Source organism: Bacillus sp. FSL K6-3431, assembly GCF_038002605.1.
Lineage (GTDB): Bacteria > Bacillota > Bacilli > Bacillales > Bacillaceae_C > Lederbergia.
The window spans coordinates 5,186,052-5,301,394 of sequence record NZ_JBBOCT010000001.1; the positions used below are offsets into that span (position 1 = coordinate 5,186,052).

The 115,343-nt window shown below is 37.7% G+C and carries 104 protein-coding genes, 1 tRNA gene, 1 other RNA gene and 3 other annotated features (2 of these 109 cut by a window edge); of the genes, 95 read left to right on the forward strand and 11 right to left on the reverse strand.

All coding sequences use genetic code 11. From position 1 onward, the window contains the following. Positions 1 to 709 carry the 5' portion of a phytanoyl-CoA dioxygenase family protein gene (locus tag MHB53_RS24670; protein WP_340923700.1) on the reverse strand. It extends 125 nt beyond the left edge of the window, so 709 of the gene's 834 nt are visible here — the first part of the coding sequence; it begins with the start codon at positions 707 to 709; its stop codon lies beyond the left edge, outside the window. A gap of 192 nt (positions 710 to 901) precedes the next feature. On the opposite strand from MHB53_RS24670, the gene MHB53_RS24675 reads away from it, so the two are divergent. The 11 genes from MHB53_RS24675 (at position 902) to MHB53_RS24725 (ending at position 13,224) form a co-directional block, all read left to right on the forward strand. Beyond that, complete coding sequence (locus MHB53_RS24675; RefSeq protein WP_340923702.1) at positions 902 to 1,798, forward strand: AraC family transcriptional regulator; 897 nt, start codon at positions 902 to 904, stop codon at positions 1,796 to 1,798. 152 nt (positions 1,799 to 1,950) lie between these two features. Beyond that, the gene (locus tag MHB53_RS24680) at positions 1,951 to 3,144 is read left to right on the forward strand and encodes a Gfo/Idh/MocA family protein (RefSeq protein WP_340923705.1); all 1,194 of its coding nucleotides are present in this window, start codon (positions 1,951 to 1,953) and stop codon (positions 3,142 to 3,144) included. After that, on the forward strand, positions 3,141 to 3,956 hold the full coding sequence (locus MHB53_RS24685; RefSeq protein WP_340923707.1) for a sugar phosphate isomerase/epimerase family protein: 816 nt from the start codon (positions 3,141 to 3,143) through the stop codon (positions 3,954 to 3,956). The genes MHB53_RS24680 and MHB53_RS24685 overlap by 4 nt, the downstream gene beginning before the upstream one ends. Before the next feature lie 15 nt (positions 3,957 to 3,971). Continuing rightward, a complete protein-coding gene (locus tag MHB53_RS24690) occupies positions 3,972 to 5,411 on the forward strand; it encodes a sulfatase (RefSeq protein WP_340923710.1) in 1,440 nt (479 codons plus the stop codon). A gap of 483 nt (positions 5,412 to 5,894) precedes the next feature. Further along, positions 5,895 to 6,887, forward strand: coding sequence for a Gfo/Idh/MocA family protein (locus MHB53_RS24695; protein WP_340923713.1), 993 nt, complete (start codon positions 5,895 to 5,897; stop codon positions 6,885 to 6,887). 173 nt (positions 6,888 to 7,060) lie between these two features. After that, the gene (locus tag MHB53_RS24700; RefSeq protein ID WP_340923715.1) at positions 7,061 to 7,969 is read left to right on the forward strand and encodes an AraC family transcriptional regulator; all 909 of its coding nucleotides are present in this window, start codon (positions 7,061 to 7,063) and stop codon (positions 7,967 to 7,969) included. 18 nt (positions 7,970 to 7,987) lie between these two features. Beyond that, the gene (gene sat / locus MHB53_RS24705) at positions 7,988 to 9,181 is read left to right on the forward strand and encodes a sulfate adenylyltransferase (protein WP_340923717.1); all 1,194 of its coding nucleotides are present in this window, start codon (positions 7,988 to 7,990) and stop codon (positions 9,179 to 9,181) included. Between the two features lie 5 nt (positions 9,182 to 9,186). Continuing rightward, complete coding sequence (locus MHB53_RS24710) at positions 9,187 to 10,962, forward strand: SLC13 family permease (RefSeq protein ID WP_340923719.1); 1,776 nt, start codon at positions 9,187 to 9,189, stop codon at positions 10,960 to 10,962. Positions 10,963 to 10,979: 17 nt separating this feature from the next. Continuing rightward, complete coding sequence (cysC, locus tag MHB53_RS24715; RefSeq protein WP_340923721.1) at positions 10,980 to 11,579, forward strand: adenylyl-sulfate kinase; 600 nt, start codon at positions 10,980 to 10,982, stop codon at positions 11,577 to 11,579. Between the two features lie 294 nt (positions 11,580 to 11,873). Beyond that, on the forward strand, positions 11,874 to 12,458 hold the full coding sequence (locus MHB53_RS24720; protein ID WP_340923723.1) for an RNA polymerase sigma factor: 585 nt from the start codon (positions 11,874 to 11,876) through the stop codon (positions 12,456 to 12,458). Next, positions 12,445 to 13,224 carry a DUF4367 domain-containing protein gene (locus MHB53_RS24725; protein WP_340923725.1) on the forward strand — a complete coding sequence of 260 codons (780 nt, stop codon included), beginning with the start codon at positions 12,445 to 12,447 and terminating at the stop codon, positions 13,222 to 13,224. Before MHB53_RS24720 ends, MHB53_RS24725 begins: the two co-directional genes overlap by 14 nt. A gap of 92 nt (positions 13,225 to 13,316) precedes the next feature. Here the strand turns inward: MHB53_RS24725 and MHB53_RS24730 are convergent, their stop codons facing one another. Next, positions 13,317 to 13,826, reverse strand: coding sequence for a DUF6147 family protein (locus MHB53_RS24730; protein ID WP_340923727.1), 510 nt, complete (start codon positions 13,824 to 13,826; stop codon positions 13,317 to 13,319). 173 nt (positions 13,827 to 13,999) lie between these two features. Here MHB53_RS24730 and MHB53_RS24735 point away from each other — a divergent pair, with 173 nt between their 5' ends. The 10 genes from MHB53_RS24735 to MHB53_RS24780 all read left to right on the forward strand — a co-directional run bounded on the left by MHB53_RS24735 (position 14,000) and on the right by MHB53_RS24780 (position 20,963). Further along, a complete protein-coding gene (locus tag MHB53_RS24735) occupies positions 14,000 to 14,494 on the forward strand; it encodes a PH domain-containing protein (RefSeq protein ID WP_340923729.1) in 495 nt (164 codons plus the stop codon). 1 nt (position 14,495) lies between these two features. Beyond that, the gene (locus tag MHB53_RS24740; RefSeq protein ID WP_340923731.1) at positions 14,496 to 15,971 is read left to right on the forward strand and encodes a PH domain-containing protein; all 1,476 of its coding nucleotides are present in this window, start codon (positions 14,496 to 14,498) and stop codon (positions 15,969 to 15,971) included. 21 nt (positions 15,972 to 15,992) lie between these two features. Further along, positions 15,993 to 16,187 (forward strand): DUF4083 family protein, encoded by a 195-nt coding sequence (locus MHB53_RS24745; RefSeq protein ID WP_340923733.1) that lies wholly within the window; start codon positions 15,993 to 15,995, stop codon positions 16,185 to 16,187. Positions 16,188 to 16,292: 105 nt separating this feature from the next. Beyond that, positions 16,293 to 16,751 (forward strand): MarR family winged helix-turn-helix transcriptional regulator, encoded by a 459-nt coding sequence (locus MHB53_RS24750; protein WP_340923735.1) that lies wholly within the window; start codon positions 16,293 to 16,295, stop codon positions 16,749 to 16,751. Positions 16,752 to 16,761: 10 nt separating this feature from the next. Then, complete coding sequence (gene racE / locus MHB53_RS24755; RefSeq protein ID WP_340924976.1) at positions 16,762 to 17,583, forward strand: glutamate racemase; 822 nt, start codon at positions 16,762 to 16,764, stop codon at positions 17,581 to 17,583. Positions 17,584 to 17,732: 149 nt separating this feature from the next. Then, the gene (locus MHB53_RS24760) at positions 17,733 to 18,806 is read left to right on the forward strand and encodes a GerMN domain-containing protein (protein ID WP_340923737.1); all 1,074 of its coding nucleotides are present in this window, start codon (positions 17,733 to 17,735) and stop codon (positions 18,804 to 18,806) included. Between the two features lie 87 nt (positions 18,807 to 18,893). Next, a complete protein-coding gene (gene rph / locus MHB53_RS24765) occupies positions 18,894 to 19,658 on the forward strand; it encodes a ribonuclease PH (protein ID WP_340923739.1) in 765 nt (254 codons plus the stop codon). After that, positions 19,655 to 20,260 (forward strand): XTP/dITP diphosphatase, encoded by a 606-nt coding sequence (locus MHB53_RS24770; protein WP_340923741.1) that lies wholly within the window; start codon positions 19,655 to 19,657, stop codon positions 20,258 to 20,260. The genes rph and MHB53_RS24770 overlap by 4 nt, the downstream gene beginning before the upstream one ends. Before the next feature lie 6 nt (positions 20,261 to 20,266). Further along, the gene (locus MHB53_RS24775; RefSeq protein ID WP_340923743.1) at positions 20,267 to 20,776 is read left to right on the forward strand and encodes a metallophosphoesterase; all 510 of its coding nucleotides are present in this window, start codon (positions 20,267 to 20,269) and stop codon (positions 20,774 to 20,776) included. A gap of 110 nt (positions 20,777 to 20,886) precedes the next feature. Beyond that, positions 20,887 to 20,963, forward strand: a tRNA-Arg gene (locus MHB53_RS24780). A 136-nt stretch (positions 20,964 to 21,099) separates the two neighbouring features. On the opposite strand, the gene MHB53_RS24785 is transcribed toward MHB53_RS24780, so the two are convergent. Then, on the reverse strand, positions 21,100 to 21,261 hold the full coding sequence (locus MHB53_RS24785) for a hypothetical protein (protein ID WP_340923745.1): 162 nt from the start codon (positions 21,259 to 21,261) through the stop codon (positions 21,100 to 21,102). A gap of 346 nt (positions 21,262 to 21,607) precedes the next feature. Between MHB53_RS24785 and MHB53_RS24790 the strand changes: the two genes are divergently transcribed. The 6 genes from MHB53_RS24790 to yihA all read left to right on the forward strand — a co-directional run bounded on the left by MHB53_RS24790 (position 21,608) and on the right by yihA (position 30,768). Further along, complete coding sequence (locus MHB53_RS24790; RefSeq protein ID WP_340923747.1) at positions 21,608 to 22,612, forward strand: tetratricopeptide repeat protein; 1,005 nt, start codon at positions 21,608 to 21,610, stop codon at positions 22,610 to 22,612. A 154-nt stretch (positions 22,613 to 22,766) separates the two neighbouring features. Further along, positions 22,767 to 24,056: a trigger factor gene (gene tig, locus MHB53_RS24795; RefSeq protein WP_340923749.1), complete on the forward strand. Its 1,290-nt coding sequence runs from the start codon at positions 22,767 to 22,769 to the stop codon at positions 24,054 to 24,056. Positions 24,057 to 24,341: 285 nt separating this feature from the next. Continuing rightward, entirely contained in the window at positions 24,342 to 25,607 is a 1,266-nt protein-coding gene (gene clpX, locus MHB53_RS24800) for an ATP-dependent protease ATP-binding subunit ClpX (protein WP_340923750.1), read from the forward strand. A 288-nt stretch (positions 25,608 to 25,895) separates the two neighbouring features. Then, positions 25,896 to 27,563 carry an ATP-dependent protease LonB gene (gene lonB, locus MHB53_RS24805; protein WP_340923752.1) on the forward strand — a complete coding sequence of 556 codons (1,668 nt, stop codon included), beginning with the start codon at positions 25,896 to 25,898 and terminating at the stop codon, positions 27,561 to 27,563. 347 nt (positions 27,564 to 27,910) lie between these two features. Further along, complete coding sequence (gene lon, locus MHB53_RS24810) at positions 27,911 to 30,187, forward strand: endopeptidase La (RefSeq protein WP_445661545.1); 2,277 nt, start codon at positions 27,911 to 27,913, stop codon at positions 30,185 to 30,187. Then, positions 30,184 to 30,768, forward strand: coding sequence for a ribosome biogenesis GTP-binding protein YihA/YsxC (yihA, locus tag MHB53_RS24815; protein ID WP_340923756.1), 585 nt, complete (start codon positions 30,184 to 30,186; stop codon positions 30,766 to 30,768). Before lon ends, yihA begins: the two co-directional genes overlap by 4 nt. Before the next feature lie 110 nt (positions 30,769 to 30,878). Here yihA and MHB53_RS24820 read toward each other — a convergent pair whose 3' ends face one another. Beyond that, complete coding sequence (locus tag MHB53_RS24820; protein WP_340923759.1) at positions 30,879 to 31,370, reverse strand: LiaI-LiaF-like domain-containing protein; 492 nt, start codon at positions 31,368 to 31,370, stop codon at positions 30,879 to 30,881. 298 nt (positions 31,371 to 31,668) lie between these two features. Between MHB53_RS24820 and hemA the strand changes: the two genes are divergently transcribed. The 8 genes from hemA (at position 31,669) to ysxE (ending at position 40,812) form a co-directional block, all read left to right on the forward strand. Continuing rightward, a complete protein-coding gene (gene hemA / locus MHB53_RS24825) occupies positions 31,669 to 33,024 on the forward strand; it encodes a glutamyl-tRNA reductase (RefSeq protein ID WP_340923761.1) in 1,356 nt (451 codons plus the stop codon). A gap of 13 nt (positions 33,025 to 33,037) precedes the next feature. Continuing rightward, complete coding sequence (locus MHB53_RS24830) at positions 33,038 to 33,871, forward strand: cytochrome c biogenesis protein (protein WP_340923763.1); 834 nt, start codon at positions 33,038 to 33,040, stop codon at positions 33,869 to 33,871. Between the two features lie 99 nt (positions 33,872 to 33,970). Further along, positions 33,971 to 34,903 (forward strand): hydroxymethylbilane synthase, encoded by a 933-nt coding sequence (hemC, locus tag MHB53_RS24835; protein ID WP_340923765.1) that lies wholly within the window; start codon positions 33,971 to 33,973, stop codon positions 34,901 to 34,903. Next, positions 34,900 to 35,709, forward strand: a complete 810-nt coding sequence (locus MHB53_RS24840; RefSeq protein ID WP_340923767.1) for a uroporphyrinogen-III synthase — start codon at positions 34,900 to 34,902, stop codon at positions 35,707 to 35,709. The genes hemC and MHB53_RS24840 overlap by 4 nt, the downstream gene beginning before the upstream one ends. Before the next feature lie 2 nt (positions 35,710 to 35,711). Continuing rightward, entirely contained in the window at positions 35,712 to 36,710 is a 999-nt protein-coding gene (hemB, locus tag MHB53_RS24845) for a porphobilinogen synthase (RefSeq protein ID WP_340923770.1), read from the forward strand. Positions 36,711 to 36,880: 170 nt separating this feature from the next. Beyond that, positions 36,881 to 38,167: a glutamate-1-semialdehyde 2,1-aminomutase gene (hemL, locus tag MHB53_RS24850; RefSeq protein ID WP_340923771.1), complete on the forward strand. Its 1,287-nt coding sequence runs from the start codon at positions 36,881 to 36,883 to the stop codon at positions 38,165 to 38,167. 135 nt (positions 38,168 to 38,302) lie between these two features. Next, a complete protein-coding gene (locus MHB53_RS24855) occupies positions 38,303 to 39,736 on the forward strand; it encodes a LysM peptidoglycan-binding domain-containing protein (protein WP_340923773.1) in 1,434 nt (477 codons plus the stop codon). A 41-nt stretch (positions 39,737 to 39,777) separates the two neighbouring features. Continuing rightward, positions 39,778 to 40,812, forward strand: coding sequence for a spore coat protein YsxE (ysxE, locus tag MHB53_RS24860; protein WP_340923776.1), 1,035 nt, complete (start codon positions 39,778 to 39,780; stop codon positions 40,810 to 40,812). Positions 40,813 to 41,006: 194 nt separating this feature from the next. On the opposite strand, the gene MHB53_RS24865 is transcribed toward ysxE, so the two are convergent. Beyond that, positions 41,007 to 41,198, reverse strand: a complete 192-nt coding sequence (locus MHB53_RS24865) for a hypothetical protein (RefSeq protein ID WP_340923779.1) — start codon at positions 41,196 to 41,198, stop codon at positions 41,007 to 41,009. A 166-nt stretch (positions 41,199 to 41,364) separates the two neighbouring features. Further along, positions 41,365 to 41,601, forward strand: a binding site (T-box leader). Between the two features lie 187 nt (positions 41,602 to 41,788). Here MHB53_RS24865 and MHB53_RS24870 point away from each other — a divergent pair. The 11 genes from MHB53_RS24870 to minD all read left to right on the forward strand — a co-directional run bounded on the left by MHB53_RS24870 (position 41,789) and on the right by minD (position 54,209). Next, entirely contained in the window at positions 41,789 to 44,413 is a 2,625-nt protein-coding gene (locus tag MHB53_RS24870) for a valine--tRNA ligase (protein WP_340924979.1), read from the forward strand. Between the two features lie 416 nt (positions 44,414 to 44,829). Further along, positions 44,830 to 46,068 carry a bifunctional folylpolyglutamate synthase/dihydrofolate synthase gene (locus tag MHB53_RS24875; RefSeq protein ID WP_340924982.1) on the forward strand — a complete coding sequence of 413 codons (1,239 nt, stop codon included), beginning with the start codon at positions 44,830 to 44,832 and terminating at the stop codon, positions 46,066 to 46,068. 106 nt (positions 46,069 to 46,174) lie between these two features. Next, positions 46,175 to 46,921, forward strand: a complete 747-nt coding sequence (locus MHB53_RS24880) for a prepilin peptidase (RefSeq protein ID WP_340923781.1) — start codon at positions 46,175 to 46,177, stop codon at positions 46,919 to 46,921. A gap of 229 nt (positions 46,922 to 47,150) precedes the next feature. Further along, positions 47,151 to 48,167, forward strand: coding sequence for an SPOR domain-containing protein (locus tag MHB53_RS24885; protein ID WP_340923783.1), 1,017 nt, complete (start codon positions 47,151 to 47,153; stop codon positions 48,165 to 48,167). 101 nt (positions 48,168 to 48,268) lie between these two features. Next, positions 48,269 to 48,847 (forward strand): Maf family protein, encoded by a 579-nt coding sequence (locus MHB53_RS24890; protein ID WP_340923785.1) that lies wholly within the window; start codon positions 48,269 to 48,271, stop codon positions 48,845 to 48,847. Between the two features lie 304 nt (positions 48,848 to 49,151). Then, a complete protein-coding gene (gene radC, locus MHB53_RS24895) occupies positions 49,152 to 49,841 on the forward strand; it encodes a RadC family protein (RefSeq protein WP_340923787.1) in 690 nt (229 codons plus the stop codon). Positions 49,842 to 50,026: 185 nt separating this feature from the next. Then, positions 50,027 to 51,049: a rod shape-determining protein gene (locus MHB53_RS24900; RefSeq protein ID WP_340923789.1), complete on the forward strand. Its 1,023-nt coding sequence runs from the start codon at positions 50,027 to 50,029 to the stop codon at positions 51,047 to 51,049. Positions 51,050 to 51,142: 93 nt separating this feature from the next. Continuing rightward, positions 51,143 to 51,997, forward strand: coding sequence for a rod shape-determining protein MreC (mreC, locus tag MHB53_RS24905; RefSeq protein WP_340923791.1), 855 nt, complete (start codon positions 51,143 to 51,145; stop codon positions 51,995 to 51,997). Then, complete coding sequence (gene mreD, locus MHB53_RS24910; RefSeq protein ID WP_340923794.1) at positions 51,997 to 52,521, forward strand: rod shape-determining protein MreD; 525 nt, start codon at positions 51,997 to 51,999, stop codon at positions 52,519 to 52,521. The genes mreC and mreD overlap by 1 nt, the downstream gene beginning before the upstream one ends. A 199-nt stretch (positions 52,522 to 52,720) precedes the next feature. Further along, entirely contained in the window at positions 52,721 to 53,410 is a 690-nt protein-coding gene (gene minC, locus MHB53_RS24915) for a septum site-determining protein MinC (protein WP_340923797.1), read from the forward strand. After that, positions 53,403 to 54,209 carry a septum site-determining protein MinD gene (gene minD, locus MHB53_RS24920; protein WP_340923800.1) on the forward strand — a complete coding sequence of 269 codons (807 nt, stop codon included), beginning with the start codon at positions 53,403 to 53,405 and terminating at the stop codon, positions 54,207 to 54,209. The genes minC and minD overlap by 8 nt, the downstream gene beginning before the upstream one ends. 526 nt (positions 54,210 to 54,735) lie before the next feature. On the opposite strand, the gene MHB53_RS24925 is transcribed toward minD, so the two are convergent. Further along, positions 54,736 to 57,816, reverse strand: a complete 3,081-nt coding sequence (locus tag MHB53_RS24925; RefSeq protein WP_340923803.1) for a hybrid sensor histidine kinase/response regulator — start codon at positions 57,814 to 57,816, stop codon at positions 54,736 to 54,738. A 378-nt stretch (positions 57,817 to 58,194) separates the two neighbouring features. Between MHB53_RS24925 and MHB53_RS24930 the strand changes: the two genes are divergently transcribed. The 13 genes from MHB53_RS24930 (at position 58,195) to MHB53_RS24990 (ending at position 71,276) form a co-directional block, all read left to right on the forward strand. After that, entirely contained in the window at positions 58,195 to 58,962 is a 768-nt protein-coding gene (locus tag MHB53_RS24930; protein WP_340923806.1) for a M23 family metallopeptidase, read from the forward strand. Beyond that, complete coding sequence (locus MHB53_RS24935) at positions 58,955 to 59,821, forward strand: M50 family metallopeptidase (protein WP_340923808.1); 867 nt, start codon at positions 58,955 to 58,957, stop codon at positions 59,819 to 59,821. The genes MHB53_RS24930 and MHB53_RS24935 overlap by 8 nt, the downstream gene beginning before the upstream one ends. 139 nt (positions 59,822 to 59,960) lie before the next feature. Next, positions 59,961 to 60,812 carry an AraC family transcriptional regulator gene (locus MHB53_RS24940; RefSeq protein WP_340923810.1) on the forward strand — a complete coding sequence of 284 codons (852 nt, stop codon included), beginning with the start codon at positions 59,961 to 59,963 and terminating at the stop codon, positions 60,810 to 60,812. Positions 60,813 to 61,184: 372 nt separating this feature from the next. Next, positions 61,185 to 62,069, forward strand: a complete 885-nt coding sequence (locus MHB53_RS24945; protein ID WP_340923813.1) for a sugar phosphate isomerase/epimerase family protein — start codon at positions 61,185 to 61,187, stop codon at positions 62,067 to 62,069. Further along, complete coding sequence (locus MHB53_RS24950; RefSeq protein ID WP_340923815.1) at positions 62,053 to 63,198, forward strand: DUF6807 domain-containing protein; 1,146 nt, start codon at positions 62,053 to 62,055, stop codon at positions 63,196 to 63,198. The genes MHB53_RS24945 and MHB53_RS24950 overlap by 17 nt, the downstream gene beginning before the upstream one ends. A gap of 25 nt (positions 63,199 to 63,223) precedes the next feature. Continuing rightward, a complete protein-coding gene (locus MHB53_RS24955; protein ID WP_340923818.1) occupies positions 63,224 to 65,581 on the forward strand; it encodes a glycosyl hydrolase family 95 catalytic domain-containing protein in 2,358 nt (785 codons plus the stop codon). 291 nt (positions 65,582 to 65,872) lie between these two features. Beyond that, a complete protein-coding gene (locus tag MHB53_RS24960; protein WP_340923821.1) occupies positions 65,873 to 67,189 on the forward strand; it encodes an ABC transporter substrate-binding protein in 1,317 nt (438 codons plus the stop codon). Between the two features lie 210 nt (positions 67,190 to 67,399). Further along, positions 67,400 to 67,482: a sequence feature (ribosomal protein L21 leader region), on the forward strand. Between the two features lie 14 nt (positions 67,483 to 67,496). After that, positions 67,497 to 67,805 (forward strand): 50S ribosomal protein L21, encoded by a 309-nt coding sequence (rplU, locus tag MHB53_RS24965; protein WP_340923824.1) that lies wholly within the window; start codon positions 67,497 to 67,499, stop codon positions 67,803 to 67,805. 12 nt (positions 67,806 to 67,817) lie between these two features. Further along, the gene (locus MHB53_RS24970; protein ID WP_340923827.1) at positions 67,818 to 68,156 is read left to right on the forward strand and encodes a ribosomal-processing cysteine protease Prp; all 339 of its coding nucleotides are present in this window, start codon (positions 67,818 to 67,820) and stop codon (positions 68,154 to 68,156) included. 117 nt (positions 68,157 to 68,273) lie between these two features. Then, positions 68,274 to 68,564: a 50S ribosomal protein L27 gene (gene rpmA, locus MHB53_RS24975; RefSeq protein ID WP_340923829.1), complete on the forward strand. Its 291-nt coding sequence runs from the start codon at positions 68,274 to 68,276 to the stop codon at positions 68,562 to 68,564. A gap of 176 nt (positions 68,565 to 68,740) precedes the next feature. Then, positions 68,741 to 69,277, forward strand: a complete 537-nt coding sequence (locus MHB53_RS24980; RefSeq protein WP_340923831.1) for a Spo0B C-terminal domain-containing protein — start codon at positions 68,741 to 68,743, stop codon at positions 69,275 to 69,277. Between the two features lie 33 nt (positions 69,278 to 69,310). Next, positions 69,311 to 70,603, forward strand: a complete 1,293-nt coding sequence (obgE, locus tag MHB53_RS24985; protein ID WP_340923834.1) for a GTPase ObgE — start codon at positions 69,311 to 69,313, stop codon at positions 70,601 to 70,603. A gap of 217 nt (positions 70,604 to 70,820) precedes the next feature. Next, positions 70,821 to 71,276, forward strand: coding sequence for an ACT domain-containing protein (locus tag MHB53_RS24990; RefSeq protein WP_340923837.1), 456 nt, complete (start codon positions 70,821 to 70,823; stop codon positions 71,274 to 71,276). 128 nt (positions 71,277 to 71,404) lie between these two features. Here the strand turns inward: MHB53_RS24990 and MHB53_RS24995 are convergent, their stop codons facing one another. After that, a complete protein-coding gene (locus tag MHB53_RS24995; RefSeq protein ID WP_340923840.1) occupies positions 71,405 to 71,953 on the reverse strand; it encodes a transcription repressor NadR in 549 nt (182 codons plus the stop codon). A 205-nt stretch (positions 71,954 to 72,158) separates the two neighbouring features. Here MHB53_RS24995 and safA point away from each other — a divergent pair, with 205 nt between their 5' ends. From safA to yajC, 9 genes are all read left to right on the forward strand, one after another. Then, positions 72,159 to 73,319: a SafA/ExsA family spore coat assembly protein gene (gene safA / locus MHB53_RS25000; protein ID WP_340923843.1), complete on the forward strand. Its 1,161-nt coding sequence runs from the start codon at positions 72,159 to 72,161 to the stop codon at positions 73,317 to 73,319. Continuing rightward, positions 73,276 to 74,280, forward strand: a complete 1,005-nt coding sequence (locus tag MHB53_RS25005) for a phosphotransferase (protein ID WP_340923846.1) — start codon at positions 73,276 to 73,278, stop codon at positions 74,278 to 74,280. The genes safA and MHB53_RS25005 overlap by 44 nt, the downstream gene beginning before the upstream one ends. Before the next feature lie 78 nt (positions 74,281 to 74,358). Further along, positions 74,359 to 75,087: a YebC/PmpR family DNA-binding transcriptional regulator gene (locus MHB53_RS25010; protein ID WP_340923850.1), complete on the forward strand. Its 729-nt coding sequence runs from the start codon at positions 74,359 to 74,361 to the stop codon at positions 75,085 to 75,087. A 514-nt stretch (positions 75,088 to 75,601) separates the two neighbouring features. Beyond that, complete coding sequence (locus tag MHB53_RS25015; RefSeq protein ID WP_340923852.1) at positions 75,602 to 76,159, forward strand: intercompartmental signaling factor BofC; 558 nt, start codon at positions 75,602 to 75,604, stop codon at positions 76,157 to 76,159. 269 nt (positions 76,160 to 76,428) lie between these two features. Further along, complete coding sequence (gene ruvA / locus MHB53_RS25020; protein WP_340923853.1) at positions 76,429 to 77,043, forward strand: Holliday junction branch migration protein RuvA; 615 nt, start codon at positions 76,429 to 76,431, stop codon at positions 77,041 to 77,043. 68 nt (positions 77,044 to 77,111) lie between these two features. Further along, the gene (gene ruvB / locus MHB53_RS25025; protein WP_340923855.1) at positions 77,112 to 78,113 is read left to right on the forward strand and encodes a Holliday junction branch migration DNA helicase RuvB; all 1,002 of its coding nucleotides are present in this window, start codon (positions 77,112 to 77,114) and stop codon (positions 78,111 to 78,113) included. Positions 78,114 to 78,144: 31 nt separating this feature from the next. Next, complete coding sequence (queA, locus tag MHB53_RS25030; RefSeq protein WP_340923857.1) at positions 78,145 to 79,173, forward strand: tRNA preQ1(34) S-adenosylmethionine ribosyltransferase-isomerase QueA; 1,029 nt, start codon at positions 78,145 to 78,147, stop codon at positions 79,171 to 79,173. Between the two features lie 19 nt (positions 79,174 to 79,192). Then, on the forward strand, positions 79,193 to 80,332 hold the full coding sequence (gene tgt, locus MHB53_RS25035; protein WP_340923859.1) for a tRNA guanosine(34) transglycosylase Tgt: 1,140 nt from the start codon (positions 79,193 to 79,195) through the stop codon (positions 80,330 to 80,332). A gap of 31 nt (positions 80,333 to 80,363) precedes the next feature. Beyond that, on the forward strand, positions 80,364 to 80,651 hold the full coding sequence (gene yajC, locus MHB53_RS25040; RefSeq protein ID WP_340923861.1) for a preprotein translocase subunit YajC: 288 nt from the start codon (positions 80,364 to 80,366) through the stop codon (positions 80,649 to 80,651). A 168-nt stretch (positions 80,652 to 80,819) separates the two neighbouring features. Here yajC and MHB53_RS25045 read toward each other — a convergent pair whose 3' ends face one another. Beyond that, positions 80,820 to 81,203, reverse strand: coding sequence for a TIGR04086 family membrane protein (locus MHB53_RS25045; RefSeq protein ID WP_340923863.1), 384 nt, complete (start codon positions 81,201 to 81,203; stop codon positions 80,820 to 80,822). A gap of 171 nt (positions 81,204 to 81,374) precedes the next feature. Between MHB53_RS25045 and MHB53_RS25050 the strand changes: the two genes are divergently transcribed. Then, the gene (locus MHB53_RS25050) at positions 81,375 to 82,022 is read left to right on the forward strand and encodes a DUF421 domain-containing protein (protein WP_340923865.1); all 648 of its coding nucleotides are present in this window, start codon (positions 81,375 to 81,377) and stop codon (positions 82,020 to 82,022) included. Between the two features lie 10 nt (positions 82,023 to 82,032). Here MHB53_RS25050 and spoVB read toward each other — a convergent pair whose 3' ends face one another. Then, entirely contained in the window at positions 82,033 to 83,580 is a 1,548-nt protein-coding gene (gene spoVB, locus MHB53_RS25055; protein WP_340923868.1) for a stage V sporulation protein B, read from the reverse strand. A 121-nt stretch (positions 83,581 to 83,701) separates the two neighbouring features. Here spoVB and MHB53_RS25060 point away from each other — a divergent pair, with 121 nt between their 5' ends. The 7 genes from MHB53_RS25060 to dtd all read left to right on the forward strand — a co-directional run bounded on the left by MHB53_RS25060 (position 83,702) and on the right by dtd (position 93,551). Further along, on the forward strand, positions 83,702 to 84,016 hold the full coding sequence (locus MHB53_RS25060; RefSeq protein ID WP_340923871.1) for a post-transcriptional regulator: 315 nt from the start codon (positions 83,702 to 83,704) through the stop codon (positions 84,014 to 84,016). Positions 84,017 to 84,315: 299 nt separating this feature from the next. Further along, complete coding sequence (gene secDF / locus MHB53_RS25065) at positions 84,316 to 86,586, forward strand: protein translocase subunit SecDF (protein WP_340923874.1); 2,271 nt, start codon at positions 84,316 to 84,318, stop codon at positions 86,584 to 86,586. Between the two features lie 461 nt (positions 86,587 to 87,047). Then, on the forward strand, positions 87,048 to 87,320 hold the full coding sequence (locus tag MHB53_RS25070) for a LapA family protein (protein WP_340923876.1): 273 nt from the start codon (positions 87,048 to 87,050) through the stop codon (positions 87,318 to 87,320). A 213-nt stretch (positions 87,321 to 87,533) separates the two neighbouring features. Further along, a complete protein-coding gene (gene recJ, locus MHB53_RS25075; RefSeq protein ID WP_340923878.1) occupies positions 87,534 to 89,903 on the forward strand; it encodes a single-stranded-DNA-specific exonuclease RecJ in 2,370 nt (789 codons plus the stop codon). Beyond that, positions 89,894 to 90,406 carry an adenine phosphoribosyltransferase gene (locus MHB53_RS25080; RefSeq protein WP_340923879.1) on the forward strand — a complete coding sequence of 171 codons (513 nt, stop codon included), beginning with the start codon at positions 89,894 to 89,896 and terminating at the stop codon, positions 90,404 to 90,406. The genes recJ and MHB53_RS25080 overlap by 10 nt, the downstream gene beginning before the upstream one ends. Positions 90,407 to 90,907: 501 nt before the next feature. Then, the gene (locus tag MHB53_RS25085) at positions 90,908 to 93,097 is read left to right on the forward strand and encodes a RelA/SpoT family protein (protein ID WP_340923881.1); all 2,190 of its coding nucleotides are present in this window, start codon (positions 90,908 to 90,910) and stop codon (positions 93,095 to 93,097) included. A gap of 16 nt (positions 93,098 to 93,113) precedes the next feature. Further along, entirely contained in the window at positions 93,114 to 93,551 is a 438-nt protein-coding gene (gene dtd / locus MHB53_RS25090; protein WP_340923883.1) for a D-aminoacyl-tRNA deacylase, read from the forward strand. A gap of 144 nt (positions 93,552 to 93,695) precedes the next feature. Here the strand turns inward: dtd and MHB53_RS25095 are convergent, their stop codons facing one another. Beyond that, positions 93,696 to 94,958 carry an N-acetylmuramoyl-L-alanine amidase gene (locus tag MHB53_RS25095; RefSeq protein ID WP_340923885.1) on the reverse strand — a complete coding sequence of 421 codons (1,263 nt, stop codon included), beginning with the start codon at positions 94,956 to 94,958 and terminating at the stop codon, positions 93,696 to 93,698. 175 nt (positions 94,959 to 95,133) lie between these two features. Here MHB53_RS25095 and MHB53_RS25100 point away from each other — a divergent pair, with 175 nt between their 5' ends. The 5 genes from MHB53_RS25100 to MHB53_RS25120 all read left to right on the forward strand — a co-directional run bounded on the left by MHB53_RS25100 (position 95,134) and on the right by MHB53_RS25120 (position 100,137). Beyond that, a complete protein-coding gene (locus MHB53_RS25100; RefSeq protein ID WP_340923887.1) occupies positions 95,134 to 95,310 on the forward strand; it encodes a hypothetical protein in 177 nt (58 codons plus the stop codon). 72 nt (positions 95,311 to 95,382) lie between these two features. Continuing rightward, positions 95,383 to 95,612: a binding site (T-box leader), on the forward strand. Positions 95,613 to 95,827: 215 nt separating this feature from the next. Continuing rightward, complete coding sequence (gene hisS / locus MHB53_RS25105; RefSeq protein ID WP_340923889.1) at positions 95,828 to 97,099, forward strand: histidine--tRNA ligase; 1,272 nt, start codon at positions 95,828 to 95,830, stop codon at positions 97,097 to 97,099. A gap of 14 nt (positions 97,100 to 97,113) precedes the next feature. Beyond that, positions 97,114 to 98,904, forward strand: coding sequence for an aspartate--tRNA ligase (gene aspS / locus MHB53_RS25110; protein WP_340923892.1), 1,791 nt, complete (start codon positions 97,114 to 97,116; stop codon positions 98,902 to 98,904). An 80-nt stretch (positions 98,905 to 98,984) separates the two neighbouring features. After that, positions 98,985 to 99,172: non-coding RNA, 6S RNA (gene ssrS, locus MHB53_RS25115), on the forward strand. Positions 99,173 to 99,369: 197 nt separating this feature from the next. After that, positions 99,370 to 100,137, forward strand: a complete 768-nt coding sequence (locus MHB53_RS25120; protein ID WP_340923895.1) for a tRNA threonylcarbamoyladenosine dehydratase — start codon at positions 99,370 to 99,372, stop codon at positions 100,135 to 100,137. A gap of 108 nt (positions 100,138 to 100,245) precedes the next feature. Here MHB53_RS25120 and MHB53_RS25125 read toward each other — a convergent pair whose 3' ends face one another. Next, positions 100,246 to 101,514, reverse strand: a complete 1,269-nt coding sequence (locus MHB53_RS25125) for a replication-associated recombination protein A (protein ID WP_340923897.1) — start codon at positions 101,512 to 101,514, stop codon at positions 100,246 to 100,248. Between the two features lie 122 nt (positions 101,515 to 101,636). Here MHB53_RS25125 and MHB53_RS25130 point away from each other — a divergent pair, with 122 nt between their 5' ends. The 14 genes from MHB53_RS25130 to mltG all read left to right on the forward strand — a co-directional run. Beyond that, positions 101,637 to 102,305 (forward strand): YczE/YyaS/YitT family protein, encoded by a 669-nt coding sequence (locus tag MHB53_RS25130; RefSeq protein ID WP_340923898.1) that lies wholly within the window; start codon positions 101,637 to 101,639, stop codon positions 102,303 to 102,305. Beyond that, positions 102,302 to 102,721 carry a cysteine metabolism transcriptional regulator CymR gene (gene cymR, locus MHB53_RS25135; RefSeq protein ID WP_340923900.1) on the forward strand — a complete coding sequence of 140 codons (420 nt, stop codon included), beginning with the start codon at positions 102,302 to 102,304 and terminating at the stop codon, positions 102,719 to 102,721. Before MHB53_RS25130 ends, cymR begins: the two co-directional genes overlap by 4 nt. 22 nt (positions 102,722 to 102,743) lie before the next feature. Then, positions 102,744 to 103,886, forward strand: coding sequence for a cysteine desulfurase family protein (locus tag MHB53_RS25140; protein ID WP_340923903.1), 1,143 nt, complete (start codon positions 102,744 to 102,746; stop codon positions 103,884 to 103,886). A 16-nt stretch (positions 103,887 to 103,902) separates the two neighbouring features. Beyond that, on the forward strand, positions 103,903 to 105,018 hold the full coding sequence (gene mnmA / locus MHB53_RS25145; RefSeq protein ID WP_340923905.1) for a tRNA 2-thiouridine(34) synthase MnmA: 1,116 nt from the start codon (positions 103,903 to 103,905) through the stop codon (positions 105,016 to 105,018). Positions 105,019 to 105,368: 350 nt separating this feature from the next. Then, a complete protein-coding gene (locus MHB53_RS25150; protein ID WP_340923907.1) occupies positions 105,369 to 106,043 on the forward strand; it encodes a tetratricopeptide repeat protein in 675 nt (224 codons plus the stop codon). 165 nt (positions 106,044 to 106,208) lie between these two features. Then, positions 106,209 to 108,617: an SF1B family DNA helicase RecD2 gene (gene recD2 / locus MHB53_RS25155; RefSeq protein ID WP_340923911.1), complete on the forward strand. Its 2,409-nt coding sequence runs from the start codon at positions 106,209 to 106,211 to the stop codon at positions 108,615 to 108,617. A 29-nt stretch (positions 108,618 to 108,646) separates the two neighbouring features. Next, on the forward strand, positions 108,647 to 109,174 hold the full coding sequence (locus MHB53_RS25160; protein ID WP_340924984.1) for a PRC-barrel domain-containing protein: 528 nt from the start codon (positions 108,647 to 108,649) through the stop codon (positions 109,172 to 109,174). Further along, complete coding sequence (locus MHB53_RS25165; RefSeq protein ID WP_340923913.1) at positions 109,146 to 109,334, forward strand: hypothetical protein; 189 nt, start codon at positions 109,146 to 109,148, stop codon at positions 109,332 to 109,334. Before MHB53_RS25160 ends, MHB53_RS25165 begins: the two co-directional genes overlap by 29 nt. A gap of 246 nt (positions 109,335 to 109,580) precedes the next feature. Continuing rightward, on the forward strand, positions 109,581 to 110,651 hold the full coding sequence (locus tag MHB53_RS25170) for an AI-2E family transporter (protein WP_340923915.1): 1,071 nt from the start codon (positions 109,581 to 109,583) through the stop codon (positions 110,649 to 110,651). A gap of 553 nt (positions 110,652 to 111,204) precedes the next feature. Next, positions 111,205 to 113,838, forward strand: coding sequence for an alanine--tRNA ligase (gene alaS / locus MHB53_RS25175; protein ID WP_340923918.1), 2,634 nt, complete (start codon positions 111,205 to 111,207; stop codon positions 113,836 to 113,838). An 89-nt stretch (positions 113,839 to 113,927) separates the two neighbouring features. Further along, the gene (locus MHB53_RS25180; RefSeq protein WP_340923921.1) at positions 113,928 to 114,194 is read left to right on the forward strand and encodes an IreB family regulatory phosphoprotein; all 267 of its coding nucleotides are present in this window, start codon (positions 113,928 to 113,930) and stop codon (positions 114,192 to 114,194) included. Positions 114,195 to 114,197: 3 nt separating this feature from the next. Continuing rightward, complete coding sequence (gene ruvX, locus MHB53_RS25185) at positions 114,198 to 114,614, forward strand: Holliday junction resolvase RuvX (RefSeq protein WP_340923924.1); 417 nt, start codon at positions 114,198 to 114,200, stop codon at positions 114,612 to 114,614. Between the two features lie 13 nt (positions 114,615 to 114,627). Beyond that, positions 114,628 to 114,918, forward strand: coding sequence for a DUF1292 domain-containing protein (locus MHB53_RS25190; protein ID WP_340923926.1), 291 nt, complete (start codon positions 114,628 to 114,630; stop codon positions 114,916 to 114,918). Between the two features lie 308 nt (positions 114,919 to 115,226). Next, positions 115,227 to 115,343, forward strand: the start of a protein-coding gene (mltG, locus tag MHB53_RS25195) for an endolytic transglycosylase MltG (RefSeq protein WP_445661482.1). Its footprint extends 1,071 nt past the window's final position; only the first 117 of its 1,188 coding nucleotides appear in the window; its start codon is at positions 115,227 to 115,229; its stop codon lies off the right edge, out of view.

Sequence of the window (115,343 nt, forward strand, 5' to 3'; positions counted from 1 at the left end):
GTCCTGGCATATAATGAACTGCAATTGCGCGCCGTTTTCTTTGGGAGAGATTAGGTCCGCTTCCATGCCAAGTTAAACAGTGGTGATAACCTACTTGGCCCTTTTTTATTTCGAATGGGACTGCTTCTATATTCGCTCCTTCTGGAAGAAGATCTAACTGTTGATGAGATGGTTTGAAATCTGGCGTACTACCTAAATGTTTTTGTTGATCGCCCCATTGATGGCTTTTAGGAACCATCCACATACAGCCGTTCTCTATATATGCATCGTCAAGCGCAACCCATGCACTGACAAGTGATGCTGGTTGAATAATCGGCCATGCGGGATGATCTTGGTGCCAATCTCCTGGCCCTCCAATGATAGGTGGTTTGTATTGAACTTGATCGTGCCAGATTCGTAATGTGTCTGTATTACATAATTGTGCCACTTCTTCACATAATATTTCGTTGGCTGCATGGTTTAAAAAAGCTTCACTAGCCATCCACATATTTACGATTTGAACGACTGTATCTTTTTTTGCCATTTTCATAGCAAATTCCGAATCATTCTCTAACATATTCCGATTTAGAACAGGTTTTTTTACTGATTTCCCATCCATGACTAAGTCTAGTTCTTCGCGAAGTCGTTCAACTTCAGCATCATTTAGAATCACATCACCTTTGACAAATCCACATTCATTGAATTCTTTTAATTGTTTAGAAGTTAACATTGTTTTCACCCTTTCGAAATAGTAGTAACTAAAGTCATTTTTTGAACAGTGTAAATCTAAAAAAATTAAACATTCTTCCTGTAAATAAATGATATCAAGAGAAGATAGTGGCGTCTTTAGAATATACGTAGTAAAATTTGCACTTTTCACAGATGTTTTTACTAATTGTGAAAGGTTTAGGGGTGCTTTTTTATGAAGGAAATGGAGAAAATAATTGATGTTGGTATGTTTTCATTACTTAGACCAACAATTAATTTTGCCAATAAAATGACAGCTGGGTCTGACCAAGCTTGGGGGCCAAGGACCATAGCAGATTGTCAATTAGTCTATATTGTTTCGGGGGTGGCCACACTTACACTTGGTAAGGATGTGATTATTTTACATGCGGGAGAATGTGTGTTTTATGGATCGAATAGTCCCCATAGATTAGTAGCTTCTAAGAATGAACCATTTACATTTATGAGTATTCACTTTGATTGGAACACAGATCATCCATATGGTACCCATCCATTTCATGGGATTAAAAATTGTTCGAATGCAGATTTGAATACAGCTATCCCTCGTTACAAATTATTTGTGGATGATCATGGAGAGGTGATTTTTCCACATCATTTTATTATGCCGAATATGGAAAGTTTATTTGCACAAATTGTTCGTGAATATCGATTTGAAGAACACGGATTTCCATTTATTCTTAGGGGATTGTTTACTCAGTTGCTGACATTTATTATAAGGCACGAAATAAATGGAAGTTATTTATTAGGAGAAAGAAGAAAAATAGTCCCTGCTTTAGAAGCCATTCGAAAGCAGCCTGCTATTAATTGGTCATTAAGTGAATTAGCTGATGTTTGCGGATATCATCCAACTTATTTTTCCTCCATATTTAAAGAAATAACTGGTTTCCCTCCAAAGCAATATTTAATACTTGAAAGAATTAGAAAGGCGAAACAATTATTACTTGAAGCGAAAAGGGTGGAAGATGTTGCCTTGACATTGGGATATACAAGCATTCACTACTTCTGTAGAAACTTTAAATCAATCACGGGTTTAACCCCGACAGAGTATAAGTTACAAAGCTTGGAATTATAAAATTTTCATAGGATGGCTGAATAGACCATTAAATTGGCAGAATGGACAATGATGGTTTAACAAAAATTAGTTAATATTTAATAAAATGCATCTACGATATTAAATATAACGGCAATAAAGGATCTATTAATAATAAGGAAGGAGCACTCGGGTTGATTGGAAAAATGACATGGACTACCCCTGACGGTTTTTTACATCGCAAAAGCCCAGGTGACCAAATCAGCCATGAAGTTTATCTTAGTTTACTCGATAGAAAACTAGAATTTCATATCAATTTTGTATTTGGAAAAGGTGAAAATAAAATGAATATGGGGGACGAACGGATGACTTTAAAAGTTGGGATTGTTGGTATCGGTAATATTGGGAGTATCCACGCATCTGTATATAAAGAAAATCCAAGCGTTGAAATCGTAGCTATTTGTGACATTATCGAATCAAAAGCTAATGAAGCCGTAAGTAAATTTGGTGGAAAAGCTTTCTATAGTGTGAAAGAAATGCTAGATAGTGGTCTTGAACTCAATCTTGTAAGCGTATGTACTAAAGGAGAGGAAAATGGTAGTGAGCATTTTACACCAACAATGGAAATATTAGAAGCGGGTATTCCTGTGCTCGGGGAAAAACCTATTTCTAATAATATTGAAGAAGGGAAACAAATGGTTGACCTTGCTAGAAGTAAGAAAGTACCATATGCTGTCAATCTTAACCATCGCTTTACACCTGCTGCTGAGCGAGCAAAATCATGGTTGGAAGGCGATCGTTTAGGCAAAATCCATATGATTAACATGAGGATGTGGATTAATAACCCAGTTGAAAGCTCCCCGTGGTTCCATTTGCGCGCTTTGCATCCTCATTCCTTTGATGTGATTCGTTATTTCTGTGGAGATGTAAGACGGGTTGCTGCATTTATGATGAAAGGGGAAGGGCGTTCTATTTGGTCTAATACGCAGATTATTTTAGAGTTTGAAAATGGGGCAATTGGAAATCTAGTTGGAAGCTATGATGCGGGTGCGAGCTATGGGCTGGAATTATGTGAAGTAGTAGGCTCTAAGGGCAGATTTGTCTTAGAGGATGCTTGTGAACAATTAACTTATTATCCACGAGCAAGTATTGAAACAGAAAGTTATAGTCATCTTGGCGGAATGCGTGCGTTTCCTGAAACATTTAAAAGCCGCATCAATTCCTTTGTAGATCAACTGACTTCAGGTGTCCCATATGATCAAATAGATGGATCAGGAGATGATGCTCTTAAAGCACAGTTGATTATAGAAGCAGCCATTCAATCATGGGAAACAGGATCCATTGTAGATGTAAAGGATATGGCACTTATTTCAGGAGGTGTACAATGATGAAATTGGGTGTTAATTCCGTTCTATTTAAGGATTTTGATTTTGCCACTGCGGCAAGGCAAATTGCGTTAAGTGGGTATGATGGTGTAGAGATTTCCGCAATAAAAGGAATGTGTGAGCATCTTGTTCTTGATCAATGGAAAGAACAAGCGGATGAATTACGCTCGATTGTAAAGAAGCATGGTCTTGAATTTTTATCAATGGAGGTAGCCTCTTTAGATGAGGAACGTCTTACATTAGCTTTCGAGGCGGCGGCTGACATTGGTATACCAATTGTTAATGTTGGGCCAGGAGGAAAATCGGGTGTAGAGGCTGATCTTGAACAATCTATTGAAACTCTCTATAGATTATCGAAAAAAGCGGAGAGCTATGGTGTCACACTATGTGTTAAGGCCCATATTGGCAATGCCATATATAATACGGAGACAACACTTCGAGCGATGGCTGAAATTTCTGCACCTGCATTTGGAATTGATATGGACCCAAGTCATATATATCGTGGAAATGAAAATCCAGATGAGGAACTACCAAAAGTATTAAGTAAGGTAAAACATATTCATATTCGAGATTGTAAAGGTCGTACTGCAGGACCTGGTGATATCCAAAACCAAGCCTGTGGACGCGGAGATATTGATCTATATGCTTATTGTAAAGCAATGGTTGATGGTAACTATTCCGGTCCAATTTGCCTTGAAGTAATCGGAGCAAATAATCACTCATTGGCAGATGTTTCGATAGTTGCAGCCGAGAGTTACGGATACTTAAACGCATGTTTAAAGGCACTGGGTGCTAGACAACCGAAACTTGTATAGAAAGGAAGATGTGGAATGAAAAAGAAACCAAATGTTATTTTATTTGGGATTGATAGTCTTCGTAGAGATAGAATGAGTTCCTATGGATATGAGCGTTTAACAACACCGCATATCGACAAGCTCGCTGAAAGTGGGGTTTTATTTGAGAACCACTTCAGTCCTAGCATTCCAACGACTCCTGGTTATGCTTCGATGATTACGGGGATGGATTGCTTTGGTACGGACGTAGTGGCACTTAGACATAAAGGCCCGTTAGGCAATCATGTGAAGACTCTTCCCGAGATTTTAGATGGTGAGGGATATAATACAACTTGCATAGGTTTTACTGGTAACCCTTCTTCCCGTGGATTTCAGAAATATATTGATTATGAAGGTTGGGGTCCAGATGAAACCGGCCGCTGTCCAAAAGCGGAAAACTTAAATAATGTCGCGATTCCTGAACTAAAAAGACTATCTTCAGAGGACAAACCATTTTTCTTATTTTTACGGCATATGGATCCACATTCACCTTATTTACCACCAGGTCCGTATGAAAGAATTTTTTATGATGGCGATGAATGTGATCCAACAAACGAATCATTAAATAATTTGAAGAGGTTTAAACCTTTTGCGGATTACATCACCTCCTGGATTCCGGACGGGTGCACAGATTCTGATTATATCGATGCGCAATATGATGGGGCAGTAGCTTACATGGATGCCTGCATTCAAAACATCCTTACGACAGTAGATACACTTGGCATAGAAGAAGAAACTTTGATCATCATTACATCTGACCATGGTGAAACCTTAAATGAACATGATTGTTGGTATGACCATCATGGTCTTTATGAGCATAATTTAGTCGTTCCGCTAATATTAAAATATCCTGGGAAATTACCTGCAGGGCAAAGAGTCTCAGATTTTTCACTGATAAAAGATTTGATGCCGACTGTTTTAGAGCTCTTAGAAATCGAAACTGAGATTGAATTTGATGGACGAAATCTTATGCCGATGATTAATGAAAAAAAAGAAGGAGTTTCACAGGTGTCAGAGTTTTATATTTCAGAATGTACATGGATGCGAAAACATGGCTGGCGGACACCGGAATGGAAATTAATTCGCGCACTTGAGCCAGATATTCACTTTAAAGCTGAAATTGAATTGTACAATATTATTAAAGATCCAAAAGAGCTAATAAACTTAGCTGACCAAGAGCCGCAAATTGTAAATATGCTCTTAGGTAGAATGGATGCTTATATTGCCAAACGCGAGAGTGAAACTGGGCGTGCGAATCCAATGTACACAAATTTACAATGGCATGGCTTGGATCGTGGTCCTTTTAAAACTTCGCAAGAAGCTTATGATTCAATGCATATCGGGTCGATTAGTAATGCACAACAATTACAAGAAAAAGATAAAGAAAAAGATAAAAATAAAGAAAAAGATAAAGAAAAAGAAAAAGAAAAAGTATAATATCACACAAAGATAGACTCTCGAAATTTCGAGGCGTAAATCTGCCGAATTTCCAAAAACCTACCGGGAATTAAGCTTTATTGAATATTTTGGTATTAGTTTTCAAAAAGAGAAGAGACATGGAAAAGAAGCGTCACATATTTATTTTTTAAAAGGCTGTTTTGGAAACATTGTTGCTTTACCAAGGTAGTGCGTGGTTGATTTCCGCTACAGTTGCACGCCCCCCCGGAACGCGTCCTCCTGGAACGGAAATCAACGGTTGCAGGCGGACACGTTGTATGTAGATTATTTATCTCATTCAACAAAGAATGGGTAATTCTACTAGAAAGTGAACTATCTCCCTATTAAAAGTAGGAGGAGACAATGAAAAAATGGCACAAGAAAATCTTGTACCATCCGGCTTGGTGAATGCCGAGAGTCTATAAAGTGGTCCGGAGGAATGATCCTTCGAACCACTTTATACAATCGAGAGGAGGGTAATTTATGATTAAAGTAGCAGTAGTAGGAGTAAATAACATAGGTAAACTTCATTGTCGCTATTATAAGGAGAATCAAGATGTAGAATTTGTCGCAGTTTGTGATTTAAACAAGGATTTGGCCAACTTAGTGGCGAATCGATATAATGTCAAGGCATATACAGATTTAACAGAAATGCTTCAAGCAGAAGAAATTGATGTTGTTAGCATTGCTACTGGTGGTAAAGAAAATGGTTCCCATCATTATGGTCCGGCTATGATCGCTATTGAAAACGGAAAAGATGTTTTAGTAGAAAAGCCGCTTTCTAATAGTATAGAAGAAGCCAGAGAATTGGTGGAATATGCTCGATTAAAAAATGTGCGCCTTGCATGTAATCTTAACCATCGTTTTGTTCCCACGGCAAATCGTGCGAAAGAATGGATTAATAATGGAGAACTCGGAACATTACTTTTTCTTAATATGAAATTAACGATCGGGAATCCAAATGAGTCAAGTCCATGGATACATTTAAGGGCACTTCATCCCCATTCAATCGATGTCATGCGTTATTTTGGTGGAGACATTAGGCGGGTGCAAGCATTTATGACTAAAGCACCTGGAAGATCCGTTTGGTCTACAGCATCTATCAACCTAGAATTTGCATCTGGGGCAGTAGGACATCTAACTGGAAGTTATGACATGGATAACCGGCATCCAATAGAATACTGTGAAGTCGCGGGAACGCAAGGTCGGTTTACGATTGAAGATGTTTATGATAGGGTGACCTTCTATCCCCATAATAGTACAGAATTGAAGGTAGTTCGTAACTCCGTATTGTCTGGAATGAATGGTTTTGATGAAACATTTAAAAATCGTATTCAAACATTTATAGCTGAGATAAAAAGTGCAATCCCGCCAGAACAAGTCACTGGTTCCGGGGCAGAGGCGTTGCTGGCTCAACAAGTCATCGAAGCAGCCATACGTTCCCAGATGGAAAATGGCGCAGTAATCGAAATCTAATAGTTTGACAGAGGTAATATCCATTGATTCAATAGGTAAACAAAATACTTAAATAATACAATACATTTTTTTATTGAAATCAAATGAAACCCTTTACAGATAAATGCAAATGCGATATATATTACAAAATCTATGAAGTGACTTCATTTTACCTTTAAATAGGGGGAGTAAGGATGATTACAACGGAATATCAAAGCAGTGAGTATATGGATACAGATGAATTTCCATTTTGGATTCAACGGTGTTATCATGACGCTTCAAACGTCCCACCAGCTCACTCTCATGAATTCATAGAATTAGTATTTGTAGTCCAGGGTCATGCCAAGCATATTTTTGAAGGTCAATCATATCAGATAAAAACAAATGATGTATTTATTATTAATCCAGGTGAGATCCATACGTTTCAAATTGAGCAAGGGGTAAAGTTTGAAATTATTAATTGCTTATTTCTCCCTAGTTTAATTCATGATTCTTTATTAAAAGAATTAGGCGTATCTCAATCCATGGATTATTTTTATATTCATCCATTCTTGGATAAGAGTGAACGATTTTATCATCTCATTAATTTAGGTGAAAATAATTCGAGTAGGTTTCACTCCTTATTAGAAGGGATGATGTATGAATATAACAAGGAAAGTGCATGTTATTCAACGTTAATTCGTTTGCAATTGGTAGAGTTATTAATTATCTTATCTCGAATTTATAACGAAAAGAAGATGAATATCAATCATGCAGGCAAAGAAAATGAGAGTCAAATACTGGTCCAGCGTATTTATGGTTATTTAACGAGAAACTTTGATCAAAAAATTTCTATCCCAACACTATGCCATTTATTTAATATTAGTGCTCGTCATTTAAATCGTCTATTTAAGCAAGAAACTGGACGGACTGTTGTTGAGGTACTCCATAGTATAAGAATTGGAAAAGCCAAGCAATACTTGTTGGAATCCGATGATAAAGTAATCAATGTCGCAATAAAGGTTGGGTATGACGATCCTGCTTTTTTTAGTAGGCTATTTCGAAGAATGGTTGGTTGCTCTCCAGGAAAATACAAGGAAAGTGCTTATTCTTCGATTAAATGAACGGATGGAGGAAATATGATGAATGATACGCTACAAACTATATCAACTATTCAGCCTCATGGTGGTGTTTTAATCAATAGGGAGGTTCCTATAAGCGATAGAGAAAATATGATGAAAAAAGCAAGTAGTCTATTATCACTAACAATATCTGCCTGGAGTATCTCCGATATAGAATTAATTGCTATTGGAGGTTTCAGCCCCCTAATTGGCTTCATGGGGCAAGAAGATTATTTAAGTGTCGTGAAAGAGATGCGCTTAGCTAATGGCCTTGTATGGAGTATACCTATAACATTATCTGTTACGCAAGAAGAAGCCGATTTAATGGTAATTGGACAGGAAATTGTACTCAAAGGTGAAGACGCTGAAGTTTATGGTTTCTTATCGTTGGAGGAAAAATACGTTTATGACAAGGATCTAGAGGCGAAAATGATATATGGTACGACGGATACGTTGCATCCAGGAGTAAGGAAGGTATACGAGCAAGGTGATGTTTATTTAGGAGGGCCTATTCGGCTCTTAAATCGCCCAACACATAGGGAATTTAGAGAATTCTACAAGGATCCAAAGGAAACGAGAGAAATGTTCGCTCGTTTAGGGTGGAAAAAGGTGGTCGGTTTCCAAACGCGTAATCCCGTTCATCGAGCGCATGAGTATATTCAAAAGACTGCGTTGGAAAGCGTGGATGGCTTATTATTAAATCCATTGGTAGGGGAAACAAAATCAGATGATGTACCCGCACATATTCGGATGGAAAGCTATCAAGTGTTGCTCGAAAATTATTATCCGAAAGATCGTGTACAATTGGTGATTTATCCGGCAGCAATGCGTTATGCGGGTCCAAAAGAAGCGATCTTACATGCGTTGGTACGAAAAAATTATGGTTGCACCCATTTTATTATAGGACGAGACCATGCAGGTGTAGGCAATTATTATGGAACATATGAGGCACAGCAATTAGTTAGTCAAGTGGAAGATGAGATGGGAATTACTATTTTTAATTTTGAACATGCATTTTATTGTACACAATGTGGAAATATGGGCACATCTAAAACTTGTCCGCATGATAAGGAATATCATGTTCATTTAAGTGGAACGAAAGTGCGTGAAATGTTGCGTAATGGAGAAAAACCTCCAAAAGAATTTTCACGCCCTGAAGTGGCTGAAGTATTAATCAAAGGTATGAGTGAAATAAAACAAAGCAATCATGAGTGATGATAATGACTATGGAAATTAGCTTCATTCTACTCACTATTATTCTAATGATGTTAGCGCTTATATTTGAAGTAAGTCGACCAGAAGTGATTATATTTATCGCATTATCTATATTTATGTTAAGTGGCGTATTGTCAGTCGAGGAAGCACTGAAAGGATTTTCAAATGAGGGAATGCTGACTATTGCATTACTCTTTATCGTTGCGGCCGCCATCCAAAAGTGTGGGCTTGCTGACCGAGTTATTACAAAGTTATTAGGAGAAAGTAAATCCAAGCGATGGTCACTTTTCAAAATATTAACACCAGTGGTTGGGTTCTCAGCTTTTTTAAATAATACGCCAATTGTGATTACATTAACGCCCATTTTGCGGAAATGGTGTTCAGAAAATAATCTATCCCCATCTAAATTTTTATTACCATTATCATATGCTACGATTCTAGGTGGGACATTAACCTTAATTGGTACATCTACAAATCTAGTTGTACATGGAATGTTGCTTCAATTAGGTTTTGAAGGGCTTTCGTTTTTTCAAATCGGCATTGTTTCATTTCCAGCGGTCATACTGGGGCTTGTTTATATCATTATAATCGGTTATAAAATTTTACCTAATCATCGGGTAATGTCTGATACGGTAAAAGATCAAACAAGGGAATATTTATCACAAATGGTTGTGAAAGAAAATTTTCCATTTATGAATAGGTCTGTAGAAGATGCAGGATTACGGAGACTAAAGGGTTTATATTTAATAGAAATCATTCGTGATACGGAGAAAATATCACCTGTAAAATCGACTACAATCATTAAAAATGGCGATCGTCTTATATTTACCGGACTCATTTCTACGATAGCGGAATTGGAGCAAATGCAGGGCTTGCAATTAGAAACTGGCTCAGAGTTGACGTTAAATATGTTGAGGAATGGACAGACTCAACTAGTAGAAGCGGTTGTTTCTCATCATTCTTCATTGCTATATAAAAGAATAAAAGATTCCCATTTTCGTAGTCAATTTGATGCTGGAGTCTTAGCTGTTCACCGTCATAGTGAAAGGGTGGTTAGTAAAATTGGCGATATCACACTTAAAACGGGTGATACGCTTTTATTATTATGTGGACCTGATTTTGATCGAAAAATAATGCATTCTAACGATTTTTATATCACGACCCCTTTACATACACCGCCTATATTAGAGGACCAAAGAAAAGGCTGGTTTTCAGTTATTACATTAGTAATCATGATTATTTTAGTTACATTCAATTTGATTTCCATGTTTAAGGCGATGACCCTAACTGTTATTTTACTATTATTAATAAAGGTTATTACACCAGAAGAAGCAATGAAATCAGTCCATTTTCAAGTACTATTGTTAATAGCTAGTGCATTCGGTATTGGTACGGCACTTTTGAAAAGTGGAACAGCTACCTTTTTGGCAGAGGGAATCGTTCATATTGTACAGCCATATGGTCTTATTGCAGTGATTGGATCTATGTATATGCTGACCAATATTTTAACGGAAATGATTACGAATAGTGCAGCTGCGGTCATTATGTTTCCGATATCGATCGAAGTTGCTTCGCAAATGCATGTAGATCCGATCTCCATTGTAATTGCGATAACACTTGCAGCATCTGCAAGTTTCTCTACCCCAATTGGATACCAGACAAATCTAATCGTTTATGGACCGGGTGGCTACAAGTTTAAGGACTATTTAAAAGTTGGGATTCCATTAAACATAATTGTTATGGTATCGACACTTGCAATGATTAAAATCATATGGCTTTAGAAATGAGGAGATGTACGATGATGTCCACGAATATTACATGGCATGATTCACAAGTGACAAAAGCGGAACGACAAAAACTGCATAAGCATCAAAGTGCTATTTTATGGTTTACGGGTTTATCAGCTTCCGGAAAGTCTACACTATGTGTAGCTATTGAAAAAAGATTGCATGAACATGGAATAAGTACGTATATTTTAGACGGGGACAATGTTAGGCATGGTTTAAATAAAGGACTTGGATTCAGTCCTGAAGATAGATCTGAAAACATTCGCCGAATTGGCGAGGTATCAAAACTATTTGTTGATGCAGGGGTTATTACATTAACGGCGTTCATTTCCCCATATATAAAAGATCGTGATACCGTTCGTAAGCTAGTTGAAACAAAAGAATTCATAGAGATTTATGTGAAATGTAATATTGAAGAATGTGAAAGGCGTGACCCAAAGGGGTTATATGAAAAAGCAAGAAATGGAGAGATTAAAGACTTTACTGGAATCAGTGCCCCTTATGAAGAACCGCTAAATCCAGAAATAGTGATAGAGAATGATAAGCAACCTATAGATGTATCCGTAGATCAGGTTATAAATTATTTATTAGAAGAAAATTATCTATGCTAATAAATCTTTTTAGAAAAGGTTCCTCAAAAAACGTAATAAATAGACAAAAAAGCAACCAAGATGCCATAAGGGTATCTTGGTTGCTTTTTTGTCTATTAAGCTAGATTCACTAATCTTGGCCTTTGAAATTAAGTGCGGTTTTCAGGTTAGAAACATAACTCTAGTAAGTATAGACTAGGGCACTTGTGCTTTTCTTAATAATCAAGTGGAAAATCATGGTAAAGTGAGGTAGAATTGTGTGAAAAGATATAATACTAAATTGATAGATTGAACACTTAGAGAGAGGTGTTAGATTTGATCAAAGGATTATTACGTAAAGTCCTTAAAAAAGATCGTGATTCAGAAAGAATTATCTTTGAAATGTTCTATGAGCGCGTGTATTTTACAGCTTATTATATAGTGCAGGATCGTGATCTTGCTCAAGATGTAGTACAAGAAACATTTGTTAAGGTGTTTAAAAATATACATACGGTTGAAAGTGGAGAGAAATTAGGTGCTTGGATAGCGGCCATTGCATCTCGGACAGCAATTGATCAGCTACGAAAAATAAAAAGATGGAACGATATTGCTACAGAAGACGTCATTATAAATGAACAGCTTGCTATGGATAACGAATATGTGTCATCAGTAGAAACGATCGTAGAAGAAAGAGTATTAAAAAGCATCTTATATCAAACAATGGATGAAATAAAACCAGAGCATAAGCAAGTTTTAATTCTTAGGTATTTACATGATATGTCATATGAAGAGATAGCTAGATCGTTGCAAATAAATATAACGACCGTTCGATCTCGTATACATCGAGCGAAATTACAGCTAAGAAGATCGATTGAAAATCAACCAGCTTTAAGGGAGATGATATTCAATGCAAAAATATAGAAAAATAATACTAGACGATAGTATTAAAGAAATTTTCAATCAGAAAATGACGGAAAGTTCTCCCCCACTTTCTGCTATTGAAGCATGGGAGAAGATGCAAAAAACAGACAGAAAGCCGAAAAAAATCTACGGTAAATCTATGCTATTGGCTGCAGCCGTATTATTATTATTATTCTCCATTATATGGTCCCCGCAAAAAGGTATAGCTTTTGGTAGGTTTGTTCATATGTATCAAATGGTTCAAGGATCTGTTGTGCAGTTATTCGGACAAATAGGTACTGGAGTTCCAGAGGGTGGGAAGGATGCACCGGATTCGGGGGCATCGATTCAAGATTCAGATGAAACATTCCAAATTATAGAAGGTTCGGAGCAATTATATGAACAAATAAGTATGGAAGAGGCTCAAAGTATTGCAGACTTTTCAGTTAAAATACCAACATATTTACCTTCTGGTTTTCAATTAGACGAGATAACAGTAAAGAGAAACCAAAATGGAAATACGGAGGAGGCATTCATTCATTATAGTAAAAAAGATCAGGGATTCAATCTGACCCAAATGGAGGTGGTGGACCAATTTTCATTTGGAAATGTATTAGAGCAAGAAGATGTAGTGATAGAAGAGTTATTGATAAAAGGCCAAAAAGCCAACTTAGTGGAATTCGAAGATGGTCTCAAGCAGCTTTTTTGGGTATCCGGAATATATTACTTTTCAATAGAAGGAAAGTTGCAAAAAGAAGAACTTTTAAGCATTGCTAAATCTATTTGAAAAAAAGCTTGCCCGAAGTGAAAACTTGAGGCAAGCTTTTTTCAAATAGAAAAGTACCTATGTTTTAAAGAAACATGGCGCTTTCACCTATTTTATTTCGCATATACGTATCCAGTTACACTTGTTTTCGTTTCAGATTTACCTGCCTTCACTACCCTATGATTTGCGCGTAAGCGGTAATAGTAGCTTTTTACCACCTGTACTTCTTTGCCTGTGGAAACAATTGTAGAATAAAAATTACTTGTTTCTCCTATAGAGAGTACAGTTTTCCATTTGCTTGAAGATGAATCCCATTGTTCTAGATAGAGATCGACAGTAATTTTGTCTACAGGGGTATAAGCTTTTGTGTTTCCACTTACTTTTAATCTTGTACTATTAACGACTTGAATCATTGAACTACCACTCATTAAATATTGAGTTGAAAGAAGACTCATATTATTTAATGTACTACCTGTTCCGATACTAAGGTCTAGCGGCGGGGGATTAGAAGATAAAGGCTTGTCCAATTCGTTTGATTCAGCAGTAGCCAAGCCAATCTGTGAGAAGGAACCTAATGTCATGAATGCTACAAATACAATTAATACTCTTTTTAATATTTTCATTTTTTCACTCCCTTATGTTCTTAATAACTAGACGTTGAAAAGTATAGAAAAGTTTCTGCAATTTTAAAATATGACAGAAATTTCATTAATTTTCCGATTATTAAAGCGTGTAGTTTCGGTATAGGAAACCTTTTAACCTCTCATTCGTATGTAATATAGACTGGAGTGATTGTATGTATGAAAAAATAACACGACCAAATAGAAAGATTTCTATTGTAGCAACGAAAGTTTGGCGACTGAGTAATTTGATTGGTCATGTGACAACATTACTTATCTTATCGATCTTACTTTATCTTGATTATCATTTCTCTTGGGTAAATTGGGTTGGTATTATTCTAATGTTACTTACTGGTTTAATCGGATTGTCAGCCATTTGGTCGATTGTATTTGAACCGATCCTTTTGCAAAGGAGTTGGCGCTATGATGTCGATGAAGCATTTGTGAAATTAAAACATGGATCTTGGACTGAGGAGCATGTTTTAATTCCGATGGAGAAAGTGCAATATGTATCGACTAGTGAAGGACCGCTTCTAAGGAAATATGGTCTTATATCTTTAGAAATTGGGACAATGGCATCTACACATGCAATCCCGATGATTCCACGAGCAGAAGCACTTGAACTTCGTGATCGCATCGCACATTTTGCGAAAATTAAGGAAGTGGATTAACTTGGCTATCAAGAAAAGACTGCACCCATTGAAAATGATATTCGATCTTTGGAAGATGATAAAAAACATATCATTTGTTTTTGTCTTTCTATTTATCTTGAAATATAGTTCTGAATCCATGTTTATTTATTATTTAAGACTAGCTTTCTTCGCATATATTATTTATAGTCCCATATCTTATCTTTTTAAATGGCGGGCCTATAAATATGTGTTTAAGGATAATGCTGTACATATTTATGAAGGTGTTTTTATCAAGCAACATAGAAGCGTTCCTCTGAAAAAAGTGCAAAATATCCAGAAGAAGACAACTATTTTTCATCGAATTTTTGCAGTTACTTCTATTACATTAGAAACTGGTGCTGATGGAGAAGAAGCTTCCGTTAAATTTGATGTGATTTCTCGTGGTGAGGCGGATGAAATAGAGCGAGCGATCCCTATTTCAATGGAAGAAGTTGCCTATGCAGCGGATGCTAATGTGTTAGATGACGAAGGAACAGGTTTTGAAAGGACAAAAACGGAGCTAAAAAGAACGATTCACTTTAGTCCAATAAAAAGAGATGTAATCAAGGCCGTATTCACCTCTCTTAGTTTTCTCGCGTTTGTGCCGATTGTCTTTTCATTCATCTATAAGTTAGATGAGATATTTGAATTACAAGCTGACTTAAAAGGAATTTACCATACACTTTCAGGCCATTGGTGGATGATTGCGCTTCTTGTTATTTTGCTGATGGTTATTGCCATTGTATACGGAATGATTTCTACTTTTATTAAATATGGAAAATATGAAATTTCATCCGATCAAGAGCAGATATTTATTAAAAAAGGTGTTTTGGCAGAAAATGCATTTTCTATCAGAAAGGGGAATGTACAAGCTGTTCAAATTACACAATCACTTATGAAGCGGATCCTCGGCCTTGCGGAAGTAAAGTTGATAAGCGCAGGAAGCCTAGGTGAAGGACTAAGCGATACGAATTCATTATACCCATTTTTGCCAGTGAATCGCGCTTATTCAATGGTTGAAGAGCTGCTACCAGACTTCCGAGTGGATTCAACACTAAATAAATTACCCAGGAAATCATTCATTGTTAGAATGCTACATATACCTTGGTTTGTAATAATTGCAACTATACTGATTTTAATTTTTAAGCCCGGATTATGGTTTCTTACTATCATTTTTTGCTTATTCGTTTATATATTGCGGATGCTAAATTATTGGAACACAGGCTTTAAGATTGACGATCATTTTATCTATTTTAAAAGTGGCAGTCTTGAGACAGACGTATTTATCACAAAGCGTGATAAAATAATTGAAATTGCTGTGACACGTACAAGGCTCCAGCGAATGTATGGACTCGCTACAATCCAAACGGTAAATCGATCAAAACCAGTTCATCATTCTGAAGTACAGGATATTCCTACGGGTGTCGCTGATAATTTCTATCATTGGTATAGTGAAAGTGATGTGACTGTGAAATAATTTGTTAAGGAGTTGATTAATATGGAAGCATATTCTAATTCGAGCACATTGTTCATCATAATTGTTATGTTGTTAGTAATTCTTTTCACCGTATCATTTGGCTTGTTTATTCGCAAATTAATCGTCCAATCTCCCTATAAAGATATGCAATCCAATGAGATAGAAAAGAAACTTGATAAAATTATAACGCTTCTCGAGGAACAAAAGAAAAGATAGCGTAATATATAAAAATCAACCATGCCAGTTACCTTTAATCTTGAAATTTTTTAAGAAAAAGGGGACAATTAGGACAAAGAAAAAATATAGGGAGAGTGGCTGATCATGATTTTAGAAGAGGAACTTCTGCAACATAATGTAGAAGACGTCGCAGCTTTGGAAAAAGAACTCCGTTATATAGCGGCTATTATTAAGCAAAAAGGCCGCGAGCTATTAACAGATTATTCGATCACGCCTCCTCAGTTTATTGCTTTGCAGTGGCTATTTGAAGATGGAGATATGACTATTGGCGAATTATCTAATAAAATGTATCTTGCATGTAGTACAACTACGGATTTAATCGATAGAATGGAAAAAAAAGAACTTGTTATGCGTGTAAGGGATCCGAACGATCGTCGTGTAGTTAGAATCCATTTACTAGAAATAGGTAAGAAAATGATTGACGAAGTAATTCAGAAACGACAAGGTTATTTGCAAGATGTGCTTGTACGCTTTTCTGCTGATGAGGTTGTCAATCTAAAAGATAGTTTATCTAAGCTGCATCACGATATGCGAAAAGAATGAGGCGGGAATGTTGGAACAGGCAATAGGTGTAATTGATTCTGGTGTTGGTGGTTTAACGGTAGCTAAAGAAATTATAAGGCAAATGCCGAATGAAGTAATTTATTATTTAGGAGATACTGCTCGATGTCCATATGGGCCTAGAACCGAACAAGAAGTAAGAAAGTTCACTTGGCAAATGGCAGAATTTTTGGTGGGAAGAAATATTAAAATGCTTGTTATTGCTTGCAATACTGCGACAGCTGTCGTATTGGAGGAAATGCGGTCAGAGCTGGATATTCCGGTAATTGGCGTTATTTCACCGGGTTCTAGAGCGGCTTTAAAGAGTACGGAAAATAAACAAATAGGGATACTAGGTACGATTGGGACAATTAACAGCAAAGCATATGTACATGAACTAAAGTTAATTAATAGCGAAGTGAATGTTACACAGCTAGCATGTCCGAAGTTTGTTCCTATTGTAGAAAGTTTTGAATATAATAGTAGTGTTGCAAAAAAAGTGGTTTCTGAAACGCTTGATCCAATTAAAGATAGTGGTATTGATACACTCGTCCTCGGTTGTACACATTATCCACTGCTAGCACCACTTATTGAAAGGGTTATGGGACCTTCAGTAAAAGTGATTAGTTCAGGAGAAGAAACTGCCCAAGAAGTCAGCACGATCCTTGATTATAATAAAATGTTAAATGCATCAGGCGAAAAGCCTAAACATATTTTTTTTACAACTGGTTCTAAACAAATCTTTGGCCGCATAGCTATGGATTGGCTTAAAGAGAAAAATTTGCAGATAGAATTTGCGAATATTACCCATTATGAAACGAATCTACACATATGAATTTCACGAAAACAGCTTTAGTTGAGGCTGTTTTTTTGTGTGTAAATAGAAGTTTACTACCTAAGGTTACGAAAACTTTTGTCCAAGCGGTCTATTCCTGATGTATAGCTCGTATACATGGTATACAAACTGTTTTAGGAGGGGTAGAAATGGCAAAACGGACTTATGTGGCCGCTTTAGTAATTATCTTAGCAACGAGCATATTTTCAGCCGGATGCGGTCTCATCGGTAAAGATAAAGAGAAAATCGATCCGCAAAAGGAAGTTTCTCACTTAAAGGAGGGTGAAAATCTAGAAGCTACTCCTGATACTGCTGAGAAAGAAACCGCAGGTGAAGAAGCTACAGATACAATGATGACCGATCTTTACTTAATTGATCGAAATGGTTTAGTTGTTTCACAGAGACTTTCATTACCAAAAACAGAGTCTAGAGCTAAGCAAGCTTTAGAACATTTAGTAGCTGAAGGACCTGTCACCGAAATGTTACCTAATGGGTTTAGAACGGTACTCCCCGCTGGAACAGAAGTAGATGTAGATATAAAAGATGGTAAAGCAGTGGTAGATTTTTCTGAAGAATTTACGAAATACGAAGCGAAGGATGAACAGAAAATTTTACAAGCTGTTACATGGACATTGACACAATTTGATTCAGTAGAATCGGTGGAACTGAGGGTAAATGGATATGTGTTAGAGGAAATGCCTGTTGATGGAACACCGATAAGTAAGGAAGGTTTATCAAGGGCGGATGGGATTAATACCCAACAGGTCGATCTAGTCGATATTACAAATTCACGCCCACTTACACTTTATTATTTAGCTCAAGCAAGTGAAGATTACTATTATGTACCAGTAACTCGTCGTGTGTCTAATAATCAATCAGATGATTTGACCGCAGTTATCAATGAATTGATCGAAGGGCCAAGTCTACAAACAGCACTCTTTAGTGGATTAGGGTTGGTTGATGATGTAAAACTATTAGATGAACCTAAAGTTGAAAAGGGAAATGTCACACTTAATTTTAATGAGGCAGTATTAGGAAGCAGTGGAGAAAATGTGATTGCGGACGAGGTACTACAGTCGCTTGTATTATCCTTGACTGAACAAAAGGGTATTGAAAGTGTTTCTATCATGGTCAACGGGAAATCGGAATTAATGAATGAAGCTGGCGAGACTTTGACTGCTCCAGTTACCCGTCCTGAAAAAATAAATGCTGGAAGTTTTTAAAATATTAATTTTTGATATACTATAAATGAAACAGAAGAGGTTGGCAGAACGCCGCCTCTTTTCATTTTTGATTAGGAGGAATACGACATGCGTCATGATGAAAGAAAAGCAAATGAGTTGAGGAATATACATATAGAAACTGATTATTTAAAGCATCCTGAAGGATCGGTGCTTATTACAGTTGGAGATACAAAGGTAATTTGTACTGCAAGTGTGGAAGAACGCGTCCCACCATTTATGCGTGGAGAAGGAAAAGGCTGGATTACTGCTGAGTATTCAATGCTACCCCGTGCTACTGGTACGAGAAATATAAGAGAATCATCAAAAGGTAAAGTATCAGGACGTACAATGGAAATTCAGCGTTTGATAGGGAGAGCGCTAAGAGCGGTCGTCGATCTTGAAGTAATCGGTGAAAAAACAGTGTGGATCGACTGCGATGTTATCCAAGCTGATGGCGGCACAAGAACCGCATCTATTTCAGGTGCATTTGTTGCAATGGCGCTTGCCCTGAATAAAGTGCATCAGGAAAAAAACTTTTCAACTTTTCCGATAAAAGACTATCTTGCAGCTACTAGCGTAGGAGTTGTTCAAGATACTGGTGTTGTATTAGATCTTGATTATATAGAAGATAGCTCAGCGCTTGTGGATATGAACATCGTAATGACAGGTGCAGGGAAATTTGTCGAACTACAAGGTACTGGTGAAGAGTCAACATTTTCAGCAAGTGAACTTCAAGAACTACTTGCAATTGGGGAAATGGGAATAAAAAAATTAATTACTATCCAAAAAGATGCACTTGGTGATGTGTCCAATTTAATCGCTAATCACCAAATCTCGGAGAGTGAAAAATGACAAAAAAAATGATCATTGCTACAAAAAATATAGGAAAAGTAAAAGAGTTCGAAGCATTATTTTTTCCATATGATGTGAAAGTTTTGTCCCTATTAGATCTAGAGGATCTTCCAGATATCGAAGAAACAGGTTCAACCTTTGAAGAAAATGCTGTTTTAAAAGCAGAAGGAATCGCAAGGTTAACAGGCACTGTTGTGATTGCCGATGATTCTGGGCTGATTATAGATGAGCTTGATGGGAGTCCAGGGATTTTTTCCGCTAGGTATGCGGGGACTGATAAAGATGACAATGCTAATATAGATAAGGTTTTAATGGAAATGAAAGATGTACCTGAAGATAAAAGAACCGCTCGTTTTTATTGTGCGCTTGCTTTTGCTATTCCTGGGGTACGTACAGAAGTAGTGGCGGGTAAATGTGAAGGTAAGATATTAGGGGAACGTGAAGGCGTGAATGGTTTTGGTTATGACCCTATTTTTTATGTAGATGTCGCAGGGAAATCAATGGCTGAGATATTGCCAACGGAAAAAAATAGGATTAGCCATCGTTCCTTAGCGTTAAAAAAGCTAGAACCTTTGGTCGCCGATTATTTTAAAAAGAGGTGAACTTACTTGAAACTATTAGTTGTAAGTGACAGTCATGGAGATAGAACGGCTTTAGAGGAGTTAAAGGGAAAATATCTGAATAAAGTAGATGCGATGATACATTGCGGTGACTCGGAATTAACAGCTGATGATCCCGCAATTGATGGTTATTCTATCGTTGCCGGGAATTGTGATATGGATAGTCGCTTTCCTGAAAAACTAATCTTGGAAATCAAGGGTGTTAACATTTTTGTCGCACATGGACATCTACATCAGATTAAATCGTCATTATTGCCTATCTCCTATAAGGCAAAAGAATATGATGCAAAGTTTGTATTTTTTGGCCATTCACATTTACTCGGAGCGGAAATGATCGATGGAACCCTCTTCCTTAATCCCGGAAGTATTTCTTATCCTCGTGGTGGCAATGAAAGATCTTATGCAATCATTGAAGAAAATAAAACAGGGATGACTGTAAAGTTTTTAAATGAAAATCACCATGAGATCTCGCAGCTAACACGTACTTTTGCAGGTTAAATAGTAAAAACGCTGGTGTGAAAACCAGCGTCTTTAAAAAAAAGTATAAAATACCTGTTGACATATTTAATGAGTGTAAGCTATAATAAGAAATGTCGTTAAGATAACACGTCCCAGTAGCTCAGCAGGATAGAGCAACAGCCTTCTAAGCTGTGGGTCGCAGGTTCGAATCCTGCCTGGGACGCCATTAAGTATATTATGAGTAAGTTTATAAATAGACAAAAACGCTCTTAAATGTTGTTAAATCAACGTTTGTGGGCGTTTTTTATTTTACATGGTATACGATTGATAAAGATAGATAAAGAAAAGTTTTTACACATCTTTTACACATTAGCCATTCCACCGAATATATCTACAGTACGTTTTGCATCTTCTTCTCTTAATTCTTTTACAACATGCGCATAATGTTTTAAAGTTGTTTCGATGTTAGCATGTCCAAGGCGTTCGGATACATAATAGATGGATATCTTACGATACAACGACACGCTGGGACGCCATTATAATTATAAGTAGATAAATATACTTGATATATAAAACACTTTAAAATTGGTGAAGGAAGAGTACAGCACTTTACAAAAACCAACTGAAATAAAACAATATACATACGTCAGTGCTTCTGAATTAAGCGTAGCATGAGCATAGCGCGCTTTTTGTTTGTAAAATTGTTTTAGATACATACAATTTGTGGATACTATTTTATTAAGACCTATGCTTCGTGACCGATTCTATGTGAATTCAACCATGAAGGTCAAAAATTGAAGTTTTTTTAATTTGTTATCGACACGTACTTTTGTTACACTGTTTTTATTTACAAAGATGGGCGGTACTGCGATGAAAAAAAATCACTACGACCGAGAAGAAGATAATATTATTTTATTTCCGGGATTAAAACATCGTCTATATGAAAAAGGGATCGAACGGATGGAAGCAAATGACTTTCAAGAGGCAGCAAACATGCTCCGGCAAGCGAAAGCATTAGACCCTAGTAATGATGAAGTTTGTACAGCCTTTCTAGTGGCACTGTATGAAAGCAGTGCTTATGAAGAGGCGAAACTAATTGCCTCCGAACTATTACACGAGGGAATCGGTGATTATTATGAAATCACCGATATTTATTTAATGATCTTAATTCAACTTAACCAACACGATCAAGTCGTTCATACATTAGAAATGTTATTTGAAGAAAAAGAAGTACCTAAGGAAAAAATGGAACATTTTCAAACAATATTAGGTTTAAGTAAAAAAGTATTGGCAAATGATGAACAAGCTAAAAGTATTTCAATTGATTATGATTATTTCAATAGTCTCGATTTACAAGAGCAAACATTTCAGCTTGGAAGTCTCGCTGATAAAAATATTCATCCTTATTTAGATTCTTTGGTACTTATGTTAGAAGATAAACAAGCACATCCTTTTTTACAAACGATTATATTAAATGTTTTACGAGAAAATAAAATCAGTCAAGAGGTCTTTGTTCGGAAAATGCATTACAAAGGTACGTTTATACCTGCTGAACTGTCAGAGGTAGGTGAAACATCCTTATTTCAAACGATATCAAATGCACTTGAAGTCAAGCTTGAACATGACAATCCTATATTGTTTATGCAACTTGATGATATGATTAAGCGACATGCGTTTATTCTTTACCCTTTTGAATTTGAAAAAGATAATGCAAACTTATGGACACTTGCCTACCGAGGGTTAGGCTATGAAATGTATGGAGACAATTGGAATACAGAAAAATTAGCATCCGAATTTAACGTAAGGCTGGAGGATTTAAAGGATGCAATGATGCTTTTAACTGAATTAGAACAAATTTCTTCACCAATAATATAGCAACATATCTTGAAAGGATAGGAAGCTATGTTATAATATAATGGTTATGCCGTACCATAAGATGTTACACTGAAACGGTTTTGTACATAAGGAAGCGGATTAACAGTTAAAAAGTAGATTCAGTAGTTAGTATATATTGTTGGAGGTAATGATTATGTCAGTAAAATGGGAAAAACAAGAAGGTAATAAAGGTGTCCTGACAGTAGAAGTAGATGCAGAAACGGTAAAAACTGGTCTTGACGCAGCGTTTAAAAAAGTTTCAAAACAAGTGAATGTTCCGGGATTCCGTAAAGGTAAAATTCCACGGGGAATGTTCGAACAACGTTTCGGAGTTGAGTCACTTTACCAAGATGCATTAGATATTATTTTGCCTGATGCATATGCAAATGCAATCGATGAAGCAGGGATTGAACCGGTTGATAGACCTGATATCGATATCGAGCAAATGGAAAAAGGTAAAGAATTGATTTTCAAAGCAACAGTACTTGTAAAGCCAGAAGTAAAACTTGGTGAATACAAAGCACTAGAAGCAGAGAGACTAGAAACAGAAGTAACAGAAGAAGATATCACAGAAGAACTAAAAACACTTCAAGAACGTCAAGCGGAGCTTGTCGTTAAAGAAGAAGGTACTGCAGCAGATGGCGACTCAGTCGTTATCGACTTTGAAGGCTTCGTAGATGGAGAAGCTTTTGAAGGTGGGACATCAGAAAACTATACACTAGAAATTGGTTCCGGGTCATTCATTCCAGGTTTTGAAGAACAAGTAATTGGTCTAGAAACTGGAGCAGAAAAAGAGGTTGAAGTAACATTTCCGGAAGAATACCATGCAGCAGAATTAGCGGGCAAACAAGCGATCTTTAAAGTGAAAGTCCATGAAATCAAAACAAAAGAGCTTCCTGAATTAGATGATGAGTTTGCAAAAGATGTGGACGAGGAAGCAGAAACACTTGAAGACTTGAAAACATCTATTAAAGAACGTTTGACGAAAAGTAAGAAAACAGAGTCTGAACAAAAACTTCGTGATTCATTAGTTGAACAAGCTACAGCAAACGCGGAAATTGAAGTGCCAGACGTAATGGTTGAATCAGAAGTAGACCGCATGATGCAAGAGTTTGAACAACGCTTGCAAGCGCAAGGAATGAACCTTGAACTATATTTCCAATTCTCTGGTCAAGAAGAAAGCGCATTGCGCGAACAAATGACTGTAGATGCTCAACAACGTGTGAGAACAAATCTTACACTTGAAGCAATTTCTGAAGTAGAGAAATTAGAAGCTGATGATGAAGATGTGAACAAAGAAGTAAATAAAATGGCTGAAATGTATAATATGCCTGTAGAAGAAATTCAAAAAGCGTTAGGTGGCAACTTGAATAACTTAAAGGCTGATTTGAAAGTACAAAAAGCAGTTGAGTTTCTTGTTGAAAACAGCAAAACAAACGCATAATTAATAACATAAGATTGGCATATATCACATAAGATGTAACAAGGCACGGAAGTACTCGTGCCTTGTTTTGTACAAGAACTACATAATAGTAATAAAAGATCATTTACCGAAATATGATTCTTCGAAAGATCACGGAATATGTACAGCCTATTTAGCGCAAAATAATGGTTATTATATGGAAGTGTATGCTACAATGCAATACATAACTATTTGTCGAGGGTATAAAATGTTTTTAGGCAATACTAATATGACGAAGGTTTAGTTATTAAAAGGGGTGAGATTACATTGTTTAAGTTCAACGAGGAAAAAGGGCAATTGAAATGTTCTTTTTGTGGAAAAACCCAAGAACAGGTCCGCAAATTAGTTGCTGGTCCTGGTGTATATATATGTGACGAATGTATCGAGCTTTGCACGGAGATTGTAGAGGAAGAGCTAGGTACAGAAGAAGAGGTTGAGTTCAAAGATGTTCCGAAACCCCAGGAAATCAGGGAGATCTTAAGGGAATATGTTATTGGGCAAGATCAAGCGAAAAAGTCACTCGCAGTTGCGGTGTATAATCACTATAAACGTATCAATTCAAATAGCCAAATAGACGATGTGGAACTTGCGAAAAGTAATATTTGTTTAATTGGCCCAACAGGTAGCGGTAAAACATTATTAGCGCAAACACTAGCTCGTATTTTAAATGTGCCATTTGCAATTGCAGACGCCACATCTTTGACTGAAGCAGGTTATGTTGGGGAAGATGTTGAAAACATTTTGTTGAAATTGATCCAATCCGCTGATTATGATGTGGAAAAAGCAGAAAGAGGGATTATTTATATCGATGAAATCGATAAAGTTGCCCGGAAATCTGAAAATCCATCCATTACACGCGATGTGTCTGGTGAAGGTGTTCAACAAGCATTGTTGAAAATATTAGAAGGTACGGTAGCAAGCGTTCCTCCTCAAGGTGGCCGTAAGCATCCACATCAAGAATTTATTCAAATCGATACGACAAATATCTTATTTATTTGTGGTGGGGCTTTTGATGGTGTGGAACAAATTATTAAGCGTCGCTTAGGACAAAAGGTTATTGGTTTTGGTTCTGAAGTGAAGCAAGATGATGCCGACTCGACTGGATTATTGACAAAGATACTTCCAGAAGACTTGCTTCGATTCGGATTAATTCCAGAATTCATTGGCCGCTTGCCAGTCATTGCTAGCCTTGAGCAGCTTGATGAAGCTGCATTGATCGAAATATTGACAAAACCGAAAAATGCACTAGTAAAACAATATCAAAAAATGTTTGAGCTTGATAGCGTGGAACTAGAATTCGAAGAAGATGCTTTGCGTGAAATTGCCAAAAAAGCCATTGAGAGAAAAACAGGAGCACGTGGGCTTCGTTCCATTATTGAAACGATTATGCTCGATGTAATGTTCGATCTTCCTTCACGTGATGATATTAAAAAATGTATCATTACAAAAGAGGCAGTACTGGAAGAAAAGGCACCAAAACTTGTCCTTGAAGATGGTACTATCATCAAAGGAACAGAAAAAACATCTGCGTAAGTGCCTGTTAAGTAATGAATAAATAAAATGAATTATCGTTAAGTTCGCCACGTCGGGCAACAACATGTGACCCACTTTATGTGGGCCTGAATAAATACCAATTATAATTAAATGAACGGTTCAGGAGGTATATACTTCCTGGACCGTTTTTTAAATTCATGAGATTATGTGTGGGTATCGATGCAAAAAAGTCTAATCTAAACGTAGTTGGATCGAGTATTTCCGTTTAATCCTTTCCTTCAGAGGAGATACTAGCACATATGTAAAAATATACTTGGAGGGAATGCGATGAATTGGACTGTACTCGTTTTAATTGTTCAGTTGTTTTTTGGGATAGTAATTGGTTTATACTTTTTTAATTTACTATCAAATCAACGTGCACAAAAAGTGACAATTGACCGAGAATCAAAAAAGGAAATGGAATTACTGAGAAAACGTAGAGCGATAAGGCTAACGGAACCACTTGCTGAAAAGGTTCGTCCTACTAAATTTGCGGATATCGTCGGACAGGAAGATGGGATAAAAGCATTAAGAGCAGCCCTTTGCGGACCTAATCCGCAGCATGTAATAATTTATGGTCCTCCCGGTGTTGGAAAAACGGCAGCAGCAAGATTAGTATTGGAAGAAGCAAAAAGAAATCAGCGATCCCCATTTAGTAATGAGGCAGTGTTTGTTGAGCTTGATGCTACAACAGCAAGATTCGATGAGCGCGGAATTGCAGATCCATTAATTGGTTCTGTCCATGATCCGATTTACCAGGGTGCTGGGGCCATGGGGCAAGCTGGAATACCGCAACCGAAGCAAGGAGCTGTTTCAAATGCACATGGAGGGATTCTTTTTATTGACGAAATTGGAGAATTACATCCTATTCAAATGAATAAATTGCTGAAAGTTTTAGAAGATCGAAAAGTTTTTTTGGAAAGTGCTTATTACAGTGAAGAAAATACGCAAATTCCAGCTCACATTCATGATATATTTAAACGTGGTCTACCTGCTGATTTTCGAATGATTGGTGCTACAACAAGAACACCTAATGAAATACCACCCGCTATAAGGTCACGCTGCATGGAAGTTTTTTTTAGAGAGTTAGATCAAGATGAGGTAGTGGCAATCGCAAAAAATGCAGCTGAAAAAGTGAAGTTGAGCATTGGTGAACCTAGTTTGTCCGCATTATCATTGTATGCTAGAAACGGACGAGAGGCTGTAAATATGGTCCAAATTACAGCTGGGATAGCCATAACAGAAAATAGGGACCATATACGTGAGCAGGATATGGAATGGATGATCCGTTCAAGCCAATTGTCGCCAAGGTATGATAAAAAGATCTCTCATAAAGCGGAAGTTGGAATCGTCAACGGACTTGCAGTTACTGGTCCAACTACAGGGATGCTCCTTGGTATAGAGGTGATAGTTTTACCGACAAAAAGTAATGGTTCTATTACAATTACCGGAATTATCGAGGAAGAAACGATTAATGGGCAAGGTAAAACCGTTAGACGTAAGAGTATGGCAAAAGGTTCGATCGAAAATGTTATTACAGTGCTTAGAACGATGGGCGTTCCGGCTAATCAATATGATATTCACGTGAATTATCCTGGTGGTATACCGACTGATGGCCCTTCTGCGGGAGTTGCAATGGCTGTGGGAGTTTATTCGGCCATTTATAAACTACCAGTTAAAAACACAATCGCAATGACTGGTGAAATTGGCATTCATGGAGATGTTAAACCTGTGGGTGGAATATACTCAAAAGTAAAGGCGGCCAAAATTGCCGGAGCTAATTCGGTATTAATTCCTTTTGAAAATATGCAGTCGAGCTTACGAGAAATAACAGGTGTTCAAATTATCCCGATAAAACGAATAGAGGAAGCTTTTGAGTTTGCGTTAGTGCATAATCCAGGTCAGGAATTGCGCTATACGACGAACAATGAAGAGCAGAATAAGAGAAGTGTATAAACGAAAGTACATCTCCTAATATTCTCATAATGCCTGTCCCTCGACATGGTATGGCATAATAAGCTAAAATTGAACAAAGACTCTTGAAAAGCAGATTTATTCGCAGATTAACGAGCAGTAAAACCTACGATTCTAAGTAAAAAACAGTTAAGCTAAATTGGAGGATAACTGACCGTAAAGGCACGATTGATGGGAGTTTCACTTTATAAGATATTAACGTTCGTTATTACTTATCGCATAAAGCTGATTACCTTGCGCTTTTCTAATTTGCATGGGGTTGTATTTTGGAGGTGTACAAATTGACGAAAGAAATAGAGCCGCTTGTGCCATTGTTGCCTCTTAGAGGGATGTTAGTTTTCCCGACAATGGTTTTGCACCTTGATGTAGGAAGGGAACAATCCGTTCAGGCGTTGGAACAAGCTATGTTGACAGACAATTTTATATTTTTAACAACACAAAAAGATGTGTCAGTTGATTTACCAGAACAAGAAGATATATACGAAATGGGTACTTTAACAAAAGTTAAACAAATGCTTAAATTACCTAACGGGACTATTCGAGTGTTAGTAGAAGGAATTTCTCGGGCTAAGCTAGTATCATTTATCAATAAAGATACTTATTTGGCAGCTGGTTTAGAACTTTTTGAAGATGAAGTTGAAATAGATGTCGAAATTCAAGCATTGATGAGGACAATGCTAGAATACTTCGAACAATATATTAAGCTTTCGAAAAAAATATCTGCAGAAACATTTGCTACTGTTGCGGATATCGAAGAGCCGGGTCGCATGGCTGACATAGTCGCCTCACATCTACCATTAAGACTTCAGGATAAACAAGAAATTCTTGAAATAATAAATGTGAAAGAACGACTTGGTGAAGTAATTGAGATTATTCATAATGAAAAAGAAGTGCTTAACCTTGAGAAAAAAATTGGTCAGCGTGTTAAGCAATCAATGGAAAGAACGCAAAAGGAATATTATTTACGAGAGCAAATGAAAGCTATTCAAAAAGAGCTAGGGGATAAAGAAGGAAAATCAGCTGAAATTATTGAGTTAACAGAAAAGATTGAACAGGCAGGAATGCCAGAACATGCAAAAAAAGCTGCATACAAAGAACTAGACAGATATGAAAGAATCCCTGCCACTTCTGCTGAAAGTTCAGTTATACGTAATTATCTTGACTGGGTTATTTCCTTACCATGGGCAAAAGCCACAAAAGAGGATTTAAATATTCATAAAGCCGAAAAAATTCTTGAACGTGATCATTATGGTTTAGAAAAAGTAAAAGAAAGAGTATTGGAATATTTAGCTGTTCAACAGTTGACGAATTCACTACGAAGTCCAATACTTTGTCTCGTCGGCCCTCCAGGCGTTGGTAAAACAAGCCTTGCGCGTTCGATAGCAGAATCAATGGGACGCAATTTCGTTCGGGTTTCACTTGGAGGCGTCAGAGATGAATCGGAAATTCGTGGCCATCGTAGAACATATGTCGGTGCCATGCCAGGACGAATCATCCAAGGGATGAAAAAAGCAGGAACGAACAATCCAGTCTTCTTACTTGATGAAATTGATAAAATGTCAAATGACTTTCGTGGTGATCCATCCTCTGCAATGTTGGAAGTACTTGATCCGGCTCAAAACAGTACCTTTAGCGATCATTATATAGAAGAAACTTTCGACTTATCAAAAGTAATGTTTCTAGCTACAGCTAATGACCTAGCTACGATACCGGGGCCACTCAGAGACCGGATGGAAATTATTACGATTCCTGGTTATACAGAATTGGAAAAAATTCATATTGGGAAAGATCATTTATTATCAAGGCAAATCCAAGAACACGGGTTAACGAAAAGCCAGCTTCAGATTAAAGATGATGCTTTAAAACAGCTAGTGCGCTATTACACGAGAGAAGCTGGTGTACGCGAATTGGATCGACAATTAGCATCCATATGTAGAAAAACTGCAAAAATCATCGTATCGGGTGATCGTAAACGTGTTATTATTACTGAGAAAAATATAGAAGAATTGCTAGGTAAGAAAAAATATAGCTATGGTCAGGCTGAATTGGAAGATCAAGTCGGAGTTGCGACAGGACTTGCTTATACATCTGTTGGAGGGGATACTCTTCAAATTGAAGTTTCCTTATCACCGGGAAAAGGCAAATTAGTGTTAACCGGAAAACTTGGTGATGTGATGCAGGAGTCTGCACAAGCAGCGTTTAGCTATGTTCGTTCAAAGGCGGAAGTACTGAAACTTGATAAAGACTTTCACGAGTCCTGTGACGTCCATATTCACGTTCCTGAAGGTGCAGTTCCGAAAGATGGACCATCAGCGGGAATTACAATTGCCACAGCTCTAGTATCGGCTTTAACTGGCCAACCAATAAAAAAAGAAGTAGGAATGACAGGTGAAATAACGTTACGTGGAAGAGTGCTTCCGATCGGCGGCTTGAAAGAGAAGAGCCTAAGTGCTCATCGTGCGGGATTAACGACCATTATTATGCCGAAAGAAAATGAGAAAGATATCGATGATATTCCTGAAAGTGTGCGTAACGATTTAACCTTTATTCCTGTAGCGCATATGGATGAAGTCCTTGATTCTGCGCTAGTAGGTGAAAAGAATTGAAAGTAAATAATGTTGAACTTATTATCAGTGCAGTCAGACCAGAACAATACCCGACAGAGGGCCTTCCCGAATTTGCATTAGCTGGCAGATCAAATGTAGGGAAATCATCTTTTATTAATAAAATGATTAATAGAAAAAGCATGGCTCGTACATCTTCTAAACCAGGGAAAACTCAAACGTTGAATTATTATAAGATAGAAGAAGCACTTTACTTTGTAGATGTACCTGGTTATGGCTTTGCGAGAGTTTCGAAAAGTGAAAGAGAAGCATGGGGTAAAATGATTGAAACTTATTTCACAAGCCGAGAGGAATTAAGTGCGGCACTGTTAATCGTTGATTTGCGTCATCCACCGACGAAAGATGACATAACGATGTATGATTTCCTAAAATATTACCACATTCCTTGCATTGTCATTGCCACGAAAGCGGATAAAATTCCGCGTGGTAAACGGGATAAACATGCCTCGATTATAAGGAAAAATCTTGATCTTGTAAAAGAGGATGAAATTATTGTGTTCTCATCGGAAACATCTGAAGGAAAAGATACAGTGTGGAATGCGTTGAAAAAAAGGATGTCTTAAGGAAAAAGAAACAAGCTGTCGGAAATATCCCGACAGCTTGTTTTTATGGTTTATGGTTGTAGTGGATCAAATAAACGATCACTAATTGTATGGAAGCTGATAATCATTTATCACCGCTGTTTTTTGCTAAAAAATAAAAAATATGCGCCAGCTGCAATAAAGAAAAATGGCCAAATCTTACTAATAACAGTGATATTATACCCATTTGTAACTGCCCAATTTATTAACCTGTCAAAAAATAGAATAAAAATAGCAGCTAAAAGAAAAAGTATGCCTTGTATGAGCGAGGTTCCAGTTTTTATGTATTTTAATAAAAGTCCGAGAGCAATGACTAGCAAAAATATACCAGTGTGATCAGGCCAAACGGCAAGCTTATTAGTAATATGAAAATGCAAGCCAATTCCTGTGAGCACAATTCCAGGAATAATCGCGTCGTAACTTTTCCCGGCATATGCTTGTACAAGAAAGCCAATTCCGATAATTATTAAGAGTGTGGGCCATGTGTATAAACCTGATATTAGGGTAAAATGATATTGTTGTAATAAGAAATAAGTACCGAATCCAAACAAGATAATTCCTGCAAATAATGCTTGTTTTTTCATATTATTCCCACCTGTCTCAATTCCTTGTATTCCATTTAAGTTTTTGATATGTTACAAAAGGTTATAAGAACATCGTATTGCTTAAATATAACATAGTACGTATTATCTTTTTATACTTCAGGTTTAGAAATTTTTTTTAGAACGTCAATTATAAAAAACGTCTTACTTTACCTTGCTTTAATTAGGTGTTGTATTCGTGCCTTAATTCATTATCTGTTCACATCTTTATTAGAATACTTCTAATCTACGTGATATAATGGAAGCATTGAGTAATTATCTTGGAGGTGCCTGTTTTTTTATGCACATCATCGTCGTAGGATTAAACTATCAAACAGCCCCAGTGGAAATGAGGGAACAGCTTGCTTTTACGGAAGAAGCTTTACCAAATGCGATGGCGGCTTTGAAAAATAAAAAAAGCATTCTTGAAAATGTGATTGTTTCAACATGTAACCGGACAGAGGTTTATGCGGTCGTTGATCAACTTCATACTGGACGTTATTATATTAAAGAATTTTTATCAGAATGGTTTAGTATTGACCAAAAAGAATTTTCACCCCATTTATTTATTCATGAACATGAATCCGCAATTGAGCATCTATTTAAAGTGACGTGTGGACTAAATTCTATGGTGCTAGGTGAGACGCAGATCTTAGGTCAAGTAAGAACGAGCTTTTTGCAAGCACAGGAAAATGGTGCGACAGGCACTGTATTTAATCATCTGATGAAACAAGCTGTCACTCTTGCAAAAAAAGCACATTCAGAAACAGATATCGGTGCAAATGCCGTATCCATCAGCTATGCTGCTGTAGAACTTGCTAAGAAAGTGTTTGGTAATCTACAGAACAAACATGTACTTGTAATCGGTGCGGGCAAAATGGGTGAACTTGCGATCAAGAATCTTTATTCCAATGGAGCAACAAAAGTTAGCGTCATCAACCGTACCTTTGAAAAAGCGCAAACACTTGCTGACCGTTTTGATGGCGAAGCAAAATCGCTGCGAGAATTACAATGTGCGATTATGGATGCTGATATTATTATTAGTTCCACAGGTGCCCGTGGATATGTTGTTGAAAAGAGCATGCTAATAAACATGGAAAAAATGCGGAAAGGCCGTCCACTTTTCCTGGTTGATATTGCTGTTCCAAGGGATTTGGATCCGGCGATATCAGAAGTAGAAAATGCATTCCTTTATGATATTGATGACCTAGAGGGAATTGTTCAATCTAATCTTGCTGAACGGGAAAAAGCAGCAGAAAAAATTATGCTTATGATTGAGGAAGAAGTAATGGAGTTCAATGAATGGGTGAATATGTTGGGCGTTGTACCGACAATTTCCGCCTTACGGGAAAAAGCTCTCACTATTCAATCAGAAACAATGAGTAGCATTGAACGTAAACTTCCGCATCTTTCCGATCGAGAAAGAAAGGTGCTGAATAAGCATACGAAAAGTATTATTAATCAATTACTGAAAGATCCTATTTTACAAGTGAAAGAACTTGCAGGAGAGCCACAAGCGGCCGAGAAGATTGCTCTTTTCAAACAAATATTCGCTTTGGAAGACCCTGAAGTTGGACAAACTGAACGAGTTCAAGAACAGTTGAATAATGAAAATAAAATAAAATTAGCGGCACCACTGCCATCGTATAGGGCATAAAAGGAAATGAGCTATGTTTGAGCTATGGATGATTCGACTGCCAGAAATTGTTATTGTGATATATGCACTTTCGATCATGCTTTACTTTATCGATTTTATTGCTAAAAATCAGAAGGCTAATCGTCTTGCCTTCTGGTTACTTTCGATTGTTTGGATACTTCAAACAATTTTTTTATTTCTTTATATGCTACAGACTGGAAGATTCCCAGTACTTACGCTGTTTGAAGGACTATATTTTTATGCTTGGGTGTTAATTACGCTATCTCTTGCTATCCATAAAATATTAAAAGTCGATTTTACTGTATTTTTTACAAATATTGTTGGATTTAGTATTATGGCTATTCATGCCTTTACACCGATTCAACGACCTTCTCAGTTGATGGCTGAACAGTTAGTATCAGAATTGTTGTTTATTCACATTACAATGGCAATTTTATCATATGGAGCATTTACTTTATCTTTTGTATTTTCAGTTCTTTATTTATTTCAATATAAGTTGCTAAAAGAAAAGAAGAGTCTAAAAAGGCTTTGGCGCTTAAGTGATTTGGCGAAACTCGAGAAAATATCATATGTATTAAATATGATCGGAGTACCGATCCTATTACTAAGTTTAATTCTAGGGTTGCTATGGGGATATATTAAGCTTACGTATTTATTTTGGTATGATTCAAAAATCATCGGCTCATTCGTCTTATTATTTATATATAGCTTTATTCTTTATTTGCATGGGAAAAAGGATATATTCGGTAGGAAATTTGCATTATGGAATATTGCAGCTTTTCTAATAGTCTTAATCAATTTCTTTTTAGCTAGCCGTTTGTCATTATTTCATATTTGGCATTATTAGCCTCACATGACGAATCACACCAGCGTTAAAATTGTTGTGACATGCTTTTTCCAAAGTTTAATCTGTTATACTTTATTTTTTGAGCAGGGGGTAAACAAAGTGAGAAAAATTATTATTGGCTCACGTAGAAGTGAATTAGCTTTAACGCAAACGAATTGGGTGCGTGAACAACTAGAAAAACTAGGTGTACCATTTGAATTCGAAGTAAAAGAAATTGTCACAAAAGGTGATCGGATCTTAGATGTCACCCTTTCAAAAGTCGGAGGGAAAGGCTTGTTTGTCAAGGAAATTGAACAAGCAATGCTTGACGAGGAAATTGATATGGCAGTACATAGTATGAAGGATATGCCGGCTGAACTACCTGAAGGCTTAATAATTGGCTGTATTCCAGAGCGGGAAGACGTTCGTGATGCGCTCATTTCAAAAGACCATGTGAAATTAAAAGATATGCCTGCAGGATCGGTTATTGGCACAAGTAGCTTACGAAGAAGTGCGCAATTATTAGCGAAACGACCTGATCTTGAGATTAAATGGATTCGTGGAAATATTAACACACGGCTTGAGAAGCTGGAAACTGAGGGTTATGATGCGATTATACTTGCAGCAGCAGGGCTTAAACGGATTGGTTGGGACTTAGAGATGGTAACAGAATTCTTAGAACCGGAAATTTGTCTACCGGCAATTGGACAAGGAGCATTAGCGATTGAATGTCGTGAAAATGATCATGAATTACTTACTGAACTTGCTAAATTGAACTCGGAACAAACAGCTCGGACAGTAGAAGCGGAACGTGTTTTTTTAACGAGAATGGAAGGTAGTTGTCAAGTACCGATTGCTGGCTATGGAATATTAAACGCGGAAAATCAAATTGAGTTAACTGCGCTAGTTGCATCAACTGATGGCCGTATTATTTATAAAGAATGTGTCGTCGGTTCTAATCCGCAATCTGTTGGAGATGAGGCAGCTGCAATTTTAAGTGAGCGTGGAGCAAAAGCGTTAATCGATCAAGTAAAAGAAGAATTGGACCAATGAACAGTGGACAATTACCACTAGCAGGTAAGCATGTTTTGATAACAAGGGGAAGTGAACAAGGGGAAAAATTCTGTATGAATGTTGCGTCGAAGGGTGGCATTCCTTATATGGTGCCACTTATTGACTTTCGCGCACATGAAGATATCAATGGCCCTTTGTTTATTAAAAATATTGCTCAGTATGATTGGATTATATTCACAAGCAAAAATGGTGTGGACTATTTTTTTCAACATATTCAAGGCCATATTGATCAGTCGCAATTTAGGGAAAGTAATATTCAATTTGCTGTTGTTGGTGAAAAAACACGGGAAGCACTTGATCGCTATAAGTTGCCATCCCGTTTTATGCCAAATGTATATACAGCAGAAGACTTTGCTCGTGAATATTTTGAAAGAGAACTTTCAGCTAAAAGAGTACTCATACCTAAAGGTAATTTGGCTAGTAAAACAATCGCTGAGAGTTTCAGATCACATCATATTGTGGCTGATGAATGGATTGTTTATGACACGTATTATCCAACAGAAAAAACAGATAATCTCATTCAATTATTAACCGAAGATCAGCTTGATATCGTAGCGTTCACAAGCCCATCCACTTTTAATCATTTTAAGAAAATTATCGATCAATATCATCTAGATAATCACGCGAAAAAAATAGAGATTGCAACAATTGGCACAGTGACTAAACGTGCAGTGGAGCAGGCAGGATATGAGGTTAGTGTTTGTCCACAAACGTTTACAATCGATTCCATGTTTGCCGAGCTTTGCACATACTTTACTGAAAATGCGAATGAAAGGAAGCTATAATTATGGATAATATCCAATTTAAACGTCATCGAAGACTACGTGCATCCTCTAGTATGAGAGCAATGGTTCGAGAAACACATCTACGTCCAGAAGATTTTATTTATCCACTTTTTATTGTTGAAGGGAAAAATCAAAAAAATGAAGTTGCCTCCATGCCAGGTGTTTACCAAATTTCACTTGACAAATTACCAGCAGAACTTGAAGAAATTGTGAGTCTTGGGATTAAAGCAATCATTTTATTTGGCGTTCCGGAAGAAAAAGACGATTGTGGCACAGGGGCGTATCATGATCATGGTATTGTTCAAGAGGCAACTCGTACAGTCAAAAAACATCAGCCGGATTTGCTTGTTGTTGCAGATACTTGTCTATGTGAATACACAGACCATGGTCATTGCGGAGTCATTGAAAACGGAGATGTCTTAAATGATGCAAGCCTTGAGTTATTAGTTCAAACAGCCATTAGCCAAGCAAAAGCAGGCGCTGATATTATTGCACCTTCTAATATGATGGATGGATTTGTGGCGGTAATTAGAAAAGGGCTAGACGAAGCAGGGTTTGAACATCTGCCGATTATGTCATATGCTGTTAAATATTCTTCTGCTTTTTACGGACCATTTCGTGATGCGGCTAATAGTGCACCGCAGTTTGGTGACCGGAAAACGTATCAAATGGATCCAGCAAACCGCATAGAAGCATTACGTGAAGCGGAATCAGATATGGAAGAAGGAGCAGATTTCCTTATAGTCAAACCTGCGCTCTCATATTTAGATATTATCCGAGATGTGAAAAACAGTTTTAATGCACCTGTTGTCGCTTATAATGTGAGCGGAGAGTATTCCTTGATTAAAGCAGCGGCAGCAAATGGTTGGGTTGATGAAAAAGCGATGACAATGGAAATGCTGACGAGCATCAAACGTGCAGGAGCAGAATTAATCATTACATATTTTGCAAAAGATGTAGCGAGATGGTTAAAAGAGGATGTTCAAAAAGTCACCAAATGATAAACGGCGAATTTCTTCGTTGCTTGGTTTTTCCGGTTCTCACGTATTAAAAGCATACGCTCCGATCCTCAAAACCTTCTTGCCTCGAACTTCTTGTTTCTAATTTGGCACCTTTTTGAACACGCACTAAAAGAATCAAACTAAATATATGAAAACTGGAGGTTTGTTTCATGCGTTCATATGAAAAATCTAAACAAGCTTTTAAAGAAGCTGTTACAATGCTCCCGGGCGGGGTAAATAGCCCAGTGCGTGCATTTAAATCAGTTGATATGGATCCGATTTTTATGTCCAAGGGAAAAGGTTCTCGTATTTATGATATTGATGGGAATGAATATATTGACTATGTACTGTCTTGGGGTCCGCTTATTTTAGGACATGCAAATGACCAAGTGGTAGAATCAATTAAAAAGGTTGCTGAATTAGGTACAAGCTTTGGTGCACCGACCATCATGGAAAATAAACTAGCAAAACTAGTAATCGAACGTGTTCCTTCGATTGAGATTGTTAGAATGGTCTCTTCTGGTACGGAAGCAACAATGAGCGCGCTTCGATTGGCACGTGGATATACTGGCCGCAATAAAATATTGAAATTTGAAGGCTGCTACCACGGGCATGGTGATTCACTTTTAATTAAAGCTGGTTCTGGTGTCGCGACACTTGGTCTACCAGATAGTCCTGGTGTCCCAGAAGGAGTGGCAAAAAATACGATTACAGTTCCATATAATGATATGGATAGCGTTCGCTATGCTTTCAAAGAATATGGAGAAGATATTGCCGGCATAATTGTTGAGCCTGTAGCTGGAAACATGGGTGTCGTTCCTCCGTTACCAGGATTCCTAGAAGGCCTGCGTGAAGTAACAAGTGAATATGGCGCGTTGCTAATATTCGATGAAGTAATGACTGGGTTCCGTGTGGCTTACAATTGCGCACAGGGGTATTTCGGTGTAACACCAGATATTACATGTTTAGGAAAAGTAATTGGTGGCGGGCTACCTGTTGGCGCATTTGGTGGGAAAGCAGAAATAATGGAACGGATAGCTCCGAGTGGTACTATTTATCAAGCTGGAACGCTGTCCGGTAATCCGCTTGCAATGACAGCAGGATACGAAACACTTGTTCAACTTACACCTGAAACATACGATGACTTTAATCGCAAGGCTGATATGCTTGAAGCTGGTTTAAAAAAGGCAGCTGAAAAACATGGAATTCCGCATACGATTAACAGAGCAGGATCGATGGTAGGAATATTCTTCACCGATCAAGAGGTTCATAATTATGAACATGCTAAAACATCAGACTTGAAACTGTTCGCTGCATATTATAAAGAAATGGCCAATAACGGTGTTTTCTTACCGCCGTCGCAATTTGAAGGCTTATTCCTCTCCACTGCGCATACGGATGAAGATATAGCAGCAACAATCGCAACTGCTGAAAAAGCATTTAACATAATTAAGTAATAGAAATAAATAATAAGCGAAAAGAGGAATTGCAATTGCATTCCTCTTTTTTTCTTTCATAAAATATTAGTATGGCTCATAGAATGTAATTGACCAATGATTATTTTGTTATGGATTTGAAAGGAGGAGTCTGTATTGCCAGAACGCAAAGAATCAACTATTACATTTAAAGTTAAAGAGTCTATCTGGTTTGAAAGAGGACAGGAAGTAGAGGAACTTATATCTATTTCATTAAGCCCCCATATAGAAATATTGGATGAAGATGATTATGTTGTGTTAAAAGGCACGCTCGAATTAAGCGGTGAATATAAACATTCGAATGAAGAAAATGAAGATGAACTCCTAGATATAGGGCGTCAATATATCCAATCTGTTGAGATGAGAAATGAGTTAGAAAGTGAATTTTTCCACCAACTCCCATTGGATATTACAATTCCTAAAAGAAAAATTAACAAAATGGAGGAAATTTCCGTGGAAATTGATTCATTTGATTACAAATTCCCGGAAAATTGCCGTCTACAACTGCTAGCAGACGTTGGAATCAGAGGTGTTTATGAAGATATAGAACCTTCCGAAGACACGATAGACTCTGGAGAAGATACGGAAGAGAGACCTTCTAATACAGAGGAAGCATCTAGTCGCACAGAGCCAGTTGAAATTTCGGAAGAAAATATCGAAGCACATGCTTTAAAAGAGGAAGTTTTGCAAGAAGAAAGAGAAGAAATTCAATTGGAGGTTCGGGGGAAAGAATCAGAAGATGTTATGGAAGAAATCAGTGAAGAGAAGTCAGAAGAAAAACAAATAGAAGCCCGCAACGAAGTTGTAGAAGAAACTCGGATAGCAGTAGAGACTGAAAGAGTGTCAGAAGAAATCCAAGCACTTGAAGAAGCGCCAGAAGAAAAAGAAGCAAGAATCCAGGAAGAGAAGTCTACAGAAGTTCTAGCGGAAATCAGCGAAAAGCATCAAGCAGAACACCAGGAAGAAGCCATCGAGGATGAATCAATAGAGCTTCAAGTGGTTTCGAGGGGGGAGGAATGGAAGGAAAGAGAAATTGAAGATACTAGTTTTTATGATCCATTTAAAGTAGAGGCAAATATTATCTTTAAGGAAAAAGAATTAGCAGATGTACGTCCTACCTTAGATTATCATCTTCCGAAGTTGCCAGAAATAGCCGTGGGGTCTTTGGAACGAAGGAGAAACTACATGCCAAGTGAAAGTTCCCAACAGTATATGGAATCCTCGTCACATATGAATAATGGCAAATATGATGAAGAGTCGTCTTCCCATTCACATAAAGACAACGAAGAAAAAAATAAAGTGAAAAAGAAAAAAGATAAATATAAATCCATGTCATTTTCTGATTTCTTTGCAAGAAAAGAGGAAGAATCTGCAGCGAAGCTTAAGGTCTGCTTTGTACAGACTGGAGATTCGATTCAGGAATTAGCGGATAAATATAAAGTGTCTGTTCAGCAAATCCTACGTGCAAATCAATTAGAAGCAAATCATGAAGTATTTGAGGGTCAAGTACTATATATACCTGTAAAAGTATCCACGCTAAAATCAAATTAAGACGGAATAGTGGCTTTTTTTAGATAAGCAGGTGATATATAATGGTGCGTATTTCAGATGAAGAGGTAAAAAAAATAGTACAATATTATGGACTTCACCCTAAATTTGTGGAGAAATACGGCAAAGTTTATAAAGTTTATACGGATAAAGGAGACTATGCATTAAAGAGAATGAGAGCAGAGGAAGGTCTTGATTTCCTTTATTATATGCAATTTCTATACCAGCGTGGCTATAACCGAATTGTTCCCATATTTCCTGCAGCAGATGGTCGCTATGCCATTTTAGAAGGAAAATATCTTTATTATTTAATGCCATGGTTAGAAAATAAGTTAAGAGAAGACCATACTCAAAAACACCATGAGTTGTTTCGTGAATTGGCGCGTATTCATACACTCTCAGCTCGTGAGGTTCCTGTTAGTAAAGAAGAACGGAAAGAACATTTTGACATAACGAAAGCGCGTTGGGAAAAAGAACAAGAAGCATTAGAAACATATATTGAGTTTAGTGAGAAAACATGGTATATGTCACCTTTTCAATTGATGTTTTGCACTTATTTTTCTGAAATTAGTGGGGGGCAGCGTTATGCACTTGGAAAATTAAACGAGTGGCACGAAGCCTCCTTAGAAGAAACGAAAGCAAGAAGTGTGATCGTCCATGGTAAACTTTCTACTGAACACTTCTTGTATAATGATAAAGGGCTTGGTTTCTTTTCTAACCTTGAAAAGTCCAGAACTGCCTCACCCATACACGATTTATTGCCATTCTTATCGAGAATGCTGAACACGCATCCAAAGCAATTTAATGAGAGTGTAGAGTGGCTAGAGTTATACTTTCGGCATTTTCCATTTAAAGAGGAAGAAATGTATTTGTTTCTCAGTTACTTAGCCCAACCAGGGGCGATTTATAGAGTGATAGAGAGTTATTTTTCAACGGCAAAAGAAAAAAATGAAATGAAGTATATTCGTGAATTGCAAACCTGTTATTGGCAAATGAAAAATACAGAATATATCGTCATGACATTAAATGAAACGGAGCAAAGAAAAAAACAAATGGAACAATCGCAACCTTCCGACTAAATAGTGGAGGGTTTTTTGTTAGTTAAGCAAGTATAAAACTTTTACTGATTTCCATTAAAAAAAACTGTAAATGTCTTACTTCAAATGTACACAAAGCCGAGTGAAGGGAATCCACGAACACTGCACAGGATAATGTGTGTTCCTAACCTGATTTTTAACAGATAGCCTTTTGCTCGCTCCGTAGTTATTCATTATTATAACCATTCATAATGAAAGGCAAGAGCCAAACCAATAAAGATTGCTAATAATAAAACATCGACTGTAGTAGGGAAAATAAAAGTCCTGATCGTTTGGAATATAGCGAAGGGGACAACGAGCTGCCTGCATGCCCCTTTAAATGTCCTCATCCACGATTGAAATGTATACTGATTGAATTTGTTTTTCATCAATAAACCTCCCTGAATATCTGATACCATAAATTATGTAGAGAAAATAAATTTGTGCCTAGACAGTATAAACTGCATTGTATCTGCCTATCCTGATAAAAAGACATAATAATCATTGACAATCATATATGATTTTCGCTAATATTATATATAAATGAATGATCGACTAATTGCTAAGATAGGGAAGAGTACTTTGGCATTCTGCTTTCAGAGAGAGAAATCAATGCTGTGAGATTTCTTAAGTAGAAACATTGGAAAGTCACCCTTGAGCAGCTTCCGTGAAAATAATGAGTAATGGAAGCCGGTGTAGAACCGTTATTAAGTTAAGTGCCGGGCGTATGTGGTAGTTGCATGCATCCGTGAAAAAAGGTGGTACCGCGAATCCGCTCCCTTCGTCCTTTTGACGAGGGGGGTTTTTGTGTTTTTTATTAAAGGAACAACGGCTAAGAACGCAACGTCCTGTGGCAACGCCGTTATGACCCGCATTGTGGGAGCTTAAGCTTTCACGATAGCACTGAAGTTAGACGACATTTACTACAAATAAAGATTTTTCTAGGAGGATAAAGTTGGAAAATAATAATAATATTACGATGCCGACAAAATATGAACCACAAAGAATTGAAAAAGGTAGATATCAGTGGTGGCTTGATGGAAAGTTTTTCGAAGCGAATAATGATCCAAATAAAAAGCCTTATACAATTGTTATTCCTCCTCCAAACGTAACAGGACGTCTACATCTTGGTCATGCATGGGATACTGCTTTGCAAGATATTTTAACGAGAATGAAAAGAATGCAAGGTTATGACGTTCTGTGGCTCCCGGGTATGGATCATGCTGGGATAGCTACTCAAGCTAGAGTGGAAGAAAAGCTACGTGAAGAAGGGATCTCGCGATATGATCTCGGACGTGAAAAGTTTGTGGAAGAAATTTGGAAATGGAAAGCAGAGTATGCAGATTTTATTCGTCAACAATGGTCAAAACTCGGACTTGGTTTAGATTATTCACGTGAACGTTTTACGCTTGATGAAGGTCTTTCTAAAGCTGTAAGAGAAGTGTTTGTTACGCTTTATAATAAAAAACTGATTTATAGAGGCGAATATATAATTAATTGGGATCCTGCAACGAAAACAGCTTTATCAGATATTGAAGTAATTCATAAAGATGTACAGGGCGCATTTTACCATATGCGTTACCCACTTGCAGACGGTTCTGGCGCGATTGAAGTAGCAACTACAAGACCTGAGACGATGTTAGGTGATACGGCGGTAGCTGTTCATCCAGATGACGAACGCTACCAACATTTAATTGGCAAAACTGTCATTTTGCCTATCATTGGTCGAGAAATTCCGATCGTTGCCGATGACTATGTGGATCAAGACTTTGGTTCAGGTGCAGTGAAAATCACCCCAGCACATGATCCTAATGATTTTGAAATCGGCAATCGCCACAATTTAGAGCGAATACTCGTGATGAATGAAGATGGTACGATGAATGAAAATGCTAATAAATATCAAGGGATGGATCGTTTTGAATGTCGGAAACAAATCGTCAAAGATTTGCAAGAACAAGGGGTACTATTCCAAATTGAAGACCATATGCATTCAGTCGGTCATTCAGAGCGTAGCGGTGCAGTTGTAGAACCGTATTTATCGACACAATGGTTCGTTAGTATGCAACCACTTGCAGATCAAGCGATTGACTTGCAAAAACAAGAAGAAAAAGTGAATTTTATTCCAGATCGATTTGAGAAAACGTATTTACACTGGATGGAAAACATTCATGATTGGTGTATTTCACGTCAGTTATGGTGGGGGCATCGTATACCAGCTTGGTACCATAAAGAGACTGGAGAAGTGTATGTTGGAAATGTGGCACCTGCGGATGAAGAGAATTGGGAACAGGACAATGATGTGTTGGATACATGGTTTAGTTCCGCATTATGGCCATTTTCTACGATGGGTTGGCCAGATCTTGATGCGGGAGACTTCCAACGGTATTATCCGAATAATGCTCTTGTAACGGGTTATGATATCATCTCGTTCTGGGTTTCGAGAATGATTTTCCAAGGCATAGAATTTACAGGCAAGCGGCCTTTTCAAGATGTACTTATTCACGGCCTCATTCGTGCAGAAGATGGACGTAAAATGAGTAAATCACTTGGAAATGGTATCGACCCAATGGATGTTATTGATCAATATGGAGCTGATTCGCTTCGGTACTTCTTAACAACAGGAAGCTCACCAGGTCAGGATCTCAGATTTAGTATGGAAAAAATTGAATCAATCTGGAACTTCGCTAATAAAATTTGGAATGCTTCTCGATTCGCATTATTGAATATGGATGGCCTCGAATATAATGAAATTGATCTGTCAGGTGAAAAATCCGTTGCGGATAAATGGATCCTAACACGCCTTAACAACACGATCGACACTGTAACGAAACTTGCAGACAAATATGAATTTGGAGAAGTTGGCAGAGCTTTATACAATTTCATTTGGGATGAATTATGTGATTGGTATATTGAAATGGCGAAACTTCCATTATATGGGGAAGATGAAGCGGCTAAAAAGACGACTCGTTCTGTATTGGCATATGTATTAGATAACACGATGCGACTTATCCATCCATTCATGCCTTTCATATCTGAAGAAATTTGGCAAAACCTACCGCATGAAGGTGAATCAATTACTGTAGCAGCATGGCCAACAGTAAATGAACAATTTACGGATGAACAAGCTGCAAGTGAAATGAAACTGTTAATGGATATCATTCGTTCCGTTCGAAATATCCGTGCAGAAGTAAATACACCGATGAGTAAACAGATTAAGTTAATGCTTAAGGCAAAAGATAGTGAAATATTTACAGTGCTAGAAAAGAATAAACAATTCATCGAGAAATTTTGTAATCCAGAAGAGCTTATTATTTCAACAGACATGAAAACACCGGAAAAATCAATGACTGCTGTCGTTACAGGTGTCGAACTATTTCTCCCGCTAGCTGGATTAATTAATATTGATGAGGAAATCAAGCGCCTAGAAAAAGAATGGGATAAGTGGAATAAAGAAGTCGAACGTGTTCAGAAAAAGTTATCCAATGAAAAGTTTACAAGTAAAGCGCCACAAGCTGTGGTGGAGGAAGAAAGAGTGAAAGAAAAAGATTATGTAGAAAAGCGTTCGATTGTCGAAGAGCGTATGAATGAGTTGAAAAATATTTAAGTAGCAATTTGAAAAGTGCTTGGCATCTCCCTAATGAAAAATGAAGGAGGTGTCAGCTCTTTATTTATAGAGGATGTTCAAAAAGTCACCAAATGATAAACTGCGAATTTCTTCGTTGCTCGTTTTTTTCGGTTCTCACGTATAGGATGGATCTTCTGTTAAGTTCGCTCACGTCCTGTGAGCAACACAGAAGTCAGCACATCCTGTGCAAGTCAGATCCTCAAAACCTTCGCGACTCGAACTTCTTGTTTCTAATTTGACACCTTTTGAACACGCACTTATAGGAAATTAATTCCCCTTGTATAGGAGGATAACTTTACATTCTGGAGGTGTGTAAACTGTTTCATACATATGATGAATCACTTGAGTGGATTCACTCACGTCTTCGTTTTGGTGTAAAACCAGGCTTGAAAAGAATGGAATACATGCTTGAAAAACTAGACCATCCTGAAAACAAGTTAAATGCAGTTCATGTTGGTGGAACAAATGGGAAAGGCTCGACTGTTGCTTATTTGCGTTCAGTATTGATGGAAGCTGGTTATGAAGTAGGTACATTTACTTCCCCGTATATTGAGCAATTCAATGAAAGAATCAGTTTAAATGGTAAGCCAATTTCAGATAATGAAATAACACATCTTGTTAATGTTATAAAACCGCTCGCTGATGAATTGGAGGAAACTGAATTCGGGCCGCCAACAGAGTTTGAAATTATTACAGCGATGTCAATTTATTATTTTGCTGTGATGAATCCCGTGGACTTTTCAATTATGGAAGTTGGACTAGGTGGTCGCTATGATTCGACGAATGTCATCGAGCCACTGGTTTCTGTGATTACGAATGTAGGTCTAGATCATACGCAAATTTTAGGAAGCACGTTAAAGCAAATTGCTTATGAAAAAGCAGGGATCATAAAACGAAACACACCAGTATTTACAGCGGTGAAAGATGTAAATGCGCTTCATGTACTCCAAGCGGAAGCTACTGAACAACAAGCTGAATTATTTCAAATTAATAAGGACTTCTTTGTCAAAGACATCATATCAACAGAACATGCGGAAAACTTTACGTTTACATCAGGCTCGACAACAATGGAAAATCTTGAAATTAATTTATTAGGACATCATCAGACCGAAAATGCTTCAGGTGCTATCGCGACATTATTTTGGCTAAAGGATAATAGAAAAGTAAATCTAGACGAAGCAATCATTAGATCTGGTTTAATAAAAGCGTACTGGCCGGGAAGAATGGAAATTCTACATACTGAGCCGGTCATATTAATCGATGGTGCACATAATCCAGAAGGGCTTAGGGCGTTATCTGCAGCACTTGACAACAGATATCTTGGTAAAAATATAAAAGTTATATTTGCTGCACTGAAGGACAAAGATTTAACGGAAATGTTTTCGGTCTTTAATAATATGAACGTAGAATTACATGTAACACAATTTGACTTTCCTAGAGCTGCTTCCGCAGAGGAGCTAAAGGCCATGAGTGGAAATCATGTCATAAAGGCACATGTAGAATGGCGAGCGTTAATTAAAGAACAAATAAATAGTATGCAGTCAAATGAGGTCCTCGTCATCACGGGCTCATTATATTTCATTTCTTTAGTTAGGCCTTTCCTATTAAAGAAATTAAAGAACGATATAATATAAAAACGGAAAATGCTGGTATTTAGTAGAATATGACGATAAAATATACTTATGATGAATTATTGTCTCATCGTAAGTATATTTATTTTTATGAAAGGATTACCCTCCTATGAAACTAATCATTTTCCTCTATGCTCTCCTCCTCGGTTCCTTTTTTAATGTTGTAGGGCTAAGGGTCCCGATAAAAGAATCTATTGTTTATCCGGGCTCCGCTTGTCCTAAGTGTCACAAAACATTGACATGCAAGGAACTCATTCCCGTTCTATCTTATGTATTTCAACTTGGCAAATGCCGTCAGTGTAAGCATCAAATAACTTTACTTTATCCTATCATGGAACTAGCTACTGCCTGTTTATTTGTCTTTGCTTACGCAAAAATCGGCTGGACGTTTGAGCTTTTGATTGCCTGGACATTTATTTCTTTACTTATGATTATTTCTGTTTCAGATCTTACGTATTTGATTATTCCTGATAAGGTTTTACTTGTTTTTGCAGCTATTATTTTAGTAGAACGATTGATTCAGCCACTAACTCCGTGGTGGGATTCAATTCTTGGCTCCGCTATTATTTTTATAATTTTAATGGGTATCACGATCATTAGTAAAGGTGGTTTAGGTGGAGGAGATATAAAACTATATGCAGTTTTGGGACTTGTACTTGGGGTGAAATTAGTTTTGTTATCTTTCTTTTTTGCTAACTTAATAGGAGCAGTCATTGGTGTATTAGGGATAGCACTTGGTCTAGTAGAAAGAAGAAAGCCTATTCCATTTGGTCCATTTATCGCGCTTGGAATGCTGATCGTATATTTTTACAACGAACAGATCTTATCATGGTATTATTCGCTTCTATCATTTTAACAAGTACTAGGTATAAACAATTCTTCTTGAATGGAAATATAAGTATACTTGCCAGTAAGTAAGAGTATTTTTAGTGTCTAGCATAAGCGTTTTTCTTTTAATTCTGCAAATAAATACAAATGATAAAAAATATGACGAAAACCTTTTTAGATGAGACGACAAATGTCTTGTCTATTTTTTTTCTACCTATGGTAGCATTAAGCAAACTTGCAAGTGGAGGCTGATATGCATGGACAAGAAGCACAAGACACAGCAACCAGCTATCAAAATAAAAATCAACGGAGAAGAAAGACCATTTGAGGAAGAAGTTATTGTTAATAATTGGCAAACAGCAGTAGAAGAAACATCTGCAGCAGCAGATAAAACGCTAGAAGAAGAAAATTTTGATTGGGTACTTCCTGAAGTGGAATACAATGAAGTTTCTGAGTTTCAAAAGGTGAATTATTTCCCGAGCAAAAATAAAAAGTATACTTCAAGGGGAAGGAAGTCCGCACCACTGGCCACGCTAATATTATCTATTTTTCTTGCGGTAGCGGTAGGTTTATTGTTAGGAACATTTCTTTTGAAGATGGTTATGAATCCAGATGATCAGGCCGCAGCCTTAGATGATAGCTCTATAACAGCACCAATCGTTTTAAAGGAAGAAACAAATAAACTAGCTGAAGTTCCATACACAGCGGAGCTACCTGCTTTTACAGCTGCAGTTATACAAGGTGATGTTTTTTCGAACAAAGAAGCAGCTGATAATAGAGCATCTGAATATGATGCTCAAGGATATGCTTCAACGATAATGGAAAAAGACGGGAAGCATTATGTATTTATCGGTATTGCTTCCGCTATTGGCGAAGCGAAAGCATGGGAAGCCAACTTGAAAGAAAATGGGTTAAATGTTTGGGCAAAAGAGTTGCAAATTGGAAGTGTGAAAATACCATTCACATCAAAGGAAGAAGCAACATTGTTTGCCTCGGAAGGAAAGTTATTTCAATTGCTTGCCAATGAAGCAATAAGTGGAATGAATACTGGCAAGGTTAATGATGCGAACATAACAGCAATAGGTAAGACGTTAGAAATGAAAGAAGAAACGCGCTCCAAGGAAGGTGTGGCATTCGAACTCTATAATAAGTTGTATGGCTCCTATGAAGGGCTTAAAGGGTTTCAATCTAACAATGGTGATAAGGCGTTATTAAAGAAAGTCCAACAGAACTTACTAGACTACATAAAATTATATGAAGGAGCCCGTCGATAACATAAATACATGGCGGGCTTGTCTTTTCTAGTTGTTCCATTCAATACTATTTGATATGATATATGAGTATCTCCCGATCTATAGAAAGGCAGGAATATGAAATGCCACACCCACATCTCATACTAGCTTCATCATCACCTCGAAGGAAAGATCTACTTGAGAAACTATCCTTCCCGTTTACCACTTACTCACCAAATGTAGACGAATCCGTCTCAAAGGAATTATCGCCAAGTGAGATTGTTTCCATTCTCGCTTTACGAAAAGCCAATAATATAGCCCTGAAATTTCCACAAGCCTATATAATTGGCTCGGACACTATTGTTGTTTGTGATGGAATTGTACTTGGCAAACCCCAATGTAGAGAAGAGGGGGAGCAAATGCTCAAGCAATTATCTGGGCGAACACATTCCGTTTATACTGGCGTTGCTGTTGTAAATACCAATGAGACGAAAGTTTTTTATGATAAAACGGATGTGGAATTTTGGGAACTGTCAACGACATTAATAAACCAATATTTGGACAGTGGTGAGCCATTTGACAAAGCAGGTGCCTACGGAATTCAAGGCTACGGCGCTTTACTTGTAAAATCGATAATTGGAGATTACTACTCTGTCGTAGGGCTACCAATTTCTCGCTTATCACGTATATTGTTGGAAATGGGGTTAACTCACCCGAAATGAAGCATCCCTTTATAAAAGAGGATGTTCAAAAAGTCACCAAATGATAAACGGCGCATTTCTTCATTGCTAATTAGGTACTTCTATTAAGGAAAAGGATCCTCTTTTAAGTAAAAGTGGAACCTCTGTTAAGATCGCTCACGTCCTGTAAGCAAAATAGAGGTCAGCACGTCGTGTGCAAGTACGTCCTGTGAGCAACACAGAAGTCTGCACATCCTGTGCAAGTCCGATCCTCAAAACCTTCTCCTCGAACTTCTTGTTTCTAATTTGGCACCTTTTTGAACACCACTAAAAGGGAGAGAAATATATGAAAGCGGAAACACTTATGATTCGTGACTTTCCAGTGGATGAACGTCCACGCGAGCGATTGATCAATAATGGTGCAGAAAGTTTGTCCAATCAAGAATTGCTTGCTATTTTACTAAGAACTGGCACAAAGGCGGAATCAGTTATTCAGTTGTCAAATAGATTACTTACACAGTTTGGTGGTCTTATGTGGCTAAAGGATGCTGCCTTGGAGGAGATGACTGATTTAAAAGGGATCGGTGAAGCAAAAGCAGTGCAAATTGCCGCTGCAGTTGAATTAGGAAGAAGAATAAGTAACCTCTCATACGATGACCGCTATGTAATCCGCAGCCCGGAAGATGGGGCAAATTATGTGATGAATGATATGAGATTCTTAACACAGGAGCATTTCGTGTGCCTCTATTTAAACACCAAAAATCAAGTGATTCATCGTCAAACTGTCTTCATCGGTAGCTTAAATGCAAGCATAGTCCACCCTCGCGAAGTATTCAAAGAAGCTTTTCGCCGCTCAGCCGCCTCTATTATCTGTTTCCATAATCATCCATCCGGAGACCCTGCCCCATCTAAAGAAGATATCAACGTAACAAAACGACTTGTGGAGTGTGGAAAAATGATTGGGATTGAAATCCTTGATCATTTGATCATTGGCGACAAAAAATATGTTAGTATGAAAGAAAAAGGGTATATGTGACACTATGATTTTACAAAGTCTTACGTTATAATTGGAAGTGTGATTTTTTTTGCAGAAATTAATGTATAATAACACGAGTACGCTACAACAGTGAGGATAATCATATAGAAGAATATAAAAGTTTATGTGAAACGACTTAATTAAATGAAGTATGGCATTTGGGATCAGAGAGGGAGATACAAATAATGTTTGGATTTGGGACGAAAGACTTAGGTATAGATTTAGGCACTGCCAATACATTGGTTTTTATAAAAGGGAAAGGTATCGTTCTACGTGAGCCTTCTGTAGTGGCTTTGCATACTGATACAAAAAAAATCGTTGCTGTGGGTAATGATGCAAAGAATATGATAGGACGTACACCGGGTAATATCGTTGCATTGCGCCCTATGAAAGATGGAGTTATAGCAGATTATGAAACAACTGCATCGATGATGAAGTATTACATAAAACATGCGGCAAAAGGTAAAGGCGGTTTTGGTGGAAAGCCTTATGTTATGGTATGTGTACCCTCGGGAATTACAGCAGTGGAACAGAGGGCTGTCTTAGATGCAACAAGAGAAGCAGGAGCTCGTGATGCATATCCTATCGAAGAACCCTTTGCGGCAGCAATTGGAGCAAACTTACCTGTATGGGAACCTACAGGAAGCATGGTAGTAGATATTGGTGGGGGAACAACTGAAGTTGCAGTCATCTCGTTAGGTGGAATTGTGACAAGTGTATCGATTCGGACCGCTGGCGATAACTTTGATGAATCGATTGTTGCTTATATTAGAAAAACGTACAATTTATTAATTGGTGACCGAACTGCCGAAGCGATTAAAGTGGAGGTCGGATCTGCAGGAGATACAGAAGGAATTGCGCCAATGGAAATTCGGGGCCGCGATTTACTGACCGGATTACCGAAAACGATGGAAATAACATCTAAGGAAATTTCAGGCGCATTACGTGATACGGTTAATACGATTATTGATGCGGTGAAAACTACGCTTGAAAGAACTCCTCCAGAACTTGCAGCGGATATTATGGACAGAGGAATCGTATTGACTGGCGGTGGAGCATTGTTGCACAATTTGGACAAGGTAATTAGTGAAGAAACACAAATGCCTGTATTAATTGCTGAAGAACCACTTGATTGTGTGGCAATTGGAACGGGAATGGCATTGGAACATATAGATCTATTCAAAAATAAAGCAAGAGATTCTCGATAAAATACCTGATGGCGTCTAAATTCATTCGGACGCCATTCATTTATACAGCTATTAAAGCAGCTGTCGGTTAATCAGAAATTAGAGGTGGAAATGATGCCGCATTTTTTTCTTAATAAACGTCTGATTATCCTGCTTGTCAGCATTATTATTCTTGTGTCATTAATCGGATTTTCATTACGTGATCGAGACAATATTTCTCGACCTGAGCAATTTATTAAGGATGTTGTAGGATTTGGCCATTCACTTGTATCAAAACCTGCACAAGGAATTGCAAGTGCATTAACGAATGTGGAAGATCTGAAAAATACATACACAGAAAATAAAAAATTGAAAGCACGATTAGAAGGGCTGGCAAAGCTTGAACAGGAAATATCAGATTTAAAAAGAGACAATGATGAACTAAGAGATATAGTAGGGAAGACGGATGATTTGCGTGATTTTACAGCCATTCAAGCAACTTTGATTAGTCGTTCTCCTGATCTATGGTATGACAAAATTATGATAAATAAAGGTAGTAAAAGTGGAGTTAAACCTGATATGGCTGTGATTACAGCAAAAGGCTTAATTGGTAAGGTAATTGATACTTCAGAAATGACTGCAACAATAGAATTATTGAGTTCGGACAACACTAAAAACCGAGTTTCGGCGCTAATACAAGGAAAAAATGAGGTTTTTGGTCTAATTGATGGGTATGATCGCGAAAAGAAGCTACTAATAATGAAGGATTTACCTATTGATCAAGAAATCAAAAAAGGGCAAAATATTATTACCTCAGGTCTAGGAGGCGTCTTTCCAAAAGGCCAGGATATTGGAAAAGTCAAAGAACTTCGTGTAGATCAGTATGGCTTAACACAAATAGCATATGTGGAACCTTCAGCAGATTTTTATGGATTTGAGCATGTAATGGTTATTGTCCGTCCTGAAGACGGGAAAAAGGAGGGAGAATGATGAAGCGCATTATTCTTCCTTTACTTTTAACGCTAGCATTCTATTTAGAAAGTATTTTTGTAGACTTATTACCTCCGGAAGCATTTGGCGGAGAAAGAATTGTTGTACCTCATTTTTTACTTATTTTGTTAATTATAATGGGGATTTATTATGTACGCAATCATGCGCTTCTATATGCAGCGCTATTCGGTTTGCTATTTGATGTTTATTATACGGAGATAATAGGCATATACTTGTTTTTGTTTCCAATATCCGTTTATCTTGCTTCAAAAATGATGAGGATTTTGCATATCAATATATTTACAACAGCGATCGTCTTAATGATTCAAATCGCTTTTGTCGAAATACTTGTCTACATATTCAATGTATTTGTTTTTTCGGTAAGCATAATACCAAGCGACTTTGCGACAACTAGACTGTTACCAACGCTTATATTAAACATTGCTTGTTTTATTTTAATATTTTTCCCATTTTCACGATTTCTGCTAAATAAGAAAAAAATAATAGTCGATGAATTATCATAAAATCACTATTGTTTTTTTGAAAAAGGGGAAATAATATCCTTTGTCGAATGGGGCTAGAGATGACTTGGAATTGAATTTGAGATAAGATGAAGAGAAACTCGATGCTTGTTGTTGAAAGGAGACATAGGGCATACCATATCGTTTAACATGATTAAGAAAAGCTGCTTTTCATCTTACTTAATCAATTTGCCCGAATAACATGAAGAATAGACAAAATGTGATGATAAAAGGTACGAAAAATGGTCTTTCATTACGATTAAATGATCAGTGTTCATATGAAGATTTATTAATAGAGCTTGAAGAAAAACTTGCAGATTTACATGGTGTAGATTCTGATAGTCCGCTTATTTCTGTCCGAATACAAACTGGCAATCGCTATTTGGAGGCAGGGCAGCAAGAAGAATTAAAGGAATTAATACGGCAAGAGCACCATTTGATTGTAGAGGAAATTGAGAGTAATGTCTTGACAAAAGCAGAAGCAAAACAACATGTTGATGAACAAGAAATTACTTCAGTATCAACGATTGTTAGATCTGGTCAAGTGTTAGAAGTGACAGGAGATTTGCTTCTTGTAGGTGATGTAAATCCAGGTGCTACTGTTAGGGCAGGAGGTAATATTTTTATTATGGGCGCCTTAAAAGGTGTTGCACATGCAGGTTATAATGGTAAAACAGAGTCTGTGATTGTTGCTTCATTCATGACACCGTCACAGTTAAGAATTTTTGATAGTATAAGTCGAGCTCCAGACCATTATGACCATGAAGAACAACACCAAATGGAATGTGCATATATAGATAAAAATGACCACATTGTTATTGACCGTTTGCAAGTTTTGAAACATATAAGGCCGAATATTACTAGATTCAAAGGGGGACACTACTATGGGTGAGGCGATCGTAATCACATCCGGTAAAGGTGGGGTTGGAAAAACGACTACCTCTGCAAACCTGGGGACTGCACTTGCCCTTCAGGGGAAAAAGGTTTGTTTGATTGATACGGATATTGGGCTTAGGAATCTGGATGTTGTGTTGGGGCTTGAAAATCGAATTATTTATGATTTAGTCGATGTTGTTGAGGGACGTTGCAAACCTCATCAGGCGCTTGTGAAGGATAAGAGATTTGAAGATAAACTATTTTTACTTCCAGCAGCGCAAACAAGTGATAAAACAGCTGTATCTCCTGAACAAATGAGACAGTTAGTAACGGAAATGAAACAAGACTATGATTATATTATTATAGATTGTCCTGCTGGTATTGAACAAGGATACAAAAATGCTGTAGCGGGTGCAGATCGTGCAATTGTTGTTACTACACCGGAAATTTCCGCGGTACGTGATGCAGACCGTATCATTGGATTGCTTGAAAAAGAAGAGAATGTAGAATCTCCAAAGCTGATCATTAATAGAATCCGGAGTCAGATGATGAAAAATGGCGATGTACTTGATGTCGACGAAATTGCACAACATTTGTCTATCGATTTAATTGGTATTGTTCAAGATGACGAACAAGTAATTAAGTCATCTAATCAAGGAGAACCTATTGCACTTAATCCGAATAGTAAAGCTGGGATTGCTTACCGGAATATCGCCCGAAGAATACTTGGCGAATCTGTACCACTACAATCGCTTGAAGATGAAAAATCGGGTATGTTCGCCCGTATGAAGAAATTTTTTGGTGTACGAGTTTAAAATAAATCAAAAAACTTTCGATCTAAAGATCGAAAGTTTTTTGATTTTTAAGCTAGAGCGATGACGTGGAAATGCTTTCCCTTTACATGCTTTTGTGAATTCAGTTGCTAGAAGGAAATAGTAAATGTTTTCTTGCTTAATATATATTTTGATTTTTTATTAGTGAATGACCCTCCTTAACACCTCGCGGATTGTTTGAAGAAGAGGCTTCCTGTTACCCAGACCATTGCGTAATGGTTATCCCATACGTCTTACATTGTCTCCACAAGTGTAGATTAACCTGTTCGGACACAATCTTGACCTACAGCTTTTTTTTGTCAGATGTTAACATGACCGTCACCTTTTGAATCAGTGGATTTACAACCATTAAAGAACATTGTTTTATACGGAAGCTTTTTAGGCTAAAAGTCTAACCGAAGTTCATCCCCCTTGCCATTGGGCTCTGCCCGTTACATACTTGAAAAGGAAGACTTCTTTTGGAAAAACGTTAAATTGTTTAGAAATAAGCAGTAAGCAATATTAGCTTTTAAAGTTTAGGTATATGAAAACTAACCGTAGTACCTTGATTAGGAGCGCTTATTATTTGTAAGCCTTCTCCATTTAGTCGCTTTAATCGCCTAATTGTGTTGGTTAAACCAATCCCACTAACTTCATCACGTTGTCCATTAAGAACCTTCGTTACTTTACTTTGGTTCATTCCTACCCCATCATCAACTATCACGATATTAAAGAAGTTGGGCTGTTCAGTAATTCGAATACATATTGTGCCTCCATTTGGACGTTTAAGGACACCATGTCTGACAGCATTTTCAACGATAGGCTGAATGGATAAAGGTGGGATTTGTAAAGATAGTGGTTCATCAACCTCCCATTTTACTTGCAGCCTTTCTCCAAAGCGCTCTTTTTCAATAAACAAATAAGAACGTATAAGGGCAAGCTCGTCTCTAAGTGGAATAACTGTCCTTGTATTACTTACAGTAAAGCTTCTCCGTAGATAATTTCCAAATTCCTCTAGTAGAATAACCATTCTTTCTGAATCAATTTCACTTAGTGCAGCAATCGTGTTTAATGTATTAAATAAAAAATGCGGTTGAATTTGAGCTTGTAACCATGCGGCTTCCATTCCTAGTTGCTCTTTTATCGCTCTTCTTAATTCGATTAAGGCTTTAACACGGGATTTTAATTCTAATGCTTCTACTGGTTTTACAACATAATCGTTAGCACCTGTACGGAAAGCGGTATGTACATCTTCGAGTTGCCCGCGAGCAGTTAGCAATAAAATCGGCAATTCAGAGATAGAAAACTGCTTGCGAAGAGTACGGGTCAATTCATAACCAGATATATAGGGCATCATCACATCAGAAATAATTAAATCCCATTCTCCTTTGTTTATCTGAATCAATGCATCTTTCCCGCTTGTTGCAGTGGTAATATCATATTCTAAAGAAAGTATATTACTTAAAACATTTAAGTTAATCGGATCATCGTCAACAACTAGGATTTTTGCCTTTGCTTCGTCACCTATAGCTAATAGCTGCGGCTCGATTAGTTCTGTCTCCTTTATTCCAGGTAATATCCTGTTAAAAATAGAAGCATCGACTTCTGATTGACTTTCCTTTTCAATGCTGGAAAATTCGGCTAACGGAAGCGTAAATGAGAAGACAGAGCCTTGCCCCGGAGTTGAATCCACGCTAAGTTTCCCACCATGCAGTTCAACTAATTGCTTGCAAATACTAAGGCCTAAACCAATACCACCACCAATAGAAGTCATGCTAGCATTTTCTTGTATGTACGGTTGAAATATCTGCTGTTGCGTTTCTGTACCGATTCCAATTCCGGTATCGCGAATATAAATAGTTGCTATGTTTTCCTTATAATCACTATAGAGCGTAATCGTTCCTTCATTTGTATATTTAACTGCATTATGCAGGAGGTTAAATAAGATTTGAATTAGTCGATTTTCATCTGCTATTACTTTAGGAAAAGTGACTGGGATATCTAGATGTAAACGAATATTCTTTCCCTCTGTCATAAAATGAATCATATCGAATACACCGGTGGCAATTGCATGAACACTAATACTTTGTTTGTGGAGGCGAATATTTTTTTCCTTTAAATGTGTAATATCAAGAAGATCATTTAGCGTATACGTCATCCGCCGCCCTACTTTAATAAGTAGTTCTAAGTTATTCCTGTTTTTATTCGTTAAATGGTCTGTTTGGTCTTCCAAAATAGTTTGTGCAATATTTATTACACTATGGAGTGGATTCCGCAATTCATGCGACGTGTTTGCTAAAAATTCATCGCGCATTTTATCCACTTTCTGAAGTATCTTCGTTTGTTCTCGATTTTGGTTAGATATTTGAATATGGCGTTTAAATAGAAAGAAGGTAAAAACCATAATCGAAATAATAAAGTCATATGGATAGTAAGGGATTTTTACCAAGTTTGCATTTATAGCAATTCCCCATAAAATATTGACAAAATTACCTGTATTGGACAATAGGATAAAAATCGCATCCGAATCTCCTTTTCGAATAATTTGAAGTAAAAGTATAAACATGAGTAGATAGGTCATAGCATTTAAAAACATCGTAGCAGATCCTATAAACAGCATGTATTGAAAAGGAGCAAATAAAATGATGAGCGCTAAAATAATGTATAGTGTTAAAAACACTTGAATGATCCGGCTTTTTAAGTTAAAAGCAGATGTAATAAATGCGAGCATAAAAAATAGAACACCAATAAAGGATAAATACATTAATTTTATTGACCACTTGATATCAATTGGTAACCAAGAAAATAATATTCTATCTTCATCTACTAAAATAGAGAAAATAGCAAAAACGAGTAATAAGCTAAAGTAAATGAGTTCTTTTTGTTGTTTGCCAATAATGTATAAGCCGAAAGAGTATAGTCCATGTAATAATAAAATAACACAAACGATAATTTGCAATGAACTTGATGAATTTGCCTCATTGTTTATAGCGAGTGCTGTTCCGAATTTGATTGATTTAGGAATACCAACAGTATAAGCAGATTCATAGTTTGCAACATGAATGACCATTTCAATATGATTGTGGTCTGTTTGAAAAATCGCTGAGTATGGACCAAGTTTCCCATTATATTGGCTAGCCGTCTTCGCTGGTTGGCCAGACTCTGCTATTAATGATCCATTTATAAAAACTTTTGATGCCGTTGGTATATCTTGGACTAGAATTCCGTATATCTGCTCCTTATCGATAGGGAGTGAGATTTGTAAGCGATAAGTGCCAAAACCTTGAGCTGGTAATAGAGAATTGTCTGATGTCGTTCTGTTCGAATTATTGGGTACTGTAACTAGGTTATTGTCAAGATCTATCCTTTTATCTGAGTCATGACTTAGAAAATGATCCGGATAATATTCCCATTCTCCGTCTAGGGTGACCGTTTTTTCCTTAGTAAACTCCCAATTTCGCAAATCTATTATCCCTTTCTTTGCCTGGGGAGGATCAGCAGGTATGTGAGACAAAATCCATATCATTCGAAAACTAGTTAATGTAAATAAGAATAGAATCATAATAATAAAAATTTTTCGCTTTGACATGTGATTATTCGTTAATATCATCTATTTCATTCCTTTATGTATAGGCCAAAATAATATACTTAGTCTGGATCCTAAAAGAAAGCGCCACTTTGATTTATGGGCCCCTTTTGTAATTTTCCAGGTTATTACTATTTTACATAATTTATATATATATGTCGAAAGCGTATTGGGGGAAATCATACAGAACGGACAAAATCTCAAGATAATGTATGAGTAATATGTAGTTCAGCTACTCAGTATATGAAAATATTTTATAGGAATATCTATGTGGTATGTAAGTGCAGGCGATTATCGCTGTATATCTATTCAACATAAAATCATATGTGTTTCTTATTGAACTGCATATTTGGGAGGGACGAGTCATATCGTAGTATAAATTAGTGAGGGGGATGGTGAGGGATGAATCAGAGGGCAAATGAGATTCGGAAGCGGCTCGCTAGTCGCCGAAGGCAATATCCACTAAACAAAGATAACAAAATACCTGAGAAGCCTATTATATACGATCACGATATAGATGAGGAACAATCTGTGTTCCAGTCTGAACCTGGCACTTCATTTCATCCACTATGGAATAAAGAAGTATTTTTTATGAAAATACTTGGCTCAGCACTTCTTGTGTTAATAGTAGCTATTGTTTATCAATCACCATCATCGTTTTTTGAAAATGCTAGATCGAGGGTAGAGATAGTAATGGAGAAAGAATTCCAGTTCGCTGCTGTGGGTAAATGGTATGAGGAACGGTTTGGAAAACCACTTGCTTTGCTACCTGTTGGAACGCAGGATGAAACTGTTTCTACATCACATAAAGAAAATTATGCGCAACCAGTTTCCGGCGAAGTATTGGCACAATTTGCTGATGATGGGAGAGGAATAACCCTTGAGACTGGATCCGGTGCAGAGGTAGGGGCAATGACTGAAGGTACTGTGATTTTCGCAGGTAAACAAGAAGGTATCGGAAACACGGTAATTATTCAACATCCGGATCAATCAGAGTCATGGTATGGAAGATTAGATAAAATTACAGTTAAGCCGCGCGATAAGGTTGCGTCAGGAAAGATAGTCGGAACCGTTTCTAAAGGAAAAGATGGCACAGCTGGAGAATTTTATTTTGCTATTAAGCAGGAGAATAAATTTATTGATCCTATTCAGGTGATGAACTTTGATTAAGTACTTTCAACTGGTGCAGAAGATTCATATTCATCCGCTATTTTGGGGAGTTGCGGGCTTAGCAATCATCACTGGTTACTTTTGGGAGCTGCTTGCATTGTTTCTAATTGTAATTTTTCATGAGATGGGGCATGCAATAGCTGCTCAATACTTTGCATGGAGGATACAACGAATTCAAATTTTACCATTTGGTGGGATTTGTATAGTCGATGAGCATGGAAATAAGCCGATGAAAGAAGAACTGCTCATTATATTAGCAGGTCCTGTCCAGCATATTTTGTTAGCTATTCTCATACTTATTCTTCAATATTTTTCTGTTGTTACACCAGAGTACATGCAGCTCTTTTTACAGTTTAATCTAATGATATTGATTTTTAATCTTTTGCCTGTTTGGCCTTTAGATGGTGGCAAATTAGTACAATTATTTCTTGCGTCACGAAAACCATATATAGTTGCTTTTAAACAATCTGTTATTAGTTCATTAATAATGTTACTTGCATTACATGTATTTGTACTTATTATATCCCCTTTAAATGTCCAAATATGGATAGTATTAATTTATTTATATATAGGACTATGGTTGGAATGGAAACAACACCAATTTACGTTTATGAAGTTTTTACTGGAAAGGCATTATGGGAAGAAACAGGATCTACGACAAATACAATCAATTGATGCACATGGCGATGAGTTTTTATATCAATCGATGGAAAAGTTTCGCAGAGACTGCAAACATATTATTCATGTTGGGGACGAGAAAATGCTAATTGGAAAATTAGATGAAAATGAACTTTTGCATGCATATTTTAATGAAAAACAAGTAAATGCGAAGTTAAAAGAGATTGTTTATTATGATTGACTATGGTCATAATCACAGTTACATTATAATAAAGTAGTGTGGGACTCGCGGAAAGAAGCTAGTCCTCATTTTTTATTTCATGTGCCAGATAAGATAATATTAGCCATTATAAATTGATCGTTTATGGGGGGGAATCTACTTGGATATCGATCTTAGATACAAAGGATTACATGATCCGATCCACATTAGCCATCGCAAGCGAGATACCAAAAATGCAATGCCTAAAAACCATATCCACGTTGATCATTATGAAGTGTATTATTTAATGGCTGGTAAACGAAAGTATTTTATTAAGGATAAAACTTATTATGTTAATCCTGGGTACCTTGTTTTTATCAATAAAGGCGTTCTTCATAGGACATTGCATATTGATGACTACGCACATGAGAGATTATTAATCAATTTTACGGACAAATATTTTGAGGGCGAAAAAAGAACGTTTCCTTCTCTTCTCCAATCTGTTTTTAATCAAACGCTTATCATTCAGCTTAATCGACATGAGCAGCAAGAGTTTGAACATATTTTATTTACGATGATTAAAGAAATTCAAAAAGTGGACGAAGGCTATGAACTATATTTGGAGGCATTGTTATCACAACTCCTCATTTCTTCAGTCCGTTATTTAAATCGGAATAGTGCTCGTAAGCAAGAATGTACCGGAAGTGTCTATCATAAAATAACGGATATTATTCATTACATTAATAAGCATTACCACTCTCATGACCTATCGCTTGATTCTGTTGCAGATCAATTTTTTATTAGTCCTTATTATTTAAGTCGAGTTTTCAAAAAAACAACAGGGTTTACGTATAGTGAATATTTAAATCATGTCCGTATTCTAGAAGCCCAGCGATTATTGCGAGAATCGAACATGAAAGTAATTGAAATTGCAGGAAAAGTAGGATTCAATAGTTTAACTCATTTTGGAAGGGTGTTTAAAAATAATACGCGTTTTGCTCCCTCTACATATCGGAAAGTTCACTACCTTTAATTTAAAAAGTTTCCTTATTTAGACTAAGGGAACTTTTTTTGCATTAAGTGCAAATTATGTTGTGTTTCTCTAATTTCAACAAGAAATGATTAGAAATGGACGGGTGACGCTTTTATAGTAGAGAGAGTGGATGACGTCCATGTTGAAATCATTTGGCCTAAGCTTACTATAAACGAGAATTTGGGCAATTTAATCATGCGTAATCGCCACCACATCCTGGCTTTTATCTCGATGACAGTATAAGGAATCGGTGAAACCGAACATTTTATCCCGAATTTTCTTTAGGGTTTAAGAACCCCAGGTGATTCCACGATGTTTCAGCTTGCTGAAACGAGTTCACTCATAAACAAGTAGAATAGGAGAATGGAACAGATGAAAACTAAATTTGGTTGCTGTCTAGTACTTGGTTCGTTTGTTCCTCAAACAAAAGGAAAGAGAGAAAAGACGAACATAGCGAAACAACTTCAAGTTGAGTTAGCGATGTTAGAGAAAAATGGGTATGAATTCGCGGAACTAACCGTCCAATCCCTTTCACAATTGACAGAAGAGGAGTTTATGGAAACGTTACAGGTGATCCAACAATCATCTCTCAACATACCGGTGTTTAATAGTTTTATTCCTCCTCAGTTGAAGGTGACTGGCCCGAACGTATCAGAAGGTGATTTGGAAAACTTTCTGGATTTAGCGATGAAACGGGTCCAAGCGGCTGGAGGAGAACAAATTATTTTCGGTAGTGGAGCAGCTCGTACAGTCCCGGATGGGTTTTCTAGGGAACGTGGCCAAGAACAAATCAAGCAGTTTTTACGATGCTGTAATGTATATGGTGAGAAATACGGGCTTACCGTTGCCATTGAACCGCTAAATAAAGGAGAAAGCAACATTATCAATACAGTGGAGGAGGCGGTGTTACTAGCGACAGAATTGAACTTACCCCATATCAAAATATTGGCGGATAGTTACCATATGGATATAGAGAAAGAATCGTTCAATATTTTAAGAAAAGCTACAAAAAATGGATGGCTTGCACATGTGCATATTTCTGATCGTGAAAGACGCTTTCCGGGAGAAATGGAGGGCAAAGAATCGATTGATTTTTCGAAGCTTTTTCTTGTTTTGCAGGAGGCAGAGTATCAAGGATTGATTTCTGCAGAATGTAGCTCGTCTTCGATCGCTAAATCGAGCGCTTTATCTCTTCAATTTGTAAAAAATACTTGGTCAAATGTTCAAGGAGGTAAAGTGAATGTCAATTCAGATTAAATTACAAGTAAAAGCGGGAAATCATGATCGAAATTATTGTCCTGTTTCTTTCCAAATATTGAAAGCGCAATCACTAATAAATAATACTATGTTACCTGATGTTCAAATGCATGATGAAAGTGGTAATATGGTAGGCGTTCAATGTACGGAAGAGGCTGATGCGTATGTGATTTATTGGATCATTCAAGATCTACGCGCACATGAAACGATGACCTATACAGTCAGTTTTGGTGGAAATGTCAAATCAAATGCCAAATCAAATGCAAGGAATGTTGAACTTCGTGAAAAGGAAAATCAATTTGATATTGTCATAGATGGACAGTTGGCAACGTCCTTTAACACAGATCCAACGCTAGCCAAGCCTTTCCTTGGCCCAGTTAATGGACCTTATGGGAAAAGCTACACCCGGCTTGATTTTGAGACGACCGAGCACCCACACCATCGTTCGGTATGGCTTGGGATTGGAGATATAAACGGAGTTGATGCTTGGAATGAACCGTCAGGAATATATGGGAAACAAAAAGTCGATTATATTGAAAAAAAGAGCGCCGGTCCAGTTTTTGCGAGCATTGTATCTGAAGCGGAGTGGACGAACTTTAAAGGTCGATCACTCATGCGAGATCGCCGTACGATAACAGTATACAATACACCAGCTCATGCTCGTATTATTGATATGTCGTTTATGTTAAGCGCCGATTACGGACGGGTTGAACTAGGGGCGACAAAGGAGGCTGGTCCGCTAGGTATTCGGGTTGCTGAAACGATGAGCGTGGATAATGGCGGAACAATTGTGAATGCATACGGTTCTGTCGGTGAAGAAGAGTGTTGGGGGAAAAGTGCACCTTGGTGCGACTATCACGGTAATGTAGATGGACATACGCTTGGTATAGCTACGTTTGAAGATCCGAATACAACTGAATTCCCAACCTACTGGCATATTCGCAATTATGGACTCATCGCTCCCAATAATTTATATTTTCAGGGTGGACTGCTACTAGGAAAAGGTGAATCTATTTTCTATAACTATCGAATGTATTTTCATGAAGGAAACACCGAAGAAGCGATGGTTAAGGATCGATATCAAGATTATATTCATCCTCCTAAAGTGGAAATGATAAAAGATGAATAATACTAGAAATGACAGGAACAAATTAATGTTAAACTATCCAGCCTCATGGTGGAAAAACATGTGGAGAGAGGCATTGCCCTCTGGAAATGGGGAGATTGGTGCTGCGGTTTACGGAGGTATTAAAGATGAGACGATTCTTCTAAATCACGAGGAATTATGGCATTTAGGACGAAAGCATGAAGTCCCGGACGTCAGCAACACTCTTGCAGAAACGAGAGAGATGATGTCAAAAGGGGAGTATCAAACAGCAAGCTGGAACTTAACAAATGCCTTAAAAGAAAATGGGTACGACACTCGATTAGCATCTAGACTGCCACTTGGCGCATTGAAGGTAACGATGCCCTGCAGCAACGCCTTTCGGAATTATAACAGAACGCTCAATATGGAAACGGGTGAAGTGACGGTTAAATGGGAAGATGGGGGGAAAACATACGAACGGAACTTATTCGCTTCCAGAGCAGACAATCTTATTGTTTATGAGATTACGTCAGAAAATGCTCGCGTTCAAGGTGGCGTTCAATTAGCTCTCCACGACAGTGAAAGTGGGAAAATATCCGATAAATACCCAGCACTGCCAGAGTCTGTTGAAATTATAGCAAACGCACCATATTTCTATTATGCCGCCAAAAACGACGATGGAACTGATTTTGGAGCTGTTCTCCGTGTCATTCCGACTGGGGGGCAAATAATAAATGAATGTGGACGCATTCATTTTACAGATGCAGAAAAAGTGCTTATTTTAGTAAAAGTATTCATCAAAAGTCAACGAGAGAAAGAATGGCATCGGTTGAAAAACGAGTTAATCAATATTGAGCTAAATTATGAGCAACTTCTAATCCGTCATGCTGAAATTCATGGTAATCTATATCGTTCTTCGGTTATTGAATTAGAGGATGCTGACGAGCCGCTTTCTAATGAAGAGCTACTTCTTAAAGCGTATAAAGGGGAAGCACCGACTTCATTAGTTGAAAAGATGTGGGCGTATGGAAGATATTTATTTATTTCCGGTACGAGGCCAGAAGGTCAGCCTATGGGCTTATATGGATTATGGTTTGGTGATTATCGATTAATGTGGGGTCATAATATGGCCAATGAAAATATTCAAATGATGTATTGGCATGCTAACGTCGGCGGATTGATTGAGTTTGTTCCCGCCTTGTTCGATTATTATGATCAGATGATGGATGATTTCAGAAATAATGCTCAAAAACTATATGGTTGCCGTGGAATTTTTATTCCTGCTGGAACTACTCCTGGGATTGGGGTTCCAAATCAAGTCGTTCCCGTCATTATGAACTGGACGGGAGCAGCGGGTTGGTTAGCAAAACATTTTTATGACTATTATTTGTTTACCGGTGACGAAACGTTTTTAAAGGAGAAGGTGTTGCCCTTTATGCGTGAGGCTGCATTGTTTTACGAAGATTTTCTGGTGCTTGGTGATGATGGAAGTTACAAAATGTATCCTTCCGTTTCGCCCGAAAATACACCAGAAAATTATATGCCAAAAGATGGGCAACAACTAGCACACCCAATGCCGACAACGATAAATGCAACTGTCGATTTCGCGATTATAAAGGAATTATTTAGCCAATTAATTGAAGGAAATCAAATCGTTGGTGAAGATTTGAAAGAGATAGAGCAATGGGAAAAGATGTTGCAAAGAATTCCGCCATACCAAGTGAATGAAGATGGAGCGATTCGAGAATGGATGCACCCTGATTTTGACGATCGATATGATCATCGTCATATGTCACATATTTATCCAATCTTCCCTGGTCAAGAATTTACGCGAGAAGAAGATCCTGAGTTGTTTGCAGCTTTTGATAAGGCTGTTAAAAAACGGCTAATCGGGGCACAAACAGGATGGTCGCTCGTCCATATGGCCGCGATTTATGCGCGTCTTGGCGATGGAGATAAATCGCTTGAATGCTTAGATATTTTAGCCCGATCCTGTATATTAAATAATTTTTTTACACTACACAATGATTGGCGTGATATGGGTATTTGTATGAATTCACAGACTGCTCCTGTTCAATTGGATGCAAATATAGGGTGGATTAACGCTGTCCAAGAAATGCTCATTTATGTTTCTCCATCGCTCGTTAAATTGTTGCCGGCTGTTCCATCGAAATGGAAACGAGGAAAAGTTCGCAACATGCGTTTTACGACTGGGAAAATATCATTCTCCTGGGATTATGAAGTTGGACAATTTTCTGGGAAGCTAGAGGCTGAGCGTGAAACAGAAATAACATTGATGATGCCGAAATTTTGCGAATATTATTATTTATCAGATGATTGCACCTTTGATAAATCGTCCGTAGCCTTCAATTGCTATGATATTAAGATGAGGCCGGGAGAGGCGCTGTCATTCCATTCCAAATAATGTTGTGAAGGAAGGCGGTGCCGCTAAATTTATAATGTCTGAAAGTGAGTGTTCAAAAGGAGGATAAAAAGGACTGGGCCAAGAAGTTCAAAGCGGCGTAGCTTTGAGTTACGGACTTGTACAGGAAGTACTGACTTCCGTGTTGCCCACAGGACGTGGCGGTTTTAAGGGAAGTTCCTCCTGCTTTTAATACTAACGAAGAAATTCGCCGTGTCATTTTTACCGGATTTTTTTTACATCCTCTAAAAGGGATAACTTTCAAATTCCACTTGAAATGAAGGAGGCAAAATAATGGCTAAGGCGATGAAAAAATTCATCTTTCCCCTGTTCTTAATTTTTTTCCTAGTAGCATGTAATTCAGAGGATGTGGTAAAGGATACTAAAAAAGAAGTAGAAGAAGTAAAACAAGAGGCGGTTACATTATTAATGATGACACACTGGGAGGATGAAGTATTTAAGCGCAATTTTAAAGAACCTATCGAGGCACAATACGAGAATATTACATTGGAGCATGTTCAGGCCCGCTCATCAGAAATAGAGGAATTATTCGCTAAGAAAGTCTTTCCGGATATTATTATGACGAGTGAACTTGAATTTTATAATGAGATGGAGTTCCTAATGGATTTAAACCCGTTAATTGAGCAATCTGGTTTCGATCTAAACACTTTGGAACCGAATATATTAGAGTATTTAAAAAGTATATCCAAAGAGGGAGAAGTAAATGGTCTTCCTTTCGTACGTCCTGAATATGCCTTGGTTTATAACCCAGATGTTTTTGATTTATTTGGAGTTGATTACCCGACTGATGGGATGACTTGGGAGGAAGTTATCGCTCTTGCTCCACAAGTCACAGGGGAAGCGAATGGGAAAATGTATCTCGGTCTTCATCCCGGAGAATATGATTTTATGCTTTGGCAAGTACCGGGGTCGCGGCTCATTGATCCTGTCACACATAAGCCCAATATAAAAGGGAATGAAGCATTCGAGATGTATCTTAAGTCATTACAAGAGATTTACGCCATTCCTGGTTCCCAACCAAATTTTGATGACTTTAAAACGACAGAGGAAGTATTCACCTATAGACCTGTTAAGTTTATGCAAAGAGGAAATGTTGCAATGGTTGTGGACCGAGGTTTTCCTCGTTCCTACGCAGGTTCAGATATTAACTTTGACTTTGTTACCTATCCTGTTTGGGGTGGGGAGCATGGGGAATATGCGCCGAACGAACCAGGGAATGGTTTCGTTGTAACGACGAAAACGGAGCATCCCAAGGAAGCGTTTCAAGTCGTGTCTCATTTTTTAAGTGAAGATTACCAAAAATGGCAATCCGCTGTCGAAGGTAATGTGACCGCTCTCGTTTCGGAAGACGTCCGCGAAGCGTTTTTTACTGAACATGAAGCGTATGAAGTATTGCAAGAAAAAAACTTGCAGGCAATGTTCAAGTTAGAACCTGCGCCTATTAAAGGTATATCTCCGTATGAAAGTGAAATATTGGAAGGTATTGATTTTAAAAAGGCACTATTTGAAGGGGAAGATGTGAATACAATTATTCGGGAAATGCAAGAGCAGGCAGAGGCCAATTACAAAGATGTTATCTCACGAAAATAAAATAGGCAAACGAATAAATAAGGAAAAAAGATCATCTTGGGAGGATGTAACTTGTAAAAAAGATCTCATCAAAGTTATGTGTAGGACTCGCTGATAAAAAGCTAGTCCTCATTTTTTTATTTTAAAAGTATTCGGTATTGGCATGTTTACTATTAAATGAAGTTGACAATATACATCTAACATGATAATATTTTTATGTTAGATGTAGCACCCGTGCTACAACCGCGCAAGATGGGTTTATAAGATTTTGTCTTCGGACGAAGCACCTTACCTTGGCGAGTCTGAGTCTATTAAGGAGGTGCAATATATGTACGCAATCATTGAAACTGGTGGAAAACAAATTAAAGTTGAAGAAGGCCAGGCAATTTACATTGAAAAATTGGATGCAGTTGAAGGTGATTCTTTCACTTTTGATAAAGTTCTTTTTGTTGGTGGAGAAGACGTGAAAGTGGGCAGCCCTTTTGTTGAAGGAGCTTCTGTCTCAGCTAAAGTTGAAAAACAAGGCCGTCAAAAGAAACTCGTTGTATTCAAATACAAAGCGAAGAAAAACTATCATAAAAAACAAGGGCATCGTCAGCCTTACACAAAAGTAGTCGTTGAAAAAATCAACGCATAATGTGGTGATCCTATGATTAAAGTTCACGTAACTAGGAAAGATGATGGGAAAATATCTTCATTTACGATGAAAGGTCATGCAGATTTTGCCGAACAAGGACAAGATATCGTTTGTGCAGGTGCATCTGCCGTAGCTTTTGGAAGTATTAATTCTGTGTTTGCCTTAACAGGGATAGAACCGGAAATAGAACAATCTGAAGGCGGCTATCTAAAATGTATACTACCCAATCAGCTTGATGAAGAATCTTCTGTAAAAGCTCAGCTTTTGCTGGAAGGTATGGTCATATCCTTACAAACAATTGAACGAGATTATCAAAAATATATTCAAGTGCGTGTTCAAAAAGGAGAATAAAAGGCTGAGATGTTCTAGTAACGTATGCTTTTAATGCGTGAGGAGTGGAGCCGCTTTTTTATTGGACTTTTTGAACATCCTTTACAAGTTATTTTACAAAAATAGGAGGTGGAACACATGCTAAGATTAGATCTTCAGTTTTTCGCATCGAAAAAAGGAGTAGGATCTACTAGAAATGGACGTGATTCACAATCTAAACGTTTAGGTGCTAAACGTGCAGATGGTCAGTTTGTTTCTGGTGGTTCAATTCTTTTCCGTCAACGCGGAACTAAAATTTATCCAGGTGAAAACGTGGGACGTGGCGGTGACGACACACTTTATTCTAAAATTGATGGCGTAGTACGTTTCGAACGTCTAGGTCGCGATAAGAAAAAAGTAAGTGTATATCCACAAGCTCAAGAAGCTTAATCCCCGAGACACTAAAGAATCTCGGTCATAATATGTGATCTGTATTCTATAGGTCTAAAGCTCTAACCTTAATTGGTTGGGGCTTTTTTTATTGATTCTTCATCCAGCAAATTACATCTGCCTAAATTTCTGTTATACTGTATAGATGATGGAAGATGGACTGAGAGGATATAATAATGAGTGATAAGTGGAGCATAATCGAGGTACTCCAACATGTACGCCACGACTGGCTTAACAGGCTTCAGCTAATTAAAGGAAATATTTCTTTAGGGAAAACAGAGCAAGCAGAGCGTATCATGGACGAAATTGTACTGAATATGAAACAAGAAACTAGACTTACAAATCTAAAATTACCTGAATTCGCAATTATGCTGCTAACACATAATTGGGAAGGGTATGCGTTCCACATGGAATATGAAATTCTTGATGAGCGTGGAACATTGCCACTGGATGATAAAAGATTAACAAGTTGGTTAAGCTTATTTTTTAATAAATTGAATCAATCTTTTCATCCAATTCATGATAATTACCTATTTTTAACTGTAGAAACAAAATGTGAAGAAATTCGTTTTCATTTTCAATTAAGTGGAATAATAGAGAATGTTGATGAGTTAGAGCAGTGGCTTACATATAATAAGGGCTATCCTAATAAAATTTCCTTAAACAAGATAGATGATATGGAAATAATGATAGTGGCGATATTTACATTGTGATAAGGTTACGGCTCAGAATGGAGTGAAGTGCATATGTTTGTCGATCAGGTCAGTGTGTTTGTTAAAGGTGGAGATGGCGGTAACGGGATGGTTGCATTCCGCCGTGAAAAATATGTTTCAATGGGTGGCCCCGCAGGTGGGGATGGAGGTAAAGGTGCGAGCGTCATTTTTGAAGTAGACGAAGGCTTACGCACATTGATGGATTTTCGTTACCAACGTCACTTTAAAGCACAGCGTGGAGAACACGGTATGTCAAAAAGTCAACATGGAAAAGGTGCAACAGATCTCCTATTAAAAGTGCCACCGGGAACAGTAGTATCTGATGAAGATACAAAAGAGGTCATAGCAGATTTAGTTGAACATGGACAACGTGCTGTAATTGCGAAAGGTGGTCGAGGTGGTAGAGGTAATTTACGATTCGCTACACCTGCCAACCCTGCGCCGGAAATTGCGGAGAATGGTGAGCCAGGGCAAGAAAGGAATATCGTTCTTGAGCTGAAAGTGCTTGCGGATGTTGGACTCGTAGGCTTTCCAAGTGTTGGGAAATCAACATTGCTTTCTGTCGTATCCTCTGCGAAGCCCAAAATTGCTGAGTACCACTTTACGACAATTGTACCTAATCTCGGCGTCGTAGAAACAGAAGATAATAGGAGCTTTGTTATAGCGGATTTACCTGGACTTATTGAGGGTGCACATGAAGGAATTGGTTTAGGTCATCAGTTTTTGCGTCATATTGAAAGAACGAGGGTAATCGTTCATGTTATAGATATGTCGGGTATGGAGGGAAGAGACCCGATTGAAGATTTTGAGACGATCAACCGAGAGTTAGAAGAATATAATTTACGTTTGTTAGAAAGGCCACAAATTATTGTAGCGAATAAAATGGACATGCCAGAAGCGCAAGAAAATTTACAGGTGTTTAAAGAAAAAATAGCGGGAGATTATCCCATTTTTCCTATCTCAGCTGTTACGAGGCAAGGTCTTCGCGAGCTCTTATTTGAAATTGCTGATCAAATTGAAAAAACACCAGAGTTTCCTCTTGTGGAGGAGCAATTGGAAGATGATACAATTAATCGCGTGATTTATCGACATGAAAATGAAGGTGATCAATTTATCATTACGCGAGAACCTGATGGTAGTTTTGTTGTAAGTGGCGAACAATTGGAGCGACTCTTTAAGATGACTGATTTTTCCCGTGATGAATCAGTACGTCGTTTTTCACGCCAGTTGAGATCGATGGGTGTAGATGAAAGATTGCGTCAGCGTGGCGCAAAAGATGGAGATACAGTAAAATTGTTTGATTACGAGTTTGAGTTTCTAGATTAGTTCTTCTTACGTCTAACGTCATCCATTTTGCATCTATGTGATGTGTATTTTAAGCGTATATATTTATACATCATTTATTATGCGGATAAACAAGGCGCTGACAGTTTTCTTAAAGATGTGTAAGTTTATAGAGATACAGTTGAAAAAAGCTTCTCTGTGTCTAACTACTATAGCGCCTATCGTGTGCTTCCGCTTTTCTTAGTTGGGGGAGGGTATTGTGAGTAATAAAGAAAAAAATAATAAGTTTTTTTTGGTGAGAGAAGATGTTTTGCCAGAAGCAATGAAGAAAACGTTGGAAGCGAAAGAATTGATTGATCATGGAAAGTCCGACTCTGTATGGGATGCAGTCCAACAAGTAGACTTAAGTCGAAGCGCCTTTTATAAATATAGAGATACCGTTTTTCCTTTTCATAAGATTGTAAAGGAAAAAATTATCTCTTTGTTTTTTTACCTGGAAGATCAACCGGGAGCACTGTCAAAACTGCTTGGCATTGTAGCGGTTAATTCATGTAACTTACTAACTATTCATCAAACGATTCCATTGCAAGGAAGAGCGAATGTGACCCTTACTCTAGATGTAGCTGATATGACGATAGACCTCGATGAATTGCTAATTAAACTGCGTAGGTTAGAATTTGTTGATCGGGTGGATGTGTTGAGTTCTGGTGGATGATCTGGGTGGAAGAACTATTCTCTCTGGAAATAAGTAATGACGAATGCTAAGAACCATAAGGTCACATAGACTAACTCCCATCGCGTGGCTTATAAAAAGCTGAAGTGCATTCGTGCACTTCAGCTTTTTTAGTTTTCCTCAATTAGAATACCTGCTGTTTTTAAGTGTTGTTCAGCTTGGTGAATTGTTTTTTCACTTGTAGCGGTAAGTGTATGAAGGTGGAAGCCTGATGTTAGATCAGATAATAAGGCTGCGTTGGTTGTCTTGATTTGTTCGAGGAAGGCTTGTACTTCTTGCCTATTTGAAACCATTATTGATGCAGTTAAATCTCCATAGACAGGATGTTCGACCTTTACATCTTTTACGGTTACACCTAAATCAACGATAATATTCAATTCTTCTTCCGCCTGATTACGTTGATGAAAACAAGCGATGGTTTTTTCGAAAAACTTATTAGTTTCGGGGGTTGGCATATACATATAACCTTGACTTGTAGCAATAATTGGTTCATTTCTAGCTTTTAAAAGAGTTATATCTCCAACGATAACTTGCCGACTAACATGTGTGTGTTTAGCGAGCATGCTTCCGGTAATAGGACTCTGACTTTCTTTAAGAAGTTTCAATATCCATTCTCTTCTTTCTTCACCTAACAGTTTTTTTTCAGATTCTGTACCCATTCTTTCATTCCTCCAATCACATCAAATATTCACATACTTGAATTTTAACATACATTATGGAGTCAGGTTCTCTTTTGTGTTTCGTATAAATAGGCTTGTTTCAGCATATTTGTATCACATGGATCATAAGTTTTTGAGAAGAATGTTAGCATTTTGCCTATATGTTCATACACTATATGGACTTATGCCTGAGGAGGGAAATAGAGTGAAGATCCATATCGTGCAAAAAGGTGATACGCTTTGGAAAATCGCCCAGAAATATGGTGTAGATTTCGAAGAGCTTAAGAAAATGAACGCACAGCTCTCCAATCCAGAAATGGTGATGCCTGGAATGAAAATTAAAGTGCCTGTAGGAAACGTGGCGCCGAAAAAGGAAATGCCTCAAGTGCCTCACGGGGTGCACAAAGAAATGCCAAAAATGGAGCACCCTTTTGTGCAGCACAAAGAGGTACCGAAACAAGTAGTAAAACCGCCGAAAGAAATTAAAAAGGAAATACCGAAAGAACATCCACACACAATTTATCAGCCGGTGATGCCACAAATGCCACAGGCGCAAGCACTATCTGAAATTGATATTAATAATTACTACATGATGAACATGAGTCAATTACAAGCACAAGTACAGCAACCACTCGCACAGCAACCTATCGTTAAGCATGAGAAGGAAGAAGAATCACCAGTAATGCCAGAGATGCCTAATCAAGATTATTGTTACCCAATGCCACCTGTTATGCCAACTTGTGATCCTTGCTATCCCTATCATCAACCTCAACATATGCATCCACAACAATGGATGCCGCAACCACAAGTACAGGGAATGATGATGCATCCACACCAATGGATGCCGCAACCACAAGTACAGGGAATGATGATGCAACCACAACAATGGATGCCGCAACCACAAATGCAGGGAATGATGATGCATCCACAACAATGGATGCCGCAACCACAAGTGCAGGGAACAATGATGCAACCACAACAAGGGATGCATCCGCAGCAGCAACAGCCAGCCGGATTGCCTGGAATGGCGGATATGCATTATCCAGAAACAGGGCAGCATTGGGATGATGAGTCATCAAATTATCCGCAAATGGGAATGAATCAATACCCCGCACATGGTAAGGTGCAACCAGCATCCTACGGTCCAATGCCGGGTTATGCACCATCCCAGCAACCTGGAGGATATCCAATGCCTCCTGCCCATGGAGACTGCGGATGTGGGCCTCAACCGTATTCAAATGCAGGGCATCACATGCCTATGCCACGTCAGATGTACCCACCATATTCATATGGCCCAGTTATGCCTGAAGGTGCTGGAACATATGCAATCCCAGCAACAGATGATTATGAGGAAGATGATGAATAAACATGCAAAGTTGAAGAGAGACGGATTTTCTAACCGTCTCCTTCTTTTTATTAAAAAAAACGTAAATTCATCATTTACACGGATAAAACAAATAAAAGTAGGAGTTTGGTTGCTTTCGGGAAAGAATAAAGCATGGATAGTGAAAGAGTTCTCTTCTCTAGAAAAACTTGAATTGCAAATGGCATTTACAGCGGCACTAGCGGAACATGCATTTTATAGAAGCTATACTTTTTATCCAAAGCCTCTGATCATGGAAAATCGTAAACTAGCCCTTATCCAATATATTAAGCCGAAAAAGGGAGATGACTTTAACTACCAATCATCTAAAAATATAAAGGAAGCCCTTATATTGTTGGGGAAATTTCATGGTGTAACAAGTCAAATTGCATCCTCATTTAAAGATATACCACAATTTAATCAAATTATTAAATGGAAAAGAAGACTAAATGATTTTAATGAATTAATAAATCAGCATAAAGAAACGTATTATTACCCGACATTACAAAATTTATCGTATACAGGTGAATGGGCACTAGAGCGAATGAAGAATAATGCATCTTATTTTACGCAGGAACCGCACTGTATTATCCATGGTGATGTGGCTGACCACAATTTTATTAGAGATGTAAAAGGTAATTTGAATCTAATAGATTTTGATTTAATTGCAATAGCTCCGTCTTCTATCGATTTACTACAGTTTTGCAATCGGATTTTACCATCGCTAAAGTGGAAGGAAGATGCATTGTTTAGATTTCCCCAACTACTACCATATCGTGAAAACAAATCTTTTTTAACTGCACTCATATATCCAACAGATATTTTTCGAGAGTGGAATCAATTCTTTAAGCGAAATAAGGGAAAGCATGCAGATACACATTATATGGAAAATATGACCTTTCACTTTTTAAGAGAAAGAATGGAATTCTATAAAACGATTATGAAAAAAGTTGATACTCTATAAAAGATTGGTCATTTACCATTTAGTAACGATTTGATATATTTGTGTAGATACAAGTATAGAAGAGAGGGGTAATTTGTAGTGGCAGGACATTCGAAGTGGAAGAATATACAAAATAGAAAAAATGCGCAGGATTCTAAGCGGGGAAGAGTTTTCCAGAAACTTGCAAAAGAAATATATGTAGCAGCGAAACAAGGTGGCCCTGACCCCGAATTAAACCCTTCGCTAAGGCTTGTGGTGGAAAAATCAAAAACAGCCAATATGCCTAATGATAATATTAAGCGTGCCATTGACAAAGCTGCAGGTAACCAGGAATCGGAAAATTACGAGGAAATTATTTATGAGGGTTATGGTCCGGGTGGAACAGCGGTATTGGTAATGTGCTTAACTGATAATAAAAACAGGACGGCATCTAATGTACGACTTGCATTTAATAAGCATGGTGGAAACCTTGGAGAAACAGGGTGCGTATCATATATGTTTGATCGAAAAGGATATTTAGTAATTGAAAGAGAAGAACTTGAGATAGATGAGGACGAGATGCTCATGCATGTGCTAGAAGCTGGTGGTGAAGATCTAGAAACAATGGAAGAAGTATTTGAAATTTATACCGATCCAGAAAGTTTTATAGAAGTGAAAAGTTCACTTGAAAAAGCAGGATTTCGCTTTGTGACAGCCGAAATAACGATGATTCCGCAAACAACAGCGGATCTGAATGAAGAACAAACAGATAAAATGGAAAGAATGCTTGATATGCTCGAAGATGATGACGATATTCAAGGCGTTCATCATAATTATGAGAATGAATAATTGATTGGTTAACCGCTGATATATCAACTGTTTTATAGTAGGTATTGACCTATAATATTTTATGATGCTATTTCACTTCATTCAGCAGAAGTCCCCCACTTCTATAAGTGGCGGGATGAATGCGATATACCTCATTCAGTGGGAGTGCAAACTCCGGCTGAATGAAGTGAAAGCCTCCGGCGGATGTCACAGATTTTCAGAGGAAGTTTATCGAGCGAGCTCGATAAAATCTGGACGATTCCCGCCAAGGCGTAATTGATAAAAAACATGATTTAAATAACCACCCTATGTATGAGAAATTAACTTTTCTATACAAAAGGTGTTTTTTTTCGAATAAGAAAATATAAGTTGAATTGAATTCCGGTTATTCATCCATTTTGAAAATAAATACTTAAATCAAACAATTTTCAAAGGCAATATTCTTATAGATAATACAACTTAGGATATTCATGCTAATTATTGGGCATACTGTAGCTAGTGAATTGTTCAATTCAAGGCTATAGGGGTGAGGGATTTGGCTGTAATAACGAAAATGCTGTTTAGTAGCTTGCTAATCATTGCAACAGTTTTTTTTATTCATTTACAAGTGGCTACGTCTCCGAAAAATAATGAGGCGGTTCAAGCAGCTAGTCCAGAAGAGATATCAGAGTCTGTTCAAGAAAGTCCGCTCAAATTAAATGTGACATTACGGCGGGTTTATTTAGATGGAGAAATAAGTGAAGAAAAAGTATCAGAGACGGTTTTGGCGCTTGAAGACTTTTGGGCAAAATATGAAGCATGGCAACTTGTCGACATGAATGAGAATATGATGTTATTCGAACTAAAAATAGATGATATTTCACCTTTGTTAAAATTGAATGGATTTTTTGGCATAGCAAATGATGGTACATTATCTATATTTAATGGTAATCCCCAGCAGGATGATATCATTCAATCCTTTTTTCAGATTGATATTAGAAAGCTTGAGGGGAAAAAGCAGTTGCAACTAAAGCAAGGGATTCCTGTGAAAACGAAAAAAGACTTCGTCGAAGTATTAGAAACAATGAAACAATATTCGGTAGATATAGAGTAAACCAACAGCCCATTCATGGGCTGTTTTTCATATCTAGAAGTTACTCTTTGTTGTAATTTAAAATAAAGCGTTGCGTAAAATAACGATGGAAATAAACCAGCTCACAAGATATTGTTACACACGGGATGTTGCGTTTTCTTACTGCAGAATAAGCCGAAGTTCCATTCAACATAAATGCGGATATATAAGGTACCTCTCCTTTGCTTAATTTCGAGATTAGTTGATTTTTATGGTACAATATTGGTTAGTATGAAAGAGGAGAGAATACATTGTACGAGTATATAAAAGGTACAGTAGAACATATTGGACCGGAATACGTTGTGATTGATAACAGGGGTGTAGGGTATCAGATTTTAACACCGAACCCATTTGTTTTTTCAAGTAAAAAAGGTAATGAAATAATAATTTATACATATCAACATGTGAGGGAAGATATTTTAGCATTATATGGATTTGAATCAATGGAAGAAAAAATGATGTTTAGGAAATTAATCGGCGTTTCTGGGATTGGGCCGAAAGGTGCGATGGCGATTCTTGCGTTTGGAGAGCCAGTGCAAGTAATTCGTGCGATCGAAAACGAAGAAGAAAAGTTTTTGACAAAGTTTCCTGGTGTCGGAAAGAAAACGGCAAGGCAAATGATCCTTGATTTAAAAGGAAAACTGCAAGATGTTGTTCCAAATAACACTCCAGATTTATTTACCGAAGTTTCGAATGAGGAGCCATTATTTGATTCGAACAATCATGCGTTAGAAGAAGCTTTGTTAGCCTTGACTGCATTAGGATACTCAGAGCGTGAATTGAAAAAAGTTGAACCGAAGCTTTCTAGTGAAGTGATGACAACGGATCAATACATAAAGCAAGCGTTAAAATTACTTATGAGATAAAGCTGTACTCGGGTGTGATATGACATGGTACTCGTTAAAATGAAGCGGATAGAAAGGAGCTGGATACGATGGAAGAAAGAGTGTTATCAGGAGAAGTGTTGATGAATGATCAATCTTTCGAACAAAGTCTCCGTCCGCAAACGTTATCGCAATATATTGGACAAGATAAAATAAAAAATAATTTATCCGTTTTTATTGAAGCTGCAAAAATGCGACAAGAAACATTGGATCATGTACTTTTATATGGACCACCAGGTCTTGGTAAAACGACTCTTGCTGTAGTAATTGCTAACGAAATGGGCGTCGGTGTTCGTACAACATCCGGCCCTGCCATCGAGCGTCCAGGGGATCTAGCAGCAATTCTGACATCGCTCGCTCCGGGTGAGGTGTTATTTATTGATGAGATTCATCGCTTGCCACGCGCAATTGAAGAGGTACTTTATCCTGCAATGGAGGATTATTGTCTTGATATTGTCATTGGTAAAGGTCCTGAAGCAAGATCAGTTAGGCTCGATCTTCCACCTTTTACCTTAGTTGGAGCAACGACGAGAGCTGGAGCAATCTCCGCCCCATTGCGAGATCGCTTTGGTGTCTTAAGTAGACTAGAATATTATAATGAAGAGCAGCTAACAGATATAGCAGTGAGAACTGCTGCTATTCTTGAAACAGAGATCGATTGGAACGGCGCCGTGGAGATTGCTAGAAGATCTCGTGGAACACCAAGAATTGCTAATCGGCTATTAAGACGGGTCAGGGATTTTGCACAGGTCCGTGGAGACGGTATTATTACATTAGCACTAGCTGAAGAAGCTTTAGAGCTTTTACAAGTGGATAAACTCGGTCTTGATCATATTGATCACAAGTTATTGATCGGCATTATAGAAAGATTCAGAGGAGGACCTGTGGGTCTTGATACAATTGCGGCAAGTATTGGTGAGGAGTCAACTACAATTGAAGATGTGTATGAACCATATTTGCTGCAAATTGGCTTTCTCCAACGAACTCCTCGAGGGAGAATTGTTACACGGAATGTGTATGAACATTTTAAATTAGAAGCACCAGAACAGTAATTGGATGACAGTATCGGGAGGCTTAAATGTTTTGAAAGTGAATATGTTTGATTTTGAATTGCCAGAAGAATTAATTGCACAAGTACCTCTCGAAAGTAGAACTGAGAGTCGGCTAATGGTTCTGGATAAACAAACCGGCTCTATTCGTCATGAGATTTTTAAAAATATACAGGACTATTTACAAGCAGGAGATTGCCTTGTTTTGAATGATACAAGGGTATTACCCGCAAGGTTGCTAGGTGCCAAAGTAGATACGAATGCTCAAATAGAAGTATTGCTATTGAAACAGCTAGAGGGTGACAATTGGGAGACACTGGTCAAACCAGCAAAAAGAGTGAAAATAGGAACGGTTATTGCTTTTGGAAATGGACAATTAACTGCAACATGCACTGGGCTCGGAGAGCATGGGGGAAGAATTCTAACTTTTAGTTATGAGGGGATATTTTACGAAGTACTTGAGGAACTTGGTAAAATGCCACTTCCGCCATATATAAAAGAGCAACTTGAGGACCAAGAACGCTACCAAACTGTTTTTGCAAAAGAACGTGGATCCGCAGCAGCTCCAACTGCGGGATTACATTTTACAAAAGCATTGTTAGATGAACTTGAACAAAAAGGAGTAATGATTGCATTTATTACGCTCCATGTTGGATTAGGTACATTTAGGCCAGTAAGCGTTGAGGATATCAATGAGCATGATATGCACTCAGAGTTTTATCGAGTATCAGAAGAAACAGCTGAGGTACTCAACGAAATAAGACAAAGTGGTGGAAGGATAATCACGGTAGGAACAACTTCCACACGTACACTTGAAACGATTGCTGCAGCAAATAACGGAGAATTCAAGGCAGGTGACGGTTGGACAGATATATTCATTTATCCAGGGTATTCATTTAAAGCCATTGATGGCATGCTAACCAATTTTCATTTGCCGAAATCCACATTAATTATGCTTATTAGCGCATTAGCGGGTAGGGAAAATGTATTACGTGCTTATGAGGAAGCAGTGAAGGAACGTTATCGCTTTTTTAGTTTTGGAGACGCAATGCTAATTAAGTAAAGAAAGGAGTGGGAATACAATGTCAGCGATAAAATATGAATTAATTAAAACGTGTAAGCAAACAGGCGCACGATTGGGTATTATTCATACCCCTCACGGTTCTTTTGAGACACCAATGTTTATGCCTGTCGGAACCCTTGCGACGGTAAAAACGATGTCACCGGAAGATCTAAAGGAAATGGGAGCTGGAATTATACTCAGCAATACATATCATTTATGGTTACGTCCTGGACATGATATTGTCCAAGAGGCTGGAGGGCTTCATAAATTTATGAACTGGGATCAAGCAATTTTGACTGACTCTGGAGGTTTTCAAGTTTTTTCTTTAAGTGATTTCCGAGAAATAAAGGAAGAAGGGGTACATTTTCGCAACCATCTAAATGGTGATAAATTATTTTTATCACCTGAAAAGTCAATGGAGGTCCAAAATGCCCTTGGTGCCGATATAATGATGGCATTTGATGAGTGTCCGCCATTCCCGGCAACACATGAATATATGAAAAAATCAGTTGAGCGGACATCTAGGTGGGCAGAAAGATGTTTAGAAGCACATAAGCGTCCCGAAGACCAAGGTTTATTTGGAATTGTTCAAGGCGGGGAATTTGAAGATTTACGGAAACAAAGTGCAAGTGATTTAATTTCACTTGATTTCCCAGGATATGCAATTGGTGGACTATCTGTTGGTGAGCCGAAAGATGTGATGAACAGGGCACTTGAGTTTACTGCACCACTTTTGCCGACAAATAAACCACGTTATTTAATGGGAGTAGGATCTCCTGACTCATTAATTGATGGGGCAATCCGTGGCATGGATATGTTCGATTGCGTATTACCAACAAGAATTGCACGTAATGGAACATTGATGACAAGCGAAGGCAGACTCGTTGTGAAAAATGCAAAATATGCCCGTGATTTTAGACCGATTGATGAAAATTGTGATTGTTATACATGTCAAAATTATACACGTGCATACATTAGACATTTATTAAAATGTGACGAAACGTTCGGAATTAGACTTACGACTTATCATAACCTGCATTTTCTGTTAAAATTGATGGAGCAAGTCAAAAATGCGATTCGAGAAGATCGTCTTGGTGACTTCAAAGAAGAATTTTTTGAGCGATATGGATTCAACCGTCCTGACGCAAAAAATTTCTAAATAAATATATTTGCGAAAGGAGGTATAGATTATGCAAGGTTTAGGTGGGATAGCTGGTATATTGCCGTTTGTTTTAATGTTTGTGCTGTTTTATTTTCTATTAATTAGGCCAAACCAAAAGCGTCAAAAGAACGTTCAAAACATGCAAAGCAGTTTGCAAAAAGGTGATAAAATCGTCACAATTGGTGGCCTTCATGGCACAATCGACGCATTAGATGAAGGTAAGATTATCATTTTATGTGGAGATGGCAGCAGACTTACATACGATCGCGCTGCAATACGTGAAGTTGTAGAATCAAAAGGATCTGCGAATCAATAATAAATAGGCAAAAAAGAAGCTAAGTCACATCACGACCAAGCTTCTTTTTTTTACCCAGAGGGGAAATCTGCATGGTGCAGGTCACACAGAAGTTGCCATAGGATGCAACGTTCTTAGTAAGTGTTCTTATCATTATATTGCGGGGATATGAGCATTGTTTTCCTTATATTAAGATTCATGGTTGGGGCCAGATAAAATATTTACTCCTAATACGCCGCCCATCATCGCCGTTAATATATAACATGTATAATAAATAATTTGTTCAAGTGAGAATAATAGGCTATGCCCCAAGTATTGATACATGAATACAATAAGGCTATATACTACTCCTGTTGTGCCGCCAATGATCCAGCCCTTTTGCTTCCCTTTCCCGCCACAGATGAATCCTCCTATAAAAACGGCAAAATAAGAAATAATCGTTACAATTAAGCGTATCGAATTCTCTTGTGTGTCAGTAAATACTAATATGAGTGAAAATACTAGGCTCGAAATAATTGCGAGTAGCAAAATGGTTGCAACTCCATAAATAACAGATATCCCCAACTTTTTCATTGCGATTACTAGCCACTCCTTTCTTATCGTTCATTCATTTAGATTTATACCTGTCCCCTTTATATTTATTCATTTTTATTTAGTTTAGAATAGAAATGGATTGTTTTTCCCATTGTTTTTTTAGTTTATCCGAGCATACTAAACATGAATGTTTGGACAGGGGGTGGATTAATGGAAAGTCTTATCATTATCATACTGCGAACCATTCTTTTTTATGGTGTCATTGTTGTAATTTTTAGGCTGATGGGCAAAAGAGAAATTGGAGAGTTAAGCGTATTAGATCTTGTTGTTTTTATTATGATTGGTGAAATGGCAGTTGTTGCAATTGAACAACATAAGGACTCAATATGGCACTCACTCGTTCCAATGGTAGTCCTTTTGCTCATCCAATTAGGTATGGCTTATGGGTCATTGAAAAGCCGAAAGTTTCGCCATTTAATAGATGGTCATCCTAGTTTTATCATAAAAAACGGTAAACTGGATGAACGTATGATGAGGAAGCTTCGTTATAACTTCGACGACCTTCTTATGCAACTTCGTATGAAAGATATTAGTAATATCTCTGATGTAGAATTTGCTATATTGGAAACATCAGGTCAGCTCTCGATTATCAAAAAAGGTAGGAATGGTAAAGATGGTTCATATACGATTCCTTTAATTATCGATGGACATATTCAATATGAACATTTATCTGAAGCCGGAATTTCTGAGCAATGGTTGCTGAAAGAACTCCAATCGAGAGGGCACAATGAAATTGATAAAATAAGCTTTTGTAGCCATCAAGATGGACAGTTTTATATCGATTATAAAGATAGTTAGGATATAATTATTATTTAAATATGGACCTGAAGATTGGAAACCTTTCAACATCGCTTTTTTGAATAAGTTTAAAGAACAATAACAGCAGAACATATAGAAGTGAGGTTAAAAGGACTCCCACTATTAGTTGAAGCACGAGAGATTCATCTATAAATAAATGTGAATAAATAAAAGTTCCGCCAATACCTGCTAAAAAGGCTGCTACGAAAAATTTTGCATAATGGGCTAAATAGACGGTGAATTGTACATGTTTAAGCACTGTAGCATAGTGAAGCATAGTAATAAGTACTGTTCCACCAGCGATACCTAAGGCGGCTCCGTTAATGCCAAAGTCTGGGCGGGAAGCGAGAATAAAAATCACTCCTATTTTTACGGCATTACCTATCATGCTATTGATCATCGCAGCTTTAGCTAAATCTAATGCCTGTAATATTGCTTGTAAAGGGCCTTGATAATAATGAAAGATAAATAATGGTGCGATTAATTTAATGAACTCCGCACCATTAGAAGATCCATACATTAAAGTCATCAGCGGATTAGCATATACATATAAAATGACAACGGCTAGTCCACCAGATAATAATGCAAATTTGAGCGCTTGTTGGAGTCGATATTCCACTAGCCGATAATTTCGATTCGCATTCGCCTCACTAATTGCTGGTACGAGCGCCGTGGACAGCGAATAGGTGATAAAGGAAGGCAGCATCAATAAAGGTAAAGCATAACCTGTTAATAATCCGTACTGTCTAGTTGCAATGCCAGCCGCAACGCCAGCTATGAATAGACTTTGTGAGACAACGATCGGTTCAAAAAACCATGAGAGTGACCCGATTAATCTACTACCAGTAGTGGGTATAGCGACATTCATTAATTCTTTTAAGGTTTTTTTTCCTGATTGTACGGATTTGAAAAAGTTTCTGCGAATCGGAAATTTCTTTTTTACTTTAAACATGGCAAATAAATAAGCTAGAGATGCTAACTCACCTAGAACGGAAGCGACCATTGCAGCCGCTGCCGCGTACTCAATTCCAAGTGGTAAAAACTTTTTCGCCATCAAAGCGATTAATATAATCCGAACAGCTTGTTCCAAAACTTGCGAGACTGCAGCTGGCTTCATGTTTTGTTTCCCTTGGAAATACCCTCTAATTACGGAGGATATAGCGACCACAGGAATGATTGGTGCAATGGCAACGAGTGGGTAGTATGTTCTCGGATCGGTAAAGAGTGTAGTAGATAAAAATGGTGCTGCTAAGATAAGCGCAGGTGTAAAAATCAGTGATAAAGAAATGGTGACGGCAAGAGAAACAACAAGGATTTTTTTTATTTTTTTCTGATCACCTTTTGCTTCAGCTTCAGCCACAGCCTTAGAAATTGCGACTGGTAGTCCTATTTGTGTAAGTGTTACGACAAGAATTAATGTAGGAAAAGCCATTTGATATAGCCCAACGCCTTCTTCACCAATCATGCGGTTAATTACTATCCGATTAATAAACCCCAGTAATCTTGTCAAAAGACCAGCAAGCATTAAAATCATTGTGCCTTTAATAAACTTAGACATCTGGTTCCCTGCCTTCTCAAATGTGTTCCGTTCGATTACAATGATGTATATGCTAGTAAGTGGACAAAGCATGACAAGTTGTCGAAGAACAAATAACAATATCTTTGGAGGCGTTTAGAATATGACGGAGCAGAGCCATCCTTATGATTCATATTTTTATGTGCTTGATCCTGTCCTTGTTAGTAAAGTAGAGGAATTTACTGTACTAGGATATGAAGAAGTGAGCAAAACCGATCTCTGGGAATATTTGACTAGAAAAGTATGGCGGAAACCGAAAGAGGGTATTCGCATGTACGAGTTGGTGTCAGATGTTATCTCATTAGATATCGGAAAGTATATGAATTTTGCGACTGTAGAAGCGTTTAAATCACCTAATTGGCTATCTGATTTAGAAAGTGAAGAATTACAAGAATTATTGAAACCGAATGAAAAATAAACTCTGAGAATATGAATTGACAGCTTTTTTTATCTACTTCATAATAAGCATATTGGCAGAAGATCTTTTTTTGTCTTTGATTTTTAGTTGTGGGACTTATATATAGGTATACATATTTTATTTTTTAGCTCCAACGTTTTTCTTATATCTAGCTCCAACGCCCTGCAAACTTGAGGACTTTTCCTACGATAAGTCACATTGGTGTTGCCACGGAACGTCGCGATTTTAACCGATGAACATTTTGTTTGTACGTGCTTAACGGACGCTGCGCTTTTATTAATAAGGGGGATAAATATTTAATGGTAAAAAGAAGCAGAATTGTCGCCTTTTTTCTCATCATCATTTTCATAGCAAGTGTGATTGGTGGGACATCCAACACAATTGTGAAAAATATTAAATTAGGACTTGATTTACAAGGTGGCTTTGAGGTTCTTTACAAAGTGACACCCGCAATAAAAGGTCAAAAAATTGATAGGGATGCGCTTGTTCATACGACAGATGCATTAAACAAAAGGATTAACGTGTTAGGCGTCAGTGAACCGAATATTCAAGTTGAAGGTAATGACAGGATTAGAGTTCAACTTGCCGGAGTAGAGGACCAAAATCAAGCTAGGGAAATTCTTGGTACACAGGCAACGTTAACCTTCCGTGATGTAAATGACAATATTATGCTTGATGGTACAGATTTAGTAGAAGGTGCTGCGAAATTTACATTTTCATCACAAAATAATCAACCAATCGTTTTAGTTGAAATGAAAGATCGCAAAAAGTTTCAAGATGTTACTGAGAAGATTGTTAGTATGAAACCAAATAATCAACTTGTTATTTGGCTTGATTTCGAAGAAGGTGTAGATTCTTTTAAAGAATCATATGGGAAGGATAATCCGAAACTATTGTCTGCTCCTAATGTGAATGAAGTATTTAATCAAACGAGCGTTTCCATTGAAGGAAGCTTTACAAAAGAAGAAGCTGAGAACTTGTCTAATTTATTGAACGCAGGCGCTCTTCCTGTGAAATTAACTGAAGTCTACTCTACTTCAGTTGGTGCAAAGTTTGGTGAGGCAGCGTTGAATAAAACAGTTGTAGCGGGTGCAGTTGGGATCGCGTTAGTATTCCTCTTTATGTTAGTGTACTACCGTTTTCCAGGCCTTATTGCTACTATCACACTTTCTATCTATATTTTCTTAATTCTGCTCATTTTTGATTTAATGAATGGTGTTTTAACTTTACCGGGGATAGCAGCATTAATTTTAGGCGTCGGTATGGCAGTTGACGCAAATATATTGACATACGAACGATTAAAAGAAGAAATAAGGATTGGTCGTTCCTTAAAATCAGCTTTTCAAGCAGGGAATAAATCATCGTTTGTTGCTATTTTAGATGCAAATATTACAACATTGCTTGCAGGTGGTGTTCTATTTTACTTCGGGAATAGCTCCGTCAAAGGTTTTGCAACGGTGTTGATTATTAGTATTCTATTGAGCTTTGTTACTGCTGTGTTTGGTTCTAGGCTATTATTAGGCTTTTGGATTAATAGCGGTGTAATGAAGGATAAGCCGGGCTGGTTTGGTGTGAAGCGCTCAGACATTCATCAATTATCTGAAAATATAACGGCAAAGGATTTAAAAACACGATTCGATCGTTTCGACTTTGTGAAACATCGTAAAAAGTTCTACGTTATTTCGACAGTATTACTATTAAGTGGCTTGATTATTTTATCGATCTTCCGTTTTAATCTCGGAATAGATTTTTCTAGTGGTACACGAGTAGAGATTGATGGTGGAAAACCACTTACTGCACAGGAAGTGAAAACAGAACTTGATTCAATTAAGCTAACATCAGAAGAGATTGTTCTATCAGGTACGAATAATGAAATTGCCGTTGCTCGCTATAAAGATGCGCTTTCAGCCGAGAAAGTTGCAATGTTGAAAACACATTTTAATGAAAAATATGGAACTGAACCAAATGTAAGTACAGTTTCACCAACAGTTGGGAAAGAATTATTAAAGAATGCATTTTATGCTTTAATAATAGCGGCAATCGGGATCATTATATATGTTTCATTCCGTTTTGAATTCGCGATGGGATTATCTTCTGTCCTTGGGCTTGTCCATGACGCATTTTTCATCATTGCCTTTTTCAGTTTAACGAGGCTGGAGATCGATCTAACATTTATTGCTGCTGTATTAACGATTATTGGTTATTCGATCAATGATACGATCGTAACATTCGACCGAATCAGAGAGAATATGGTAGCGAAAAAACGCTTTAAAACGGAAGAAGACATTGCTGAGGTCGTCAACAAAGGATTACAGCAGACGCTAACCCGTTCCGTTAATACTGTTCTTACAGTGATTGTAACGGTAGTTACATTACTTATTTTAGGTAGCGAGTCCATACAAAACTTTTCGATTGCATTACTTGTCGGACTTCTCGCAGGGACATACTCATCTATCTTTATTTCTGCACAGCTTTGGTATGACTTAAAAGTGAGAGAATTAAAGAAAAAAGGAACGATTAATACGGTAAAAGAAAAAAAGAAATGGTCATCAGACGAACCACAAGTATAAAGAAGAAAGGCGAAACGATGTTGGTTTATCGTAAGGTGGAGCGGGAAGGTCATAGATAATGCTATGTTCGCCACGTCGTGCGGCGCTGGCGGCACTAGTACTTCGTGTCGTCGTAGCTAGACAGTGAGGATTGCAAAGTCAAAGTGCCTTGGTCATCTACGTTTGTGCAAAGAATGGGGATCAGCTAGGTTGCCACGCGCAACTTAGGAAGCTCCATAAGCCTCTCCTTATCGTAAATGAATGGATTGCACGAACCTTTAATAGCGCAAGTAGCGCGAGTCCCGCTGTGTACGTTAAGATTGGTTAAGGAAAGGTATATTGCATCCTAAAATTGATCTTTTCTTCGACTGCTAAATGTCGTGATACTTTTGTTGTTTTGTGTCTCAACTTAATAGGGTTGATTATCCATATAGGGGGTAAAAGTAAATATCCTATTGCATCAAAGAAAGGTGGACATAAAATTGAAATTTCAATGGACGCTTATTATGGCAATATTATTTGCACTTCTTGTAGCCATTTTTGCGGTTATGAATGTTGAAGCAGTTACCGTTAATTACTTATTTGGTAGTGCGGAGTGGCCCCTCATTATCCTAATTCTAGGTTCTGTTTTGATGGGCGGTATCATTACTGGTTCAGTCGGGTTTATTCGAATATACGCCTTGCAAAAACAAGTGAAAAAACTACAAGCTTCACAAAAAGTAGTAGATGCAAAAGCCCGTGACTTGCTAGAATAAGATATGTTAGTATACGTATCTCAGGACTCACTCGAAATGATCAGAAAAAAGTATAAAATAATATAAAAACAGCAGTCAATTTAGACTGCTGTTTTTATTACTACTATCGCCACGTCCCGTGGCGTATGTTTGTACTGGCGTCCTGCGCTTTTCACTAACATTGAAACAATAGGTACACTTTTGTATAATTAATTAGTCTAAAGGAGTGAGTAAATGTTATTTTCGAAAACACGCTGGTCCGTTCAGGAGTCGAATGAGGCAGCCAATATAGAACTTGCAGAACAATTAAACGTTGCTCCATTTGTTGCTGCATTATTAATTAATCGTGGAATGAATAATGTGGAGAGCGCGAAGAAATTTTTATATACAGAAAATGAACCATTTCATGACCCATTTTTATTTGAAGATATGGAGAAGGCAATAGATAGAATAGAAAAAGCGATAGCTGATCAAGAGCCCATTTTAATTTATGGAGATTATGATGCCGATGGTGTAACAAGTACATCAATTTTAATGATAACGATGCAGGAGTTAGGCGCACATGTAAGTTATTATATACCAAATCGATTTACAGAAGGTTATGGACCAAATGAAATAGCATTTCGTAAAGCTGCCGATGAAGGGATTAAACTAATTATTACCGTTGATAATGGCATAGCCGCTTTAAGTGAAGCAAAAGTAGCCAAAGAGCTAGGGGTAGATTTGATCATAACCGACCATCATGAGCCAGGACCAGAACTTCCTGATGCATATGCTATTATTCATCCGAAGTTACCTGGTACAGCGTATCCATTTTCAGACCTTGCAGGTGCAGGTGTGGCATTTAAACTTGTTCATGCATTACTTGGTGATGAACCATCCGATCTCCTTGATTTGGCCGCGATTGGAACGATTGCTGACCTTGTGCCATTGCATGGTGAAAATCGTCTGATCGTGAAAAAAGGACTAAAAAGCTTGGCTTTATCTACTAGGCCAGGTTTAAATGCATTGTGCAAAATTGCCGGGGCAAAACTTTCTGAGGTGAATGAAGAAACAGTCGGGTTTGCGATTGCCCCCAGACTGAATGCTGTAGGGAGATTGAAACACGCCGGACCAGCAGTGGAGCTTTTGATGACAGAAGACGTTACTGTTGCAAAACAGCTTTCCGAAGAAATCGATAATATAAATAAAGAAAGACAGGCGATTGTAGCTGAAATTGAAAAGGAAGCAATCAACATTGTAGAAACGGAATATCCTGCTGATGAAAACAGTGTGCTTATAATCGGCAAAGAAGGCTGGAATGCAGGTGTGATTGGCATTGTTGCATCTCGGCTAGTAGAACGCTATTATCGGCCTACCATCATGCTAAGCTATGATCGTGAGACGGGTTTAGCGAAAGGATCAGCACGTAGTATACATGGATTTGACTTATTTAAAAATCTATCTGGTTTATCTCATATACTCCCGCATTTTGGCGGGCATCCGATGGCTGCGGGAATGACGTTGGAGATTCAAAATGTCGAAGAGTTTCGTATGAAATTAAATATGGCAGCAGCGGACCAACTTATGCCAGATGATTTTATTCCAGTTACGAAATTGGATGCATCTATTATGCTTGAGGCTGTGAGTATCGATACTATAAATCAATTGGACATGCTTGCCCCTTATGGCATGAAAAACCCAAAACCTAAAGTATTAATTGAAAATGCCGGTATATCCGGGGTCAGGAAAATCGGTGCTAACAAAACTCACTTAAAATTAAATTTGGAATATGAGGGAAACACGCTAGATGGAATTGGCTTTCATCTCGGAAATTTGGCAGATGAGATGTCACAAGGAGCAAAAGTTTCGGTAATAGGTGAACTCTCAGTCAATGAGTGGAATAATATGAGAAAACCGCAAATATTCTTAAAAGATATTGCGGTGAATGAATGGCAACTTTTTGATATGAGGGGGAATAAGCAGTTAAAACATTGGATGTCCCAACTACCACAAGAAAATTGTTTGTATATCGTTTTTGATGAAAAACAGCTTACAACACTTAACATATCTGAGATGCATATGGATGTGGTTGTCATAATAGGTAGTGATCATGCCGAGAGTCTAGATATTAATGGAAAAAATATTGTTCTACTTGATATGCCATCAAATCTTGGCATATTGAAAAAGCTGATAGATGGGAAAAGTCCTTCACGTATTTACACACAATTTGTTCATGATCAAGGACATTTCTTTAGTACTTTACCAACGAGAGAACATTTTAAATGGTTTTATGCATTTTTATTAAAACGCCAGACTTTTGATGTGATTAAGCATGGGACTGATCTTGCTGCTTACCGTGGTTGGACAAAGGAAACGGTCGAATTTATGTCAAAAGTGTTTTTTGAACTAAATTTTGTTACAATAAAGGATGGTTTGCTTTCCATAAATCCAGATAAAACAAAACAAGATTTAACAGCTTCACCAACATATCAAAAAAGGCAAGAACAGCTAGAGTTGGAAAAAACATTAATTTATTCTTCATATGAACAATTAAAAGAATGGTTTGATGATAGGTTGGCGCAAAAAGCGCTTAACGAGGAGGAAATAACAGCATGGATTTGAAACAATATATAACAATCGTAGAAGATTGGCCAAAAGAAGGAATTAGATTTAAGGATATTACGACATTAATGGATAACGGTGAAGCGTACCATTATGCCACAGATCAAATAGTTGAATATGCGAAGGAAAAAGAGATTGATCTTATCGTCGGACCAGAAGCAAGAGGATTCATTATTGGATGTCCTGTTGCATATGCGCTCGGTATAGGCTTTGCGCCTGTTAGAAAAGAAGGTAAATTACCTCGTGAAACGATTAAGGCAGTGTACGGTAAAGAATATGGTAATGATGCATTAACCATTCATAAAGATGCGATTACTCCAGGTCAAAGAATCTTAATAACCGATGATTTATTAGCGACAGGTGGGACGATTCAGGCAACAATTGAACTAGTAGAAAAACTAGGTGGAGTAGTTGCAGGTATCGCATTTCTTATCGAGTTAACCTATTTAGAAGGTCGAGAAAAAATCGGTGACTACGATATACTTTCCTTAATGAAATATTAATGCTGATGGGAAAAGCGAGCACTCCGTTAAAGATCAAGCCGACTAACCTAGGTCATGTTTGACCAACGTCTCTTTAGCTTAGTATCCTATGACCATCTTATGTAAGCATATCAACAGTGAAGGTTAATAAGCAGCAGTATAAAGAAACAATTTCCTTTGCGTATGTAAAAAGCACTCATATTGGAGTGCTTTTTACATACGCAAAAAACGAACAGTAGTTCATGTATTCTGAAAAAACGACACTATTTGATCTTTTTTGTAGAAAAATCCTCACTATTTCTTTACAAGTGAGGTTTCATTCTCGATAATAGATAACATACACATTTTTTTACGTGAATAGTAAGTTTACGTTTTCCGGAGATAAAAGTTTACAAAAAGTTTTTTATTGTCTAGTTTTGTCGTATACGACGTACTAGTGCCACCGGACGTGGATAATTAAGGTAGCCTAGAAGCTTCCGCTTTTCTTGTGAACTGAATGATAAATTTAAAAAGGTGATCCTCATGGCAAAAGATCAAATATTATCAGCTGAAGAAGTGATTGATAAAACAAGTGAATATTTAAATGAAGAACATGTGTCCTTTGTGAAAAAAGCATTTGAATATGCTCGCGATGCCCATAAGGAACAATTCCGAAAATCGGGTGAGCCATATATTATTCACCCTATTCAAGTGGCAGGAATTCTTGCTGATCTAGAAATGGATCCCGCAACGGTAGCATCTGGCTTTTTGCACGATGTCGTGGAAGATACGCCTGTGACAATTGCAGATTTAGTGCATGAATTTGGTAGCGAAGTTGCTATGCTTGTTGATGGGGTTACAAAACTAGGTAAAATCAAATACAAATCGCATGAAGAGCTACAAGCGGAAAACCATCGGAAGATGTTTGTTGCAATGGCCCAAGATATTCGTGTTATTTTGATTAAATTAGCCGATAGACTTCATAATATGCGTACACTTAAGCATTTACCACCAGAAAAACAGCGGAGAATTGCAAATGAAACACTTGAGATATTTGCTCCTCTCGCACATCGACTTGGAATATCTAAAATTAAATGGGAATTGGAAGACACGTCACTGCGCTACTTAAATCCGCAACAGTATTATCGGATCGTTAATTTAATGAAAAGAAAACGGAATGAACGGGAACAATATCTTGATGATGTTATGGTAGAAATGAAGCATCGTCTTATTGATGTTGAAATCAAAGCAGAATTATCGGGAAGACCGAAGCATATATATTCAATCTATCGAAAAATGGTACTTCAACATAAGCAATTTAATGAGATTTATGATTTACTGGCTGTAAGAATTGTTGTTAACAGTATTAAAGATTGCTATGCGGTTCTTGGTATTATTCATACATGCTGGAAACCAATGCCTGGCAGATTTAAAGATTATATCGCGATGCCAAAAACAAATATGTATCAATCTCTACACACGACAGTAATTGGACCAAAAGGGGATCCACTGGAAGTACAGATTAGAACACTAGAGATGCATAAAATCTCTGAATATGGTGTTGCGGCCCATTGGGCATATAAAGAAGGTAAAACGACTAGTCAACAAGCGTCATTTGAAAAAAAACTTTCTTGGTTTAGGGAAATTTTAGAGTTTCAAAATGAGGCAGAAAATGCTGAAGAGTTTATGGAATCGTTAAAGATTGATTTGTTTTCAGATATGGTGTTTGTTTTTACGCCAAAAGGCGATGTAATTGAACTGCCATCAGGTTCCGTTCCAATTGACTTTGCCTACCGAATTCATTCTGAGATTGGTAATAAGACAATTGGTGCAAAAATAAATGGGAAAATGGTTACGTTAGATTATAAATTAAAAACCGGCGATATTATTGAAGTTTTAACTTCAAAACATTCATATGGGCCAAGTCAAGATTGGATAAAATTAGTACAAACTTCGCAGGCGAAAAATAAAATTCGACAGTTTTTTAAACGTCAACGCAAAGAAGAAAATATTGTTAAGGGCAGAGAACTGGTTGAAAAAGAAATTAAAGATATGGACTTTGATCTAAAGACAATTCTTACTGCAGACAATATAAATAAAGTTGCCGAAAAGTTTAATTTTTCGCATGAAGATGATATGTATGCTGCAGTTGGTTATAACGGAATTTCCGCTATCCAGGTTGCTAATCGCCTCACAGAAAAGTGGAGGAGGTTACGTGATGAGGAAGAAATAATTAAAGATATACCTGCGGAACCGAAAATTGAAAATCAGTCTAGTCGTTATGAAGCAGGTGTAAAAGTAACAGGGGCAGATAATCTACTTATTCGCCTGTCACGCTGCTGTAGCCCAGTACCAGGTGATAATATTATTGGATTTATTACTAAAGGTCGTGGTGTTTCTGTTCATAGAACGGATTGCCCTAATCTAAAATCTAGTGAAACGCAAGATAGACTCATACCCGTTGAATGGGAAATGGGAACGAGTTATGTGAAAGAATATAATGTAGATATTGAAATTAATGGGTATGACCGCCGTGGCTTGCTTAATGAAGTGATGCAAATGGTGAGTGGAACGAAGACAAATATTACAGCAGTTTCTGGACGAACGGATCGGAATAAAATGGCGACTATTATGATGTCAATCACGATTCAAAATATAAGCCATCTTCATAAAGTTGTAGATAAAATTAAACAGATTCCAGATATATACGCGGTTCGTCGAATTATGAACTAAAGGGGATTAGTAAGGAATGAAAGTAGTGTTGCAAAGATGTAAGACAGCAAACGTGAAAGTAGAAGGAAAAGAGGTTGGCAATATCGGTGTTGGTCTCGTTTTGCTTGTTGGGCTTACTCATGATGATACAGAAGAGGCTTGCTCTTGGATTGCAGACAAAATTGTTAACTTAAGAATATTTGAAGACAGTGAAGGCAAGATGAACCGCTCTTTAATGGAGGAAAACGGTGAAATCTTATCTGTTTCTCAATTTACATTATACGGAGATTGCAATAAAGGTCGTAGGCCTAACTTTATGAGCGCAGCAAAGCCCGAGCATGCAGAAACTCTTTACGATCGCTTTAATGAACTTTTGCGAGCTAAAAATATTACTGTTGAAACTGGTATTTTTGGTGCAATGATGGATGTATCCTTGGTTAACGCTGGTCCGGTTACATTGATTTTAGAAAGATAAAAAGCATCGGGGGCTCCCGATGCTTTTTTTATAGAAAAGTTTAGAAATTAGTGAACTTCTTAGCTGGATAGACGTACCAATCTCACATATATCGATGGGTAATGCACCAATGCACCCGCGCTTTTCTTAACTATAAATAATCAATTAAAAGTATTCTTCAAGCCCTTTAACAATCGCATCTGTTATTTTTTCTTGGAATTTATTTTTATTAATTAAACCTTCTTCATGTGGATTACTTAAATATCCAAGTTCAAGAAGTACAGATGGGCGCTCGTTTTCTCTCGTGACATAATAATTACCATAACGGACACCGCGGTTTTTCATATCTACTGCATTAGAAAGATGGCTATGAAGCTTTTCCGCCAGCTCTTTTTCATAAAAATAATAATAATATGTTGTATGACCATTCACTGTATTATCCTTAATGCCATCATAATGAATGCTAATAAAGGCATCTGCATGGTACTGTGAGGCAATATTGGTTCTATAACTTAAATCAATATAATCATCCGCACTTCTTGTTAATACGACATTTACGCCTTTGGATTTTAACTTTTTTGCAAGTAGCTTCGAAGTTTTTAGTGTTACGTCTTTTTCCAAAGTACCATTAGGGCCTTCTGTGCCTTGATCACGCCCACCGTGACCTGCATCTAAAACTATCGTTTTTCCTTTTAACCCTTTGGTACCTTTCGTATTTTGATTAGGGTAGGAAACAATCCAGTTAGCAATATAACCCGTTTTTCCCGATCCATAATCAATTTTATACCAATCACCTGATTTTTTTATTACATTGAATACATCCCCGGATGAGGCGGTCTTAACTATTTTAGAATCTATTGACGGTTTTTTACGAATGTTTGTCCCATCATACAGAACGCTTATTTCAGAATAGCCGGTTTCCGTAGATGCATTTTCTGGTTTGGACTGTTTTGATTCCAGATAATTACTACTAACCCATGCATCAGCATTATTAAAACTGATGCGGCTCCAATCTTGTTTTTCTTCGATCACATGGACGAGGTCACCTTTGTTTAATTTTGCAATTACAGATCCATCTATATTTCCTGCTGATCGCACATTTAAGTCATCAACTGTAACAATCGCGCTTTGCGCAGCATTGCTATTGGAAGTTGTTTTTTGGGCTAACCAATCGGCCACCCAGCCACTTTCACCAGAATTCAGCTTGATTTCATACCATCCGTCTTTGTGGTTTTTAAGTGGATACGTTTCATCCTTCCGAACTTGGGTAATAACTGAGTAAGATGTGCCCGGAAGTTCGCGAACATTAACTATGTCTCCGGTTATAGTGATTTTATTTGCATCCGCCGCTAGTGCAGGGAAGTAATACATACTACCAGCTAACAGTAAAATAAATGTTGCAATGATAAAGTATGTTTTTTTTCGCAACTTAGCACCACCTTCCTCTTTATGCTATGTAAATGAAAAGCGCGAAATCAATATTTTACCGATAATATCCAAGTGTACTATATTCATGATAAAAAACAATAATCGTTTACTAATTTCAATAAAAAAATTATTGATGGACATAATGAAGATAAGTATATTTCAGGAGGTTTATTTCATGAGAATGAATGAAAGTAATCGGATCATATCGTATAATGCGGTTCAATTATTCAATGTGGATTTTCGTCATCTTGTAGAAAATGAGAATGTTACGATAGTCGGTGAGGCGATAAGTGAACAAGGTATTGTCTCAAATAAGGTACAGGCACTGAAAAAACAATTGGAAAAGTCTTAATTAATTGCTGAAACGCAATTGACAAATTTCAAATAGATCCTTATGATTAATGGATATATAAATGAAAATGATATGTAGCTTTTGATGGAGAGAGTAATTGGGACTTGAAATAAAAAGAGATGAAATGCCTTGGCTGAAAGCATTTCTACCAACTCAATGAAAGACACTCCGTAGGCTTCCCCTTCGAACAGTACATGCTTAGTAGAGGACGGACGAGTACAGGCGTTAACTGTTTAAGTGGAAGCTGGCGGATTTCAGCTTCAAAAAGGGTGGCACCGCGGGAAAAAACTCTCGTCCCTTGTTTTTCGGAACAAGGGATGGAGGGTTTTTTTATTTTTCTATTATTTAGTTCGACGTACAGATGTAATAGGCCCTTCAACATAGGGCGTGTTGATCTAAGGTGATCAAGATCAACAGAAAAATTGCTACGGTGTCTTAGGATGTAATGCTCATCTTTGTGCTAGTTACCGATTAGGGAGCACTTGACGCATTTATAAAATTGAAAGGGGTTTTGAATTTGTCCATTCAAATACCAAGAGGGACACAAGATATCCTCCCAGGAGAAGTGGAAAAGTGGCAGTTAATTGAAGAAACTGCAAAAGAGATTTGCCGGAAGTATCAATATAAAGAAATTAGAACACCGATATTTGAGCATACAGAACTTTTTCAACGAGGAGTTGGCGATACAACCGATATCGTGCAAAAGGAAATGTACTCATTCGATGATCGCGGTGGCAGGAATTTAACACTTAGACCAGAAGGTACTGCTTCCGTAGTTCGTTCTTTTGCTGAAAATAAAATGTATGGGTACGCGAACCAGCCAGTGAAGCTCTATTATTTTGGTCCGATGTTCCGTTATGAGCGACCACAAGCGGGGAGATTTCGTCAATTTGTCCAATTCGGCATTGAAGCACTAGGTAGTAATGATCCAGCAATCGATGCGGAAGTTATTTCGATTGCAATGCAACTGTATCAAGAACTTGGCTTGAAAAAGCTTCGTCTTGTTGTAAATAGTCTTGGTGACACAGAAAGTAGAGTAGCACATAGGGAAGCATTGATTAATCACTTCTCGCCAAGAATAGATGAGTTTTGTGGGGATTGTAAAAATAGACTTGAGAAAAACCCACTCCGCATTTTAGATTGCAAAAAGGATTCCGATCATGAACTAATGAAAAACGCGCCATCCGTGTTAAATTACTTAAATGAAGAGTCCAAGCAATATTTCGATAAAGTGATGCAACATTTGGATGGGATGGAAATCGAATATGTCGTAGATCCAACACTTGTCAGAGGGCTTGATTATTATAATCACACGGCATTTGAAATTATGAGTGAAGCGGAAGGTTTTGGTGCGATCACAACGCTTTGTGGTGGTGGCCGTTATAATGGGCTTGTTGAAAATATGGGTGGACCAAATACACCGGGAATAGGTTTTGCTTTAAGTATTGAGCGATTGCTAAGTGCTTTAACTGCAGAAAGTATTGATATTGCACAAACGCAAGAGATAGATTGTTACATCATTGCGCTTGGCGATGAAGCGAGCGATTATTCTGTGACACTTTTACAAGCATTACGTAAAGAGGGCTATTCTGCTGAAAAGGACTATATGGGGCGGAAAATGAAAGCTCAATTTAAAGCAGCGGAACGTTTTGGGGCAAAGTATATCGTCATTATCGGTGAAGATGAACTTAAAACTGGCGCGGCAGTAGTGAAGAAATTAGAAGATGGTGAACAAAAGGAATTATCTCTTCATAATTTTATTGAAGAATTCGATACTTTAAACCGATAAGGGAGTGGATATTCATGTTTGGAAGAACATATTACTGTGGGGAAATATCAGAGCAAGCAATTGGTGAGTTTGTTGTATTAAAAGGATGGGTGCAAAGAAGACGTGATTTGGGTGGCTTGATTTTTATTGATCTTCGGGATCGATCGGGCATTGTTCAAATTGTTTTTAACCCTGAGACTTCAAGTGAAGCACTTGTAACTGCGGAAAAAGTTCGTAATGAATATGTACTTGACATTCGTGGGAAAGTAATTGCTAGAGATCCTAAAACGGTTAATGATAATTTACTAACGGGTAAAATCGAAATATTAGTAGAAGAAATAACGATTATTAATGAAGCGAAAACCCCTCCTTTCATGATTGAAAATAGAGCCGAAGCTGCAGAAGATATTCGTTTGAAATATCGATATCTAGATTTAAGAAGACCGGAAATGTTTGACGTGTTTAAAATGCGTCATGATGTAACGAAAACAATCCGGAACTTTTTGGATAATGAAGGATTTTTAGATATTGAAACGCCGATGTTAACGAAAAGTACGCCTGAAGGTGCACGTGATTACTTAGTACCTAGTAGGGTACATCCGGGTGAGTTTTTTGCTTTACCTCAATCACCACAAATATTCAAACAACTATTGATGGTTGGTGGTTTTGATAAATACTACCAAGTTGCGCGTTGTTTCCGTGATGAAGATTTAAGAGCAGATCGGCAACCCGAATTTACGCAAATCGATATTGAAACAAGTTTTATGAGCCAAGAAGATATTAGAAGTATGACAGAGCGCATGATGCAGCAAGTAATGCAAGCTGCCAAAGGGGTGGAAATTCAAACATCTTTTCCAATTATGACTTATGATGATGCGATGAATCGATTTGGGTCAGATAAACCTGATACTCGCTTTGAAATGGAACTAAAAGATATTTCAAACCTTGTTGAACAATCCGATTTTAAAGTATTTGCAAATGCTGTTGCATCGGGAGGACAAGTTAAAGCAATTGTCGTCAAAGGCAATGCTGCTAAATACTCTAGAAAAGACATTGATGCATTAGGAGAATTTGCTTCTCGTCATGGTGCAAAGGGGTTAGCTTGGTTGAAAGTGGATGCTGAAGGTGTCAAAGGACCGATCGCTAAATTCTTTAGTGCAGAAGATCAAAGCCAGTTATGTCATGTACTCGATGCCGAGCAAGATGATCTCATCCTGTTTGTAGCGGATAGCCGAAAGGTTGTTGCAAGTGCACTTAGTGCATTACGATTAAAACTTGGAAAAGAACTTGGCCTAATTGATGAAGGTAAATTCAATTTTCTATGGATAACAGAATGGCCACTTTTAGAGTTTAGTGAGGAAGAAAACCGTTATTTTGCAGCACATCATCCGTTTACAATGCCTGTTAGGGAGGATCTTGAAAAATTGGAGAAAGATCCAGCAAATGTCCGTGCGCAAGCATATGACCTTGTTTTAAATGGTTATGAGCTTGGTGGTGGTTCGTTACGGATATTTGAACGTGATATTCAAGAAAGAATGTTCGCTACTCTTGGTTTTACTAAAGAAGAAGCGCAAGAACAATTTGGATTCCTATTGGAAGCTTTTGAATATGGGACGCCTCCACATGGTGGAATTGCATTAGGCCTTGACCGGATGGTTATGCTTCTTGCTGGAAGAAGCAGTCTACGGGACACCATTGCATTCCCAAAAACAGCAAGTGCAAGTGATCTATTAATGAAAGCACCTGATTCTGTTGATAATGCTCAACTGAAAGAATTGCATTTATCGATAGAACAAGAGAAAAAAGCACAAGCGGAAAATGCGTGATGAATTTTTATCATCATCATTTTCTATATGATAAATGATTGATATATTTTTTTGTATATGTTAAGATTTATTCAAGAAGAGAAGTCCTGATGTGTTCGTTTTAGTACCTATTAGTTTTGACCGACAAGTTTTTAAATTAGGGAGTCTGGAGTTTCCGGACTGAGTGCATGCCTCCTTGAGAGGACGCGTGAGGCCTGGAGCAGGGCACCCACCTGCCGAGAGCGGGTTCAAAACAAAGGATGTAAAGGACGGCACGATTGGGACTTTTCGTTTAATAAAATGATGACGCAACTGGCTGATGAGCTAGTTGCTTTTTTATTATGATCAATATAGTCCAGTAGTAATACTATCATAAACTAAACTTTGTTATATAAATAAAAGAAAGAGTTGCATTCCAGTTCATTTATCCATTATTCTTAGTCAGTATAGGTAAACAATATGGTACTAAATTTGGAGTTGATAAAGATGTTACACCAATTTTCTAGGAATGAATTGGCGATAGGCAAACAAGGAGTTAATTTATTGCAGGATACTTCTGTTGCTATTCTTGGTATTGGGGGAGTAGGTACATTTGCTGCCGAAGCACTGGCAAGGTCTGGTGTTGGTAAACTAATTTTGGTTGATAAAGATGATGTTGATATTACGAATGTAAATAGACAGCTGATTGCACTTTTATCTACTGTTGGACAACCAAAAGTAGATTTAATGAAAGAACGGATTAAAGATATTAACCCCGAATGCGAAGTTATTACATTGAAAATGTTTTATACGGAAGAGACGTACGAGGAGTTTTTTAAACATCAACCTGACTTTGTTGTTGATGCATCGGATACAATAGCTTATAAGATCCATCTTATAAAAGAATGTCTAAAAAGGGAAATTCCGATGATCTCCTGTATGGGCGCTGCAAATAAAATGGACCCGACAAGGTTTATGATCAAGGATATATTCAAGACACATACGGACCCGATTGCAAAAGTGATCAGAACAAGACTTCGTAAGGATGGATTCAAAAAGGGTGTTCCAGTTGTATTTTCTGATGAAAGTCCGATAGTCATAAGAGAAGAAGTAAAAGAAGAAGTAGGAAAGCAAGATTCTGAAATTAGAAAAGCACAAATGCCTCCATCGTCTAATGCATTTGTACCTTCGGCTGCAGGGCTGATCATGGCCAGTTATGTTGTCAGGGAAATAGTAAAGGATATTCCTATTCACCGTGTGAAGGATGGAAAGTGAACTCATTTTAGCAAGCTGTACTATTTGGGAATCTGAATATGTATCCATATAAAACTCCTGAGCTTTAAGAAAAGACAGAAGAGGCGTCTAAGGTGCCCCTTCTGTCTTTTAACTTTTCCTGATTTTTTCATAAACAGTTGCCAATGCTTGTTCGAATTTCCCTGTTTGCTTCGGTAGATAATATTGTTTGTTTTTTAGTTTATCAGGTAAATACTGTTGTTTCACCCAACCACTCTCGTAATCATGGGGATATTTATAACCAATACCTCTGCCAAGGTCTTTCGCACCTTTATAGTGTGCATCTTTCAAATGCATCGGCACTTCTCCGCTTTTTCCAGCACGGATATCCGCAAGCGCCGCATCTATTGCACTGATTGCCGAGTTGGACTTTGGAGATAAACAAAGTTCAATGATGGCATTTGCTAATGGTATTCGAGCTTCGGGAAATCCGATCTTTTCCGCTGTTTGAATGGCGGCAAGCGTCCGTGGTCCTGCTTGTGGATTGGCAAGTCCAATATCCTCGTAGGCAATAACGAGTAAGCGTCTCGAAATGCTTGGTAAATCTCCCGCTTCAATTAATCGACCTAAATAATGAAGAGCAGCATTTGTGTCACTGCCTCGAATCGATTTTTGTAATCCGCTTAACACGTCATAATGAGCATCGCCATCTTTATCGTGGGCAAGGCTTTTTTTCTGTAGACATTCTTCGGCCACGGAAGTAGTAATATGTATGATTCCCTCGTCATCAGGTTCCGTAGATAATACGGCAAGCTCCAAAGCGTTTAGAGCACTTCTTGCGTCACCATTACTTGCTCTTGCTAAGTGCTCGAAAGCTGCGTCGGCAAGATCAATAGTATATTTGCCAAGACCACGTTCTTCGTTAGAAAGTGCCATTCTAATCGTCCGCTTCATATCATCTTCGGTAAGCGGGAACAGTTCGAATATTTGACATCGACTTCTGATCGCTGGATTAATTGCATGATATGGATTACTAGTTGTAGCTCCAATTAGAATGATCATGCCGTTTTCTAAATAAGGGAGTAGGAAATCTTGTTTTGCTTTATCCAAACGATGGACCTCATCAAGTAAAAGGATGACTTTTCCACTCATTTTTCCCTCAGCAGCAACGATTTCCATATCCTTTTTATTATTTGTCACAGCATTTAGAGTTCTGAATGCATATTTTGTACTGCCAGCAATTGCGCTTGCAATCGATGTCTTTCCAATTCCAGGAGGTCCATATAGTATCATTGACGCTAGTTGACGGGCTTTAACCATTCTAGCGATTATTTTCCCTTCTCCAACTAAATGTCGTTGCCCAGAGACCTCATCAATGGATGTTGGACGCATTCTATAAGCTAACGGCTGATTTTTCATTTATATCACTCCAAACTGGCGTTCTAGTAACTCATTAAACCTATCATATCAAATCAAGCAGCTATATGCATATAAGATGGGCGTTATGCTATAATAAACCAATGCAGAGGAGTAGTATCAGAATGAGAAAAACAGATAATTTAATTGCAAGACTTGCTATTTTTACGGTCGGTTTGCTTATTATGTCTTTAGGAATCGTATTTTTGATTATTTCAGGCTTCGGAGCTTCTCCTTGGGATGTGCTCCATGTAGGTCTTTATTATCAATTGGGGTTGACGATCGGAACATGGTCCATCCTTGTAGGATTTGCCATTCTGGGAAGTGCAGCAATCTTGATGAAAGAGTGGCCGCAATTTGGCGCATATTTAAATATGATTTTAATTGGCTTATTTATTGATATGTATATGTTGCTCCCATTTGTTACTGAGCCTGAAAGTTGGCTTGGGAAAATAACGATGTTTATAATAGGAATGGTTATTTATGCGTATGGGATGGGTATTTATCTCTCAGCACAGCTTGGATCAGGACCTCGCGATAGCTTTATGTTAGCATTGCAGGATAAAATGGGTTGGAAAATATCGAACGCCCGCCGGATGATGGAAGTGACAGTGCTTATAGTTGGCTGGTTGCTCGGTGGACCCGTTTTCATTGGGACAATCGTATTTAGCATTGTTGCTGGTACTTTTATCGGATTAGCATTGCCACAGTGCCAAAAGATTACTGATAAAATATTGGAAAAAAGAATGAAAGATAAATTAAACAAAGAAATAGATCGGAGTGCAAATATATGAAAATATCTACAAAAGGTCGATATGGTTTAACGATCATGATCGAACTGAGTAAAAGACATGGACAAGGACCGACATCGTTAAAATTAATTGCTCAGACACATAATCTATCAGAACACTATCTTGAACAATTAGCTGGACCGCTACGTAATGCGGGACTAGTTCGAAGTATTAGAGGAGCATATGGTGGCTATGTACTTGCTGATGAACCAGCAAATATTACTGCAGGAGATATTATTCGCGTATTGGAAGGACCTATTAGCCCGGTTGAAGGGATTGAAGATGAGGAGCCAGCAAAACGTGAGTTATGGATGAGAATCCGCGATGCGGTTAAAGATGTGCTTGATAGTACAACTATTGAAGATTTAGCCAACCATAAAGATGATGGAAGTTCGGAACCATATATGTTCTATATTTAATATGTGAAAACAGGTGGAAAACATGAAGAGAATTTATTTAGATCATGCAGCAACTTCTCCAGTGCATCCTGCAGTAATTGAAAAAATTACTACAGTAATGGGCTCTACGTTCGGTAACCCGTCAAGCATCCATTCATATGGTCGTGCAGCTAGGCATGTTTTAGATGAGGCGAGGTCGACCATCGCGGATAGTATACACGCACAGTACGCTGAAATTATATTCACAAGTGGCGGAACAGAAGCAGATAACTTAGGAATCATCGGAGCTGCACATGCGAATAAGCATAAAGGCAAGCATATAATTACGACAGAAATCGAACATCACGCGGTGCTTCATTCTTGTCAATATCTGGAACGAGAAGGATTCGATGTTACTTATCTTCTACCTGATGAATCAGGTGTTATTAGAGTGGATGATATAAAAAAGGCTTTGCGTAATGATACGATACTTGTGACTGTTATGTATGGTAATAATGAAGTTGGATCGATTCAGCCTATAAAAAAAATTGGTGAATTATTAGGAAATCATCCAGCATTATTTCATACAGATGCTGTCCAAGCGTATGGTAGTATACAGATTGATGTGAAAGAATTGGGTGTTGATTTACTTTCTGTTTCCGCTCATAAAATGAATGGACCAAAAGGTATCGGCTTTTTATATATAAAATCTGGTTCGAAAATCTCACCAGGAGCATATGGTGGAGAGCAAGAATTAAAAAGACGTGCAGGGACTGAAAATCTAGTTTCTATTGCTGGATTTGCAGAGGCCGTCCGAATCATGCTAGGGACACAGGATGAAAAAAACAATAGGAATAGGCAGTATAAAGATCAATTTTTAAATGTATTAACGAGTGAAAAAGTTGATTTTACAATAAATGGATCTTGTGAAGATAATTTGCCACATGTACTCAATTTAAGTTTCTCTGGAACGGATGTAGAAGCCCTATTGGTAAACTTGGATATGGCAGGTGTTGCTGCATCCAGCGGATCAGCTTGTACAGCAGGCTCTATTGAACCGTCACATGTGCTTGTAGCGATGTTTGGTGCCAATTCAGAGCGGACTAGAAGTTCAGTGCGCTTTAGTTTTGGCCTAGGAAATACCTGTGAAGAGATTGTGGAAGCGGCTGAAATAACTGCAAAGATTGTTAAAAGGCTTAGGAGTTGAAAGGAAGAGGAGCAATATGATTAAAGCACCACAAGATACAAGGGTAGTAGTTGGCATGTCAGGAGGAGTTGATTCTTCTGTGGCGGCACTTTTATTAAAAGAACAGGGCTATGATGTGATCGGGATTTTTATGAAAAACTGGGACGATACGGATGAAAATGGCGTCTGTACTGCGACAGAAGATTATAATGACGTGATTCGCGTTTGTAACCAAATCGGCATCCCATATTATGCTGTCAATTTTGAAAAACAATATTGGGATAAAGTATTTACTTATTTCCTTGATGAATATAAAGCTGGGCGCACGCCGAACCCAGATGTGATGTGCAATAAAGAAATTAAATTTAAAGCATTCCTAGAACACGCGATGAAGCTTGGAGCGGATTACCTCGCCACTGGACATTATGCTCGTGTAGACGACGTAGATGGCGAAGTGAAGATGCTGAGAGGCATCGATACTAATAAGGATCAAACCTACTTTTTAAATCAGCTCAGCCAAGCCCAGCTTGAAAAAGTGATGTTCCCAATTGGTAATATCGATAAAAAGCATGTTCGTGAAATTGCAAAAGAAGCTGGACTAGCAACAGCGGCGAAAAAAGATAGTACTGGTATCTGCTTTATTGGAGAGCGTAATTTCAAAGAATTTCTAAGCGGTTATTTACCAGCGCAAAAAGGGATAATGACAACTCTAGTAGGAGAAAAAATCGGTAATCATGATGGACTGATGTATTATACGATCGGTCAGCGCCACGGGCTTGGAATTGGTGGAGCAGGCGACCCTTGGTTCGTTGTCGGTAAAGATTTGGAAAAGAATGTACTTTATGTAGAACAAGGCTTTGACCACCCATCCCTTTATTCTGATTCTATCACAGCTGTTAACATCAGCTGGGTATCAGATAGGGCTAAGCCTGATACATTTGTTTGTACGGCTAAATTTCGTTATCGCCAACCTGATGAGGAAGTGGAAGTTCGCCTTCTTCCAAACGGTGACGTAAACGTAATATTTGCAAATCCAGTTAGAGCTGTTACACCGGGACAGGCAGTTGTTTTCTATAAAGGGGAAGAATGCCTAGGTGGAGGAACAATTGATAAAGTGTATAAAAAAGAACAAATGCTTACGTACGTAGGCTAATACTTAGGCTGCTCATAAAATCCATGGGCAGCTTTTTTATTGGGGAGTCAATGGCGGTTTATAAATTAGCCGAAGCACTGCGAGCCTATTAGAAAGGTGAATTGGCAAACAAATAGCTGCATTGCCATGACGCATAGAAAGATCGGTTTTTCATTGTCTAAATGATTAATTATGTAGCAACTTTGCAACAAGATCACCAGATTGCTTTGTGGGAACTAAATTTCACAGGGGAAAAGTAAAATTCATCGTGTGGTGAAAAACGTTTGTAAGGTGTCCATCGATGTTTGGTTTATGTGAGCACATTGAATGTGCTATAATTCTTTTATCAAATACTGCGCGGAGTGTGAATTATGGATAAAAATTTACAAGGCATTGAATATTTACAACAGGGAAATTATGAAAAGGCAATTCAAATGTTTACAGAAACAATTGAGGAAAATCCGGGTGATCCAGTCGGCTATGTAAACTTTGCCAATGTGCTCATTTCTGTAGGGGATCCGTTGCGTGCGGAGGAGTTCTTAAAGCGTGCGCTTGAAATGGATGATAAAGCATCTGCGGCTTACTACAGCTATGGGAATCTTTATTTTAATCAAGAAAAATATGAAGAGGCTGCAGGCATGTTTGAAAAAGCCCTTCTTAATGGCTCTGAATCAAATGATTTGCTCTATATGCTAGGAATGTCCATGGTTAATCTTGGACAAAATGAACTTTCTCTGCCTTATTTACAAAGAAGTGTAGAGCTTGATGATAACGATACAGAAGCAGCTTTCCAATTTGGACTAGCACTAGCGAGAAATGGTGTATATGATGAGGCCATTAAACAATTGGAAAAAGTGGTGGAAGCAGTTCCGGAGCATACAGATGCTTATTATAATCTTGGCGTTGCATATGCAGCTCATTTTGAAGATGCAGAAAAAGCATTGGCAACATTTAATAAAGCACTTGCTATTCAACCTGATCATGTACTAGCTGGCAATGGAAAAAAACTGATGGAAACAGCATTAGCTGAAGGCAAAGAATCATAAATTAATTCATGGATAGCTTTAGCCTAGCTACATCGGGACATTCACAAGGTTAGATCTCACGGACGTTACAATTCTTAGTCTGTGCTCTATTCTTAAATGTTGCAGACTTATACATATGTCGATGAGAAAGGTGCATGAACTTTCATATGAGAGGGGGTTCTAAATATGGAACAGCAAAATTCTCTTGATCTGTTTACGGAAAATGAAAAATATATTAAAGGTCGCCACTTAGTGACGATTTTCCATAATGAACAAAATTTATATTCTGTTATTCGAGTAAGAGTAGAAGATACAAATGATGAGAATAAAGATAAGGAAGCTGTAATCACAGGATATTTTCCAAAAATACATGAACAAGAAACATATATATTTTACGGGCAATATAAGGATCATCCTAAATTTGGTGTACAGTTTCATGCCAGTCATTTTAAAAAGGAAATGCCACAAACTAAACAAGGTGTTGCTACATACTTATCTAGTGGTCTGTTTAAAGGGATTGGTAAAAAGACAGCGGAGCGAATTGTAGATGAGCTAGGTGAAAATGCAATTAGTCAAATTCTTCAACAACCTTCCCTGCTCGACAGCATCCCTAAACTACCTCCTGAAAAAGCGAAGGATTTATATGATTCGTTACTAGAGCATCAAGGTTTAGAACAAGTGATGATAGGCCTTAACCAATACGGATTTGGTCCACAAATATCAATGAAAATTTATCAAGCCTATAAAGAAGAGACATTGAAGGTTATAGAAGAAAATCCCTATCAGCTTATCGAAGCTGTGGAAGGGATAGGATTTGGAAGAGCAGATGAACTAGGCTCTCAACTAGGTATAAATGGAAACCATCCAGACCGAATAAAAGCAGGCTGTCTATATGTTCTTGAACAAGCATGTTTACAAAATGGTCATGTTTATTGTGATGTGGCTGATTTGCTAGAAGAAGTAAAAAGATTGTTGGAGGATAGCCAACCTATTGAGATTGCTTTCCAAGATATTTCTTCGGAATTAATCAAACTAGAAGAAGAAGGAAAAATTGTTGGTGAAAACAAACGTGTATATATGCCATCACTTTATTTTTCGGAAAAGGGTATAGTCACAAATATTCAGCGAATACTGCAACAAAAAGAATATGCAGAGCAATTCCCTGAATCAGAATTTTTGATTGCGCTTGGTGATTTGGAGGAGAGACTTGATGTACAATATGCTCCATCACAGAAAGAAGCGATCCAAACTGCATTAATGAGTCCTATGATGATTTTGACAGGTGGACCTGGTACAGGTAAAACAACTGTCATTAAAGGGATTGTGGAACTTTATGCAGAACTGCATGGCTGTTCACTGGACCCATACGCTTATAAAAAAGAAGAACCTTTTCCGGTATTATTAACTGCACCAACTGGTCGCGCAGCAAAAAGAATGTCCGAATCTACAGGTTTACCCGCAATGACCATTCATCGTTTGCTAGGAATGACTGGCCAAGAGGGTCTCGATAATGAGGACGAGCGGGAAATTGACGGGAAGCTAATAATCGTCGATGAAATGTCAATGGTAGATACATGGCTGGCACATCAGCTTTTAAAAGCTTTACCAGAGCATATTCAAGTAATATTTGTTGGCGATGAGGACCAACTTCCGTCTGTCGGGCCTGGTCAAGTGTTAAAAGATTTACTTAAATCTGAAACCATTCCAACCGTTCAATTAACCGACATTTATAGGCAAGCTGAGGGTTCATCCATTATTGAACTTGCACACGAAATTAAAAAAGGGAAACTTCCTTCTGATTTGGTTAAACCACAAAGGGATCGTTCATTTATTAGATGTCAATCCGCGCAAATTGGTGAAGCTGTGGAGAAAGTTGTCAAAAATGCAAAGCAAAAAGGGTATACGGCAAAAGATATTCAAGTGTTGGCTCCTATGTACAGGGGACCAGCAGGTATTGATAACTTGAATCGAATTTTGCAGGAGATTTTCAACTCAAATCCAGATGGTAAAAGAAAAGAACTTAATTTCGGTGATGTAAAGTATCGAATCGGCGATAAGGTTTTACAGCTCATTAACCAACCTGAGCAACATGTATTTAATGGAGATATGGGTGAAATAATCTCGATTTTTTATGCAAAAGAAAATACTGAGAAGCAAGATATGATCATCGTTGCTTTTGAAGGAACGGAAGTAACATATACAAGGGCCGATTTAAATCAAATTACCCATGCATTTTGTTGCTCTATTCATAAGTCACAAGGAAGTGAATTTCCAATTGTCATTCTTCCAGTAGTAAAAAGCTATTATCGAATGCTCCGTAGAAATTTACTTTACACCGCGATTACAAGAAGTAAGCAATTTTTAATATTATGTGGAGAAGAAAGTGCTTTTCGGATCGGAATTGAAAGGGAAGATGATCAAAAAAGAAAAACATCACTTTTTGAAAAACTATCCGAAGTAACCCCAGTTGTTTTTGATAATGAAAATGATGACGGTGAAAATATTTTGCCAGAGGTACTAACAGAGGAGTCTATGCACTTTATCAATCCTATGATTGGCATGGAAAATCTTACTCCTTATGATTTTGTTGGCTAAGAGAAATAATAGAAATGTTCGAAAGGGTGGTGGATTCTTTGCGGACATTTTCTCTTTTAAAAGGGATGCCTGTTTATGGTGAACAAGGAGATATACTTGGGGAAGTTTGTGACATTTGTATTTGTGAGAATGGGAAAGTATCAGCTTTCCTACTCCAAGGTAAAGGATTGATTGGTAAGAAATTCAGACTTCCAATGGAACAGGTGTTTTCTTTTGGTGAAAATGGAATAAAGATTTCGGATCAAGGTGGTTTGTCGACATATAAAGAAAATGAAGGCGAATTTACAATGCACCATGCTCAGTCCATTTCAAAAAAAAATACCCTATCCAATGATGGAGAGCAGTTAGGTTTACTTGATGATGTATATTTTTTGGAAGAAGTGGGAACAATCGTTGGATATGAACTGACCGATGGTTTCTTTTCTGACATAGCTCAAGGAAAACGAGTAATTCGGACTCCCAATCCACCACAGATTGGAAAGGATGCCATGATCGTGTCGGTTAATAAGCTGCGAGGTGGCAAAACCAATGATGAAATGTCCGAATTGCCAAAGTAAGGACCTTGGTAAAATAGGCGTCAACCAATACTATTGTTGGAACTGCTTCATTGAACTTTCAGTGGGCTCTAAAACCATTCATACTCACCAAGTGGAAGAAGATGGTTCATTAAGCTCATTGGATGATTTGTTTGATGAGCGGGCAAGAAATTTAGGATAGTAAAGTAAAAGTCGCCAATATTTGTGGCGGCTTTTATTTTTTTGTAAGACACCTTTCCTAAAGGTTTATCTGTATGTAGTTTAGGTTTAGTAGCCCAAGGGCTACAAACCCCAGGATTCTTTTACGAAATCCGTCTCATAAACCTAACCTTCGCGGCCTTAAAAGAGCCTTGCGCTTGCACATTTCTTTATTTTTCAGTTATATTCTTGCTTGTTTACGGAAAACTACCTCTATGGAGGGGATGAATTGAAGCAATCACGATTAACGATACTATATAGATTTGGTCTCATTTTGCTTGTTTTTATTATCTTATATTGTTTTTTATTACTAAAACCATTATGGAAACCAGTTCTTATGGTGGTATTAATTGGCTTGATTCCTTTCATATTAGGTGGCTTTATTGCCTTTTTACTTAGTCCGCTTGTAGAAAAAATGGAAGCATTAGGATTAAAAAGAAATTGGGCAATAACAGTTATATATGTCTTATTTTTTGGCGGTATTGGTTTTGGTCTTTATTTAGGTTTCCCATTGCTGATTAAACAGATGAAGCAATTTTCTGATCAGATTCCCGAATTAGCTGGATATTATAAGCATTTGGTGCAAAATATAGAGGCCTCGACTTCTCGTTGGCCAGATGGTGTACAATTGCAAATGGAAGAGCGTATAAATGACTTCGAATTATGGCTGAATGGATTCATTGAAAAAAGCATTAAATTGTTAATGGGGCTCCTAAATTTTATTTTAGTACTTCTTGTCATTCCTTTCATATCGTTTTATTTATTAAAAGATATTCACTTAGTAAAAAGAGCGGCATGGTATATGACTCCAAAGAAATGGCGTAGTAATGCCATTGAGTTTATGTCGGCTGTGAACATATCATTAGGTAGCTATGTGAGAGGACAAATGATTGTATGTGGGATTGTAGGTGGGGCAGCGGCGGTGCTGTTTTGGATCATTGGGATCCAATATCCAATATTGCTTGGTGCAATCATCGCTATAACAAATATTATTCCATATTTCGGGCCATTAATTGGTGTTATCCCCGTATTAGTTATTGCATTATTATCTTCTGTAAATCAAGCTATTCTCGCAGCAGTTATCGTCTTTGTTTTGCAATTTATTGAGGGGAATATATTATCGCCCTATATTGTCGGGAAATCTCTACAAATGCATCCTTTATTCATTATTGGTGCTTTAATTATAGGTGGAGAGGCTGCTGGAGTCATTGGATTAATTATTGCAGTGCCGATTTTAGCTATTATAAAAATTGCTGTCGTCCATTCCCGAGATTATTTAATCAAAGAAAAACAACCTTAACATTGACAAGAGTACATTTCATTTCTATAATTTTCATATACATTTATATTTAAGTGCGTGTTCAAATAGGAGGATAAAAAGGGCCAAGAAGTTCTAGGAAGCGAAGCCTTCAAGTACCGGAGTGCTTGCTCAGGATGTGCTGGCTTCTGTGTTGCTCACAGGACGTGAGCGATCTTATCAGAAGATCCATTCCCATACGTGAGGAGCGGAGAAGCAAGCTGACAATGAAATTCGACAGCCATTTTTACCAAACTTTTTGAACATCGTCTTTAATGAAAAATTGAGGACGGATCTATAATGTTAACACCCATCTGAGCAAATTATTTTGCGGAAGAGAGGAATTTCCAAGGCTGAAAGGAATTCTAGATGAAGGATAACATTCGCTAATCCTGAGAGCAGCTAATCCCTGCCGTTCACCGCGTTAAGGTACTGAGGTAAAAGAGGCATATTCTTTGCTCTTTTAAAATCAGGGTGGTACCGCGATCAAAAAGCTTCGCCCCTGTCCAGGGATGGAGCTTTTTTTGTTTTTTTAAAATAAATTGGAGGTAATTTAATGAAGAATTTAACTGGTGCGCAAATTAGGCAAATGTATGTAGACTTTTTTACAGAAAAAGGACATCAGGTGGAACCAAGCGCTTCCCTCGTTCCCCATGATGATCCGACGCTTTTATGGATTAACAGTGGAGTGGCAACATTAAAGAAATATTTTGATGGGCGCGAGATCCCGGAAAATCCTAGAATTGTAAACGCGCAAAAGTCGATTAGAACAAATGATATAGAAAATGTAGGAAAAACCGCTAGACATCATACCTTTTTTGAAATGCTCGGTAACTTTTCCATTGGTGACTATTTTAAAGAAGAAGCGATTGAATGGGCATGGGAATTTTTAACGAGCCCGAAATGGATTGGATTTGAACAAGAAAAGCTATCTGTTACGATTCACCCTGAAGATGATGAAGCATTTGATCTATGGAATAAAAAGATCGGATTGCCTGAAGAACGTATCATCCGGTTGGAAGAAAACTTTTGGGATATTGGTGAGGGACCAAGTGGCCCTAATACAGAAATTTTTTATGACCGCGGACCTGATTATGGAAATGATCCAGAAGATCCTGAACTATTCCCAGGTGGAGAAAATGAACGCTATTTGGAAATTTGGAATCTTGTATTTTCCCAATTCAACCATAATCCAGATGGAACATACACGCCACTACCAAAGAAAAACATTGATACAGGTATGGGACTGGAACGTATGGCCTCTGTTATCCAAAATGTTCCGACGAACTTCGATACGGATTTGTTTATCCCAATCATAAAAGAAACAGAAAATATTTCTGGTCGTTCATATGGATCCAATAATGAAACAGATACAGCCTTTAAAGTAGTGGCAGATCATATTCGAACTGTAACTTTTGCTATTGCGGATGGAGCGCTACCTTCAAATGAAGGAAGAGGTTATGTATTAAGGAGGTTGTTACGCCGCGCTGTTCGTTATGCAAAAAAGATCAACATTAACAGACCTTTCATGTATGAACTCGTTTCTGTTGTTGGAGAAGTGATGAAGGACTATTATCCTAATGTTGTTGAAAAAACGGAGTTTGTCCAACAGGTGATTAAAAATGAAGAAGAACGTTTTCATGAAACGTTGAATGAAGGCCTAGCGATCCTATCTGCTGTTATTCGCAACGCAAAAGCAGAAGGTAAAAAAATGATTCCGGGTGCAGAAGTCTTTAAATTATATGACACATATGGATTCCCAGTAGAATTAACAGAAGAATATGCAGAAGATGAACATATGCAAGTCGATCATGCTGGCTTTGAAGTGGCAATGACTGAACAGCGTGAACGAGCTCGTTCTGCACGTCAAGATTCAGGATCGATGCAAGTGCAAGGTGGAATTCTGGGAGAAGTGAAAGCTGCAAGTGAATTTATCGGCTATAATCAATTGTCAGCTGAGACTGTCGTCAATACAATTATTAAAAATGACGAATTAGTCAATGAGGCATATGTAGGAGAAAAAGTAGAATTTATTCTGGATGAAACACCTTTCTATGCGGAAAGCGGTGGACAGATCGCTGATAAAGGAATACTTATAGCTGAGGGATTACTCATTAAAGTGGAAGAAGTGCAAAAAGCACCGAATGGACAAAATCTTCATTCAGCAATCGTCGAACAAGGTGTGTTTAAATCTGGCATGCAGGTAATAGCTAAAGTAGATGAGCAAAATCGCGGTAAAGTAGTGAAAAACCATACGGCAACTCATTTACTACACCAAGCATTAAAAGATGTCCTTGGCACACATGTGAATCAAGCAGGTTCTCTTGTTGGACCCGAACGTCTTCGGTTTGACTTTTCTCACTTTGGCCAAGTGAAACCAGAAGAATTAAAACGAATTGAAACGATTGTTAATGAGAAAATATGGGCTAATATGACAGTTGATACATCAAATAAAAATATCGAGGAAGCAAAAGCGATGGGTGCTATGGCACTATTCGGCGAAAAATATGGTAATATCGTTAGGGTTGTTGCTATTGATGGTTATAGTTTAGAATTATGCGGTGGCTGTCATGTCACAAATACTTCTGCAATTGGTTTATTTAAAATAGTTTCTGAAGCAGGAATTGGTGCGGGAACACGTAGAATTGAAGCTGTGACGGGTGAAGCAGCTTACGAACTAATGAATGGAGAAATTGAAAGAATCCAAGTAATTTCCGGTCTTTTAAAAACAAAGCCTAAAGATGTTGTTAATCGTACCGAAATGCTCCTTAACGAGCTAAAAGAACTCCAACGCGAAAAAGAATCACTTACAGCCAAATTGGCAAATATTGAAGCAGGTAGTATGCTTGATCACATCCAAGAAGTGGAAGGTATAAAAGTGGTTGTTCATCAAGTGCAAGCAGCTGATATGAACACACTTCGTAATATGGCAGATGATTTAAAACAAAAATTAGGATCAGGTATTATCGTATTAGCTTCAGGACAGAACGGTAAAGTAAATATTATTGCTGCTGTCACGAAAGATCTGATTGAAAAAGGTTACCATGCTGGAAAACTAGTGAAAGAAGTAGCAACTAGATGCGGTGGTGGTGGCGGTGGACGCCCGGATATGGCTCAAGCAGGTGGAAAAGATCCAAGTAAAATAGAAGAAGCACTTGCATTTGTTGCAGATTGGGTGAAAACCGTTTGATTCTATACTGAATTCATGTACAATGAAAGTAATGTTAATTTAACAATTAAGTCTATCTAGAAATGATAGTCTTAAGAGGGGTGTTGTCAATGAGCTCTTTTGATAAAACGATGCGTTTTGATTTTCAAGAAGACCCGATGGAGCAGGAAGTCAAGGACGTACTTCTACATGTACACGGTGCACTTCAAGAAAAAGGTTATCATCCAATTAACCAAATTGTTGGCTACTTGCTGTCTGGAGACCCTGCATATATTCCAAGACATCAAGACGCACGCAATATTATCAGAAAGCTGGAACGGGACGAAATCATCGAGGAACTGGTGAAGTCGTATTTAAAACAACATCGTGAGGGATAATAGATGAGAATTATGGGCCTTGATGTTGGAACCAAAACGATTGGTGTGGCTCTAAGCGATGAAATGGGATGGACTGCCCAGGGATTGGAAACCATAGCAATTAATGAAGAAAAAAAAAGGTTTGGATTCCAGCGAATTGGTGAAATTATTAAAGAGTACGATGTACAGCAAATCATTGTAGGTTTGCCTAAAAACATGAATAATACGATCGGCCCGCGCGGGGAAGCCTCACAACATTTTGCTGAAATGTTAATCGACACATTTCAGCTTCCCGTTAAGCTTTGGGATGAAAGACTAAGCACCGTTGCAGCAGAACGTGTGCTACTTGAAGCTGATGTTAGCAGAAAAAAGCGCAAGAAAGTTATTGATAAATTGGCGGCTACAATGATTTTGCAAGGGTTTTTAGATAGTCAACAATAATGAGGTGAAGAAAATGGAAAACGGTGAAAAACATATTACAGTAGTAGATGAAAACGGTAATGAACAATTACACGAAGTTCTTTTCACATTTGATTCAGATGAATTTAATAAATCTTACGTACTATACTTCCCGGTGGGTGCCGAAGAAGATGAGAATGAAGAAATTGAAATTCAAGCTTCTGCCTATGTGCAAAATGAAGAAGGCGAAGAAGGCAGCCTTCAGCCAATTGAAAGCGATGAAGAGTGGGAAATGATCGAAGAAATGTTAAATACCTTCCTTGATGAGGAAGAAACAGCAGAATAAAGTTAAAAGCTGGTCCAATATGGATCAGCTTTTTTGATATGAATAGACAATGTTTTTAAGATAAGAAGTAACGCGCGAACATGATGTGGAGGTAAGCTCTTACCATATAAGGTCACACAGACGCGATAGACAACCAGGACGAGGGGCTACAAGACTCAATGTCCCCAGTCCAAACATTGGGGAATGAGCAAGGTGCCTGTGCTTTTCGTTGATTTAACATTTTTCGAGTGAAAAAAACAAATTATATAGTATAATGAACAAGTGTATTTATTAGATGCGAACATGTATCCGGAAGGGGGATTGCCGAAGTGGCGAATGAAGATAGCCGAGAAGCGGAAAAACTAAATATAAAAACTAAGATAAGAAATCATTTAATGGAAAGACGAAATGAGGCGAAAGTAATTAGAAAGATTGTGGGGATTATC

Excerpts from the sequence above, each read along its gene's own strand:
- MHB53_RS24675 (WP_340923702.1), top strand. The coding sequence starts at position 902 with ATGAAGGAAATGGAGAAAATAATTGATGTTGGTATGTTTTCATTACTT.
- MHB53_RS24685 (WP_340923707.1), top strand. The coding sequence starts at position 3,141 with ATGATGAAATTGGGTGTTAATTCCGTTCTATTTAAGGATTTTGATTTT.
- MHB53_RS24690 (WP_340923710.1), top strand. The coding sequence starts at position 3,972 with ATGAAAAAGAAACCAAATGTTATTTTATTTGGGATTGATAGTCTTCGT.
- MHB53_RS24695 (WP_340923713.1), top strand. The coding sequence starts at position 5,895 with ATGATTAAAGTAGCAGTAGTAGGAGTAAATAACATAGGTAAACTTCAT.
- MHB53_RS24700 (WP_340923715.1), top strand. The coding sequence starts at position 7,061 with ATGATTACAACGGAATATCAAAGCAGTGAGTATATGGATACAGATGAA.
- sat (WP_340923717.1), top strand. The coding sequence starts at position 7,988 with ATGAATGATACGCTACAAACTATATCAACTATTCAGCCTCATGGTGGT.
- MHB53_RS24710 (WP_340923719.1), top strand. The coding sequence starts at position 9,187 with ATGACTATGGAAATTAGCTTCATTCTACTCACTATTATTCTAATGATG.
- cysC (WP_340923721.1), top strand. The coding sequence starts at position 10,980 with ATGATGTCCACGAATATTACATGGCATGATTCACAAGTGACAAAAGCG.
- MHB53_RS24725 (WP_340923725.1), top strand. The coding sequence starts at position 12,445 with ATGCAAAAATATAGAAAAATAATACTAGACGATAGTATTAAAGAAATT.
- MHB53_RS24730 (WP_340923727.1), bottom strand. The coding sequence starts at position 13,826 with ATGAAAATATTAAAAAGAGTATTAATTGTATTTGTAGCATTCATGACA.
- MHB53_RS24735 (WP_340923729.1), top strand. The coding sequence starts at position 14,000 with ATGTATGAAAAAATAACACGACCAAATAGAAAGATTTCTATTGTAGCA.
- MHB53_RS24745 (WP_340923733.1), top strand. The coding sequence starts at position 15,993 with ATGGAAGCATATTCTAATTCGAGCACATTGTTCATCATAATTGTTATG.
- MHB53_RS24750 (WP_340923735.1), top strand. The coding sequence starts at position 16,293 with ATGATTTTAGAAGAGGAACTTCTGCAACATAATGTAGAAGACGTCGCA.
- MHB53_RS24760 (WP_340923737.1), top strand. The coding sequence starts at position 17,733 with ATGGCAAAACGGACTTATGTGGCCGCTTTAGTAATTATCTTAGCAACG.
- rph (WP_340923739.1), top strand. The coding sequence starts at position 18,894 with ATGCGTCATGATGAAAGAAAAGCAAATGAGTTGAGGAATATACATATA.
- MHB53_RS24770 (WP_340923741.1), top strand. The coding sequence starts at position 19,655 with ATGACAAAAAAAATGATCATTGCTACAAAAAATATAGGAAAAGTAAAA.
- MHB53_RS24790 (WP_340923747.1), top strand. The coding sequence starts at position 21,608 with ATGAAAAAAAATCACTACGACCGAGAAGAAGATAATATTATTTTATTT.
- tig (WP_340923749.1), top strand. The coding sequence starts at position 22,767 with ATGTCAGTAAAATGGGAAAAACAAGAAGGTAATAAAGGTGTCCTGACA.
- lonB (WP_340923752.1), top strand. The coding sequence starts at position 25,896 with ATGAATTGGACTGTACTCGTTTTAATTGTTCAGTTGTTTTTTGGGATA.
- lon (WP_445661545.1), top strand. The coding sequence starts at position 27,911 with ATGTTAGTTTTCCCGACAATGGTTTTGCACCTTGATGTAGGAAGGGAA.
- MHB53_RS24820 (WP_340923759.1), bottom strand. The coding sequence starts at position 31,370 with ATGAAAAAACAAGCATTATTTGCAGGAATTATCTTGTTTGGATTCGGT.
- hemA (WP_340923761.1), top strand. The coding sequence starts at position 31,669 with ATGCACATCATCGTCGTAGGATTAAACTATCAAACAGCCCCAGTGGAA.
- MHB53_RS24830 (WP_340923763.1), top strand. The coding sequence starts at position 33,038 with ATGTTTGAGCTATGGATGATTCGACTGCCAGAAATTGTTATTGTGATA.
- MHB53_RS24840 (WP_340923767.1), top strand. The coding sequence starts at position 34,900 with ATGAACAGTGGACAATTACCACTAGCAGGTAAGCATGTTTTGATAACA.
- hemB (WP_340923770.1), top strand. The coding sequence starts at position 35,712 with ATGGATAATATCCAATTTAAACGTCATCGAAGACTACGTGCATCCTCT.
- hemL (WP_340923771.1), top strand. The coding sequence starts at position 36,881 with ATGCGTTCATATGAAAAATCTAAACAAGCTTTTAAAGAAGCTGTTACA.
- ysxE (WP_340923776.1), top strand. The coding sequence starts at position 39,778 with ATGGTGCGTATTTCAGATGAAGAGGTAAAAAAAATAGTACAATATTAT.
- MHB53_RS24865 (WP_340923779.1), bottom strand. The coding sequence starts at position 41,198 with ATGAAAAACAAATTCAATCAGTATACATTTCAATCGTGGATGAGGACA.
- MHB53_RS24870 (WP_340924979.1), top strand. The coding sequence starts at position 41,789 with ATGCCGACAAAATATGAACCACAAAGAATTGAAAAAGGTAGATATCAG.
- MHB53_RS24875 (WP_340924982.1), top strand. The coding sequence starts at position 44,830 with ATGGAATACATGCTTGAAAAACTAGACCATCCTGAAAACAAGTTAAAT.
- MHB53_RS24880 (WP_340923781.1), top strand. The coding sequence starts at position 46,175 with ATGAAACTAATCATTTTCCTCTATGCTCTCCTCCTCGGTTCCTTTTTT.
- MHB53_RS24885 (WP_340923783.1), top strand. The coding sequence starts at position 47,151 with ATGGACAAGAAGCACAAGACACAGCAACCAGCTATCAAAATAAAAATC.
- MHB53_RS24890 (WP_340923785.1), top strand. The coding sequence starts at position 48,269 with ATGCCACACCCACATCTCATACTAGCTTCATCATCACCTCGAAGGAAA.
- radC (WP_340923787.1), top strand. The coding sequence starts at position 49,152 with ATGAAAGCGGAAACACTTATGATTCGTGACTTTCCAGTGGATGAACGT.
- MHB53_RS24900 (WP_340923789.1), top strand. The coding sequence starts at position 50,027 with ATGTTTGGATTTGGGACGAAAGACTTAGGTATAGATTTAGGCACTGCC.
- mreC (WP_340923791.1), top strand. The coding sequence starts at position 51,143 with ATGCCGCATTTTTTTCTTAATAAACGTCTGATTATCCTGCTTGTCAGC.
- mreD (WP_340923794.1), top strand. The coding sequence starts at position 51,997 with ATGAAGCGCATTATTCTTCCTTTACTTTTAACGCTAGCATTCTATTTA.
- minC (WP_340923797.1), top strand. The coding sequence starts at position 52,721 with ATGAAGAATAGACAAAATGTGATGATAAAAGGTACGAAAAATGGTCTT.
- minD (WP_340923800.1), top strand. The coding sequence starts at position 53,403 with ATGGGTGAGGCGATCGTAATCACATCCGGTAAAGGTGGGGTTGGAAAA.
- MHB53_RS24925 (WP_340923803.1), bottom strand. The coding sequence starts at position 57,816 with ATGATATTAACGAATAATCACATGTCAAAGCGAAAAATTTTTATTATT.
- MHB53_RS24930 (WP_340923806.1), top strand. The coding sequence starts at position 58,195 with ATGAATCAGAGGGCAAATGAGATTCGGAAGCGGCTCGCTAGTCGCCGA.
- MHB53_RS24945 (WP_340923813.1), top strand. The coding sequence starts at position 61,185 with ATGAAAACTAAATTTGGTTGCTGTCTAGTACTTGGTTCGTTTGTTCCT.
- MHB53_RS24950 (WP_340923815.1), top strand. The coding sequence starts at position 62,053 with ATGTCAATTCAGATTAAATTACAAGTAAAAGCGGGAAATCATGATCGA.
- MHB53_RS24955 (WP_340923818.1), top strand. The coding sequence starts at position 63,224 with ATGTTAAACTATCCAGCCTCATGGTGGAAAAACATGTGGAGAGAGGCA.
- MHB53_RS24960 (WP_340923821.1), top strand. The coding sequence starts at position 65,873 with ATGGCTAAGGCGATGAAAAAATTCATCTTTCCCCTGTTCTTAATTTTT.
- rplU (WP_340923824.1), top strand. The coding sequence starts at position 67,497 with ATGTACGCAATCATTGAAACTGGTGGAAAACAAATTAAAGTTGAAGAA.
- MHB53_RS24970 (WP_340923827.1), top strand. The coding sequence starts at position 67,818 with ATGATTAAAGTTCACGTAACTAGGAAAGATGATGGGAAAATATCTTCA.
- rpmA (WP_340923829.1), top strand. The coding sequence starts at position 68,274 with ATGCTAAGATTAGATCTTCAGTTTTTCGCATCGAAAAAAGGAGTAGGA.
- MHB53_RS24980 (WP_340923831.1), top strand. The coding sequence starts at position 68,741 with ATGAGTGATAAGTGGAGCATAATCGAGGTACTCCAACATGTACGCCAC.
- obgE (WP_340923834.1), top strand. The coding sequence starts at position 69,311 with ATGTTTGTCGATCAGGTCAGTGTGTTTGTTAAAGGTGGAGATGGCGGT.
- MHB53_RS24995 (WP_340923840.1), bottom strand. The coding sequence starts at position 71,953 with ATGGGTACAGAATCTGAAAAAAAACTGTTAGGTGAAGAAAGAAGAGAA.
- MHB53_RS25005 (WP_340923846.1), top strand. The coding sequence starts at position 73,276 with ATGCAATCCCAGCAACAGATGATTATGAGGAAGATGATGAATAAACAT.
- ruvB (WP_340923855.1), top strand. The coding sequence starts at position 77,112 with ATGGAAGAAAGAGTGTTATCAGGAGAAGTGTTGATGAATGATCAATCT.
- tgt (WP_340923859.1), top strand. The coding sequence starts at position 79,193 with ATGTCAGCGATAAAATATGAATTAATTAAAACGTGTAAGCAAACAGGC.
- yajC (WP_340923861.1), top strand. The coding sequence starts at position 80,364 with ATGCAAGGTTTAGGTGGGATAGCTGGTATATTGCCGTTTGTTTTAATG.
- MHB53_RS25045 (WP_340923863.1), bottom strand. The coding sequence starts at position 81,203 with ATGAAAAAGTTGGGGATATCTGTTATTTATGGAGTTGCAACCATTTTG.
- MHB53_RS25050 (WP_340923865.1), top strand. The coding sequence starts at position 81,375 with ATGGAAAGTCTTATCATTATCATACTGCGAACCATTCTTTTTTATGGT.
- spoVB (WP_340923868.1), bottom strand. The coding sequence starts at position 83,580 with ATGTCTAAGTTTATTAAAGGCACAATGATTTTAATGCTTGCTGGTCTT.
- MHB53_RS25060 (WP_340923871.1), top strand. The coding sequence starts at position 83,702 with ATGACGGAGCAGAGCCATCCTTATGATTCATATTTTTATGTGCTTGAT.
- secDF (WP_340923874.1), top strand. The coding sequence starts at position 84,316 with ATGGTAAAAAGAAGCAGAATTGTCGCCTTTTTTCTCATCATCATTTTC.
- recJ (WP_340923878.1), top strand. The coding sequence starts at position 87,534 with ATGTTATTTTCGAAAACACGCTGGTCCGTTCAGGAGTCGAATGAGGCA.
- MHB53_RS25080 (WP_340923879.1), top strand. The coding sequence starts at position 89,894 with ATGGATTTGAAACAATATATAACAATCGTAGAAGATTGGCCAAAAGAA.
- MHB53_RS25085 (WP_340923881.1), top strand. The coding sequence starts at position 90,908 with ATGGCAAAAGATCAAATATTATCAGCTGAAGAAGTGATTGATAAAACA.
- dtd (WP_340923883.1), top strand. The coding sequence starts at position 93,114 with ATGAAAGTAGTGTTGCAAAGATGTAAGACAGCAAACGTGAAAGTAGAA.
- MHB53_RS25100 (WP_340923887.1), top strand. The coding sequence starts at position 95,134 with ATGAGAATGAATGAAAGTAATCGGATCATATCGTATAATGCGGTTCAA.
- aspS (WP_340923892.1), top strand. The coding sequence starts at position 97,114 with ATGTTTGGAAGAACATATTACTGTGGGGAAATATCAGAGCAAGCAATT.
- MHB53_RS25120 (WP_340923895.1), top strand. The coding sequence starts at position 99,370 with ATGTTACACCAATTTTCTAGGAATGAATTGGCGATAGGCAAACAAGGA.
- MHB53_RS25125 (WP_340923897.1), bottom strand. The coding sequence starts at position 101,514 with ATGAAAAATCAGCCGTTAGCTTATAGAATGCGTCCAACATCCATTGAT.
- MHB53_RS25130 (WP_340923898.1), top strand. The coding sequence starts at position 101,637 with ATGAGAAAAACAGATAATTTAATTGCAAGACTTGCTATTTTTACGGTC.
- cymR (WP_340923900.1), top strand. The coding sequence starts at position 102,302 with ATGAAAATATCTACAAAAGGTCGATATGGTTTAACGATCATGATCGAA.
- MHB53_RS25140 (WP_340923903.1), top strand. The coding sequence starts at position 102,744 with ATGAAGAGAATTTATTTAGATCATGCAGCAACTTCTCCAGTGCATCCT.
- mnmA (WP_340923905.1), top strand. The coding sequence starts at position 103,903 with ATGATTAAAGCACCACAAGATACAAGGGTAGTAGTTGGCATGTCAGGA.
- MHB53_RS25150 (WP_340923907.1), top strand. The coding sequence starts at position 105,369 with ATGGATAAAAATTTACAAGGCATTGAATATTTACAACAGGGAAATTAT.
- recD2 (WP_340923911.1), top strand. The coding sequence starts at position 106,209 with ATGGAACAGCAAAATTCTCTTGATCTGTTTACGGAAAATGAAAAATAT.
- MHB53_RS25165 (WP_340923913.1), top strand. The coding sequence starts at position 109,146 with ATGATGAAATGTCCGAATTGCCAAAGTAAGGACCTTGGTAAAATAGGC.
- alaS (WP_340923918.1), top strand. The coding sequence starts at position 111,205 with ATGAAGAATTTAACTGGTGCGCAAATTAGGCAAATGTATGTAGACTTT.
- MHB53_RS25180 (WP_340923921.1), top strand. The coding sequence starts at position 113,928 with ATGAGCTCTTTTGATAAAACGATGCGTTTTGATTTTCAAGAAGACCCG.
- ruvX (WP_340923924.1), top strand. The coding sequence starts at position 114,198 with ATGAGAATTATGGGCCTTGATGTTGGAACCAAAACGATTGGTGTGGCT.
- MHB53_RS25190 (WP_340923926.1), top strand. The coding sequence starts at position 114,628 with ATGGAAAACGGTGAAAAACATATTACAGTAGTAGATGAAAACGGTAAT.